General features: G+C 69.1%; 107 protein-coding genes (2 of these 107 running past the window's edge). 58 read left to right on the top strand and 49 right to left on the bottom strand.

Annotation, left to right across the window (positions count from 1 at the left end; translation table 11 throughout):
• From AC1RIF_RS05200 to AC1RIF_RS05165, 8 genes are all read right to left on the bottom strand, one after another.
• Positions 1-989: the 5' portion of a quinone-dependent dihydroorotate dehydrogenase gene (locus AC1RIF_RS05200; protein WP_492600319.1), read on the bottom strand. Its footprint begins 82 nt before the window's first position; the window shows 989 of its 1,071 coding nt (coding positions 1-989); it begins with the start codon at positions 987-989; its stop codon lies beyond the left edge, outside the window.
• A gap of 8 nt (positions 990-997) precedes the next feature.
• Complete coding sequence (locus AC1RIF_RS05195) at positions 998-1,246, bottom strand: DUF5703 family protein (RefSeq protein WP_492600318.1); 249 nt, start codon at positions 1,244-1,246, stop codon at positions 998-1,000.
• Positions 1,247-1,252: 6 nt separating this feature from the next.
• Positions 1,253-2,254 carry an NHL repeat-containing protein gene (locus AC1RIF_RS05190; RefSeq protein ID WP_492600317.1) on the bottom strand — a complete coding sequence of 334 codons (1,002 nt, stop codon included), beginning with the start codon at positions 2,252-2,254 and terminating at the stop codon, positions 1,253-1,255.
• Positions 2,255-2,377: 123 nt separating this feature from the next.
• Positions 2,378-3,244 carry a heme ABC transporter ATP-binding protein gene (locus AC1RIF_RS05185; protein ID WP_492600771.1) on the bottom strand — a complete coding sequence of 289 codons (867 nt, stop codon included), beginning with the start codon at positions 3,242-3,244 and terminating at the stop codon, positions 2,378-2,380.
• Entirely contained in the window at positions 3,244-4,302 is a 1,059-nt protein-coding gene (locus tag AC1RIF_RS05180) for a FecCD family ABC transporter permease (protein WP_492600316.1), read from the bottom strand. The genes AC1RIF_RS05185 and AC1RIF_RS05180 overlap by 1 nt, the downstream gene beginning before the upstream one ends.
• Positions 4,299-5,318, bottom strand: a complete 1,020-nt coding sequence (locus AC1RIF_RS05175) for a heme/hemin ABC transporter substrate-binding protein (protein WP_492600315.1) — start codon at positions 5,316-5,318, stop codon at positions 4,299-4,301. Before AC1RIF_RS05175 ends, AC1RIF_RS05180 begins: the two co-directional genes overlap by 4 nt.
• Positions 5,315-5,998: a biliverdin-producing heme oxygenase gene (locus AC1RIF_RS05170; RefSeq protein WP_492600314.1), complete on the bottom strand. Its 684-nt coding sequence runs from the start codon at positions 5,996-5,998 to the stop codon at positions 5,315-5,317. Before AC1RIF_RS05170 ends, AC1RIF_RS05175 begins: the two co-directional genes overlap by 4 nt.
• A 116-nt stretch (positions 5,999-6,114) precedes the next feature.
• Positions 6,115-7,050, bottom strand: coding sequence for an aldo/keto reductase (locus AC1RIF_RS05165; RefSeq protein ID WP_492600313.1), 936 nt, complete (start codon positions 7,048-7,050; stop codon positions 6,115-6,117).
• Between the two features lie 218 nt (positions 7,051-7,268).
• Between AC1RIF_RS05165 and AC1RIF_RS05160 the strand changes: the two genes are divergently transcribed.
• The 4 genes from AC1RIF_RS05160 to AC1RIF_RS05145 are packed head-to-tail and all read left to right on the top strand — an operon-like array spanning position 7,269 to position 10,315.
• Positions 7,269-8,114, top strand: a complete 846-nt coding sequence (locus AC1RIF_RS05160; protein WP_492600770.1) for an undecaprenyl-diphosphate phosphatase — start codon at positions 7,269-7,271, stop codon at positions 8,112-8,114.
• Positions 8,115-8,150: 36 nt separating this feature from the next.
• Positions 8,151-8,855, top strand: coding sequence for a histidine phosphatase family protein (locus AC1RIF_RS05155; RefSeq protein ID WP_492600312.1), 705 nt, complete (start codon positions 8,151-8,153; stop codon positions 8,853-8,855).
• Between the two features lie 39 nt (positions 8,856-8,894).
• On the top strand, positions 8,895-9,488 hold the full coding sequence (locus tag AC1RIF_RS05150; RefSeq protein ID WP_492600311.1) for an Rv2134c family protein: 594 nt from the start codon (positions 8,895-8,897) through the stop codon (positions 9,486-9,488).
• Positions 9,489-9,493: 5 nt separating this feature from the next.
• Positions 9,494-10,315 (top strand): Rv2133c family protein, encoded by an 822-nt coding sequence (locus AC1RIF_RS05145; protein WP_492600310.1) that lies wholly within the window; start codon positions 9,494-9,496, stop codon positions 10,313-10,315.
• Between the two features lie 6 nt (positions 10,316-10,321).
• On the opposite strand, the gene AC1RIF_RS05140 is transcribed toward AC1RIF_RS05145, so the two are convergent.
• On the bottom strand, positions 10,322-10,780 hold the full coding sequence (locus AC1RIF_RS05140; RefSeq protein ID WP_492600309.1) for a MarR family winged helix-turn-helix transcriptional regulator: 459 nt from the start codon (positions 10,778-10,780) through the stop codon (positions 10,322-10,324).
• A 90-nt stretch (positions 10,781-10,870) separates the two neighbouring features.
• Between AC1RIF_RS05140 and AC1RIF_RS05135 the strand changes: the two genes are divergently transcribed.
• Positions 10,871-13,030, top strand: coding sequence for an MMPL family transporter (locus AC1RIF_RS05135; RefSeq protein ID WP_492600308.1), 2,160 nt, complete (start codon positions 10,871-10,873; stop codon positions 13,028-13,030).
• A 10-nt stretch (positions 13,031-13,040) separates the two neighbouring features.
• The gene (gene mshC, locus AC1RIF_RS05130) at positions 13,041-14,282 is read left to right on the top strand and encodes a cysteine--1-D-myo-inosityl 2-amino-2-deoxy-alpha-D-glucopyranoside ligase (RefSeq protein ID WP_492600307.1); all 1,242 of its coding nucleotides are present in this window, start codon (positions 13,041-13,043) and stop codon (positions 14,280-14,282) included.
• Positions 14,283-14,288: 6 nt separating this feature from the next.
• Here mshC and AC1RIF_RS05125 read toward each other — a convergent pair whose 3' ends face one another.
• A complete protein-coding gene (locus AC1RIF_RS05125; protein WP_492600306.1) occupies positions 14,289-15,566 on the bottom strand; it encodes an ATP-binding protein in 1,278 nt (425 codons plus the stop codon).
• A 211-nt stretch (positions 15,567-15,777) separates the two neighbouring features.
• Between AC1RIF_RS05125 and AC1RIF_RS05120 the strand changes: the two genes are divergently transcribed.
• Positions 15,778-16,344 (top strand): nucleoside deaminase, encoded by a 567-nt coding sequence (locus AC1RIF_RS05120; RefSeq protein WP_492600305.1) that lies wholly within the window; start codon positions 15,778-15,780, stop codon positions 16,342-16,344.
• 12 nt (positions 16,345-16,356) lie between these two features.
• Entirely contained in the window at positions 16,357-17,325 is a 969-nt protein-coding gene (locus AC1RIF_RS05115; protein WP_492600304.1) for an antibiotic biosynthesis monooxygenase, read from the top strand.
• A gap of 18 nt (positions 17,326-17,343) precedes the next feature.
• Here the strand turns inward: AC1RIF_RS05115 and AC1RIF_RS05110 are convergent, their stop codons facing one another.
• From AC1RIF_RS05110 to AC1RIF_RS05075, 8 genes are all read right to left on the bottom strand, one after another.
• The gene (locus AC1RIF_RS05110; RefSeq protein WP_492600303.1) at positions 17,344-18,600 is read right to left on the bottom strand and encodes an Nramp family divalent metal transporter; all 1,257 of its coding nucleotides are present in this window, start codon (positions 18,598-18,600) and stop codon (positions 17,344-17,346) included.
• A gap of 176 nt (positions 18,601-18,776) precedes the next feature.
• Complete coding sequence (locus tag AC1RIF_RS05105) at positions 18,777-19,607, bottom strand: glycoside hydrolase family 19 protein (protein WP_492600302.1); 831 nt, start codon at positions 19,605-19,607, stop codon at positions 18,777-18,779.
• Between the two features lie 379 nt (positions 19,608-19,986).
• Entirely contained in the window at positions 19,987-24,159 is a 4,173-nt protein-coding gene (locus AC1RIF_RS05100; protein WP_492600301.1) for a TIGR02680 family protein, read from the bottom strand.
• Between the two features lie 13 nt (positions 24,160-24,172).
• Positions 24,173-25,591 (bottom strand): TIGR02678 family protein, encoded by a 1,419-nt coding sequence (locus tag AC1RIF_RS05095; protein WP_492600300.1) that lies wholly within the window; start codon positions 25,589-25,591, stop codon positions 24,173-24,175.
• Positions 25,588-27,051 (bottom strand): TIGR02677 family protein, encoded by a 1,464-nt coding sequence (locus AC1RIF_RS05090; protein ID WP_492600769.1) that lies wholly within the window; start codon positions 27,049-27,051, stop codon positions 25,588-25,590. The genes AC1RIF_RS05095 and AC1RIF_RS05090 overlap by 4 nt, the downstream gene beginning before the upstream one ends.
• 97 nt (positions 27,052-27,148) lie before the next feature.
• Positions 27,149-28,216 (bottom strand): hypothetical protein, encoded by a 1,068-nt coding sequence (locus AC1RIF_RS05085; RefSeq protein ID WP_492600299.1) that lies wholly within the window; start codon positions 28,214-28,216, stop codon positions 27,149-27,151.
• A 207-nt stretch (positions 28,217-28,423) separates the two neighbouring features.
• The gene (locus tag AC1RIF_RS05080) at positions 28,424-29,575 is read right to left on the bottom strand and encodes an MFS transporter (RefSeq protein ID WP_492600298.1); all 1,152 of its coding nucleotides are present in this window, start codon (positions 29,573-29,575) and stop codon (positions 28,424-28,426) included.
• Entirely contained in the window at positions 29,572-30,480 is a 909-nt protein-coding gene (locus AC1RIF_RS05075) for a PAC2 family protein (RefSeq protein WP_492600297.1), read from the bottom strand. The genes AC1RIF_RS05080 and AC1RIF_RS05075 overlap by 4 nt, the downstream gene beginning before the upstream one ends.
• Positions 30,481-30,531: 51 nt before the next feature.
• Between AC1RIF_RS05075 and metH the strand changes: the two genes are divergently transcribed.
• From metH to hisG, 6 genes are read left to right on the top strand one after another with little or no spacing between them, the layout of a single operon-like run.
• On the top strand, positions 30,532-34,137 hold the full coding sequence (gene metH, locus AC1RIF_RS05070) for a methionine synthase (protein ID WP_492600296.1): 3,606 nt from the start codon (positions 30,532-30,534) through the stop codon (positions 34,135-34,137).
• A gap of 13 nt (positions 34,138-34,150) precedes the next feature.
• Entirely contained in the window at positions 34,151-34,828 is a 678-nt protein-coding gene (locus AC1RIF_RS05065) for an HAD family hydrolase (RefSeq protein WP_492600295.1), read from the top strand.
• A 2-nt stretch (positions 34,829-34,830) separates the two neighbouring features.
• Positions 34,831-35,682 carry an oxygen-dependent tRNA uridine(34) hydroxylase TrhO gene (trhO, locus tag AC1RIF_RS05060; RefSeq protein ID WP_492600294.1) on the top strand — a complete coding sequence of 284 codons (852 nt, stop codon included), beginning with the start codon at positions 34,831-34,833 and terminating at the stop codon, positions 35,680-35,682.
• 13 nt (positions 35,683-35,695) lie between these two features.
• Positions 35,696-36,583: a pseudouridine synthase gene (locus tag AC1RIF_RS05055; protein ID WP_492600293.1), complete on the top strand. Its 888-nt coding sequence runs from the start codon at positions 35,696-35,698 to the stop codon at positions 36,581-36,583.
• Between the two features lie 32 nt (positions 36,584-36,615).
• On the top strand, positions 36,616-36,897 hold the full coding sequence (locus AC1RIF_RS05050; RefSeq protein WP_305095065.1) for a phosphoribosyl-ATP diphosphatase: 282 nt from the start codon (positions 36,616-36,618) through the stop codon (positions 36,895-36,897).
• Between the two features lie 48 nt (positions 36,898-36,945).
• The gene (gene hisG / locus AC1RIF_RS05045) at positions 36,946-37,797 is read left to right on the top strand and encodes an ATP phosphoribosyltransferase (protein WP_492600292.1); all 852 of its coding nucleotides are present in this window, start codon (positions 36,946-36,948) and stop codon (positions 37,795-37,797) included.
• Positions 37,798-37,964: 167 nt separating this feature from the next.
• On the opposite strand, the gene AC1RIF_RS05040 is transcribed toward hisG, so the two are convergent.
• On the bottom strand, positions 37,965-38,774 hold the full coding sequence (locus AC1RIF_RS05040) for a thioesterase family protein (protein ID WP_492600291.1): 810 nt from the start codon (positions 38,772-38,774) through the stop codon (positions 37,965-37,967).
• Positions 38,771-39,667, bottom strand: coding sequence for a RecB family exonuclease (locus tag AC1RIF_RS05035; protein ID WP_492600768.1), 897 nt, complete (start codon positions 39,665-39,667; stop codon positions 38,771-38,773). Before AC1RIF_RS05035 ends, AC1RIF_RS05040 begins: the two co-directional genes overlap by 4 nt.
• Before the next feature lie 72 nt (positions 39,668-39,739).
• On the opposite strand from AC1RIF_RS05035, the gene AC1RIF_RS05030 reads away from it, so the two are divergent.
• A complete protein-coding gene (locus tag AC1RIF_RS05030) occupies positions 39,740-40,591 on the top strand; it encodes a tRNA (adenine-N1)-methyltransferase (protein ID WP_492600290.1) in 852 nt (283 codons plus the stop codon).
• A gap of 80 nt (positions 40,592-40,671) precedes the next feature.
• On the opposite strand, the gene AC1RIF_RS05025 is transcribed toward AC1RIF_RS05030, so the two are convergent.
• Positions 40,672-41,157, bottom strand: a complete 486-nt coding sequence (locus AC1RIF_RS05025) for a WKL family lipoprotein (RefSeq protein ID WP_492600289.1) — start codon at positions 41,155-41,157, stop codon at positions 40,672-40,674.
• Between the two features lie 188 nt (positions 41,158-41,345).
• On the opposite strand from AC1RIF_RS05025, the gene arc reads away from it, so the two are divergent.
• On the top strand, positions 41,346-43,109 hold the full coding sequence (gene arc / locus AC1RIF_RS05020; RefSeq protein WP_492600288.1) for a proteasome ATPase: 1,764 nt from the start codon (positions 41,346-41,348) through the stop codon (positions 43,107-43,109).
• Positions 43,110-43,114: 5 nt separating this feature from the next.
• Here arc and AC1RIF_RS05015 read toward each other — a convergent pair whose 3' ends face one another.
• The 6 genes from AC1RIF_RS05015 to AC1RIF_RS04990 all read right to left on the bottom strand — a co-directional run bounded on the left by AC1RIF_RS05015 (position 43,115) and on the right by AC1RIF_RS04990 (position 50,018).
• A complete protein-coding gene (locus tag AC1RIF_RS05015) occupies positions 43,115-43,633 on the bottom strand; it encodes an NUDIX hydrolase (protein WP_492600287.1) in 519 nt (172 codons plus the stop codon).
• Between the two features lie 43 nt (positions 43,634-43,676).
• Entirely contained in the window at positions 43,677-45,149 is a 1,473-nt protein-coding gene (locus AC1RIF_RS05010; RefSeq protein ID WP_492600286.1) for a cellulase family glycosylhydrolase, read from the bottom strand.
• 74 nt (positions 45,150-45,223) lie between these two features.
• Complete coding sequence (locus AC1RIF_RS05005) at positions 45,224-47,368, bottom strand: phosphocholine-specific phospholipase C (RefSeq protein ID WP_492600285.1); 2,145 nt, start codon at positions 47,366-47,368, stop codon at positions 45,224-45,226.
• A gap of 92 nt (positions 47,369-47,460) precedes the next feature.
• Positions 47,461-48,480: a HEAT repeat domain-containing protein gene (locus AC1RIF_RS05000; RefSeq protein ID WP_492600284.1), complete on the bottom strand. Its 1,020-nt coding sequence runs from the start codon at positions 48,478-48,480 to the stop codon at positions 47,461-47,463.
• 12 nt (positions 48,481-48,492) lie between these two features.
• On the bottom strand, positions 48,493-49,158 hold the full coding sequence (locus tag AC1RIF_RS04995; RefSeq protein WP_492600283.1) for a HEAT repeat domain-containing protein: 666 nt from the start codon (positions 49,156-49,158) through the stop codon (positions 48,493-48,495).
• A gap of 218 nt (positions 49,159-49,376) precedes the next feature.
• The gene (locus tag AC1RIF_RS04990; RefSeq protein ID WP_492600282.1) at positions 49,377-50,018 is read right to left on the bottom strand and encodes a dihydrofolate reductase family protein; all 642 of its coding nucleotides are present in this window, start codon (positions 50,016-50,018) and stop codon (positions 49,377-49,379) included.
• Positions 50,019-50,141: 123 nt separating this feature from the next.
• On the opposite strand from AC1RIF_RS04990, the gene AC1RIF_RS04985 reads away from it, so the two are divergent.
• The 5 genes from AC1RIF_RS04985 to prcA all read left to right on the top strand — a co-directional run bounded on the left by AC1RIF_RS04985 (position 50,142) and on the right by prcA (position 54,090).
• Positions 50,142-50,525 carry a nitroreductase family deazaflavin-dependent oxidoreductase gene (locus tag AC1RIF_RS04985; RefSeq protein ID WP_492600281.1) on the top strand — a complete coding sequence of 128 codons (384 nt, stop codon included), beginning with the start codon at positions 50,142-50,144 and terminating at the stop codon, positions 50,523-50,525.
• 50 nt (positions 50,526-50,575) lie between these two features.
• Complete coding sequence (gene dop / locus AC1RIF_RS04980; protein ID WP_492600280.1) at positions 50,576-52,075, top strand: depupylase/deamidase Dop; 1,500 nt, start codon at positions 50,576-50,578, stop codon at positions 52,073-52,075.
• Positions 52,076-52,205: 130 nt separating this feature from the next.
• Complete coding sequence (locus AC1RIF_RS04975; protein ID WP_005513229.1) at positions 52,206-52,400, top strand: ubiquitin-like protein Pup; 195 nt, start codon at positions 52,206-52,208, stop codon at positions 52,398-52,400.
• Positions 52,397-53,281: a proteasome subunit beta gene (prcB, locus tag AC1RIF_RS04970; RefSeq protein WP_492600279.1), complete on the top strand. Its 885-nt coding sequence runs from the start codon at positions 52,397-52,399 to the stop codon at positions 53,279-53,281. The genes AC1RIF_RS04975 and prcB overlap by 4 nt, the downstream gene beginning before the upstream one ends.
• On the top strand, positions 53,278-54,090 hold the full coding sequence (gene prcA, locus AC1RIF_RS04965) for a proteasome subunit alpha (RefSeq protein WP_492600278.1): 813 nt from the start codon (positions 53,278-53,280) through the stop codon (positions 54,088-54,090). The genes prcB and prcA overlap by 4 nt, the downstream gene beginning before the upstream one ends.
• Positions 54,091-54,094: 4 nt before the next feature.
• On the opposite strand, the gene AC1RIF_RS04960 is transcribed toward prcA, so the two are convergent.
• The gene (locus AC1RIF_RS04960; RefSeq protein WP_492600277.1) at positions 54,095-55,513 is read right to left on the bottom strand and encodes a bifunctional phosphatase PAP2/diacylglycerol kinase family protein; all 1,419 of its coding nucleotides are present in this window, start codon (positions 55,511-55,513) and stop codon (positions 54,095-54,097) included.
• Between the two features lie 117 nt (positions 55,514-55,630).
• Here AC1RIF_RS04960 and pafA point away from each other — a divergent pair, with 117 nt between their 5' ends.
• The 8 genes from pafA to AC1RIF_RS04920 all read left to right on the top strand — a co-directional run bounded on the left by pafA (position 55,631) and on the right by AC1RIF_RS04920 (position 64,685).
• Positions 55,631-56,989 carry a Pup--protein ligase gene (gene pafA, locus AC1RIF_RS04955; protein ID WP_181818863.1) on the top strand — a complete coding sequence of 453 codons (1,359 nt, stop codon included), beginning with the start codon at positions 55,631-55,633 and terminating at the stop codon, positions 56,987-56,989.
• Between the two features lie 60 nt (positions 56,990-57,049).
• Complete coding sequence (locus AC1RIF_RS04950) at positions 57,050-58,057, top strand: helix-turn-helix transcriptional regulator (RefSeq protein WP_492600276.1); 1,008 nt, start codon at positions 57,050-57,052, stop codon at positions 58,055-58,057.
• Positions 58,054-59,025, top strand: coding sequence for a helix-turn-helix transcriptional regulator (locus AC1RIF_RS04945; protein WP_492600275.1), 972 nt, complete (start codon positions 58,054-58,056; stop codon positions 59,023-59,025). Before AC1RIF_RS04950 ends, AC1RIF_RS04945 begins: the two co-directional genes overlap by 4 nt.
• A gap of 214 nt (positions 59,026-59,239) precedes the next feature.
• Positions 59,240-59,509 (top strand): Sec-independent protein translocase subunit TatA, encoded by a 270-nt coding sequence (tatA, locus tag AC1RIF_RS04940; protein WP_492600274.1) that lies wholly within the window; start codon positions 59,240-59,242, stop codon positions 59,507-59,509.
• Between the two features lie 70 nt (positions 59,510-59,579).
• Positions 59,580-60,533 (top strand): twin-arginine translocase subunit TatC, encoded by a 954-nt coding sequence (gene tatC, locus AC1RIF_RS04935; RefSeq protein ID WP_492600273.1) that lies wholly within the window; start codon positions 59,580-59,582, stop codon positions 60,531-60,533.
• On the top strand, positions 60,530-63,226 hold the full coding sequence (locus tag AC1RIF_RS04930) for a DEAD/DEAH box helicase (protein WP_492600272.1): 2,697 nt from the start codon (positions 60,530-60,532) through the stop codon (positions 63,224-63,226). Before tatC ends, AC1RIF_RS04930 begins: the two co-directional genes overlap by 4 nt.
• A gap of 114 nt (positions 63,227-63,340) precedes the next feature.
• A complete protein-coding gene (locus AC1RIF_RS04925; RefSeq protein WP_492600271.1) occupies positions 63,341-63,604 on the top strand; it encodes a DUF1876 domain-containing protein in 264 nt (87 codons plus the stop codon).
• Positions 63,605-63,881: 277 nt separating this feature from the next.
• Positions 63,882-64,685 carry a DUF4333 domain-containing protein gene (locus AC1RIF_RS04920; RefSeq protein WP_492600270.1) on the top strand — a complete coding sequence of 268 codons (804 nt, stop codon included), beginning with the start codon at positions 63,882-63,884 and terminating at the stop codon, positions 64,683-64,685.
• 19 nt (positions 64,686-64,704) lie between these two features.
• Here AC1RIF_RS04920 and AC1RIF_RS04915 read toward each other — a convergent pair whose 3' ends face one another.
• Positions 64,705-65,658, bottom strand: a complete 954-nt coding sequence (locus AC1RIF_RS04915) for a 5'-3' exonuclease (protein ID WP_492600269.1) — start codon at positions 65,656-65,658, stop codon at positions 64,705-64,707.
• Positions 65,659-65,695: 37 nt separating this feature from the next.
• Between AC1RIF_RS04915 and AC1RIF_RS04910 the strand changes: the two genes are divergently transcribed.
• A complete protein-coding gene (locus AC1RIF_RS04910) occupies positions 65,696-66,877 on the top strand; it encodes a M24 family metallopeptidase (RefSeq protein WP_492600268.1) in 1,182 nt (393 codons plus the stop codon).
• A 16-nt stretch (positions 66,878-66,893) separates the two neighbouring features.
• Here AC1RIF_RS04910 and AC1RIF_RS04905 read toward each other — a convergent pair whose 3' ends face one another.
• Positions 66,894-67,385 carry a hypothetical protein gene (locus AC1RIF_RS04905; protein WP_492600267.1) on the bottom strand — a complete coding sequence of 164 codons (492 nt, stop codon included), beginning with the start codon at positions 67,383-67,385 and terminating at the stop codon, positions 66,894-66,896.
• A 105-nt stretch (positions 67,386-67,490) separates the two neighbouring features.
• Positions 67,491-67,904, bottom strand: coding sequence for a PPOX class F420-dependent oxidoreductase (locus tag AC1RIF_RS04900; protein WP_492600266.1), 414 nt, complete (start codon positions 67,902-67,904; stop codon positions 67,491-67,493).
• Positions 67,905-67,948: 44 nt separating this feature from the next.
• Between AC1RIF_RS04900 and dprE2 the strand changes: the two genes are divergently transcribed.
• From dprE2 to AC1RIF_RS04860, 8 genes are all read left to right on the top strand, one after another.
• A complete protein-coding gene (gene dprE2 / locus AC1RIF_RS04895; protein ID WP_492600265.1) occupies positions 67,949-68,704 on the top strand; it encodes a decaprenylphospho-beta-D-erythro-pentofuranosid-2-ulose 2-reductase in 756 nt (251 codons plus the stop codon).
• Positions 68,701-69,954, top strand: a complete 1,254-nt coding sequence (gene cbiE / locus AC1RIF_RS04890; protein ID WP_492600264.1) for a precorrin-6y C5,15-methyltransferase (decarboxylating) subunit CbiE — start codon at positions 68,701-68,703, stop codon at positions 69,952-69,954. The genes dprE2 and cbiE overlap by 4 nt, the downstream gene beginning before the upstream one ends.
• The gene (gene cobM, locus AC1RIF_RS04885; protein WP_492600263.1) at positions 69,951-70,700 is read left to right on the top strand and encodes a precorrin-4 C(11)-methyltransferase; all 750 of its coding nucleotides are present in this window, start codon (positions 69,951-69,953) and stop codon (positions 70,698-70,700) included. The genes cbiE and cobM overlap by 4 nt, the downstream gene beginning before the upstream one ends.
• 8 nt (positions 70,701-70,708) lie before the next feature.
• Entirely contained in the window at positions 70,709-71,452 is a 744-nt protein-coding gene (locus tag AC1RIF_RS04880) for a cobalt-precorrin-6A reductase (RefSeq protein ID WP_492600767.1), read from the top strand.
• A 268-nt stretch (positions 71,453-71,720) separates the two neighbouring features.
• Complete coding sequence (locus AC1RIF_RS04875) at positions 71,721-73,046, top strand: flavin-containing monooxygenase (RefSeq protein ID WP_492600262.1); 1,326 nt, start codon at positions 71,721-71,723, stop codon at positions 73,044-73,046.
• Positions 73,043-73,849 carry an SDR family NAD(P)-dependent oxidoreductase gene (locus AC1RIF_RS04870; RefSeq protein WP_492600261.1) on the top strand — a complete coding sequence of 269 codons (807 nt, stop codon included), beginning with the start codon at positions 73,043-73,045 and terminating at the stop codon, positions 73,847-73,849. Before AC1RIF_RS04875 ends, AC1RIF_RS04870 begins: the two co-directional genes overlap by 4 nt.
• A 4-nt stretch (positions 73,850-73,853) precedes the next feature.
• Positions 73,854-74,576: a rhomboid-like protein gene (locus AC1RIF_RS04865; RefSeq protein ID WP_492600260.1), complete on the top strand. Its 723-nt coding sequence runs from the start codon at positions 73,854-73,856 to the stop codon at positions 74,574-74,576.
• Between the two features lie 10 nt (positions 74,577-74,586).
• Positions 74,587-74,799 (top strand): DUF4287 domain-containing protein, encoded by a 213-nt coding sequence (locus tag AC1RIF_RS04860; RefSeq protein ID WP_492600259.1) that lies wholly within the window; start codon positions 74,587-74,589, stop codon positions 74,797-74,799.
• A 3-nt stretch (positions 74,800-74,802) separates the two neighbouring features.
• On the opposite strand, the gene AC1RIF_RS04855 is transcribed toward AC1RIF_RS04860, so the two are convergent.
• Positions 74,803-75,489 (bottom strand): sterol desaturase family protein, encoded by a 687-nt coding sequence (locus AC1RIF_RS04855; protein WP_492600258.1) that lies wholly within the window; start codon positions 75,487-75,489, stop codon positions 74,803-74,805.
• A complete protein-coding gene (locus AC1RIF_RS04850) occupies positions 75,486-76,220 on the bottom strand; it encodes a FadR/GntR family transcriptional regulator (RefSeq protein ID WP_492600257.1) in 735 nt (244 codons plus the stop codon). Before AC1RIF_RS04850 ends, AC1RIF_RS04855 begins: the two co-directional genes overlap by 4 nt.
• A gap of 101 nt (positions 76,221-76,321) precedes the next feature.
• Here AC1RIF_RS04850 and AC1RIF_RS04845 point away from each other — a divergent pair, with 101 nt between their 5' ends.
• Entirely contained in the window at positions 76,322-77,305 is a 984-nt protein-coding gene (locus tag AC1RIF_RS04845) for an NADPH:quinone reductase (protein WP_492600256.1), read from the top strand.
• A gap of 20 nt (positions 77,306-77,325) precedes the next feature.
• Here AC1RIF_RS04845 and cobJ read toward each other — a convergent pair whose 3' ends face one another.
• Genes cobJ through cobG form a run of 3 tightly spaced genes read right to left on the bottom strand, consistent with a single transcriptional unit; the run spans position 77,326 to position 80,607 of the window.
• Complete coding sequence (cobJ, locus tag AC1RIF_RS04840) at positions 77,326-78,813, bottom strand: precorrin-3B C(17)-methyltransferase (RefSeq protein WP_492600255.1); 1,488 nt, start codon at positions 78,811-78,813, stop codon at positions 77,326-77,328.
• 8 nt (positions 78,814-78,821) lie between these two features.
• Positions 78,822-79,448 (bottom strand): precorrin-8X methylmutase, encoded by a 627-nt coding sequence (locus AC1RIF_RS04835; RefSeq protein WP_492600254.1) that lies wholly within the window; start codon positions 79,446-79,448, stop codon positions 78,822-78,824.
• 19 nt (positions 79,449-79,467) lie between these two features.
• On the bottom strand, positions 79,468-80,607 hold the full coding sequence (cobG, locus tag AC1RIF_RS04830) for a precorrin-3B synthase (protein ID WP_492600253.1): 1,140 nt from the start codon (positions 80,605-80,607) through the stop codon (positions 79,468-79,470).
• A 209-nt stretch (positions 80,608-80,816) separates the two neighbouring features.
• Here cobG and cobN point away from each other — a divergent pair, with 209 nt between their 5' ends.
• Positions 80,817-84,413: a cobaltochelatase subunit CobN gene (gene cobN / locus AC1RIF_RS04825; RefSeq protein WP_492600252.1), complete on the top strand. Its 3,597-nt coding sequence runs from the start codon at positions 80,817-80,819 to the stop codon at positions 84,411-84,413.
• A gap of 56 nt (positions 84,414-84,469) precedes the next feature.
• Here cobN and AC1RIF_RS04820 read toward each other — a convergent pair whose 3' ends face one another.
• Entirely contained in the window at positions 84,470-85,228 is a 759-nt protein-coding gene (locus tag AC1RIF_RS04820) for a class I SAM-dependent methyltransferase (RefSeq protein ID WP_492600251.1), read from the bottom strand.
• Between the two features lie 34 nt (positions 85,229-85,262).
• Positions 85,263-85,787, bottom strand: coding sequence for a GNAT family N-acetyltransferase (locus AC1RIF_RS04815; RefSeq protein WP_492600766.1), 525 nt, complete (start codon positions 85,785-85,787; stop codon positions 85,263-85,265).
• 352 nt (positions 85,788-86,139) lie between these two features.
• Between AC1RIF_RS04815 and AC1RIF_RS04810 the strand changes: the two genes are divergently transcribed.
• On the top strand, positions 86,140-86,604 hold the full coding sequence (locus AC1RIF_RS04810) for a hypothetical protein (RefSeq protein ID WP_492600250.1): 465 nt from the start codon (positions 86,140-86,142) through the stop codon (positions 86,602-86,604).
• A gap of 15 nt (positions 86,605-86,619) precedes the next feature.
• On the opposite strand, the gene AC1RIF_RS04805 is transcribed toward AC1RIF_RS04810, so the two are convergent.
• The gene (locus tag AC1RIF_RS04805) at positions 86,620-87,261 is read right to left on the bottom strand and encodes a dihydrofolate reductase family protein (RefSeq protein ID WP_492600249.1); all 642 of its coding nucleotides are present in this window, start codon (positions 87,259-87,261) and stop codon (positions 86,620-86,622) included.
• Between the two features lie 185 nt (positions 87,262-87,446).
• Here AC1RIF_RS04805 and AC1RIF_RS04800 point away from each other — a divergent pair, with 185 nt between their 5' ends.
• Positions 87,447-89,759, top strand: coding sequence for an FHA domain-containing protein (locus AC1RIF_RS04800; RefSeq protein ID WP_492600248.1), 2,313 nt, complete (start codon positions 87,447-87,449; stop codon positions 89,757-89,759).
• A gap of 4 nt (positions 89,760-89,763) precedes the next feature.
• Here AC1RIF_RS04800 and AC1RIF_RS04795 read toward each other — a convergent pair whose 3' ends face one another.
• The gene (locus tag AC1RIF_RS04795; RefSeq protein ID WP_492600247.1) at positions 89,764-90,837 is read right to left on the bottom strand and encodes a metallophosphoesterase; all 1,074 of its coding nucleotides are present in this window, start codon (positions 90,835-90,837) and stop codon (positions 89,764-89,766) included.
• Between the two features lie 110 nt (positions 90,838-90,947).
• Here AC1RIF_RS04795 and AC1RIF_RS04790 point away from each other — a divergent pair, with 110 nt between their 5' ends.
• Positions 90,948-91,325, top strand: coding sequence for a PPOX class F420-dependent oxidoreductase (locus AC1RIF_RS04790; protein ID WP_492600246.1), 378 nt, complete (start codon positions 90,948-90,950; stop codon positions 91,323-91,325).
• 60 nt (positions 91,326-91,385) lie between these two features.
• Complete coding sequence (locus AC1RIF_RS04785; protein WP_492600245.1) at positions 91,386-91,520, top strand: hypothetical protein; 135 nt, start codon at positions 91,386-91,388, stop codon at positions 91,518-91,520.
• A 72-nt stretch (positions 91,521-91,592) separates the two neighbouring features.
• Here AC1RIF_RS04785 and AC1RIF_RS04780 read toward each other — a convergent pair whose 3' ends face one another.
• From AC1RIF_RS04780 to AC1RIF_RS04750, 7 genes are all read right to left on the bottom strand, one after another.
• Positions 91,593-92,795: a site-specific integrase gene (locus AC1RIF_RS04780; protein WP_492600244.1), complete on the bottom strand. Its 1,203-nt coding sequence runs from the start codon at positions 92,793-92,795 to the stop codon at positions 91,593-91,595.
• Between the two features lie 277 nt (positions 92,796-93,072).
• Positions 93,073-94,506, bottom strand: coding sequence for a lipase maturation factor family protein (locus tag AC1RIF_RS04775; RefSeq protein ID WP_492600243.1), 1,434 nt, complete (start codon positions 94,504-94,506; stop codon positions 93,073-93,075).
• A 31-nt stretch (positions 94,507-94,537) separates the two neighbouring features.
• A complete protein-coding gene (locus AC1RIF_RS04770) occupies positions 94,538-95,509 on the bottom strand; it encodes an LLM class F420-dependent oxidoreductase (RefSeq protein ID WP_492600242.1) in 972 nt (323 codons plus the stop codon).
• A 40-nt stretch (positions 95,510-95,549) separates the two neighbouring features.
• Entirely contained in the window at positions 95,550-95,942 is a 393-nt protein-coding gene (locus AC1RIF_RS04765) for a YchJ family protein (protein WP_492600241.1), read from the bottom strand.
• A gap of 7 nt (positions 95,943-95,949) precedes the next feature.
• Positions 95,950-97,314, bottom strand: a complete 1,365-nt coding sequence (locus AC1RIF_RS04760; protein ID WP_492600765.1) for a metallopeptidase TldD-related protein — start codon at positions 97,312-97,314, stop codon at positions 95,950-95,952.
• 20 nt (positions 97,315-97,334) lie between these two features.
• On the bottom strand, positions 97,335-98,888 hold the full coding sequence (locus AC1RIF_RS04755) for a TldD/PmbA family protein (RefSeq protein WP_492600240.1): 1,554 nt from the start codon (positions 98,886-98,888) through the stop codon (positions 97,335-97,337).
• On the bottom strand, positions 98,885-99,487 hold the full coding sequence (locus AC1RIF_RS04750; RefSeq protein WP_492600239.1) for an NAD(P)H-dependent oxidoreductase: 603 nt from the start codon (positions 99,485-99,487) through the stop codon (positions 98,885-98,887). Before AC1RIF_RS04750 ends, AC1RIF_RS04755 begins: the two co-directional genes overlap by 4 nt.
• Before the next feature lie 94 nt (positions 99,488-99,581).
• On the opposite strand from AC1RIF_RS04750, the gene AC1RIF_RS04745 reads away from it, so the two are divergent.
• The 10 genes from AC1RIF_RS04745 to AC1RIF_RS04700 all read left to right on the top strand — a co-directional run bounded on the left by AC1RIF_RS04745 (position 99,582) and on the right by AC1RIF_RS04700 (position 110,946).
• On the top strand, positions 99,582-100,766 hold the full coding sequence (locus tag AC1RIF_RS04745) for a sensor histidine kinase (RefSeq protein ID WP_492600238.1): 1,185 nt from the start codon (positions 99,582-99,584) through the stop codon (positions 100,764-100,766).
• Positions 100,767-100,804: 38 nt separating this feature from the next.
• Positions 100,805-101,464, top strand: coding sequence for a response regulator (locus AC1RIF_RS04740; protein ID WP_492600237.1), 660 nt, complete (start codon positions 100,805-100,807; stop codon positions 101,462-101,464).
• Positions 101,465-101,786: 322 nt separating this feature from the next.
• Entirely contained in the window at positions 101,787-103,160 is a 1,374-nt protein-coding gene (locus tag AC1RIF_RS04735; RefSeq protein WP_492600236.1) for a hypothetical protein, read from the top strand.
• Between the two features lie 82 nt (positions 103,161-103,242).
• Complete coding sequence (locus AC1RIF_RS04730; protein WP_492600235.1) at positions 103,243-104,493, top strand: AAA family ATPase; 1,251 nt, start codon at positions 103,243-103,245, stop codon at positions 104,491-104,493.
• A complete protein-coding gene (locus AC1RIF_RS04725; RefSeq protein ID WP_492600234.1) occupies positions 104,490-105,725 on the top strand; it encodes a vWA domain-containing protein in 1,236 nt (411 codons plus the stop codon). The genes AC1RIF_RS04730 and AC1RIF_RS04725 overlap by 4 nt, the downstream gene beginning before the upstream one ends.
• A gap of 199 nt (positions 105,726-105,924) precedes the next feature.
• Positions 105,925-107,475 carry an alpha/beta fold hydrolase gene (locus AC1RIF_RS04720; protein ID WP_492600233.1) on the top strand — a complete coding sequence of 517 codons (1,551 nt, stop codon included), beginning with the start codon at positions 105,925-105,927 and terminating at the stop codon, positions 107,473-107,475.
• A gap of 201 nt (positions 107,476-107,676) precedes the next feature.
• The gene (ftsW, locus tag AC1RIF_RS04715) at positions 107,677-109,029 is read left to right on the top strand and encodes a putative lipid II flippase FtsW (protein ID WP_492600232.1); all 1,353 of its coding nucleotides are present in this window, start codon (positions 107,677-107,679) and stop codon (positions 109,027-109,029) included.
• A gap of 18 nt (positions 109,030-109,047) precedes the next feature.
• Entirely contained in the window at positions 109,048-109,722 is a 675-nt protein-coding gene (locus AC1RIF_RS04710) for a hypothetical protein (protein ID WP_492600231.1), read from the top strand.
• Positions 109,719-110,483, top strand: coding sequence for a 2-phosphosulfolactate phosphatase (locus tag AC1RIF_RS04705; protein WP_492600230.1), 765 nt, complete (start codon positions 109,719-109,721; stop codon positions 110,481-110,483). The genes AC1RIF_RS04710 and AC1RIF_RS04705 overlap by 4 nt, the downstream gene beginning before the upstream one ends.
• A gap of 127 nt (positions 110,484-110,610) precedes the next feature.
• Positions 110,611-110,946, top strand: a complete 336-nt coding sequence (locus AC1RIF_RS04700) for a hypothetical protein (RefSeq protein WP_492600229.1) — start codon at positions 110,611-110,613, stop codon at positions 110,944-110,946.
• Between the two features lie 71 nt (positions 110,947-111,017).
• Here the strand turns inward: AC1RIF_RS04700 and AC1RIF_RS04695 are convergent, their stop codons facing one another.
• Together AC1RIF_RS04695 and AC1RIF_RS04690 are read right to left on the bottom strand one after the other, a co-directional pair.
• Positions 111,018-111,767: an SDR family oxidoreductase gene (locus AC1RIF_RS04695; RefSeq protein ID WP_492600228.1), complete on the bottom strand. Its 750-nt coding sequence runs from the start codon at positions 111,765-111,767 to the stop codon at positions 111,018-111,020.
• Positions 111,768-111,919: 152 nt separating this feature from the next.
• Positions 111,920-112,825 (bottom strand): AraC family transcriptional regulator, encoded by a 906-nt coding sequence (locus AC1RIF_RS04690; RefSeq protein ID WP_492600227.1) that lies wholly within the window; start codon positions 112,823-112,825, stop codon positions 111,920-111,922.
• A gap of 103 nt (positions 112,826-112,928) precedes the next feature.
• Between AC1RIF_RS04690 and AC1RIF_RS04685 the strand changes: the two genes are divergently transcribed.
• From AC1RIF_RS04685 to AC1RIF_RS04670, 4 genes are all read left to right on the top strand, one after another.
• On the top strand, positions 112,929-113,285 hold the full coding sequence (locus AC1RIF_RS04685; RefSeq protein ID WP_492600226.1) for a putative quinol monooxygenase: 357 nt from the start codon (positions 112,929-112,931) through the stop codon (positions 113,283-113,285).
• A 44-nt stretch (positions 113,286-113,329) separates the two neighbouring features.
• Complete coding sequence (locus tag AC1RIF_RS04680; RefSeq protein ID WP_492600225.1) at positions 113,330-113,617, top strand: hypothetical protein; 288 nt, start codon at positions 113,330-113,332, stop codon at positions 113,615-113,617.
• Between the two features lie 54 nt (positions 113,618-113,671).
• Positions 113,672-114,286: an alpha/beta hydrolase gene (locus AC1RIF_RS04675; RefSeq protein WP_492600224.1), complete on the top strand. Its 615-nt coding sequence runs from the start codon at positions 113,672-113,674 to the stop codon at positions 114,284-114,286.
• 102 nt (positions 114,287-114,388) lie between these two features.
• Positions 114,389-115,343 carry the 5' portion of a hypothetical protein gene (locus AC1RIF_RS04670; protein ID WP_492600223.1) on the top strand. 158 nt of this gene lie beyond the right edge of the window, so the window shows 955 of its 1,113 coding nt (coding positions 1-955); the start codon lies at positions 114,389-114,391; the stop codon falls past the right edge of the window.

Below are 115,343 nucleotides of genomic sequence, written 5' to 3'. Positions count from 1 at the left end.
AGCTTGCGCGGGTAGAACGGCCCACCGTAGATGAAGCCGGTGTAGCCCTGCACCAGTGTCGCTCCGGCGAGGATCCGCTCCCAGGCCTGGTCGACGGTCTCGATGCCGCCCACCGAGATCAGCACCAGCTTGTCGCCGACCCGGGCGTGCAGGCGGCCCAGCACCTCGAGCGAACGACGCGCGACGGGGGCGCCGGACAGGCCGCCCGCCCCGATCTCCTCGATCCGCGACTGCGGGGTGCGCAGTCCGGCGCGCGAGATCGTGGTGTTGGTGGCGACGATGCCGGCCAGACCCAGTTCCACGGCGAGATCGGCGACGGCGTCGACGTCCTCGTCGGACAGGTCGGGTGCGATCTTCACCAGGACCGGGATGTGCACGGTGTCGAGCACCGCCTGCAGCAGTGGGCGCAGCGACTCGACGGCCTGAAGGTCCCGCAGTCCCGGGGTGTTGGGAGAGCTGACGTTGACGACGAGGAAGTCGGCGAGCGGTCCCAGCAGCCGAGCGCTGGCGGTGTAGTCGCCGGCCGCCTCGTCCGCGGGGACGATCTTGGTCTTGCCGATGTTCGCGCCGATCGGCACATCCCCGCGGCGGTGTCGCAGGTAGTTGGCGGCGTTACCGGCGCCGTGGTTGTTGAAGCCCATCCGGTTGATCAGTGCGCGATCATCCGGCAGACGGAAGAGTCGCGGCGCGGGATTGCCGGGCTGCGCCTGCGCGGTGACGGTGCCGATCTCAGCGAAGCCGAAGCCCAGCGGCCCCCACGTGTCGACGCCGGTCGCGTCCTTGTCGAACCCGGCGGCCAATCCGACCGGTGCCGGGAAGTCCACACCGAATGCCTTGGTGCGCAACACCGGATCGTCGACGACGAGCACCTTGGCGACGAGCGCGCGGATCGGTGCGAAACGCGTCACGAGCCGCATCGCGGCGAACGCGAGGTGGTGGATGCGTTCCGGGGGAACCCGGAACATCAGACGCAGAAGCAGGTAGTACACGAATCTCCCTAGATTCCAGGTGCCGGAATGTGATGGGTGGTCTTGCGGCGGCGGAGCAGGATCCGACGGCTGCCGTCGGTGTACAGACGCACGCGTGAGAGTTCCCAGCCGCCGAACTCGGCCTGCAGTGCCAGGCGCATCGATGCGCTCACACGGGTGACGTCACGGGGCAGGCTCAGCGGGATGTACTCGAACTCATCGGAGTCCGTCTCCCATTCGGGGGGAATCCCACGGCGACGCTGCGACCTGGACGTCACGGTGGATCACCCCGCTGCCAGCGGGATGGTCTGCAGTCCGTCGCCGGCCGCGGATCCGACGACGAGGTTGCCGGTCACCGTATCCACCGCGACGGAGTTGGGCTGGCGGACGGTGTCGTAGCGGATCTTCTCGACGGGGATGCCGGTCGAGATGTCGTAGCCGACCACCTTGTTGCTCGCGGTCTGCGTCACCCACACGAGATCGGTCCGCTCGTCGTAGGCGATCCCGTACGGCGCGTTCGCGACGGGGTACCGCTGACGCATGATCAGTGGGTCGGTCGTGAACACCAGCAGCTCGTTACCGCTGGTGTCGGTGACGAGGATGCGCCCGTACTCGTCGGTGATCAGCTGGGTGGCGCCCTCACCGGCGCGCAGCGCCAAGCCCAGTTCCGCGTCGTCGAGGTCGATCTGCGTCAGCGACGTCTGGCGGCGGTCCAGCGCGCTCAGGTCCTCGCCGGTCACGGCCAGCGCGTCCACCGACGCCAGACCGGAAATCGTTTCGGTGGCTTCGCCGGTTCCGGCGATCACCTGGATGCGGCCGTTCGCGAGCCCCACCGCGAGCCGGCCGTCGGGCAGGAACGCCGCAGACCGGGCATCCCCGTCGACCGCGGTCGAGCTCGCCTTCCCGGAGGCGATGTCGACGATCTGGACCTGGCCGTTCATCGGTGCCAGCACGCGCCCGTCGGACGCGAGCGTGATCTGCGCGGCAGTCCCGTCGAGGGTGATCTCCCGCGGCTCCGTGCCCGCGGTCTGCAGCAGCAGATGCGTGCCGCCGTCGGTGAGGATCGCGGTGGTCTTCGTGGTCGGGTCGAACACGAGCGCGTCGACGGAGCGACCGATGTCCTGCACCGAGCCGGCGGGTGTGGCGGCGGCGGGGGACACCGCCGCGGTGGCCGGTTCGATCGTCTTGAGGTCGTCGCCGTTCTGCTCGGCCGAACACCCGGTGAGCAACAGCAACGCGGCGGCCCCAATCGTGCAAGCGGTGATGCGCGGTGCGGGTACTCGCATGGGTGTGCTCCTCGGATGCTGCAGCAGTGCTGCCGTGTGGTGCGTGTGTGCTCGCCTTCTAGCATCCATGATCGACTGGACCGGCCGGAATTCGAGTCACCCCGTACGTGAGTCGGGCGACACTCAGTCCCCGGCGGCCGGTGCCCCGTCCCGGCGCGGGAGCACCAGCGTGGCACCGGATCGGGGATGCCGGAACACCTCGACGGGATGACCGTAGACGCGGGACAGCAACTCCTCGGTGAGCACCTCGGCGGGCGGTCCGTCGGCGGCCGCACGGCCGTCCTCGAGAACACAGATCCGGTCCGCGTACGCCGCGGCCAGTCCCAGGTCGTGCAGCACGACGACGACAGCGGCACCGTCGGCCGCCCGGTCGCGGGCGATGCGCATCACGGCTTCCTGGTGCCCCAGGTCGAGGGCGGCCGTGGGCTCGTCGAGGAGGGCGGTCTCGGTGTCCTGCGCGAGGACACGGGCCAGTGCGACGCGTGCACGTTCGCCGCCCGAGAGGACACTGAACGGCCGGTCGGCGAGGTGTCGGACGTCACAGATGCCCATGCACTCGTCGATGACCTTGTCGTCGTCGGTGTCCCGGTCGGTGCGCTGCCACGGGGCGCGCCCCATGGTGACCACCTGGCGGGCGGTGAACGAGAACCCGACAGTGTGCTGCTGCGGCAGTACCGCGCGCCGACGCGACATCTCCGACGGTGTCCAGTCACCGAGGGGCTTGCCGTCGAGTTCGACGGTGCCCGCCGCGACGGGCTGGTCGCCGGACAGCGCGGCGAGCAGCGTGGACTTGCCGGCACCGTTGGGGCCGACGAGCGCGAGTACCTCACCGGCACGGACCGTGAGATCGACGCCGTCGAGGACGGTACGTCCGCCACGTTCGACACTGATTCCGGTGGCCCGCATCGTCACGGCGCCACGTTCGATGCGCGCGGGGACGTCGGCGGCGCGGCCGAACAGGCCTCGCGCGCGGTCGATCATCGAGCCCATCATGCCCACCCGCCCTGACGGGAACGGGTTCGGCGCAGCAGCCAGAAGAAGAACGGTCCGCCCACGAGCGAGGTCAGCATGCCGAGCGGAAGGTCGGCATTGTCCACGAGGGTTCGGGAACCCAGGTCGGCGGCCAGGAGGACCACCGCGCCACCGAGCACGCTCGCAGGTAGCAGCAGTCGGTGTCCGGGGCCGACGAGCATGCGCATCACGTGCGGCACGACGAGGCCGACGAACAGGATGATGCCGGTGAACGCGACGCCCGAGGACACCAGCACCGCGACGATCACGATCGCGATCAGCCGCAGCTTCTCGACGTCGACACCGAGGTGCCGTGCAGCGCTCTCGCCGAGGGCGAGCAGGTCGAGCTTCGGAGCGATCAGCATCGAGGCGGCGATACCGGCGATCGCCATCGGTGCGACGATCGCGACGGCGTTCCAGCTGGCACCGTTCAGGCTGCCGAGCTGCCAGAACACGATCTGGTCGCGGGCCGCGGGGCTGGCGACGAACGTGAAGAACGCGATGAGTCCGCCGGCGAACGCGTTGATCGCGACGCCGGTGAGCACGAGGGTGACGACCTCGGTACGCCCCTCGGAACGGGCGAGCAGGTAGACGAGTGTCGTGGTGATCAGGCCCGCCACGAAGGCGGACGCCGCGACGGCCGGGCCTGCGGTGAATGCTCCGCCCAGCACGATCGCGGCACTGGCGCCCACCGCCGCGCCGGCCGAGACGCCGATGACGCCCGGCTCGGCGAGCGGGTTCGAGAACACGCCCTGCAGCAGCGCTCCCGAACATCCGAGCGCCGCTCCGACGAGGATCGCGAGGATGACGCGCGGGAACCGCACCTGCCACAGCGTCACCTCACCACTGGGGTGCGACGGCATCGGTCCGATGTCGAGTCCGATGCGATGCATGACGCTGCCGAGGACCTCGGCAGGACTGGTGGGTACCTGGCCGATGCAGGCCGACGCGAGGGCGAGTGCGGCGAGCAGGATCACCAGCCCGACGACGACCGTGCCCGGCTTCACCCGGGGCCGGCTGGTGACGGTGGTACTCATTCCGCGTCGGGGTGGTAGATCGCCTCGGCCAGCGCGGCCAGCACCTGGCCGGTGTTGGAGCCGAAGCTGAGCAGCATGGTGTCGGACATGTCCACGACCCGCTTGTTCCGGCCGGCGGGAGTCTGTGCGATGCCCGGAACCTTCTCCAGGCCGTCGACTCCACCGATGGATTGCAGGCCGCCGCTCATCATCAGCATGACGTCGGGTGCCGCGGCGATCATGGCCTCACTGGTGATCGGGACGAACTCGCTGGTCAGGCCCGATGCGGTGCCCGCGTCGGTGGCGCCGAGCGCCTCGATCAGCGAATCGGCACCGGACCCGGGGCCTGCGAGCATCGTGATCGAGGGACCACGCATGTAGAGGAACGCGATCTTCAGTGCCTCGGAACCGGCAGGAACCAACGCCTTCGCGTCGGCGATCTCCTGCTCGGTCCGGGCGACGAGCTGCTCTCCCTGGGCGGGCACGCCCAACGCCGCGGCCACCGCGGTGATCTGCCCCGGCACACCCTCGAGCGTGCGGGTGGGATCGAAGTAGACGACCGGAACCCCGGCGGCGCGGAGCTGATCCTGCACCGACTTGGGGCCGATGCTGGTGTCGGTCAGCACCACGGTCGGGGACAGGTTCAGGATCGCCTCGGCGTTCATGGCCTGCCCGCCTGGGGTGATGTTGGGGATGTCCTGTGCGGCCGGGAATCCGGATGCGGTGTCGCGGCCGACGACGTTGTCGCCGAGCCCCAGTGCGAACACCGTTTCGGTCAGGGTGCCGTACCGATCGGCGGTGACGATGCGGCTGGCGTCGTCGATCGTGACGTCGACGCCGTCGAAACTGCGCACCGTGACGGGGAGCTGTGGGACCGGGTTGTTCGCGACGGGCCGCGGATCGGCGTCGGCGACCACCGCGGTGGTCTGGCCGTGCTGCGCGGTCTCGTCACTCGTGACCGAGGTGCAGGCCGCGAGGGAGACCGCGGTCGCGGCCGAGACGGCCACGACGAGGAGCCGGGAGAGCGCAGATCTCATTTCACAAGGTAGCGATCGATATCGGCCTCGAGGTCGGCGAACAGGCCGCCGTTGAGACCGTAGGCGAGGGTGACCTCGCTGATGAAGCGCGCCTGCTCGTCTGCGGACAGCGGTGCCTGGTCGAGCTTGGCCCGGTACTCGTCCTTGAAGACCTTGGGCTTTGCGATCTGGTCGAAGATGTAGAACCGCAGGCCGTCGACCTCGTAGCCGTACGCGCGCTCGAGCATGCGTCGGATGATCTGGCCGCCGGACAGGTCGCCCATGTAGCGGAGGTAGTGATGCGCGACGAAGTCCGCGGGGGAGGTGAAGGCCACCTCTTCGAGGCGAGCGACGTACGCCGCGGTCGCGGGAGTCGCCACCAGCTGGTCACGCCACGTCGGGCCGAGCAGGAACTCGAGGTCGGCCGCGAGCGCCGGCAGGCGGACGAGCTCGGGAGCGATGAACGGTGCCGCGATCGGGTCGGCGACGTGAGCGTCGGCGGCCCGCTCGAGTGCTTCGTAGACCAGGTACGTCTGCACCAGCAGGGCCGCGTAGCCCTCCTTGGTCAGCTTGCCGGCAAGGAGATCACCCACGAATCGCGACTGCTCGGTAGCGCGGTGAGCCGCATCGGTCTCGGTCTTGATGCGCTCGGCGAAACCGGCAGGCGCGCCGGTCTCGGTACCCTGGTCGAGCACGTCCATGTGATCTCCTTCACGGTGACATTCGTCAGACACAACGGCTACGAGGTTAGCCTATCCTCCCGATCGTTGTCGTCACTGATCACCGCAAATCAATCGAAAGTTGGACGCCCGACCGATCAGGCGCTGACGTCGTCCAGAGCGGCCGCGATCGCCGCCGGCAGTTCGAGTTCCTCGGCCGACAGCACGCCTGTGAGCTGCGCGAGGTCGCGTGCACCGACGACCGCGCTGGCCACCCCCGGCCGGTCTCGTGCCCACGCCAGTGCCACCGCGAGGGGCGACGTGCCCAGCCCGTCGGCCGCCGTGAGGACCGCGTCGACCACCCGGACCGACGACTCGGTGAGATAGCTGCGGACCTCCGCCGCGTGCTGCTCGTCCGCGCCGCGCGAATCGGCGGGGATCCCGTCCCGGTACTTGCCGGTCAGGACGCCGCCCGCGAGCGGGACCGCGGCGAACACGCCGATGCCGTGATGCGCGGCGGCAGGAAGGAGTTCCTCCTCGACACCGCGCGCGAGGAGCGAGTACTCGGCCTGGGTTGCGACCAGACGTCCCGGTCCGCAGTGACCCGCCGCCGTGGCGAGTTGCCAGCCCAGGTAGCCGCGGGCCCCCGTGTAACGGACACGGCCGCTGCTGACCGCGTGGTCGAGAGCCGACGCGACCTCGTCCACCGGGGTCAGTGGATCCCACGTCGCCACCTGCCACATGTCGAGATGGTCTGTGCCGAGTTCGCGCAGCGTCGAATCCAGCTGCGCCAGCAGGCCGCGGCGGGAACAGTCCACGCGCTGCCCGTTGTGTGCGTACGGATTGATGCCGGCGCTGCCACCGAGGATCAGGTACTCGCGGGGCACCACATCGTCGAGCAGCTCGGCCAGCAGGCGTTGGGCCTTGCCGTCGCCGTAGGCGGGGGAGGTGTCGACGAGGGTGCCCCCGGCGTCGACGAACGCGGACAGCTGAGCCGCGGCTTCGTCGCCGTCGGTGTCCCGACCCCAGTGCAGGGTCCCCAGCCCGAGCCTCGACACCCGCAGACCGCTCGTTCCCACCGCTCTGTATTCCATAACCGCCCACGTCTCGACACTGGATGTTTCCGCTGACTTCACCGGCAGGACGAACGCCTACCGGTGAAGAACACTAGTAGCGCGCACGGCGCGCCGAGTACAGCCACGCCGGGTACCGTCTGTCCGGTGAAACTTGGACCACACGCGTGTAATACGGATGCCCGCAACCTGATCCGACGTCCCGCACCCGGCGCGAGTGGCACGGGGTCTCTCGCGTGATCGGGGAGGCCATGACCTGGCTCCAGGCGATCGTGCTCGGCGCGGTGCAGGGACTCACGGAGTTCCTGCCGATCTCGTCGTCGGGCCACCTGCGGATCGTCTCGGAGATCTTCTTCGGCACCGATGCCGGGGCGTCGTTCACCGCCGTGACGCAGCTCGGTACCGAGGCGGCAGTGCTGCTGTACTTCGCGCGGGACATCGGGCGCATCGTGGTGGCCTGGTTCCGAGGACTGTTCCACGCCGAGCACCGCGGCGACCTCGACTACCGCATGGGCTGGTACGTCATCATCGGCACCATTCCCGTCGGTGTGCTCGGATTCCTGTTCAAGGACCAGATCCGCACCGGTGCAAGGAATCTGTGGCTCATCGCCACGATGCTGATCGTCTTCGCGCTGGTGATCGCCGCGGCCGAGTACTACGGCCGCAAGACTCGGCCCATCGAGGATCTGCGTGCCCGGGACGGCATCATCATGGGCTCCGCGCAGGCCCTCGCGTTGATTCCCGGCGTCTCGCGCTCCGGCGGCACCATCAGCGCCGGCCTGTTCCTCGGGCTCACCCGCGAGGCCGCGGCCCGCTACTCGTTCCTGCTCGCGATCCCCGCGGTGGTCGCCTCCGGATTGTTCAGTCTCCCCGACGCATTCGAACCGGCCGGTGAGGGATTGATCGCGTCCGGACCGCAACTGCTGGTGGCCACCCTGATCGCGTTCGCCATCGGCTACGCCTCGATCGCCTGGCTGCTCCGCTTCGTCGTGAACCACTCGATGTACTGGTTCGTCGGGTACCGCATCGTGCTCGGTGTCGTCGTGCTCGCACTGCTCGCGACCGGCGTGGTGTCGGCGACGTGACCGGTGTCGGCGCACGACCCCACTAGGCTGTAGCGCATGACGGTGATCCTGCTCCGACACGGACGTTCGACGGCGAACACCTCACGCACCCTCGCCGGTCGCTCGCCCGGGATCGGACTCGACGACCTCGGTGTCGAACAGGCCAAGGGGCTGATCGACAGGCTGGCGGGTGTCGCGATCGCCGAGATCGTGCACTCGCCGCTGCTGCGGTGCGAGCAGACCGTCGCCCCGCTCGCGATCGACCGGGGACTGACACCGCGGACCGACGAACGGCTCGTCGAGGTCGACTACGGACAGTGGACCGGCCGGAGTCTGAAGGAGCTGGTCGAGGAGCCCCTGTGGCGGGTGGTCCAGCACCATGCGTCGGCCGCCGTCTTTCCCGGTGGTGAGGGGTTGGCGCAGGTCCAGGCCCGGGCCGTGGCCGCGGTGCGGGAACACGACCGGCGCCTGGCCGACGAGCACGGCCGGGACGTCGTGTGGGTCGCCTGCAGCCACGGCGACGTGATCAAGTCGGTCCTCGCCGACGCGGTGGGCAGCCACCTCGACGGGTTCCAGCGCATCGTGGCCGAGCCGGCGTCGCTCAGCGTCGTGCGGTACACGGAGACCCGGCCCTTCGTTCTGCGGATGAACGACACCGGCGGCGACCTCTCCGCCCTGAACGGCGCCGGCGGCGGGAGGAACGACGCGCAGGAGTCGGTGCCCGGCGGTGAGGTCGGCAATGATCGGCCACCGGGACGGTAGGCGGATAATGAAGCGGTACGCAGAATTCGAGGAGGTGCAATGCCACGCGCGATACATGTTTTTCGCACCCCTGATCGATTTGTTGCGGGGACGGTCGGCGAACCCGGCGACCGGTCGTTCTATCTCCAGGCCGTGCATGACGCGCGGGTGGTGAGCGTGCTGCTCGAGAAGCAGCAGGTCCAGGTGCTCGCCGACCGGATGGGTCTGCTGCTCGAGGAGGTGCATCGACGGTTCGGCACGGCGGTGCCCCCGGAGGCGGGCGAACTCGGTGATCTCAGTCCGCTCGTGACACCGCTGGACGTCGAGTTCCGGGTCGGCACGATGGGGCTGGGCTGGGACGCCGAGGCGGAGTCCGTCGTCGTCGAGTTGCTGGCGGTCAGCGAGACGGAGATCGACGAATCGGTCGTCCTCGACGATGCCGAGGAGGGGCCCGATGCCGTGCGGGTGTTCCTCACCCCGATCCAGGCGCGCGAGTTCGCGTTGCGGTCCGAGCGTGTCGTCGCGGCGGGCCGCGCCCCGTGTCCGCTGTGCGGCGAGCCGCTGGCCGCGGACGGCCATGTCTGCATTCGCACCAACGGATACCGACGGATCGCGGGATTCGATTCGTCTGTCGAGTTCGGAGAAGAGCTCTGACGGCGGTGACGGTCGGCCCGTCGGATCCCGCGGCCCGCGAACTGCTCGCGGACGGTGAGCTGACGCCGGTCGGCCGGATCGTCCACGCGAGCAACGCGACGCTGGTGTGTGACGCGTCCACCGACGGCCGGTCGGTGCGCTGCGTGTACAAGCCGATCCGGGGTGAACGTCCGCTGTGGGACTTCCCGGACGGCACCCTCGCGGGCCGTGAGGTCGCGTCGTACCTGATCTCGGAGGAACTGGGCTGGGGCGTGATTCCCCGGACGATCCTGCGTGACGGGCCGTTCGGTCCCGGCATGGTGCAGCAGTGGATCGAGACCCCGGACCGTCATCCCGAGTCGGGCGGCCAGCTCGATCTCGTGGACATCTGTCCTCCCGAGGAGGTGCCGCCCGGCTGGCTCGAAGTGCTGCGTGCGCTCGACGGGCAGGGGGCGGAGGTGGCGTTGATCCACGCCGACGATCCACGGCTGCAGCGCATGGCGGTCCTCGACATCCTGCTCAACAACGCCGACCGCAAGGGCGGGCACGCACTCGAGGGCGTCGACGGCTCGGTGTACGGCGTCGACCACGGCATCTGCCTGCACGAGGAGCACAAGCTCCGCACGGTGCTGTGGGGCTGGGCGGGGGCGCCGATCGGGGACGACCTGATGGCCGACGTGGTCGCGTTCGCCCAGCGGCTCGAGGGCGAGGAGTTCGAGACCGTCCTCGCCGAGCACATCACGGTCCGTGAGGTCGATGCCCTGCGCGAGCGCGCGCGGGCCCTGGTTGCGGCACCGGTGATGCCGCATCCGGTCGGGTCGCGCCCGATTCCCTGGCCCGCCTTCTGATTTCGTCTAGTCCCGGGATGTCCGCCGACTGCGGATGAGTTCCAGGAGCAGCCGACGCAACGCGTCCGGATCGGAGATGCCGGCGGTGAGGTCCGCATCGTCGCGTTCGAGGTCGAGCAGCCGACGGTAGATGTCGCGACCGGTGTCGGTGATCCGGACGCGCATGCGCCGCTCGTCGCTCGGGTCGGTTTCCCGGATGACGAAACCTTCGCGTTCGAGGCGTTCGACGGTGCGGCTCATGGTCTGATCGGTGACCTGGCACGCGCGGGCCATGTCCCGTTGCGAGTGCGCCCCGTCGGCAACCGTGTGGAGTGCGATGAGACCGGCGTGGGTCATGCCGTGGGCACGCAGCAGTTCCTCCCACGTGTGTTCGACCAGGCGCGCGGCGGTGGACAGCAGGCGGCCGGTGGGCCAGGAGTCGAACCCGTCGGGGGCCGGTCCGGAGGCGGGGGCGGTGTCGGTCAAAGTCGGTCTCCGTGCAATTGTTCAGCAGGCTGAATAAACTCCCTCTGGAGTTCGAGCCTATTCCCTCGTCGACCCCGGAGGATCCAGACCATGCCCGCACGGACCGATCCGGACAAGCGCACTACTTCCCGCCTGCGCTGGGTGCTGCCCGCACTGCTGGTCCTGGTCTGGCTCGGTGTCGGCGGATTCGGAGGCCCGTTCGCCGGCAAGCTCGGTGAGGTTCAGAAGAACGACAACACCGCCTTCCTGCCGGCCTCCGCGGAGGCGACCGAGGCCGGCGCCCTCTACGACGGGTTCACCGACACCCGGTTCGTGCCGGCGATCGTCGTCGCGGAGCGGGACGCGGGGATCGAACCGCGCGACGCCCAGTTCCTCGAGCAGTCAGGAGCAGCGGTCGCGGGCCGGGCGGGCTTCGGCGAACAGGTGTCGCCGCCCATTCCGTCGGGCGACGGGCGCGCGCTGCAGATGATCGTCCCGATCGACTCCACCGTGGACGTCGGGGACAGCGTCGGGGAGCTGAGGATCGGGCTCGAGGGAGCGCCCGACGGGCTCGAAGTACTGGTCACCGGACCGGCCGGGCAGGTGGCCGACTTGTCGACCGCGTTCAGGGGGATCGACGGACTGCTCCTGCTGGTCGCCGGCGCGGTGGTGCTGCTGATCCTGATCGTGGTCTATCGCAGTCCGCTGTTGCCGCTGCTGGTGCTCTCGTCGGCGGTGTTCGCGCTGGGGCTCGCGAGCCTGCTGGTGTACCTGCTCGCCGATTCCGGCGCGATCGCGCTCAACGGGCAGAGCCAGGGCATCCTCTTCATCCTGGTGTTCGGCGCCGCCACCGACTACGCGCTGCTCCTGGTCGCGCGCTACCGGGAGGAACTGCGCACCGAACCGGATCGGTTCGACGCGATGAAGCGGGCCTGGCGCGCAACCCTCGAGCCGGTCGCGGCGTCCGCCGGCACCGTCATCGCAGGTGTGCTGTGCCTGCTTTTGTCCGACCTCAACTCCAACCGTGGGCTGGGGCCGGTGGCGGCCGTGGGGATCGCGGCGTCGTTCGTCGCGTCGATGACGTACCTGCCGGCCGCGCTGGTGCTGTTCGGCCGGGTCGCGTTCTGGCCCACCCGTCCGGCGTTCGACCCCGATCACGCACAGCGGGACGAAACCTCCGACCACCGCTTCTGGGGCGGTCTCGCGAAGAGAGTGGGCGCCCGTCCGCGGCGGTTCTGGGTCGCGTCCACCCTGGTTCTCGCGGCCTTCGCGCTGCTGCTGCCGACGTTCAAGGCGAGTGGGGTGGCGCAGTCGGACATCTTCCTGCTCGACGTCGATTCGGTGGCCGGGCAGCAGGTTCTCGGCGAGCACTTCGACGCGGGCTCCGGCTCACCGGCCGTCGTGATCGCTCGGGCGGGGGCCGTCGACGAGGTCGTCGCGGCGTCGCGGGTCGAGGGGGTGGGCGAGGTGAGTGCGGTGGCGGCGCCCGGTGGTCCGTCGGGCGCCCCGATGGTCGTGGACGGCCGTGTGGCGATCCGGGCGACACTGACCGATCCCGCGGATTCGCTCGCGGCGGAGCGGACGATCGAGCGTCTGCGCGACGCGGTCCACGCGGTGCCCGGGGCGGACGCGCTGGTCGGCGGTCCGACCGCGACCGACCTGGACACGAAGACCACCTCGACCCGCGACCGCACGGTGATCATTCCGGTGGTGATCCTGGTGGTGTTCGCGATCCTGGCGCTGCTGTTGCGGGCGCTGCTCGCGCCGCTGATCCTGATGGCGACCGTGGTGCTGTCGTTCGTGGCGACGCTGGGTGTGTCGTCGCTGGTGTTCGACCACCTGCTCGGGTTCCCCGGCGCCGACCCGGTGGTGCCGCTGTTCGCGTTCGTCTTCCTGGTGGCGCTCGGCATCGACTACAACATCTTCCTGATGACCCGCGTGCGCGAGGAGTCGATCCGGTTCGGGACGCGGCGCGGGACCCTGCGGGCGCTCACCGTCACCGGCGGTGTGATCACCTCGGCGGGTGTCGTTCTCGCGGCCACGTTCTCGGCACTGGCGGTGATTCCGCTGCTGTTCCTCGCGCAGCTCGCGTTCATCGTCGCGTTCGGGGTCCTGCTGGACGCGCTGCTCGTGCGGTCGCTGCTGGTGCCCGCGCTCACGATCGACATCGGACGGAAGATCTGGTGGCCGAGCCGACTGGCGTCGGCGCCGGAGCCCGGACAGGCGCCGCCGTCGACTCCGCCCGCAGAGGTGGAATCGACTCTCCATTAGGCTCGTTCCCATGCAGTCTTGGTCCGATACCGCTGTCCCGTCCGTGCCCGGTCAGGGCCCGGCCCTCCGGCTCTACGACACCGCGGACCGACAGGTCCGCCCGGTGACGCCCGGCCAGGTGGCGAAGATGTACGTGTGCGGCATCACCCCGTACGACGCGACGCACCTCGGTCACGCCGCGACCTATCTGACGTTCGACCTGGTGAACCGGATCTGGCGCGACGCCGGTCACGACGTGCACTACGTCCAGAACGTCACCGACGTCGACGACCCGCTGTTCGAGCGGGCCGCGCGTGACGGCGAGGACTGGATCGTGCTCGGCATGCGGGAGACCGCGTTGTTCCGCGAGGACATGGAGGCGCTGCGAGTGCTGCCTCCGCGCGACTACATCGGCGCGGTGGAATCGATCAACGAGGTCGTGGAGCTGGTCGAGAAGTTCGTCGCGTCCGGTGCCGCGTACATCGTCGACGACCCCGAATACCCCGACGTGTATTTCCGGGCGGACGCCACCGCGCAGTTCGGGTACGAGTCCGGCTACGACCGCGCCACGATGGATCACTTCTTCGCAGAGCGCGGCGGGGATCCCGACCGCGCGGGCAAGCAGGATCCGCTGGACGCCCTCGTGTGGCGCGCGCAGCGACCCGGCGAGCCGTCGTGGCCGTCCCCGTTCGGTCCCGGACGTCCCGGCTGGCACATCGAGTGCGCCGCAATCGCGCTGAACCGCATCGGATCCGGTTTCGACATCCAGGGCGGGGGCAGCGACCTGATCTTCCCGCACCACGAGTTCTCGGCCGCGCACGCCGAATCGGCCACGGGCACGGAGCGTTTCGCACGCCACTACGTGCATACCGGCATGATCGGCCTGGACGGCGAGAAGATGTCGAAGAGCCGCGGCAACCTGGTGTTCGTCTCGAAGCTACGTGGTGAGGGCGTCGATCCGGCCGCGATCCGGCTCGGTCTGCTGTCCGGTCACTACCGGGCCGACCGCGCGTGGACCGACCAGGTTCTCGCCGATGCGCAGACCCGACTGGAGTTGTGGCGCAAGGCCGCTGTGGTCGCGTCCGCCCCGTCGGCCGAGGACACGATCGCCCGGCTGCGGCAGCATCTCGCGGACGACCTGGACACGCCCAAGGCGCTCGACGCGATCGACGGCTGGGCTCGTCGGGCACTCGATCACGGCGGACCGGACGAGTCCGCGCCGGCCGCACTCGCGACGGCGGTCGACGCGCTGTTGGGTATCGACCTGCGCTGACCGCGGTCACAGCCGCGTGAATCGTTCCCGGTCCTCCTCGAACTCGGTGAGGATCTCGGTGGTCAGCGTCGGCCGGGTGTCGGCGATCGCCACGAGGTAGTCCTCGGTGGTCGCCGGCCGGCCGGAGCGTTCGGACACCTCGCGTTCGAACGCGGCCTGCGAGCCCTTCCGGGAGGCGAACTCGATGTCGGCGGGGGTGAACAGTTCGCTGGCCTCGACCAGTCGGTCGAGGTCGACGTGGACCGCGGACGCGCCGAGGTAGCGCTGCCACACGGCGCGGCGTGCGGGTGCGTCGGGCGGTCCGACGGGGATGACGTAGTCGAATCGTCCGGGACGTAGGAACGCCGAGTCCAGTGAGTGGACCGAGTTGGTCGCGCACACCATGAGCCGACGATCGGACTCGCGGAATGCCGGTATCAGTTTGAGCAGCTCGTTGGTGACGCCGTGCGCCGGGCTGGTGGCGATTCCTGTTCGGGCACTGGCGATCTCCTCGACCTCGTCGATGAAGACGACGACTTCGTCGAGTTCGGCGAGGTCGGCGAACACCTCGCGCAGCGACGCCGCGAGGCCGCCGTCGGACGTCGCTGCCAGGCGGGAGGGGAACAGTTCCACGAACGGCCAGTCCAGCCGGGAGGCGATCGCCTTCGCGAAGCTGGTCTTTCCGGTCCCGGGCGGGCCGAACAGGATGACCGCCTTCGGCGGCTGGACCCCGTACTGGTCTGCCAGGTCCGGGTTTTCGAGCGGTGAGACGATCCGGCGGTCGATGACCGCCTTGACGTCCTCCATCCCGGACATCGTCGCCCACAACCCGCTCGGCATCACCCGGCCGCCCAGCTCGCTCAGCAGGGTCTTGTCCGGGCCGGGGGGTTCGAGCAGTTCGTAGTAGACCAGCCCGTCGCGGCGGAGGTATCCGGAGTGTTCGAACGCGGCGGACCCGGTTGCCGCCTCCGGGAGCACCGCGGAGATCCGATGGGCCCCCGCGCTCCGCAGGCGTCGTTCCAGGTTGGCGAGCAGCGCACTGCCGATGCCGCGGTTGCGCCAGCGCGACCCGAGCGCGACCAGCAGGATCCACGCTCGTTCGCCGTGGACCTGGGCGACAGCCATGCCGACGAGTTCGTCGCCGACGGCGGCGACCACGGCCGGCTGACCGGCACGCGCGGCCGCCATCACCTCGGCGAGCGTGAAGACGGGCTCGGGGGATCCGGGGGACCGGCTCTGGTCCCAGACCTGAATCGCCTGGTCCAGGTCGTCGTTCTGGAAGTCTCGCAATCGCCACACCGGCATCTGCGCTCACCTCGGCTCGATCGGCAGCGGGTGTACTCAGTAGACACCCCGAGCGCGTCGGTGTCAGGTCGTCGTCGATCGCGAGGCGGTGCCGGGAAGCGGCCGTTCGGGCAGGTCGTGCCCCCGATCGGGGCCGAAGTCGTGTGGTGAGGCTCACCCGCTCGGTAAATTGTGCGAAGGGGTACTGCGACGCTCCGGAGGCGAAACGGCCATGACACCAGACGAACTCATGAACGAGGCATGCAGGCTCGCGATCGAGTCGGTGACGAACAACTGGGGCGGCCCGTTCGGCGCCGTGATCGCTCGGGACGGCGAGATCGTGGCGCGCGGTCAGAATCGGGTGTTGCTGACCGGTGACATCACCGCGCACGGGGAGATCGAGGCGATCCGGAAGACGGTCCAGGTCCTCAACGCCGATGCGCCGAGCATCGCCGCCGACCATCTCGACCGGTCGACGCTGACGCTGGTTCCGCGGCCCGAGGGCTCGCCGGATCGTGTTCCCGAGCGTGCCCGGATGTTGATGGGGATGGAGATCTACACCAGTGGCGCGCCGTGTCCGATGTGCATGAGCGCGATCTACTGGTCTCGCCTCGATGCGGTGTACTTCGCGAGCGACTTTGCCGCGACCACCGCGATCGGGTTCGACGACGCGTTCCAGTACGAGGATTTCGCCCGTCCCCTCGCGGATCGATCCATCAGGATCGAGCAGGTGCGTCAGGATCTGGGTGCGGCCGCGTACGCGGTCTGGTCCGAGAAGACCGACAAGCACCCCTACTGAGCCGTCACCGCGATGGTCGCCTCGGATTCCGGATCGCCACGTCGCGCCCCGGCGACCGTGGTGGTCACGCACGCGGTCCGAGCCGGACGCGAACCGGACTTCCGGCACTGGCAGGACGAAGTCGACAGGGCGGCAGCAGCGTTCGACGGGTTCCTCGGGACCGAGATCACCCCGCCGGCCGGCGGTGGGCGCGAGTGGTCGGTCGTGTACCGGTTCGATTCGGTGACCCACCTCGAGCGCTGGCTGGGCAGTGAACGCCGGCGCGCCCTCGTCGACCGCGCCTCACCGCTGTTCGAGCGGTCACCGACGCAGCACGTGCTGGTCGAGGACGACGGGCCGGAGCCGGTGACGGTCGTCGTATCGCATCCCCCGGTGCCCGGTCGAGAACACGAGTTCCTCGCCTGGCAGCAGCGAATCACCGAGGCCGAGAGCCGATTCCCGGGTTTCCGTGGATCCGAACTGCACGCACCGATTCCGGGAATCCAGGACGAATGGACGATCCTGTTCACGTTCGGGTCGCAGGCGGACCTCGACCGTTGGCTCGAGTCGCCGGACCGGGCCGCGCTGCTCGCGGAGGGCCGGGAGTTCCGGGACTTCAGCCTGCGACCCATTCCGAACCCTTACGGGTCGTGGTTCCCGTCGGCCGCCGGAGCGGCCGCGCCGGTGCCGTCCTGGAAGACCGCGCTGTCGGTGCTCGTCGGTCTCTATCCGCTGGTTGTGGTGTTGACGATCACCATCGACGAGTTGTGGCCCGCCGCGCCGCTCTGGTCGAGCCTGCTGATCGGCAACATCGCGTCGGTGAGCCTGCTCACCTGGGTCGTGATGCCGATCGTCACCCGCGTGCTGCGGTTCTGGCTCGAACGCGGTGACGTCACCGACCGGCGGATCGATGCACTCGGCGTCGTCGTGTCGGTGGGCTTCCTCGCCTTCGCGGCCGCAGTGTTCTGGCTGCTGACGACGGTGGTGTGGACTCTGCCGTGAGCGGGTCGTGGTCGCCGTCTAGCCGGATCCGGTGACGGTGAGCCACAACAGGGCCACGTTGAGGGCGATGATCAGTCCGGCGCACCCCCACGCGAGGGCGGTCGTCGCCGACGCGTTGCGTTCGGGACCCATGAGGTCGGGGTCCGACGTCATCCGGACCAGGGGGATGAGTGCGAACGGGATGCACAGGCTCAGCACCACCTGGCTGATCACGAGTGCATAGGTGGGATCGACTCCGATCCCGAGCACGATGAGCGCCGGGATGAGCGTGACCACCCGACGGGTGAGGACGGGGATGCGCATGTGCAGCAGTCCGTGCATGATCTCGGATCCGGCGGCACATCCCACCGAGGTCGAGGCCAGGCCGGAGGCGAGCAGTCCGATCGCGAACACCACCGCCACGCCGGGACCGAGGGCCGCCTGGATCGCGGCGTGCGCGCCTTCGATGCTGTCGGTGTCGGGGACGCCGCGCAGGGCGGACGCGGCGAGCAGCAGCATGCCGATGTTGACGCCGCCGGCGATGACGAGGGCGCCGCAGACGTCCCAGCGCGTCACACGCAGTAGTCGGCGTAGGCGGGGCCCGTGTCCGGCGGCCCCGTGTCGGTCGCGGGCCAGGGCGGAATGCAGGTAGATGGCGTGCGGCATGACGGTCGCGCCGAGCATGCTCGCCGCGAGCAGGACGGTTTCGGTGCCCTCGAATCGGGGGACGAGTCCGGCGACGGCCTCGCCACCCGACACGTCGGTGAACGCGAGTCCGGTGAGGAATCCGATCGTGATGATCGCGAGCAGTCCCATGACCACGAACTCGAACGTGCGTTGTCCACGGCGGGACTGGATGGAAAGGATGACCATCGAGACGACGCCGGTGACGAGGCCGCCGATGAACAGGGGGAGGCCGAACAGGAGGTGGAGCGCGATGGCGCCGCCGATGACTTCGGCGACGTCGGTGGCCGCCGCCATGACCTCGGCCTGCAGCCAGAATGCCCGGCGGTTGCCCTTGCGGAGTCGCTGCCCCAGCATCTCGGGCAGCGAGCGCCCGGTCACCAGGCCCAGCTTGGCCGACAGGTACTGGATCAGGACGGCCATCGCGTTCGCGAGGACCAGCACCCAGATCAGCAGATAGCCGTACTTCGCACCCGCAGTGAGATTCGCCGCCACGTTGCCGGGGTCGACGTAGGCGATGGCGGCGACGAACGCCGGCCCGAGCAGGGCGGCCGAGCGGAGACCGCCGCCCTTGCGTCGTGTCGCGGCGGGTACGTCGGTCTCGGTGCTCACTGGACTCCGCTCACTGGACTCTTCGAGGTGTTCCGCGAGCACCGACCAGGGCGGTTCGCGTATACGCACTATAGAGTTCGGGATCCCGAACTTTCAAGCAAGGGGGGCCGTGGAGCGTGCGAAAGCCCCCTACCGTGATCGGAAGGGGGCTTTCGCGCGGTAACTGCCGAAGTGGGTCAGTGGAGGACGGCGAGTCCGCGCATGAAGCTGTCGATGCGCTGCGGCAGGCCGTGGGTTCCGCCGTTGACGATCCGCGAGACCTGCTCGATCCCGGCGGTGTCCGCGGTGGCGTTGAGGTTGCGGGACTGCCAGTACCACGCCGCGGTCTCGAACGCGTTCTCCGGCGTCGCCATGAGCTCGGGGTTCGCGACGAAGTCGATGCCCAGGTAGTCGCTGACACTCTGGTAGTTGTGGCGTCCGGTCACCTGGATCGCGCCGCGGCCCTTGTACCGCTCGCCGTCGCCGGGTGCGACGTTACCGAGGTCGGCGCGGCCCTCGTAGGCGCGGCCGGAGGCGTACTCCTCGAACGTGCGGAACGAGTCGGACTCGACGACGAGCTGGGAGATGAAGGCAGCCTTGCGCACGGGGGTGTCGATCGCGGCTTTGACGAGCGCCTCGTTGAGTGGAGCGACGTACTGGGCGAGCTGGTCGGGCGACACCTGCGGGACGATACGGACGAGCTCGTCGAGCGTGACCGATGCGGGGTTCGGTGCCGGCGGGGCGACAGGTGGGGCGACCGGCGCGGCCGCCGCGGCAGGCACTGCGGCCGGATCGGCGGAGCCGAGGGCCGGCATGACCCGGGCCTGGGCGACGGGGGCTGCCGCGGAGGTCGACTCGGGAAGATCGAGCGCCTTCCGCAGGTTGGTCGTGTCGAGGAACTGCACCGCTGCGGCCGGTGTCGGCAGGGTCTCTGCTGAGCTGGATGCGATGGGTCCGATCGCGAGGTTGCCGACGCACAGTCCGGCGACGCTCGCAGTGGCGAGGCCGGCGATGCGGACTCGTGACATGAGGCCACGCGGGGTGGGCGTCGTCTGGTCGATCGTGCATTCAGGGGAATTGTGCAAGGCTCTGCTCCGGCTGGGGGCTGCAACGTGGCAACCGCGTCGGGCGTGAGCACCGGTAGAATCGGCAATGGTCTACGAGATCGAGACCGAAGATCACTCGGTGGTCACGGCAATGTCACAACCAGATAACAGGCCGTTACACGGAATGTTCAAGTCATGGAGGCGAGGGTCACTCCGGGCCTGCGTTGTGACGCAGATCACAAAACGATCGGCGTGTCGGTGCGGGACATGCCGATAATTCGCTGGTAAATGGTCCATTCGGCGGTGCCGGCCACCGGCCGGAGTGGGTCGCCGCCCTGCCCGGTGAGCCGCGTTCGCCCGACTAGACCTCGGCGAATGTGAGACCGCCCTCCGCGGTGGCCGGGACGCGGCGACGCATCGGCGATCCCAGCGCCCGGGCCAGATCACTGCCGTCGTGCTCGGCCAGCAGCTCGCCGCCCGACCACACGAGCAGCGCGGCACTGACGCTCTGCTCGGCGGTGGAGTGCGCCAGGTCGTAGTGCGCACACCCCGGCACGCCGCCGTATGTGATCCACAGGTCGTAGCCGGTCATGAACAGGTCCAGATCGAACTGGACGCTCAACCCCAGCAGCTCGCTGCGGCCGTTGTCGTCGACGCCGGCGAACGCCTCGTCCAGGCCGAGCAGTCGCGGTGAGTGCGGGTCGGCCGACGAGAGCATCACGTGGGCCGCAGCGAACAGCGGCAGGTGCAGCGACACCGACTGCTCGCCGCCGGAGAGCGCGCTGTGCCGGGCGACGGTGAGCCGGTCCTCGCTGCCGTCGCCGCCGATCAGTGTGAAGGAGAACACCCGCCAGCGTCGGTAGTCGAGCGCGGCGGCGAGGATCTCCGGGTACGAGCGCTCGGGGTGGGAGGCGCGCGCGATCCGCACCTGGGCCGCGAAGTGCGCCCGGACGGTGGCCAGTTCGTCGGCGGTCAGTGCCGACGGGGCCCGGTCGAGCAACTTGGACACGGCGCGTGAGCTGTCGTCGAGGTTGTCGGCGAGAACCCAGTGCACGCCGATCGTGCTGCCCGACGACATCCGGCGCTCGCGCATCTCCGCGCCCATCTGGGCGATCAGGTCACGGGCGTCGGCGGTGCGCTCGTGGATCTGCTGCGCCAGCCCGGTCAGCAGTGCGTCCTCGAGGATGCGGCGCTCGGAGTCTGTGAGCAGCACCTCCTGATCCCGGCGGGCGCCGGCGATCCGGGTCGCGAACTCGCCGATCGACGAGTAACCCTGGTCGTCCTGCACGCGGACCACCGTCAGACCGTCCGGTGCGTCCCACTGCAGGCGGTAGTCCTGACCGGCGGCGGCGAGCTGGGCGTCGAAGTCCTGCAGCGCCGCGGTGAGCGCCGAGCGGGTCGCCTTCTTGGCGTTCTCGCTGGTCTTCACCGAGGCGGTGGCCGCGACCATCGCCCGGTACAGCGCGTCCACCTCGGGCGGCAGGATCGGGGAGTCCACGTCGCCCTCGGTCGCGATCCGGTACACCAGCTGGTCGGCCGTGAGCCACGCCGCACTGCTCTGCGGCCACGAATGCACACCCTCGACTCCGAGGAGATCGAGCAGGTCGCGTCGCGCGTAGGGCGCGAGCCGGTCGACATCGGTGCGCGTCTCGGTCAGCGCGCTGCGCAATGCCTCGATCGCGGTGTTGTGAGCGCCCTCGGCCTTGCCGATCTGCTCGACGGCCGCGTCGTAGGCCTTGCGCGCGGACCGCTGCTCGGTTTTGCAGACCTCGATTCGGGCGCGGACCTGCTCGAGGTCGGCATCGATCTGCTCGGCGCTCGCGCCCAGAGCCTCCCGGAGCGTCTCGAGCCTGGAGATCTGCTGCGCGTAGTTCTCCTCCGCGACCGCAGCCTCCTCGACGAACTCCTCGGTGTTGCCGCGGGCCTCCTCCAGGCGGTCCACCGCCTCCCGGTGGAGTTCGAGTTCCTTTTCCTGCTCACGACGGCAGCGAAGCAACTGCTCGCCCCGGCTCTCGAAGTGCCGGATCGAGGCCGCCACGGCGTCGATGTCGCGTGCCTGATGCGACAGGCGGTGCGCGACGGCGACCGCGCGGAGTTGCTTCTCCTTGGCGGTGTGATCGGCGATCGCATGATCGAGTTCCTCGCCCGCGCTCGCGGTGGACTCCGAGCGGCTGCGGAGCGCCCCGGCGGCCTCGGTGAGCTTCTTGATCGCAGCGAGGACACCGGACGTGCGGGGCAGAGACTTCCCGGCGACCGCGATCCGCTCGAGCAGCGCGGTGGTCTCGGTCTCCTCGGTGTGGGCGGTGTCCCGTCGAGCCTCCGCCTCGACGATCTCCTGCGCGATCTCCTCGATCCGCTGCGCCCGGCGCCGCTTCCGTGCGGTCGCACCGATGTACTCGGCGTCGGCCTTGACGTGGCGGCCGCGTTGCACGCCCTGCCAGAAGCGTCCGTCCACGCCGACACCGACGGTGCCGGCGCTCGCGGCCCCGGTGGTGTCGAGCGCGATGGACTCGATGATCGCCTGCACCAGCGATTCGGGGACCCCGGTGTCGGGTTCCACCTCGAGGACGTCGGACAGCGTCGGACCCTGCGGGCGCAGCGACTCGGGCAGTGCCGTCAGGAACTGCTCGGACTCGGTGTCCGGCTGCGCACCGTCACCGGCCGACACCCAGCCGTCGAGCAGATTCGCGGCGGCCAGCGCGGATTCGACGCCCGCGGCCACCGCGGGCTCGACGCCGTCCACGAACCGCACCAACCGCCACAGCGGGGCCCCGGACAACTCGCTTCGATCACCGGTGCGGAACGCGAATCCCGCAGGAGCATCGTCCTTCTCGGCCGCGACGCGATCGCGGTCGGCGCGCAGCGCGGCGATCCGCTCGGTGGCGGCGGTCTGCTCGGCGACGGCATGACGACGCCGAGCGCGCTGGTCGTCGAGGGCGGTGTGCGTCTGCTCGTGCAGCACCGTGGTGAGGCTGGGGGAGTCGTCCTCGCCGGCCAGCGACAGTGCGGTGTCCAGCGCGGAGAACAGGTCGGCGCTCACCCCGATCGAGGCGTATCCCGCCGAGTGCTCGGTCCACCAGGCCCTCAACGCGGCGGCACAGTCGGCGCGGGCCAACGCCACCGAGGCCTCGGCCTCGGCGACCGCAGCCTGTGCGGCGTCGAGCAGTTCGCGTCCCTTGTCGGCGGCGCGGTCGGCCCGCGCGCGCTCGGTGCCGGCCTTGTCGACGGTGGCGAGCGCGGCGCGGACCGCGCGGACGTCGCCGTCACGTTCCTCGGCGTGCCCGCGCACGGCGGTGGTGATCCGGTCCGAGCGAACCCCGTCGGGTAGCGGACTCCAGACGATGCCGGCCTGCTCCGCGGCCTCGGCCAACTGCTCCTCGGCGCGCACCAGTTCGGCGGTCGCCCGCTTCACCGAATCCGAGGCCCGCGTGGCCTCCTCGGTGCGTTGCTCGAGTGTCGCCTGGGCCCGGCGCGCCTTGTCGGCCTGCTGCTCGGTGGACAACTTGAGCTGTGCGACGGCGGCGGCCAGGTCGTCGAGCTGCTGCTTGCCCTCGTAGGCCCCGGACCGCTGCAGCGTCTCGAGGTCGGCGCGACTCTGCTCGAGGGCGCGCTCGGCGGCGGTGAACCGATCCTCGGCGAGCAATCGCTCCTCCTGCCGGGACGTCTGCCGCGCGACGGCCTCGTCCAGCACGGTCTTCGCGCGCTCCACCGATTCGATGCGCCGGGAGACCTGTTCGACGTCGGTGCGGGCCTGCTGACCGAGGTACTTCGAGTACACCGTCACGAAGCTCTGCGCGGCCTGGTCGGCGGCGGCGAGGCCCTCGAGCGCGCGGCTCACCTCCTCCATGTCACTGAAGGAACGGGCCGCCTCGAGCACCAGTTGCTCGTCGAGCGGACGCAGGCCGTCGGTGAGGGCCTGCGACAGCCCCTTCGGGTCGAGGTTCTTCGCCAGCTGCGGGCGGCGCAGGGTCAGGATGAGGTTGATGAGCTGGTCGTAGCGCTCGGTGCCCAGCCCGAACAGCCGGGCATCGATCGCGGCGCGGTAGTCGACGGGACGGTCCGTGATTGCGTCACTGCCCAGCTGCTCGGCGAGCTGCTTCTTGGTGAGCGGCCGGTCGTCGCTGCCCAGGAGCGAGAAGTCGACGCCGACGCGGCCTTCCGCGACGAAGTACCAGCGCGTGACCTTGTCGTTGTGGCGGCTGGCGCGCATCCCGATCCCGACCGTGACGGCCTCCGGATCGTCCTGCGGGCCGCGCGCGAATTCCATCCACACGTACGAATGCGCCGAATCCTGGCCTCGGTACAGCAGGTTCGACTTCATCGTGCGTTCCTCGCCGGCGAACGGGTTCAGGCGGCGCGGCTCGATTCGCCCGTCGAAGACGAAGGGGAACAGCACCTCGAGCGCCTTGGTCTTGCCCGAACCGTTGGGCCCGCGCAGGACCAGTCGCCCGTCCGCGAACGAGAACTCCTGGTCGCGGTAGTCCCACAGGTTGACGATCCCGGCGCGGGTCGGCTTGAAGCGCGCGTGTGCCATGCGAAAGGTGCCTCTACTTCTCTACGGTTGCGGTCACGTCGGGTCGAGCGGCGTCGGCTTCGTCGAACAGTTCGGACTGGGCGGTGCGGTCCCGGATGGTGACCACGACCCCGCGGAATCGTGCGATGGCCGGCGTCACCAGGACGCCGCCGTCGACCACGCGGATCAGCTGCAGGCGATCGAGCAGCCCGATCACGTTGCGCTTCAAGCCCTCCCGATCGGCCTGCCACTGCGCAGCGAAGGTTCGCCCGAAGCGCAGTACCAGTTCGTCGACGGCTGCCGCGATCCAGGCGTCATCGAGCATCGAGTACAAAGCGGGCTCGGGCCGATCGTCGTCGGCGTCGCCGTCGGTGGTGGCACCGTCGTCGGCATCGACGTGCTCGGCGAGTTCGGCGAAGATCCCGGCACTCGGAACGGCCGCGTCCAGCCGGGCGATCAACTCGCGCTGGTTCGACTCGGGCAGCGGGTGCCGGGGGAGACCGGGCGCGTCCAGATCGAGAACCCGATCGGCCATCTCGCCGGCGAGGAGCAGCGCGACCTGGGACACCGTTCCGGTGCTCGGGAACCGGATGTCGGACATGCGGCCCGACGGGTCGATCATCGCGATCCCCTCGGCCCGGCGTTCGGCGACCAGTCCGGTCACCTCCTCGACGTCGGCGGCCGTGCGGGGCAGCGCGAGCTGTAGTCGCTCGTCGTCGGTCAGTTCGTCCGCGTACACCACCGGCCGCTCGACCAGGGCCCGTCGCATCCGCCGGGCGACCTCGCGGGGATCTCCGGTGCGCAGGCCGATCAGGTCGTCGTCCTGCGGCGGCTTCTCGCCTGAGAGCAGTGTCCGCACCGAGGTGAGGTGCTGGAGCGCGCGGGGCGGACGGAACAACGCGACCACGACCGACCGGTCGATGTCGTAGAGCGCTTCGCCCGCATCGGGATTGGACGCCCATCCGCCCGCGTCACCGTCCGCGAGGACGATCGCGCCCCGGGCCGCGAGCCAGCCGACGGCGTCGACGAACGCGTCGCGGTCGGCGGCCCGGTCGGTGGACAGCGCCACGCCGGGCACCTGAGCGGCCTCGGCCCCGACGTGGTCGGCGAGTTCCGACAGGGTGATCTGGTTTCCGGCCCGGCCGAGCGCCGCGAGCGCCAACGCGAGGTAGGCGTAGCGGTGCCGGTCGAACGTGCGGTCGTTCGCGGTGCGCGCCGGGATTCCCGGTTCGAGGCGGTCGGCCACGGTGAACAGGCGAGCGGTGGTCTCGGTGACCTCGAGCCGGTACCCGAACAGGTCGAGCAGGTCGTCCCGAAGCTCGGTGGCCCAGCGTCGCAGCAGCGGAAGCGCGAGCCGGTCGGGATACGTCTGCGTCACGAGGTGATTCGACAGGATCACCCGGGCGGCCCGCTGGTACGAGTCGAGATCCAGCGGTGAGACACGGGACCTCACTGGACACTCACCTGCAGTCCGTCGAGATGCAGCCGGCCCCGGACGGTCTGCACCACCGTCGTCTCCCCGTGTGGGCGCAGCGTGAGCCGGACACCGTTCTCCGACCCCGTCGAACTGGGGACGGTGCCGCTGACCGGCACGCGCGCGGTGAGTGCGGCATTGAGCAGACTCAACAGGACGTCGGTCTCGTCGGCGTCGAGGACTCGGTCGTAGGCACCGGCGGCGGCCAGCGACGATGCCGCGACCGCGCGGGCACGTTGAGCTGCCAACTGTTCCTCGCGAAGTCGGCGGATGCTGCCCTCGTTGCGCTGGACACGCGACGGCATGCCCGGTTGCGCTGCGCGACCGGTCTCGGCGAGCGTCCGCGAGATCTCGACGGGCGTCGCGTCCCACCACGACCGCGAGTCGGGGATGATATCCGCGTCGGGATGCACCATCGACAGATGTCGCGGGCGTCCGAGGTCGAAGACGAGCTGGAACAGGGCGTGCGCCGAATCCTCGTCGGGGGTGGCGGCGAACCATCCGGCGAGGTGCCGCAGCTGGCTCTCGCGGCTCACCCCGCCCCGTCGGGTCTCGGTGACCCGGCGCAGCAGCGACAACACCGCGGCGATCGCGCTCATCGTCCCCTCCCGCAGACGATCCGACTCGCTGGGGCCCGACACCCCCACGAACCACTGGGCGAGGCCCGACCAGCGTGCGCGCCAATCGGATTCGCGTTCCTCAATGGAGAGGAAGACCCGATCGTCGCTGGCCGCAGCCCGCGTGATCAGGGACGGGACGCCGGTGGCCTCGACCGCCTCGATGGCGGCGCGGAGCTTCGGTGCGTAGCGGGCCAGGTCGGAACTGAACTCCCGCATGTGACTCAGCAGGGCGTCCTTGTGTGACAGGAACGCCTCGGGCGTGATCTCGGTGGTGCGCACCAGGTCGCCGAGCATGAGATAGAACTGCGCGGCCCGCGCCGCCATGTCGGTGAGGGTGGAGTCCAGGCGGGCGAGCTTGCGGTAGATGAGATCCCCGTCGCCCCGGCGGTTGGCCACGGCCAGTTCCTCGAGATCTGCGAGTAGATCCGGGAGCGCCAACCGGGACAGCGTCGCATCCTCGAGCCGTGCCCCGAGCAGATCCTCGACGGCGCGGAAGGCCAGGTAGCCGGCCTGACTGAACTGGTACACGAAGTGCCGGTTCCGGTACTCGGCGAGGGTCGCAGCGCGGCTCCCGTCGTAACTGCGTTCGAGCACCGCCCACGTGTGCAATTGCTCCAGTAGAGGGGTGATCTCGGCGGACGTCAGCGCTGCGGCCGGATCGTCCCCGGAGATCCGACCCAGGATCTCGGCGACCTCGCCGGCGTGCAGCAGGACGACGTAGTTGGCCCGCGCATGGTCGAACGCGCGTAGCACCCACAGGTATTCGGCACGCTTCTCGGCGGTCGTGAAGGAGAACAGCCGGAGCCGATCCTCGCGCACGGCGAAATCACCGCCCGGGGACGTGCGAGGGTCACCTGAATCGCTCACCGTGACAGCCTAGGGCGTCGCTCGGGTCGCGAGCGAACACACCACCCCGTCACCGGCCGCGACCCACCGGGCGGCGCCAGGATTCGTCTGCGGTGAGCGCCGTCAACTGGTACTCCGCTGCGTCGGGATGCCGGAACGGGCCGGCCACCAGGTCGGCGTACGCGTGGCTCGGCGCGACACAGCGCAGTCCGTCGCGGTACTGCATCCGCTCGAAAACCGCTGCCGACCACGGTGTCGCGACGACGACGTCGGCCCCACCGGTGACCGGACGCAGGTCCAGCGCGGCCGCGAAGCTGTCGACGTCGTCGGCGTAGACCTCGAGCACCGCGGCCGACGCGTAGTCGGTGGCGCCGATCCCGGTCACCGCGTAGACCGGGTCGCCGTTGCCCGCCGCGAGCCGCGCTCGCAGCTCGTCGAGTCCGTTCGGAGCCGCGAAACTGCGGGTGGCACACGGCTTGCGGTCGGCGGCCCACGCGCGGAGCATGTGCGTCCAGCGCACGTCGGTGATGGGGCCGCGGGGCAGGCGGGTCAGCAGTTCCCGTTCGAACAGGACCTCGACCACGCGGTAGGCCGCCCCCGTCGACGCTCCGGACAGCTTGATCAGTTCGGGGACCGACACCTCCCCGACGTGATCGGCGAGGGCACGCACGATGCGCTCGGACGGCTCGCCGGTGAGCACACCCGACGGCCGGCCGGGTCCGCGCCATGGATCGGCGTCGGCGCCGCGGTTCCGGACCCAGATCGCCGGCCGGTCCGCGACCAGGTTCAGGTTGCCGGTGGCGTCCGCGTACGACAGGCCGTGGCCGTCCAGCTGGCGGCGCACCGGTTCGGACAGGTAGTGCGCGCAGACGAATCCGCGGTCGCTGTCGGAGAGTTCGGCCGCGATGCGTGCCACGTCACCACTGAGGACGCCCTTGGACGCGGTGATCGCGTACGACACGGATTCGCCGTCCGGCGCCGTGATCAGCAGTCGATTCGGTGCGGCGGGGGAGCGGGGCCGGTCCGACGACACGGACCATCCGTGGGGGAGCTGAGTCTCCAGCCAGGACAGGGCGCGCCGATAGATGTCGATGCTGCGTTCGGGCCGCGGGTTCGGTGCAACGTCCGTGAGGGTCACATCCGCAACAGTAGTCACTCTGTGCACAACGGAACCGGAAGAAAAGCGGAATCGGGGACGCGTGTCGTGTCGGAGATCGGTGCGGGACGGAACTGGCAGGATTTCCGAAACTGCACGCCGGTACGCACTTTGCGCACGTAACGGTGATTTCCGAGTTGGAAATCACCGACAAGTGCGCAAAACGCGGGGGTGGGGCGGTAGAGGGGATCAGTCCTTCGCCGGGTTTCGCGGCATCAACAGCGGCGGGAGCACGGCCAGCAGGAGCGCCGGAAGCAGGAAGCTCGCGCTCGGATGGACCGCGTACAGGGGAGTGAGCGCGAGCGGCGAGAGCGCCGCACCCGAGAATCGCAGCGACTGCACCACCGACACCGCACCGCCGCGGTTCCCGCTCTGCGAACCCAGGACGGCGGCATTGACGCCGACCAGTAGGAACTGCGATGCGATGCCGGCGAAGAACCAGGCAACGGCGGCGACGGCCGCGAAGTCCACGGTGCCGGCGATCGCGACCAGGACGGCACCGGCGAGCGCGCCGACGACGACGGTCCGCCGGGCCCCGATCCGGTCGATCAGCAGTCCGACGGGACGGGCCGCGAGAATGCCGGCGACACCGAACCCGGTCAGCAGCAGGCCGCGGACCGCCGGGCTCATCCCGAACTCGTCCTCGGCGCGGAAGGCCAGCAGGAATCCCAGGCCGCCGAGCGCGCCCCACCCGAGCAGTGCGACGACGCCGACGCGCAGCACCTCCGGGCGCAACGCGTCACGCAGTCGGGCTCCGGTGTCGGCCGGGATGTTGCGGGCTGCGTCGGGCAGGCCGAGCGCGCCGAGCAGTGCGGCCACCACCGCGATCGCGAGGAATGCGAGGCGCCAGTTCGCTTCCGCGGCGAGACCACCGATCAGTGGTGCGGTGGTCTGGCCGGCGGCCTGCAGTGCCCCGAACGCGCCGAGGGCGCGGCCCAGTCTGTTCTGCGGTGTCATCGCCGCCAGCGTCGCCAGCAGTAGGGGTGTGGTGAAGGCGTTGGCGCAGCCCTGCAGGACCCGGGCGCCGAGCAGCAACTCCAACGTCGGTGCAGCGAAGCACGCGAGCGATGCCACGAGATAGACGCCGTATGCGATGCGGACGGTGCGCATCCGGCCCCAACGGGAACCGAGAGTCCCCGAGACCAGCATCACCAGAGCGAACGGCAGCAGATACGCCGTCAACGACGTCGCCGCGGCCGACGCGTCCACACCGAGGTCGTCGCCGATCTCGGGAAGCATCGACGTGACGACGCCGCCACCGAACGGGCCCAGGAATCCGCCGGCGTACAGCGCGGAGAGCTGGAGCCGTGTGCGGAAACCCCGGGCCGGGTCCCCGGTCACGCCCCGAAGCGGCCGGGGCCGCGACGGCGCAGGTACTTCTCGAACTCCGCGGCCAGCGCGTCGCCGTCGATCTTGGAGATCGCGTCGGAGATGTTGGTCTCCGCGTCGCCGCGCTCCTCGAGGGTGCGCACGTACTCGGCGATCTCCTCGTCGTCGCGGGTCATCTCGGACACCGACTCCTCCCAGTCCTCGGCCTGGTTGGGCAGATCGCCGAGCGGGACCTCGATGTCGAGGACGTCCTCGACGCGCTGCAACAGCGCGACGGTGGCCTTGGGGTTGGGCGGCTGGGATACGTAGTGGGGGACCGCGGCCCAGAACGACACGGCCGGGACACCGGCCTTGACGCACGCGTCCTGCAGGACCCCGGCGATGCCGGTCGGCCCCTCGTACCGGGTCTGCTCCAGGTTGAAGTGTTCGGCGGCCTCCACGCTGTGCGCGGTGCCCGTCACCGGGACGGGCCTGCTGTGCGGGGTGTCGGCGAGCAGTGCGCCCAGGATCACGACGGTGTGCACCCCGAGCTCGTCGACGAACTCGAGCAACTCGTCGCAGAAGCTGCGCCAGCGCATGTTCGGCTCGATGCCGCGCAGCAACAGCACGTCTCGATCGCTGCCCGGCGGGGAGCACAGTGACAACTGTGTGGTGGGCCACACGATCTCGCGGGTGACCCCGTCGACCTGCCGGATGATGGGCCGGTTGACCTGGTAGTCGTAGTAGTCCTCGGAGTCGAGTTCGGCGAGTGGCTTGGCATCCCACGTGAGCTCGAGATGCTCGACGGCGCCGCTCGCGGCATCGCCGGCGTCGTTCCAGCCTTCGAACGCGGCGATCAACACGGGATCGCGCAGCATCGGCACGTCCGCGTCGGTATCGTCCGATTCGGTGGTGTCGGGGAACTCGGGTGAACTCACCTACCCAGCCTACGACCAGCCGCCGTCGAGCCGCCCACTACTCTGGACGGCATGTCTGCACCATTCCACTCTGCCCTGCTTGATGCGCTGGAACAGCGCGTTGTCATCGGCGACGGCGCCATGGGCACGATGTTGCAGGCCGCGGATCTGACTCTCGACGATTTCCTCGGGCTCGAGGGCTGCAACGAGATTCTGAACGAGACTCGCCCCGACGTGCTGCGCGACATCCACCGCGCGTACTTCGAAGCCGGCGCCGACGCGGTCGAAACCAACACCTTCGGCTGCAATCTGCCGAACCTCGCCGACTACGACATCTCCCATCGCATCCGTGATCTCTCCGAGCGGGGCACCCGCATCGCCCGCGAGGTCGCCGACGAGATGGGACCCGGCCGCGACGGCATGGGCCGGTTCGTGCTCGGCTCGATGGGCCCGGGCACCAAGCTGCCCACCCTCGGTCACGCGCCGTTCGCGGTGCTGCGCGACGCGTACACCGAATCGGCGCTCGGCATGATCGAGGGCGGCGCCGACGCGATCCTGATCGAGACCTGCCAGGACCTGCTCCAGGTGAAGGCCGCGATCATCGGCAGCCAGCATGCGATGGAGAAGCTCGGTCGCCGCCTGCCGATCATCACCCACGTCACCGTCGAGACCACCGGCACGATGCTGCTGGGCAGCGAGATCGGTGCGGCCCTGACCGCGCTCGAACCGCTCGGGATCGACATGATCGGCCTGAACTGCGCGACGGGCCCCGCCGAGATGAGCGAGCATCTGCGGCACCTGTCGCGGCACTCGACGCTGCCGGTGTCGGTGATGCCGAACGCCGGTCTGCCGCAGCTCGGGCCCAAGGGCGCCGAGTACCCGCTCACGGCAGAGGAACTGGCCGTCGCGCTGTCCGGCTTCGTCAGCGAGTTCGGTCTGGCGTTCGTCGGCGGCTGCTGCGGCACGACGCCCGAACACATCCGTCAGGTCGCCGAGGCCGTCCGCGCGGTCGAGAAGGCACAGCGCACCCCGCAGCCGGAGGACGGCACGTCGTCGCTGTACGCGGCCGTCCCGTTCGACCAGGACGCGTCCATCCTGATGATCGGTGAGCGCACCAATTCCAACGGCTCCAAGGCTTTCCGTGAGGCGATGATCGCCGAGGACTACCAGAAGTGCCTCGACATCGCGAAGGATCAGACGCGCGACGGCGCGCACATGCTCGACCTCAACGTCGACTACGTCGGTCGTGACGGTGCCGCCGACATGTCCGCGCTCGCGAGCCGCCTGGCGACCGCTTCGACGCTGCCGATCATGCTGGACTCCACCGAACCCGACGTCCTGCAGGCGGGGCTCGAACACCTCGGTGGCCGGTGCGCGGTGAACTCGGTCAACTACGAGGACGGCGACGGTCCGAACTCGCGCTACCAGCGGATCATGCGACTGGTCAAGGAACACGGCGCCGCCGTCGTCGCGCTGACGATCGACGAGGAGGGACAGGCCCGCACCGCCGAGCACAAGGTCCGCATCGCCGAGCGTCTCATCGAGGACATCACCACGACGTGGGGGCTGTCGGAGTCGGACATCATCATCGACGCGTTGACGTTCCCGATCTCCACCGGTCAGGAGGAGGTGCGCCGCGACGGCATCGAGACCATCGAGGCGATCCGGGAGCTCAAGCGGCGGCACCCCGACGTCCACTTCACACTCGGCATCTCCAACATCTCGTTCGGCCTCAATCCGGCCGCGCGCCAGGTGCTCAACTCCGTGTTCCTGCACGAGTGCACCGACGCCGGCCTCGACACCGCGATCGTGCACGCGTCGAAGATCCTGCCGATGGCGCGCATCCCGGAGGAGCAGCGTGAGACGGCACTGGACCTGGTCTACGACCGTCGCCGTGAGGGATACGATCCGCTGCAGAAGCTGATGGAGTTGTTCGAGGGCGTCTCGGCGGCGTCGGCGCGCGCGTCGCGGGCCGAGGAACTCGCGGCCCTGCCGCTGTTCGAGCGTCTCGAGCGTCGGATCGTCGACGGCGAGCGCAACGGCCTCGAAGCCGACCTCGACGCCGCGATGACGGAGCGCCCGCCGCTCGAGATCATCAACGAGACACTGCTCTCGGGCATGAAGACCGTCGGTGAGCTGTTCGGCTCCGGCCAGATGCAGTTGCCGTTCGTGCTGCAGTCCGCCGAGGTGATGAAGGCGGCCGTGGCCTACCTCGAGCCGCACATGGAGTCCACCGGTGACGACGGCAAGGGCCGGATCGTGCTCGCGACCGTCAAGGGCGACGTGCACGACATCGGCAAGAACCTCGTCGACATCATCCTGTCCAACAACGGGTACGAGGTCGTCAACATCGGCATCAAGCAGCCGATCGCGACCATCCTCGACGTCGCCCTCGACAAGCGCGCGGACGTCATCGGCATGTCGGGCCTGCTGGTGAAGTCGACGGTCGTGATGAAGGAGAACCTCGAGGAGCTCAACGCCAAGGGCGTGGCCGAGCAGTTCCCGGTACTCCTCGGCGGCGCGGCGCTGACCCGCTCGTACGTCGAGAACGACCTGTCGGAGGTGTACGACGGTGAGGTGTCGTACGCGCGTGACGCGTTCGAGGGTCTGCACCTGATGGACACGATCATGGCCACCAAGCGCGGCGAGGGCCTGGCGCCGGACAGTCCGGAGGCGTTGGCGGCCAAGGCGAAGGCGGCCGAGCGCAAGGAGCGTCACGAGCGTTCCAAGCGGATCGCGGAGAAGCGTAAGGCGGCCGAGACGCCGGTGGAGGTGCCGGCGCGGTCCGACGTCGCCGCCGACATCGCGGTCCCGGTCCCGCCGTTCTGGGGGACCCGGATCGTCAAGGGCATCTCGCTGTCCGAGTACTCCGGCCTGCTCGACGAGCGCGCGCTGTTCCTCGGTCAGTGGGGTCTGCGCGGGCAGCGCGCCGGCGACGGACCGACCTACGAGGAGCTGGTCGAGACCGAGGGGCGTCCGCGCCTTCGCTACTGGCTGGACCGGCTCACCGCCGAGGGCGTGCTCGCGCATGCCGCGGTCGTGTACGGGTACTTCCCGGCGGTCTCCGAGGGCGACGACGTGATCGTGCTCGACGAGCCGACTGCGTCCTCGGGTCGCTCCGCAGGCTCCGCTCCCGATCCCGATGCGCCGGAACGCTTCCGGTTCACGTTCCCGCGCCAGCAGCGCGACCGGTTCCTGTGCATCGCCGACTTCGTGCGCTCCCGCGAGGACGCCCGTGAGGACGGCCAGGTCGACGTGCTGCCGATGAACCTGGTGACGATGGGCCAGCCCATCGCGGACTTTGCCAACGAGTTGTTCGCGGCCAACGCGTACCGCGACTACCTCGAGGTCCACGGCATCGGCGTCCAGCTCACCGAGGCGCTCGCCGAGTACTGGCACCGCCGGGTCCGTGAGGAACTGATCCTGCCGGGCGGCCACAACATCGCCGAGCAGGATCCGTCGAACGTCGAGGACTTCTTCAAGCTCGAATACCGCGGCGCGCGCTACTCGTTCGGCTACGGCGCCTGCCCCGACCTGGAGGACCGCCGCAAGCTCGTGGCGATGCTCGAGCCGGAGCGCATCGGCGTCGAGCTGTCGGAGGAGGTCCAGTTGCATCCCGAGCAGTCCACCGATGCGTTCGTGCTGCACCACCCGGAGGCCAAGTACTTCAATGTTTGATCGATCAGGATCGATGTCGGTCGGGACCCTGCGGGCGGTCCTGTGGGACATGGACGGCACGCTGCTCGAGTCCGAGAACCTGTGGGACATCGGGGTGAAGGAACTGTCGCTGCACCTCGGTGGCCCGATGTCGGAGGAGACCCGGCTCGCGACCATCGGAGCGTCCAGTGCGAACGCACTCGGCACGGTGTTCGCCTCGCTCGACCTGGATCCGCATCCCGCGGCTCTCGCCGACGCCAAGGCGTGGCTCTACAGCCGGATGGGCGAGTTGTTCGAGGCCGGCCTGCCGTGGCGTCCCGGTGCGCAGCAGGCACTGCGTACCGTGCGCGCGGCCGGCCTCGGCTCGGCACTCGTGACGAACACGGACCGTGAACTGTGCGAGTTCGCCCTCGACACCCTCGGCCGGGAGCACTTCGACCATTCGGTGTGCGGCGACGAGGTGCCGGCCGGCAAGCCGGACCCCGCGCCGTACCTGCGGGCCGCCGAGCTACTGGGCGTCGAGCCCGCCGACTGTCTCGCGGTGGAGGACTCACCCACCGGTGCCGCCGCCGCCGACGCAGCCGGATGCACGGTGTTGGTGATCCCGTCGCTCACGACCGTCCCCGAGTCGCCCCGGCGCATCTTCCGGACGACCCTCGAGGGGCTCGCCGCGTCGGACCTCCACGCGCTGCACCGGCGAGAGGTCGCGTAGCCGTGGCGACGCCGAAGATCGTTCTGTTCTACCGGTTCACTCCGCTCGCGGACCCGGAGGCGATCCGGTTGTGGCAGCACACGCTGGCCGCGTCGAACGATCTCACGGGCCGGATCCTGATCTCGGAGCACGGGATCAACGCCACCGTCGGCGGCGACATCGCCGACGTCAAGCGGTACGTACGTGGGACCCGGTCGTACGCGCCGTTCAAGGATGCCGACATCAAGTGGTCGGACGGCGCGGGTGACGACTTCCCGCGGCTGTCGGTCAAGGTGCGGCCCGAGATCGTCACGTTCGGGGCTCCGGAGGAGTTGAAGGTCGACGCCGACGGTGTCGTGGGCGGCGGCACGCACCTGTCGCCGAACGAACTGCACGAGCTGGTCGGCAGCCGCGGCGACGACGTCGTGTTCTTCGACGGCCGCAACGCGTTCGAGGCCGAGATCGGCCGGTTCCGGAACGCGGTCGTTCCCGACGTCGCCACCACCCGCGACTTCGTCACCGAACTCGACAGCGGACGCTACGACCACCTCAAGTCCAAGCCGGTCGTCACGTACTGCACGGGCGGCGTGCGCTGCGAGGTCCTGTCGGCGCTGATGCGCAACCGGGGCTTCGAGGAGGTCTACCAGCTCGACGGCGGCATCGTCCGTTACGGCGAGGCGTTCGGCGACGAGGGCCTGTGGGACGGCTCGCTGTACGTGTTCGACAAGCGCATGAACGTCGACTTCACCGATCGTGCTGTGACGCTGGGCAAGTGCACGATCTGCGGCGCCCCCACGTCGCGGTTCCGCAACCACCCGGACGTGGGCGGTCGAGAGCTGACGCTGGTGTGCGAGCCGTGCGTCCCCGACGCCTGAGGCGCCGCTGACGATGGCACGCGCGCCGCTCCCGATCCGTGACGGCCTCGGACCCGACCGGATCCGCATGCCGGCCGGGCGGCCGTCGATGACGGTCGTCGACTACCTGCGCGGGCGTCACCCCGACGAGGACTGGGACACCCGTCTCGGGGCGGGCGAGGTGGTCGACGAGCACGGGCGCGTGGTCGACCACACGACCCCGTACCAGCCGACGCGGTTCGTGTACTTCTATCGTGAGCCGGCGCCGGAGGTGCCGGTGCCGTTCGCGGTGGACGTCCTGCACCGCGACGCCGGGCTGGTCGTCGTCGACAAACCGCACTTCCTCGCGACCATCCCGCGCGGCGCGCACATCCGGGAGACCGTCGTGGTGCGGCTGCGCCGGGACCTGGAGCTGCCCGACCTGGTGCCCGTGCACCGGCTGGACCGGATGACGGCGGGTGTCCTGCTGTGCACCACCGATCCGGCGCTGCGCCGGCCCTACCAGGAGATGTTCGAGAAGCAGCGGGTGCGCAAGACGTACGAGGCCATCGCCCCCGGCCTGTCCCACGTCGAGTTCCCCCGCGTCGTACGCAGCCGCATCCGCAAGGTGCACGGGGAGCTCACCGCGTCCGAGGAACCGGGGGAGCCCAACTCGGAGACGCTGATCGATCTCGTCGAACATCGCGGCGAGCTCGCGCGCTACCGGCTGCAGCCGCGCACCGGCCGCACCCACCAACTGCGTCTGCATCTGAATTCGCTGGGTGTGCCGATCGTCGGCGATAATTTCTATCCCGAGTTCCGGCGCCGCGACCCGAACGATTTCGCCGACCCTCTGCGGTTGCTGGCGCGCAGTCTCGAGTTCGACGATCCGCTGACGGGGGAGCCCAGGCAATTCGAGAGCCGACGGACCCTGGAGTACTGACGTCGGTCCAGATTCGGCACCGTTCGGACCACGTGCGAGAATCGATACCCGTGAAGACCTTCGAATCCCTGTTCGCCGAGCTGACCGAGCGCGCCGCCTCCCGTCCCGAGGGATCCGGCACCGTTGCTGCGCTGGACGCTGGTGTCCATGCGCAGGGCAAGAAGGTGCTCGAGGAGGCCGGCGAGGTCTGGATCGCCGCCGAACACGAGAGCGACGAGGCTCTCGCCGAAGAAATCTCCCAGCTTCTCTACTGGGTTCAGGTCCTGATGGTGGGCAAGGGCCTGAAGCTCGAAGACGTGTACCGACATCTCTGAGTTCGGCCTCGTCTCCTTGCACCCATCCTCTCGGAAGGACCACCCCACATGCTGCGCGTAGCAGTGCCCAACAAGGGATCGCTCTCGGAATCGGCCAGCCAGATTCTCGGCGAGGCCGGATACCGTCGCCGTACCGATTCGCGTGATCTCACCGTCCTCGATCCCACCAACAACGTCGAGTTCTTCTTCCTGCGCCCCAAGGACATCGCGATCTACGTCGGATCCGGTGAACTCGATCTCGGCATCACCGGCCGCGACCTCGCACTCGATTCGGGCGCACCCGTCCACGAGCGGCTCGCACTGGGCTTCGGACGCTCCAGCTTCCGCTATGCCGCCCCCGCCGGAAGGGACTGGGCTGTCGAGGATCTCGCCGGACTGCGGATCGCGACGTCGTATCCGAACCTGGTGCGCTCCGACCTCGCCGCCCGCGGGCTCGAGGCCACCGTCATCCGCCTCGACGGCGCCGTGGAGATCTCGATTCAGCTCGGTGTCGCCGATGCGATCGCCGACGTCGTCGGCTCCGGCCGCACCCTGCGTCAGCACAACCTCATCGCCTTCGGTGAGTCGCTGTGCGACTCGGAGGGTGTGCTGATCGAGCGCGAGGGCTCCGACGGCGACGACAAGGCCCGCAACCAGCTGATCGCGCGCGTGCAGGGCGTCGTGTTCGCCCAGCAGTACCTGATGCTCGACTACGACTGCCCCAAGGCCGTGCTCGAGCAGGCGGTCAAGGTCACTCCGGGCCTCGAATCGCCGACCCTCTCGCCGCTTGCCGACGAGAACTGGGTCGCGGTGCGTGCGATGGTCTCCCGCAAGGTTCACAACGCGGTGATGGACGAGCTGGCCGACCTCGGTGCCAAGGCGATCCTGGCATCCGACATCCGGTCCTGCCGCGCCTTCTGACGCAGCGTTCGACTACCGACGGCGGGGGGGGGGGGGGGGGGGGGGGGGGGGTGGGGGGGGGGGGGGGGGGGGGGGGGGGGGGGGGGGGGGGGGGGTAGGNNNNTCCCCCCCCCCCCCCCCCCCCCCCCCCCCCCCCCCCCCGCCGTCGGCGTTCCGGGAGGGGGCGCTCAGCGCGCGCGGATCTGGAGGGTCTGGTTGATGCGTCCGACGGCTCCGGTCTCGTCGTAGAGGACGCCGGCGCACATGCCGACACCGTCGGGCCCGTACGACGTCTCCGACGACAGCCCGATCCACTCGCCCTCGGGGATACGGAACAGGTGCACTGTCAGGTCTGTGTTGAGGAATGTCCACTCCGCGGGGTGGATCTTGGCTCCGGCGCCGTTGGAGACGTCGGCCACCGTGAACAGCCGTTGGATCGGGGTCAGCGACTCGCCCTCCACCAGAACAGGAATGGGGCGCGCCCACATCTGACCGGGACCCTCACAGCCGATCTCGGCGAGCCAGCGCCACTCGAGGCTCTTCACGAATCCGGTACCCCAGAACGGGCCGTCCAGCTCGACCTCGTGGGCCTCCGCCACCGGGCGCAGGGGAGTGTCCGCGGTGTGCACTACGGCGGCGGTGTCCGCCGTCTCCATGCGCCAGCCGGTGCCGCGCGCGACGGCGCGAGACGTACCGTCCGGTCCCGTCGCCCACAGTTCGGCGACGACCAACTCGACGCGCTTGCCGGGACGCTCGATCCACGAGCGGACCTCGATATCGGTGATCGGGATCGGCCCCAGGATCTCGACGACGACGCGGGTCAGGCGGGTGTCGGGACGGTTGCCGCAACGCTCGAGTGCGCGCACGAGCAGCGCCGACGGCGGCGCACCGTGCTGCATGGTGTCAGCCCAGGTGCTCGCGGTCAGAGGCGTCGACCCGAAGAGTTCGGCGCCGTCTCCGGTGCTTCCCAACGGGATGTAGTAGGCCTGGTCACTCACTCGACTGTCTCCTCGAACTCCGAACTTTCCTCCGAGGGAACCGGCCACCCCGGATACGGGGGCGGTGTTCCTCCGAAGGCCGGGCAACGAGTCTTATGGTTGCACCAATCACACAATCGCCCCGGATTGGGGCGGAAGTCACCTGTGGCCCCCGAATCGAGGATGGCCGTCCAGATTGCCGACAGGGTCCGCTCGAAGCGCCGAAGCTCTTCCTCCTCCGGCTGGTATGTCAGCGCCTGCCCGTCGCCGAGATACAGCAGCTGCAGCTGTGCCGGCACGATGCCGCGCGTCCTCATCAGCACCAAGGCGTAGAACTTCATCTGGAACAGTGCCTTGGACTCGCCCATCTCCCACGGCGCCCGGCCCGTCTTGTAATCGACCACCCTCAGCAGACCGGTCGGTGACACGTCGATGCGATCGACGAACCCGCGCAACAGGACACCGTCGTCGAGCTCGGTCTCCACCCGGAGCTCACACGACTCGGGATCGAACCGAGTGGGATCCTCGAGCTTGTAGTACCCGGACACGAGCCGCCTGGCCTCCGTGAGGAACTGCCCGCGCTCGGCGGGGCCGAGCAGATCGGCGAGATCGGGCGACGACTCCAGGAGACGCTGCCACGCGGGTTCCACCAGCTCGCGCGCCCGCTCCGGCACCCGCTCGGCGCGCGGCAGCGCAAACAACGATTCGAGAGCCGCGTGCACCACGGTGCCCCTCACCTGTGCCTTCGACGGCGCCTCGGGGATGCGGTCGACCGCCCGGAAGCGGTACAACAGCGGGCACTGCTTGAAATCGCTCGCCCGCGACGGTGACAGCGCCGGACGCCGAACCGCCCCACGGCCGGGCGCCGACGCGACCGCGTGGCCGTCGGGGGCAGGGGGCGTCGGAACGGTGATGCTCACACCTGGCAGGCTATGCGCTGGGTCCGACACGGTGTCGGCCGGACGAACGAATGGAGTGGGCGCGAGATGGCATCAGGCGGACTGGGACGTAGCGGACCTTTTCAGGTCGGTGACCGCGTCCAACTCACCGATGCCAAGGGCCGGAAGTACACCGTGGTCCTGGAACCGGGCAAGGAGTTCCACACGCACCGCGGCGGCATCCTGCACGACAGCCTCATCGGCTCCGACGAGGGCACCGTCGTCACGTCCACCAACGGCACGCCCTACCTGGCGTTGCGGCCCCTGCTCACCGACTACGTGCTGTCGATGCCGCGCGGCGCGCAGGTGATCTACCCCAAGGACGCCGCGCAGATCGTGCACGAGGGCGACGTGTTCCCCGGCGCGCGGGTGCTCGAGGCCGGCGCGGGTTCGGGCGCGTTGACGTGCTCGCTGCTGCGGGCCGTCGGGCCCACCGGCAAGGTCGTCTCGTACGAGGTCCGTGAGGACCACGCCGAGCACGCGGTCCGGAACGTGGAGACCTTCTTCGGCGGGCGTCCCGACAACTGGGACCTGACGATCGCCGACCTCGCGGAGTACGACGCCGACGTCGACGGCAAGGTCGATCGCGTCGTGCTGGACATGCTGGCTCCGTGGGACGTGCTGCCCGCCGTGTCGAAGGCGCTGGTCCCCGGTGGCGTGCTCGTCGTCTACGTCGCGACCACGACCCAGCTGTCGAAGGTCGTCGAGGCGATGCGTGAGCAGGAGTGCTGGACCGAGCCGCGGTCGTGGGAATCGATGGTGCGCGGCTGGCACGTCGTCGGCCTCGCGGTGCGCCCGGAGCACCGGATGCAGGGTCACACCGCGTTCCTCGTCACCGCGCGCCGGCTCGCGGAGGGCACCGTGACCCCCAAGCCGCAGCGCCGCCCCAGCAAGGGCTGAAACACAGCTGAAGGGACCCTTCGTGCGCTGCCAGCGCACGAAGGGTCCCTTCAGCTGGTGAGGTAACCGCTACCGGCGGTTCAGCTGCAGGTGAGCCGGCCCATGCCGAGGATCTCGCAGGTGCTGGCGTCGGAGATCACCCATTCGCCGTCCTTCTGCGTGAACGTGACGGGCACCGGGGCGCCGCCGTGCGGGCCGGCGATCTGGGTGATCGCGGTGGCGGTGTCGCCCTCGACGGTCACCTCGTGGACCTCGGCCGTGAGCGGGTAGCCGGCGAGAACGCCGTTGAGCTGCTCGATCAGAGCCGCCCGCTGCTCACCGTTCTCGATCACCGTGGTCTTCTCGGTGGCCGCGACGGCCGGATCGAAGAACACGGTCAGCTGCTTCTGCAGCACCTCGGCGGACGGAGCGTCGGCGGACGCCGCCGTCGTCGTCGATGCGGCCGCCGACGTGGAAGCCGAGCTGGTGGTAGCTGCGCTGTCCGAGGAGTCTTCGGAGCTGCACGCCGTCATCCCGAGGGCGGCGACCAGGACGCCGGCGGCGACGAGCGATTTGCGGATGATCACGGTGGTGAGGCCTTTCGTTTCTTGGCTCGGTCGGTCGTTACCGGCCGGAACGAAGGCAAGGCTAACATGGTCGGTTCGGGTGGATCTCCGGATTCCGGCGCTGCCGGACCGAAGCTCGGGCACGTGTCGCGTCACGCTTTGTCCCCGGTGCCGGTAGCGTTGATAGATCGGACTGGGAGGAGCGGCACATGAACCCGACAGAGAATCCGGACCCGGTTGCGGCGGTGCGTGAACTCGACGCGTTGCGGGCAGAGGCGGCGACGCTCCGTAGGCAACTGGCGGAATCGCCCGAGCAGTTGCGGGAGTTGGAGTCACGCGTCGACTCGCTCACCATTCGCAACGGCAAACTGATGGACACCCTGAAGGAAGCCCGGCAGCAGCTCATCGCGCTGCGCGAAGAGGTGGATCGGCTGGGGCAGCCTCCCAGCGGATACGGTGTGCTCCTCGGCATCCACGACGATCAGACCGTCGACGTGTTCACGTCCGGGCGCAAGATGCGGCTGACGTGTTCGCCCAACGTCGACACCGACACGCTGAACATGGGCCAGACGGTTCGTCTCAACGAGGCGCTCACAATCGTCGAGGCCACCCGGTTCGAACGTGTCGGTGAGATCTGCGCTCTGCGTGAGGTTCTCGACGACGGCGAACGCGCGCTGGTGGTGGGGCACGCGGACGAGGAGCGCGTCGTGTGGCTCGCGGCGCCCCTCGCCGAGATCGCGGCCGAGGACGGTGTGAAGGATCCGGATTCCCCGTCGCGCCGATTGCGGCCCGGCGACTCCCTGCTGGTCGACACCAAGGCCGGGTACGCGTTCGAGCGCATTCCCAAGGCCGAGGTCGAGGATCTCGTACTCGAGGAGGTCCCGGACGTCGGTTACAACGACATCGGTGGCCTCGGCCGGCAGATCGAGCAGATCCGGGACGCTGTCGAACTGCCGTTCCTGCACAAGGATCTGTTCCACGAGTACGCGCTGCGACCGCCAAAGGGCGTGTTGCTGTACGGCCCGCCGGGCTGCGGCAAGACCCTCATCGCGAAGGCCGTGGCGAACTCGCTCGCGAAGAAGATCGCCGAGTCGCGGGGGCAGGACAGCAAGGAAGCCAAGTCGTACTTCCTCAACATCAAGGGCCCGGAGCTGCTGAACAAGTTCGTCGGTGAGACCGAACGGCACATCCGGATGATCTTCCAGCGGGCACGTGAGAAGGCGTCCGAGGGCACCCCGGTGATCGTGTTCTTCGACGAGATGGACTCGATCTTCCGTACCCGAGGGTCGGGTGTGTCGTCCGACGTCGAGACCACCGTCGTCCCGCAGCTCCTCAGCGAGATCGACGGTGTCGAGGGCCTCGAGAACGTCATCGTGATCGGTGCGTCCAACCGCGAGGACATGATCGACCCCGCGATCCTGCGGCCCGGCCGACTCGACGTCAAGATCAAGATCGAACGCCCGGACGCCGAGTCCGCGCAGGACATCTTCTCGAAGTACCTGGTCGAGACCCTGCCGTTGCACGCCGACGACCTCGCCGAGTTCAACGGGGATCGGGCGGCGTGCGTCAAGGTGATGATCGAACGGGTTGTGGACCGGATGTACGCCGAGAGCGACGACAACCGCTTCCTGGAGGTCACGTATGCCAACGGGGACAAGGAGGTCCTGTACTTCAAGGACTTCAATTCCGGCGCCATGATTCAGAACATCGTGGACCGCTCCAAGAAGTACGCGATCAAGTCGGTGCTCGAGACGGGCTCGCCGGGTCTGCGGGTGCAGCACGTGTTCGATTCGATCGTCGACGAGTTCTCCGAGAACGAGGACCTGCCGAACACCACCAACCCCGACGACTGGGCGAGGATCTCCGGCAAGAAGGGCGAGCGGATCGTCTACATCCGCACACTAGTCACCGGCAAGAACGCCAGTGCCAGCCGTGCCATCGACACCGAGTCCAACACCGGCCAGTACCTCTAGGTCGTCTAGGACACGGTTCGATCGAAGTAGTCGCCCAGCAGGGCCCGGGTGTCCGGAACGAACGGCCACTCCGGGTCCTGCAGGTGTCTCCGCAGTTCGGCGTCGGTCCACCACCAGCCGTCGCTGATTTCACTGGGCTGGTGGCGGATAGTTCCGTCGTAGCGGGCTTCGAACGCGAACAGGTGACAGCGCAGGGGTGCGCCGTGCCACGTTCCGTCCCAGGAGATCCGGGAGATGGGGGACAGGTCCACACCCGTGACGCCGAGCTCCTCGGCGAGCTCGCGCCGAGCGGTGACCTCGGGCGTCTCACCAGGGTCCACGACGCCGCCGGCGAGGCAGTCGTGCATGCCCGCGAACACCGCCTTGTCCGGCGCGCGGCGATGGACGTACAGCCGGCTCCCGTCCGTCGACCGCAGTAGGACGCCTGCGCTGGCGTGCCACAGCCCTTCGGCATACACCCGTGTGCGGGGTGCAGTGCCGATCACGGTGCCGTGCGTGTCGTAGACCGAGACCACTTCGTCCATGGAGTCATCGTTGCACCGACGACCGTTCGTCGCTCTCGCCGGATCAGGCAGCCGGAGTCACCGTGACGGTCACGGTGCCCGAGTCGGCGGGAGTGCGCACCGTGAGCAGTCGATTCTGCCGATCCCAGCCCACGAGGTCGGCGCCGTCGACACGGACGTCGCCCGGGAACCCGCTCTCCGGGAGGTAGATCTCGGTGGGAGCGGTGATCGAGGCGTCCGGCTCGATCCTCAGTTGGAGTCGATCCGTGGTCGACGACCACTCGAGGGGTGTGCCGGCCACTGCGCGCGGGTACGGCTTGTTCAGGGTGTCGACGAGCAGCGTCTGCGTGCCGTCGGGCAGGTAGGGGCCCCACGGGCCGGGATCGCTGGACCAGTACGAGACACCCGCCCCCATCTCGCGCGCCGTGCCGTAGACGCGTTCGATGTAGTCCCGGGCGCCGGGCAACGTGGTGTCCAGCCCGAATTCGCCGAGGATGATGGGCACGTCGCCGAGCCCGCCCGCGGTGTGGGCGGTGTTGGCTCGCCAGGCGTCGATGGTCACGTCGGTGAGTGTGCGCGCCAGGCCCTCGTGTCCGCCGCCGATGTCGAGGGGCAGCGGGTAGAGATGCGGGCAGTAGGCGATGCGCTGCTCACCGGCGCGGGGGTCGTCGATCTTGGTGAGCCCGCTGGGGAGACCCTGGTTGACGCCGATCGCCTGCGGGGCCACACACACCCAGGTGTCCTGATCGACCTGCCGGATGGCGTCGGTCGTCCGCTGGTACAGCGAAGCGAGCGGTCCGGCTTCGAATTCCGGACCTATCAGGGTGCCTCCCCACGGCTCGTTCATCAGGTCGTACGCCACGACGGCGTCGTTGTCGGCGAAGCGTGCGGCAACCGCCCGCCACGCGTTCGCGTAGTGCTCGGTGAGCTCCGGGTGCTTGCCGGTGGTGTTCCAGAAGTTGTCGAACGCGCGCATCACACCGGGCTGGATGTAGTACAGCTCCCACCGAGACTGAGGCTCCACCGGGAGCCCGTCCATGTACGTCGCCCAGGCCGGCGCGCCGTTGCCGATGTTGCCGGCGCCGTTGCCGCCGTTGCCGTCGGGGGTGATCGCCCCGGAGTACAGGTCCTGGTGCATGTCGAGCATGACCTTGTAGCCGCGCTCGGCGTACCAGCCGACCCGATCCTCGACACGGTCCAGATACTGCTGGTCGTACACGCCCGGTGCGGGTTCGACCGACCGCCAGGAGATCAGGAACCGCACGAAGTTGGTTCCCATGTCTGCGTATTCGCGGTCGAGGTCTGCCGCGGTGAACTGCGGCATGCCGTCGGGCGCGCTCTTCGCGCTCGACGCCGTGTTGAACCCGCGCAGGATCAGTGAGCGACCTTCATCGTCCTTCAGGTAGGACGGCGTCAGAGCAGCGCCACTTCCACTTCCACTTCCGGACGTGGGCAAACTGCTCTGGGCAGCGGCAACGCCACCACCGAACACCAGCGAGCCTGTCGCTATCAGCGATACGAGCCGGATTCGACGCACGTGTCCTCCTGTTGGACTCTCTTGGTTCGATCACGTTCCTTGCCGGAGCGGCGGCGCAGCGCCTTCTCGCCGCGTCAAGTCGGTTGACTGACGCTGGCCTGTCCGTTCTCGATGTGTCCGACCAGCCGTCGCCGGAAGCCGGGGTCCTCGTCGACGGTCACCGTGGCCTCGTACCAGCCGTTCACCGACGGCACCGTCAGCGATTCCGATTCGTGGGCCGCGAGTCGACGCCGTTGACCGTCGACACCGACGGTCAGCTCGCGAGTTCCCCGGTTCTCCACGGTCAGGGCAAGCGATCGCGTCGCGACGTCGATCGTCGAGGACACTTCGAGTTCGGCCGCCACCCCGTCGGCCGACCCCGCGAATTCCCGCCTGAACCCGTTGGGGCCCAGCAGGGTCAGGTCGTAGCGCGCGGTCGGTAGCGGCACAGTGTCGGTGCTTGCGCCGAGGACGTCGTAGTGGCGGGGGACGTCGAACTCGCCCGCGTACGGATACAGGGCCAGGTGCGTCGACTCGGCACCGGTGTTGTCCAGACGCAGAGTCAGAGAGCGTGCTGCGGGATCCACGGTCGCGTGCGCGTCGGGCTGGTACGGCAGGGCGCGGGCAGGGCGGACACCACTTTCCTGGTCCGGAATGCGCTGCTCGGCAGGTGGAGTCGGCGTCCATCGTGGTTCCAGTGGCGGGCTGGGCTGCGGTCGGGTGAGGGCGGGCCGGCTCCGCGGATTGGCGAAGTCGAACGCCGACGTCAAGTCTCCGCTCACCGTCCGCCGCCACGGGTCGATCTCCGGTTGACTGATCCCGAACCGCTTCTCCAGGAACTGCGTCACCGCTGTGTGGTCGAACACCTGAGAGCACACGAACCCGCCGACGGTCCACGGCGAGATGATCGTCATCGGCACTCGCGGACCCAGCCCGAGCGGCTGACCCGCAACCCATTCCGTATCGACCGACAGCGGTGGCCGCGGTGGCGGCACGTGGTCGAAGTAGCCGTCGTTCTCGTCGAAGTTGACGATCACGGCCGTCTTCGACCATAGGTCCGGGTCGGAGGCGATCGCGTCGAGAACCTGGTAGAGCAACGTCGCGCTCGCCGCTGGCGAGGAGCCGGACGGATGCTCCGAATCGACCTCGGAGGGAACCAGATAACTGACCTGCGGCAGCCTGCCCGCCTCGACGTCCTTGCGGAACTCGGCGGCAAGGGTGCCCGGCCGTGACCGGTACAGCGCGCGGTCGTAGAGCTGCCGGTCTGCGGGGGAGAGTCCGTTCACCGCGCCCTCGAGCGTCGCCACCGCCGCGTCCTGGGCCGCGGGTGGTAGCTCGGGCAGCGCGAGGTAGAACCCGGCCAGGGTCTGCAGCTCGTACGGGATCAGGCCGGGGTTGCCGAGCAGGTGGGCCCCCACCTTCTTGAATGTGGTGAAGTACTCGAGGTTGTTGTCGCCGAAGTTGTCCCATTCCTGGTACGTCTTCCAGGTGATGCCGGCGGCCTGCAGCCGCTCCGGGACAGTGGGCCACGCGTAGCCGGCGTGCCAGGGGTTGTAGGCGGCGTTGGTGACCGCGCGACCCTCGGGACCGGCCGGTTCGGACGACCCGGACACACCCAACTCATCCATCGAGCCGAATGGATTGATACCGGTGGGTTCGAATCCGGTGTACCCGGAGACCCAGTAGTTGCGGTTGGGGCTGGTCGACGTCGGCACCGAGCAGTGGTAGGCGTCGCAGATGGTGAACGCGTCTGCGAGTTCGTAGTGGAACGGGATGTCCTGGCGGTCGTAGTAGGCCATCGTCGTGCCGGTCTTGGCCTCGATCCAACCGTCGTGCCAGCCGTCCGCGAGGGCCTTGTGGCCGCCCTCCCAGCTGTGGTCGAGTCCGGTGACGTTCTGCACGTCCATGCGCTGCGCGGCCGCCGAATCCCGGATCGGGAACGGGAGCACCGGACCGTTCGGCCCCGGCTGCTCGAAGACGGTGGCTCCGCCCCGCAGTCGGAGCGCATCGGGGTCGCTGAAGCCTCGGACCCCGCGCAGGGTTCCGTAGTAGTGGTCGAACGACCGGTTCTCCTGCATCAGGAGAACGACGTGTTCGATCGAGTCGAGTCCGCCCGCGGGGACAGGCGCGGCCAGCGCCCGTTGCAGCGACGGAGGAAGCAGTGAACCGGCCGCGACCGCAGCAGCTACACCGGCGCCGGCGGTGAGGAATCCGCGCCGGGAGAAGGTCTTTCGGGTCACATCGGCTCCACAGTTGCAGCGATCGATACCGGCCACTACGGGACTGTAGACCAACCGTCCAGTTGTTTTTCGGTGTTTTCCGACGAATTCGATCAGCGACTACGCCGTGGCGGGGTCCGTCCGCGATCCTGCACGTCGACAATCGCGGCCGCAGTGGCCGCGATCGTCCGGTCGCTGTCGTGGACCAGTCGCGTGAGGGCCCGACGTGCCGCAGCGCCGGGAATCTCCGCCAGCGCCTGCGTGATCCGCAGCCGAGTGGGTGCGTCGTCCATGTCGTCGAGCCTGTCCTGTAAGGCCTCGACAACATCTTCGGTGGCGGGCGAGACACCCGCCAGCAGGCCCAGTACCTCTGCGGCCTCGACGTCACCGCGGCCCTCGACGACCATGTCGACGAGGGCCGGAATCGAGTCGGCACTGCCCCGGGCGCCGAGCGCGAGGGCCGCGCGTCGACGCACCGTGGCGTCCGAATCGTCGAGAGCGCGCCGCAGGAGCGCGATCGACTCCGCGGCGCGCACTGCCGCGATCGCGGCAGTCGCACGGCGTCGGACGTCCACATCCGCCGAATCGAGACCGGCCGCCAGATCCGCCAGACCCTTGCCGGCGGCTCGCGCCAACGACCACTGCAGTGCTCCGGCGACGTTGGGGTCGTCCTCCGCCAGGGCCGCTTCGACCAGCGCCCGGGTGGGCAGCGCCGCGTGTGGGGACAGGATCGCCTGCTGCCGACGGGCCGCGGAGTCCGATTCGAGCGCGCGCAACAGACTGACGGTGCGCAGGACCGTGTCCCACTCCGCGGGGGCGGCTGAGTCGACGTGTTCGAGCGTGGCGAGCAGTTCCTCCTCGGCCGCTATCCGTCGTCGCGTGTGCCGGATGAGGTCTCCCACCAGATCGGCAGGCGCGAAGCCCGGCTGGTCCAGGGCGCGTCCGGCCTCGTCCAACGACAGACCCAGGGTCCGGAGACTCTCGACGTGGAAGAGACGACGGATGTCGTCGGCGGAGTACTCGCGGTAGCCGCCGGACGTGCGTCCGGTCGGCGTCACCAGTCCCAGCGCGTCGTAGTGGCGCAGCATGCGTGCGCTGACACCGGAACGCCGCGAGACCTCACCGATCAACATTCCGTCGCCTCCTCACGTGTCCGGACCGACCACGGTGACCCGCTTCGCCATCTCGACCGAGAGCGTGAACCCGCTGTCGGGGTCGACGCGGAGCCGCTCGGTGGCCTCGGCATGGGCGCGCACGTGCGGATCGAGACTCGCCGTGGCGGCGGCCAGCACCGGCCCGGCGCCCGCCCCGAGCCCCGCCAGCGCGCGGCTCAGGCTGAGCTGCATCTCCCGGTCACCCCGTCCGAGCTCGATCGCGAGATCGGCCGCGAGATCGCCCTCGCCGCCGGCCGGCACGAGTGCCAGCGCCGCCCGCCACGCACTGCGCGCGACCTCGTCGTGCTCGTCGTGCAGGAGCGCCGAGACTGCGGGCCAGGCGCGCCGATCCCCGATCTTCGACAGGGTGTGCAGCGCCTGGCTGCGGGCCTGCGGGGTGTCGGCCCCGAGCTGGTCGAGCAGTCTCGGCACCGTGCAATCGACCGGCAGCCGGCACAGTGCCCAGGTCAGCATGTCGCGGACGAAGAAGTCCGGTTCGGCGGCACAGCGGGCGACGAGGGCCTCCACGAGACGCGGATCGCGGCCCGTGCCCGCGGCGAGTGCGGCCCGCAGCCGATCCGACGGGTCCGCGGCAGCCAGGGCGTCGACGAGGTGGGCGCTCGGCCCACCGTGGTTGGTTGTGTTCACGACAACCACCTCCTTCGTCGACCATTCGAGTCCTTGTCACAGTGTCAGGGTCAAGTCGCCGAGTCCACGTTCCGGTGTGTGGCGTGACACGATGTGGTCCGATTGAGAGTCGGACCACAGTCGCCACGAAACGTGGTGCGGGTGGCTATCGTCGGCTGCGCGGTGCCCGAGCCCAACCCCGACTGGGCTCGGGCACCGTTGCATCGAAGGTCATCCCGACCCCCGGGTCACCTTCTCCAGAACAGGTGGTGGGTCACCCCGCTGGGGCTGGGCACGCGTTCCAGGTGGAATCGGTCCAGCAGTTCCTCGGGTGACTCCCACAGCTGCAGTCCGGATCCGAATTCCACCGGCGAGACCGCCACGTGCATGGTGTCGACGAGATCGGCGTCGAGGAACTGCCGGATGGTGGAGACACCGCCGCCGAGTCGGACATCCTTACCCTGAGCCGCCGCGCGCGCCTGCGCGAGGATCGTGGCGGGGTCGCCGTCGACGAAGTGGAACGTGGTGTCCGAAAGCGTGAACGAAGGCCGCGTGTGATGGGTCATGACGAACACCGGGGTGTGGAATGGGGGCTCGTCGCCCCACCAGCCGCGCCATTCGTGATCCTGCCAGGGGCCGCGGTGGGGCCCGAACTTGTTGCGTCCCATGATCTCGGCGCCGATGTTGTGTGTGAAGTCCCGGGTGAAGTAGTCGTCGAGGCCGCGGCTGCCGCCGGGATCGGTCCGGTTGGGCCAGCTGGCTGTGGCGCCGGCCCACGCGAGCATGTCGCCCGGGTCGAGGCCGAACGGGCTCTCGAAGCTCTGGTTCTCGCCGCAGGCGATCCCGTCGCTCGAGACGGTGAAGTTCTGGACTTTCAGTAGTTGTTCCACTCGGTTCTCCCACACACTGGATGAAGGTTGCGAAGGTAGAGACTCAGCGCACCGGGCAAACTCATCGCTCACGCTCCGGCTGCTACCGACGCTAGGCTGCAACGGACGAGAGGTGGTGGCGCCATGCCCCTTCCACGTTCACTCGCCCGGGCGAATCGGGTGGGACTCAATCGGGTCGTGGTCCGCGTCGCCGGTCATCTGCCCGGATTCGCGATCGTGCAGCACCGGGGGAGACGATCAGGGCGCACGTATCGGACGCCGGTCAACGCGTTTCGGATCGGAAACGGCTATCGGTTCGCGCTGACGTACGGCGCCGACAGCGACTGGGTACGTAACGTGCTTGCCGCGGGCGAATGCGACGTCGTGGTGCGCGGACGCGTCGTTCATCTCGTCGAACCGCGTCTCGAGAAGGACCGCGGGGCGCGGTGGGCCCCGGCTCCGGTGGCGCTGGTTCTGCGGCGGATCGGCGCCGACACGTACCTCCAGGGCCGGGTCGCGGAGCGGTGAGCGAAGTCGTCCCCGGGGTGCGGGGGCGCGGAACGCTCTAGGCTCGTGCCATGCAGCGGATCATCGGTATCGAGGTCGAGTACGGCATCTCTTCGCCCACCGAGCCTTCGGCGAACCCGATTCTCACCTCCACGCAGGCGGTGCTCGCGTATGCGGCGGCCGCCGGTGTGCCCCGCGCGAAGCGCACCCGGTGGGACTACGAGGTGGAGTCGCCGCTGCGCGACGCCCGCGGATTCGACCTGGGACGACTCAGCGGTCCGGCGCCGGTGATCGATGCGGACGAGGTGGGCGCCGCGAACATGATCCTCACCAACGGGGCACGCCTGTACGTCGACCACGCCCACCCCGAATACTCGGCGCCCGAGGTGACCGACCCGATCGATGCGGTGATCTGGGACAAGGCCGGGGAGCGGGTGATGGAGGCGGCCGCACGGCACGCGTCGAGCGTCCCGGGCACCCCCCGCCTGCAGCTGTACAAGAACAACGTCGACGGCAAGGGCGCGTCGTACGGCACCCACGAGAACTACCTGATGTCACGCGAGACTCCCTTCTCCGCCGTGATCACCGGCCTGTCCCCGTTCTTCGCCTCCCGCCAGGTCATCTGCGGCTCCGGACGCGTCGGCATCGGGCAGTCCGGTGACGAGGCCGGCTTCCAACTGTCGCAACGGGCCGACTACATCGAGGTCGAGGTGGGGCTCGAGACCACGCTCAAGCGGGGCATCATCAATACACGCGACGAGCCGCACGCCGACGCCGACAAGTACCGCCGCCTGCACGTGATCATCGGCGATGCCAACCTCGCGGAGATGTCGACGTACCTGAAGGTCGGTACCACCGCGCTCGTGCTCGACCTCATCGAGGCCGGCGTCGATCTGTCCGACCTGCAGCTGGCGCGCCCGGTCACCGCGGTCCATCGCATCAGCCACGACCCGACCCTGCGGGCCACCGTGGCCCTCGCGGACGGTCGCGAACTCACCGGTCTTGCGCTGCAGCGGATCTACCTGGATCGGGTCGCAAAGTTCGTGGACGGCGAGGGCAACGACGATCCGCGGGTCGCGGACATCATCGAGAAGTGGGCGATGGTGCTCGACCTGCTCGAACGTGACCCCATGGAGTGCGCACACCTGCTCGACTGGCCCGCGAAACTCCGCCTCCTCGAGGGATTCCGGAACCGTGAGGGGCTCGCGTGGTCGGCGCCGCGCCTGCACATGATCGACCTGCAGTACTCGGACGTCCGGCTGGAGAAGGGACTGTACAACCGGCTGGTCGCGCGCGGGTCGATGGAACGACTCGTCAACGAGCAGCAGGTCCTCGACGCGGTCCACAACCCGCCGACCGACACCCGGGCCTTCTTCCGCGGCGAGTGTCTGCGCAGGTTCGGCGCGGATATCGCGGCGGCGAGCTGGGATTCGGTGATCTTCGACCTGGGCGGCGAGTCGTTGGTCCGGATTCCGACCCTGGAGCCGCTGCGGGGCAGCCGCGCTCATGTCGGCGAACTTCTCGACTCGGTGGATTCGGCCGCTGAGCTGGTCGATCAGCTTACGAACTGATCACACCGGCGAGTCGTGCTGCGTGCTTGCAGCCCCACAACCACCGGTGATCGGTAGGGTTAGGGTCCGAGTAGGACGTCCGTCGGAGGTGTGCTCCGACGAGTCCGCGGTAACGAGGAGGTCGGTGGCCATGGCCCAGGAGCAGACCAAGCGCGCTGGTGGCGGAGACGACGACGATGCCCCGATCGGTGAGGGCGCGGCCGGGCAGGAACGTCGCGAGAAGCTGGCGGAGGACACCGACGATCTGCTCGACGAGATCGACGACGTGCTCGAGGAGAATGCGGAGGACTTCGTGCGCGCCTACGTCCAGAAGGGCGGCCAGTGAGGGCGGATCGTGCAGGGGTGCCGTCGACTGCCGGCGGCCTCGGGATGAACACCGGGTTCGCCTACGGATCGAACCTGTCGTCGTTCACCGAGCACCTGCGCCTCCACGCACCGGAGCTTCTGCCCGGAAATCGAATGGACATGAGCCACACCGGTTCCGACGGTGGTAGTGCGGACATCGCTCCGCACGGGACCACGATCGTCGCGTTGACGTTCGCCGGCGGCGTGGTGCTCGCCGGCGACCGTCGGGCCACGATGGGCAACCTCATCGCGAGCCGCGACGTCGAGAAGGTGTTCGTCACCGACGACTACTCCGCGGCCGGGATCGCCGGTACCGCGGGCGTCGCCATCGAACTGGTCCGGCTGTTCGCCGTCGAGCTCGAGCACTACGAGAAGATCGAGGGCGTCCAGCTGACGTTCGACGGCAAGGCCAACCGCCTGTCGTCGATGGTCCGCGGCAACCTGGGTGCCGCGATGCAGGGCCTCGCCGTCGTTCCGTTGCTGGTGGGCTTCGATCTGGATGCCTCCGACGCCGACCGCGCCGGGCGCATCGTCTCGTACGACGTCGTGGGCGGCCGGTACGAGGAACGCGCCGGATACCACGCGGTCGGATCAGGATCCCTGTTCGCGAAGTCCTCGCTCAAGAAGCTCTACCGGGAAGGCGCAGACGAGGAGTCGGCGCTCCGGATGGCCATCGAGGCGCTGTACGACGCGGCCGACGACGACTCGGCCACCGGCGGACCCGACCTGATCCGGGCGATCTACCCGACGGCTGTGTCGATCACCGCCGACGGCGCCGTGAACGTGCCGGCCGGTCGGACCGCCGAACTGGCGCGTGCCGTCGTGGCAGACCGCACCGAGGAAGGACGCACCCCGCGATGACCCTGCCGTATTACGCCTCCGCCGAGCAGATCATGCGCGATCGCTCGGAGCTGGCGCGCAAGGGAATTGCGCGCGGCCGCAGCGTCATCGTGCTCACGTTCGCGGGCGGTGTCCTGTTCGTGGCGGAGAATCCGTCCACCGCGCTGCACAAGGTGAGCGAGCTGTACGACCGGCTCGGTTTCGCGGCGGTGGGCAAGTACAACGAGTTCGAGAATCTGCGGCGTGCCGGCATCGTGCACGCCGACATGCGTGGGTACTCCTACGACCGACGTGACGTGACGGGTCGTTCGCTCGCCAACGGGTACGCGCAGACCCTCGGCACGATCTTCACCGAGCAGCCCAAACCGTACGAGGTGGAGATCTGCGTGGCCGAGGTCGGTCCGCAGGACGCTCCGCCGCAGGCGCAGCTGTACCGGATCACCTACGACGGATCGATCGTCGACGAGCAGCAGTTCGTCGTGATGGGCGGCACCACCGAACCGATCGTCACCGCGCTGCGCGAGTCGTACCGCACCGGAATGGACCTTGCCGAGGCCGTTGCCGTCGCCGTCAAGGCGCTGCAGGACGGAACGTCGTCGGGCAACGGGGATTCCGATCGCCGCACGCTCGGGGTGTCGAGTCTCGAGGTCGCGGTGCTCGACCAGTCCCGTCCGCGGCGCACGTTCCGGCGCATCTCCGGCAGTGTGCTCGAGTCGCTGCTGCCGGTCCCGCCCGCCCCACAGGGTGACAAGGGCGATGCCGCCACCGAGGCGAGTGAGAAGAAGCCGGACGTGGAAGGCGATGCCCCCGAGAACGGGGACACCGCCTAGCCCGCTACAGCTTGCGGTAGAGCACCACGCGGTGCGGTTCGCTCCGGAACTGGAATCGGCGCCCGTCGGCGACCACCTCGCCGTCGGTCGCCAGGGCGACCGGGTCACCGTCGATCTCGATGGTCACCGCGTCGGTGTTCTTCTGCACGTATGTCGGGGACGCCCCCAGGGTGCCCGTGAGCGCTGCCGCCACGAGCCGCAGCCGCGAGAACCGGCGGTCCGCCAGCAGATACCGCACGTCGAGCGTGCCGCGGTGGATCTCCGGGCGTGACATCGGGACCTGATCGGCGGGGGCGTACCGGCCGTTGCCGACGAACAGCATCCACACCGCGTGCTCGGTGCCGTCGATGGTGACGGTCAACGGCTCCGCCGATGCCAGGACCCGCACCATCGCGAACGCCGCGGCCGGCCACTTGCCGAGCCGCGGTTGCCAGCGCTCCCGGAGTCGTACCGAGTCCGGGTAGCCGCCGAGGCTCGCGGTGTTGACGAAGGTCGACTCCTGACGGCCGTCCACCCGGACGCGGCCCAGGTCCACGACCTCGGCACTGCCCTCCGCGATCGCGTCCGCGGTCGACGCGATGTCGCCGACACCGGCGTCCCGAGCGAAGTGGTTCAGGGTCCCCCCGGGGAACACCGCCAGTGGTAGGTCGTGCCGAACAGCCGCGGACGCGACCGTCACGACCGTCCCGTCACCGCCGCAGACTCCGAGGGCCTTGGGGGAGTGGGTCGAGATCACCTCGTCGAGTTGCTGATCGAAGTCACGGTCGGCATCGAACTCGACCACCACCGCCTTCGGTAACTGGGACTCGAGCTCGGCGCGGGTGCCGTCGTCGTCGGTTCCGGAACCGGGGTTGGCGAACACGATCATGCCCTCGCCGTCGGGCAGGGCCTGGGTGCTGCGGTCGGGGCCGAGGGTCGCCGGTTCCTCGTCGCGCACCGCCCACCAGCGGCGGGTCGCGAACGCGACGGCCCCGCCCACGCCCAGGCCCACCGCGACGTCGGACGGCCAGTGCACGCCGGTGTGGACCCGGGAGTAGGCGACCGCTGCCGTGACCGGTGCGAGCGCTGCGCCGGCGAGCGGAAACTCGAGCGCGACGCCGGTCGCGAACGCGGCCGCCGAGGCCGAGTGCCCCGAGGGAAACGACGACGAGCGCGGCGCCGGGAGCCCGCGGCGGGTCGCGAAGCCGAGCGTTCCCGCAGGCGGACGCCGACGGGGAAACACCGGTTTGAGCACCGCGTTGGACAGTGCGCTCGCGCCGGCCACCGACAGCAGGCCGCGCACCGCGGCCCGGCGAGCGCGTCCACCGGCCAGTGCCATGCCGGTGGCGACACCGATCCAGAGGACGCTGTGGTTGGCTGCCGTGCTGAGTGCGCGCAGACCCCCGTCCATTCGCGACGGGGGCAGATCGGTGCTCAGGCGCATGAGGACACGGTCGGTACGTTCGGGAAAACATCTCACTTCGGCCACGTTCCCACCCTAGGGTCGCGAGCCTCTTCGTGAACGCCGTGGCAAATCCGCTCCGCGCTGTACTGTCGAAGTGTGCAGCGACGAATCATGGGAATTGAGACCGAGTTCGGTGTCACCTGCACCTTTCACGGTCATCGAAGGCTGAGTCCGGACGAGGTTGCGCGTTACCTCTTCCGACGGGTGGTTTCGTGGGGCCGTAGTTCCAACGTGTTCCTGCGGAACGGCGCACGGCTGTACCTCGACGTCGGGTCGCATCCGGAGTACGCGACCGCCGAGTGCGACAGCCTGCTGCAGCTCGTCAACCACGACCGCGCCGGTGAACGCGTGCTCGAGGATCTGCTCGTCGATGCCGAGCAGAGGCTCGCCGAGGAGGGCATCGGCGGCGACATCTACCTGTTCAAGAACAACACCGACTCGGCGGGGAACTCGTACGGCTGCCACGAGAACTTCCTCGTGGTCCGCGCGGGGGAGTTCTCCCGGATCTCCGACGTCCTGCTCCCGTTCCTGGTGACCCGCCAGCTGATCTGCGGTGCGGGGAAGATCCTGCAGACGCCCAAGGCGGCGACGTTCTGCCTGTCGCAGCGGGCCGAGCACATCTGGGAGGGCGTCTCGTCGGCGACGACGCGGTCGCGGCCGATCATCAACACGCGCGACGAACCCCACGCCGATGCCGAGAAGTACCGGCGGCTGCACGTGATCGTCGGCGACTCCAACATGTCCGAGACCACGACGATGCTCAAGGTCGGGACCGCGGCGCTGGTGCTCGAGATGATCGAGGCGGGCGTCCCGTTCCGGGATTTCGCACTCGACAATCCGATCCGCGCGATTCGCGAGGTCAGCCACGATCTGACGGGACGCCGTCCGGTCCGGCTGGCGGGTGGCCGTCAGGCCAGTGCGCTCGACATCCAACGCGAGTACTACTCGCGGGCCGTCGAGCATCTGCAGACCCGCGAACGGGATCCGCAGGTGGATCAGGTGGTCGATCTGTGGGGCCGCGCGCTCGACGCCGTCGAGAATCAGGATTTCGCGAAGGTCGACACCGAGATCGACTGGGTGATCAAGCGCAAGCTGTTCCAGCGGTACCAGGACAAGTACGGGATGGAGCTGGCCGATCCCAAGATCGCCCAACTCGACCTCGCATATCACGACATCAAGCGCGGTCGTGGTGTGTTCGACCTGTTGCAGCGCAAGGGGCTGGCGAAGCGGGTCACCGAAGACGAGACCATCGAGGCCGCGGTGGAGACGCCGCCGCAGACCACCCGCGCGAAGCTACGGGGCGAGTTCATCGCCGCCGCGCAGGATGCGGGCCGCGACTTCACGGTCGACTGGGTGCACCTCAAGCTCAACGATCAGGCGCAGCGGACGGTGCTGTGCAAGGACCCGTTCCGGTCTGTCGACGAGCGTGTGGAGCGGCTGATCGCATCCATGTGACGTCCGGTCCGACCGTTTTGCTACCGGTCGGTCCGGTCCGGAGCCGTTAGGCTCGGCGACGTGGCGATAGCGAAAGTCGAGCGGTTGATGAACCTTGTCATCTGCCTGCTCTCCACCCGGCAGTTCCTCACTGCGGAGAAGATCCGGGAGAGCGTGGCGGGCTATGACGAGTCGGCGAGCAACGAGGCCTTCAGCCGGATGTTCGAGCGGGACAAGAACGAACTCCGCGATCTGGGGATCCCCCTCGAGACGGGGCAGGCGGGCCGGTTCTCGACCGTCGAGGGTTACCGGATCGACCGGACGGCCTACGAATTACCCGATGTCGATCTGGACACCGCCGAGGCCGCGGCGGTCGCGGTCGCAGTGCGGCTGTGGGGGTCACCGGAACTGATGTCCGCGTCGCAGAGCGCGCTGATGAAGCTGCGCGCGGCGGGCGTGCAGGTCGAGGCCGATCTCGACGCGGTTCCGGTGTCGGCGATCCCGGCACGCACCCGCGGATCCGAGACCGCGATGCGCCAACTGCTCGAGGCGGTCGATGCCGGCAGGGTGGTCGAATTCCAGCATCGTGGCGCCCCGACTGAGCCGTACGTCACGCGGACGGTGGAACCGTGGGGCGTGGTGACGCTGCGCGGGCGCTGGTACCTCGTCGGGCACGATGTCGATCGCGATGCGACCCGGACGTTCCGGTTGTCGCGGATCGGTGATCCGGTCAGGGCGGTGGGGCCGTCGAACGTGGTCCGGAAGCCGGCCGACGTGGACCTGCGGGCGATTGTCGACTCGGTCACCGGTGCGGGTTCGGTGACAGGAACCGCGACAGTGTGGGTGGCCGAGGGCCGAGCGCACGAGCTCCGGCGGCTCGGAGCGGCGCATGGGCCGCGGGAACTCGGCTCACGGCCCGGAACGGTCCTCGAGATTCCGGTCCGGTCGTGGGACTGGATGGCCCGTCTCGTCGCCGGTCACGGCGTCGATGCCGTGGTGCTGGGGCCGGAGTCGTTGCGGTCGAACGTGAAGGAGAAGTTGCGGTTCGCGGCCGGGGTCGGAGCCGAGACGATGGAGGCGGACCGATGAGCACGAGGCTGTCGCGGCTGACGCGCCTGCTCAACCTGGTTCCGTACTTCATGGCGCATCCGGGTATCAGCAAGGAACAGGCCGCCCGCGAGTTGGGCGTCACGGTACCCAATCTGATGAAGGATCTCGATCAGCTGTGGGTCTGCGGGCTGCCCGGTTACGGACCCGGCGATCTGATCGACCTGTCGTTCGACGAGGACACGGTCTCGGTCATCTTCTCGGCCGGCATCGATCGGCCGCTGCGGCTGACGTCCACGGAGGCGACGGTGCTGCTGGTGGCTCTGCGGTCTCTCGCGGAGATGCCCGGCATGGTCGATCCGTCGGCCGCGCAGGGGGCGATCGCGAAGATCGAGTCCGCCGCCGGGAGTGCTGCTCGGGGGCGGGCCGTCCCGCAGGACGGCCCGGAGCGCGAAGGTGCACCGGAGAACCCGGTCGCGGCGGTGGTGCGGACCGCGCTGCAGAACGATCACGCGCTGCACCTGACGTACTACTCGGCGTCGCGCGACGCGGTGTCCGAGCGTGTGGTGGACCCGATCCGTTCGTTGCTCGTCGACGACCACACCTATCTGCAGGCGTGGTGCCGGCAGGCCGAGGGGGTGCGGCTGTTCCGGTTCGATCGGATCGACGCGGCCGAGGAACTGGACGAGCCGTCGGCGGCGCCCGAGCAGGCGCTCGGTACCGACGAGCACCTCGAGTTGTTCAGCGACGACCCCGACCTGCCGCAGGCAGTCCTGCACGTCTCGGCCGACCAGGGCTGGATCCTGGACAACTATCCGATGCACCCGGTGCAGACTCTTCCGGACGGTTCGGTCGAGGTGACGATGCGCTACGGGTCCCAGGAATGGATGGCCCGACTCGTCCTCGGCTTCGGCTCCGGTGCGAAGGTGCTCGAACCGCCGGAGCTGGTCGCCGCGGTCCGCGATCGCGCGTGTTCGGCACTCGACGTGTACGACGCGATGGAGGCGTGAGACCCGGCACGCGACGGCACGCGAATCGGCTGGATCGAGCACACTTCAGGCGGCCGAAGGAGTAACTTCGGATGGCGGTTGCGTGAACTGGTTCGCGGCGACGTGCGCGGACCGCTCCGGTTGGTCGTTACGTCACGGTGAACAGGACATTTGCACCAAGACCGGCGCATGATCGTCCGGTAGCATCGTTGGCATCTGAAATTTGGAGGTAGTAATGACCGGAGGCTTCAGCCTGTGGCACTGGGCCATCGTGGCACTGGTGGTTGTGATTCTGTTCGGTTCCAAGAAGCTGCCGGAAGCGGCACGCGGTCTGGGACGGTCCTTGCGTATCTTCAAGAGCGAGGTCAAGGAGATGCAGAACGACGGCAACCCGTCCGCGAGCGCGGCATCCGAGCAGGCACCCTCGGCCCAGCTGCCGTCGGCTCCGCTGGACGCCACGATCGTCGACACCACGAAGTCGCACACCGAGCCGAAGTCGGCCTAGTCCACGTTCCACACGCATCCGGGGTGAGCTCATCGCCCCGGATCACGGCTGACCAAGGCTAGGGCCCACTGTGCGAATTCCGTTCGACCCGCGTCGCAGCAGGCGCAGGACAAATCCAGACGGCACGATGTCGCTCGTCGATCACCTGTACGAGCTGCGGACACGACTGCTGATCGCGGTCGCGGCCATCATCGTGACCACGATCGTCGGCTTCGTCTGGTACTCGACTCGACTCTTCGGGATCGAGAGCCTCGGTGAGCTGCTGCGCGGTCCGTACTGCTCGCTGCCGGAATCGAGCCGTGCGTCCCTGAGCCCCGACGGGGCATGTCGACTGCTCGCGACCGGGCCCTTCGAGCAGTTCATGTTGCGACTCAAGGTCGCGATGACCGCCGGAATCGTCCTGGCCTGCCCCATCTGGCTCTACCAGATCTGGGGCTTCGTCACCCCGGGCCTGTACGCCAAGGAACGCAAGTACGCGGTCAGCTTCGTCGTCGCGGCGTCGGTGTTGTTCGTCTCGGGTGCGGTGCTCGCATACGTCGTCGTCGCCCAGGCTCTCCATTTCCTGTTGACGATCGGCGACAACGTCCAGGTCACTGCGCTGAGCGGTTCGCAGTACTTCGGGTTCGTGATAAATCTGCTGATCATCTTCGGCGTCAGCTTCGAGATCCCGCTGCTGATCGTCTCGCTCAACGTGGTCGGCATCCTGTCCTACGAGAAGCTCAAGGCGTGGCGCCGCGGGCTCATCCTCGCGCTGTTCGTCTTCGCGGCCATCGCGACGCCGGGCCAGGACCCGTTCACCATGCTGGCGTTGGCCGCGGCACTGACCGTGCTGTTCGAGCTGTCCGTGCAGATCGCGCGGCTCAACGACAAGCGCAAGGCCCGGCGTGAGGCCGAGGACTTGCGCGCGTTGTCCGACGAGGAAGCGTCCTCGATCGGGGCTCCGACACCTCTCGACGACACGGCCCCGGTCCAGCCGTCGGCCGCGCCTCGAACGTCCACGCAGGACTATTCGGACACGCTGTGAGGGCACAGACCCAACTCGATTCGTTCACGGAACAGCTGAGCTTCCCGCTCGATCCGTTCCAGGTCCAGGCGTGCACGGCGCTCGAGGCCGGGCACGGCGTGCTGGTGTGCGCGCCCACCGGCGCGGGCAAGACGGTCGTCGGCGAGTTCGCCGTGCATCTCGCGCTCGAGGCCGGGCGTAAGTGCTTCTACACGACGCCGATCAAGGCGCTCAGCAACCAGAAGTTCGCCGAGCTGTCCGAACGCCACGGGAAGGACGCCGTCGGGCTCCTGACCGGGGACACCAGCATCAACTCGGACGCCCCCGTCGTCGTCATGACGACCGAGGTGCTGCGCAACATGCTGTACGCCGACTCGCCGGCGTTGCGTGGCCTCTCTCACGTCGTGATGGACGAGGTGCACTTCCTGGCCGACCGCTTCCGGGGGGCGGTATGGGAAGAGGTCATCCTGCACCTGCCCGACGACGTGCGCCTGGTCAGCCTGTCGGCGACGGTCAGCAACGCCGAGGAGTTCGGCGCGTGGATGGAGACGGTTCGTGGCGACACGACGATCGTCGTCGACGAGACCCGCCCGATTCCGCTGTGGCAGCACATCATGGTCGGACGTCGGCTGTTCGATCTGTTCGACACGAAGGCGACACCAGCCGGCGGGCACGACGTGGTCGTCGACCAGGACCTGGCGCGCCACGTCAGGCAGCGCCTGGCGCTCGACCGGATGAACGACTGGGAGCCGCGGGGGCGTGGCCGCGGGCGGTCGAGCGACCACCGGCCGCTGCCGCGTCCGGAGGTGATCGCGCGTCTCGACGAAGAGGGCCTGCTGCCGGCGATCACCTTCATCTTCAGCCGCGCCGGCTGCGAGGCCGCCCTCGCACAGTGCGTGCGTTCCCGGCTGCGTCTGACGACGCCGGAGCAGACCGCACAGATCGACGAGATCATCGACAAGCACACCCGAGATCTGCCGCGCGCCGATCTCGAGGTACTCGGCTACTGGGCGTGGCGTGAGGCGCTCGAGCGTGGCTTCGCCGCGCACCACGCCGGGATGCTCCCGGCCTTCCGCGAGACCGTCGAGGAGCTGTTCGTCAACGGGTTGGTCCGCGCGGTGTTCGCGACCGAGACCCTCGCGCTGGGAATCAACATGCCGGCGCGTTCGGTCGTGCTCGAGCGGCTCGTCAAGTACAACGGCGACACGCACGCCGAGCTCACCCCGGGCGAGTACACCCAGCTCACCGGTCGCGCCGGACGCCGCGGCATCGACGTCGAGGGTCACGCCGTGGTCCTGTGGCAGCCCGGCGTCGAGCCCACCGACGTCGCCGGACTGGCGTCGACCCGGACCTTTCCACTGCGCAGCTCGTTCCGTCCCGCCTACAACATGTCGATCAACCTGATCGACCGGATGGGTGCGGCGGAGTCGCGTGCGCTTCTCGAGCGGTCGTTCGCCCAGTTCCAGGCAGACCGGTCCGTCGTCGGGCTCACTCGCGGAATCGAACGCAACGAGGCCGCGCTGGTGGAACTGCGCGACAAGCTCGGCGGCGCGGACGGCGAGTACTTCGAGTACGTGCAGATCCGGGAACAACTGCGCAGCCGTGAGCGCGCCATCGAACGGCAGGGGCGGGCGGACCGTCGCGGTGCGTCGGTCGAGTCGCTGGTCGGTCTCAGGCGCGGTGATGTCGTCGCCATCCCGGTCGGCAAGCGCTCCGGGCTCGCGGTCGTGCTGGAGCCGGACCAGAATCGCAGCGATCCACGGCCCCTGGTGCTGACGGAGGAGAAGTGGGCGGGCCGGGTCAGCGCCGCGGACTTCCCGGTGCCGGCGCGTGCGCTCGGCCGGATGCGACTGCCGCGGCACGTCGATCACCGCACGGCCCGCGTGCGTCGAGACCTGGCCTCCGCGTTGCGCAGCACCGGGATCGTCGCGCCACGGAAACCCAAACGGGCGAAGAGCGGCCGTGAGGACGCCGAGATCGTGGCGCTCCGCAAGGCTCTGCGGGAGCATCCGTGCCACTCGCGACCGGACCGCGAACAGTTGAGCCGGATCGGTGAGCGCTACAACCGGCTCGCCCGCGAGACGGATTCGATGCGGCAGAAGGTGGCTGCGACCACGAACTCGCTGGCACGCACCTTCGACCGGATCGTGGCGTTGCTGACCGAGCGTGGTTACATCTCCGAGGGCAAGCACCCCAAGGCGACCGAGGACGGGCAGCGGTTGGGGCGGATCTACTGCGAGAGCGATCTGCTCGTCGCGGAGTGCCTGCGACGCGGGGTCTGGAGCGGGCTCACTCCCGCCGAGCTCGCCGCGGTGGTCTCCGCTGTCGTGTACGAGTCCCGGCAGGACGCCGATGCGCCCGACCGCGGGCCGACGGTGCCACTGCGGCAGGCGCTCGCGGAGACCGTGCGGGTGTGGGGCGAGTTGCGTGCCGACGAGGTCCGGCACAAGCTCCCGCTCACCAGGGAACCGGATCTCGGCTTCGTGACCGCCGTGTACCAGTGGGCCGGCAACGAGTCGCTGGTCGACGCGCTGATCGCCGCGGGCTCCGGTGGGAAGGAACTGTCCGCGGGTGACTTCGTGCGCTGGTGCCGGCAGGTGATCGATCTGCTGGACCAGGTGCACTCGACGGCGTCGGATCCGGCGGTGGCGAAGGCCGCCGCCCGGGCGGTGGGGGCGATCCGTCGCGGGGTCGTCGCGGTGGCTGCCACGTAGTCGGCGGCCGCGGCACGTCGCAGTGCACCCCCTACCGGATCGCGTCCGATCGACGTTGACTGGATCGTGTACCCCCGACCACCCGTCGGGGCTGTACCCGAGAGGAGTCCCACCATGGACGCGAAGCAGTGGTCGATGGAGATCGTGATCGACGAACACGACCGTCAGACTCGTTCGACCGCGAGACTGCACACCGGTGACACGACGCTGGTCGGCGTCGGGGCGGCGCGAAGGAACCCGACGGACCGGAACGTTCCCGCGATCGGTGACGAACTCGCGACGGCACGCGCACTCGCGGATCTGTCGCATCAGCTGATCGACGCGACCGTCAGTGACATCGAGGGCGTCACTCACACGCCTGCGCATCTGACCGAGTAGGGGTCGTCGACTCGGCGGTACAAGACGACAACCGGCATTCGGTCGGTGGACACGGAAAAGCGTGGGGCAATGTTCCGTGTCCGAGTGAATGCTGCGTAGGGTGTCGATGAATCGGCGCCGGGGGAGGAGAACCGCTTTGTCGAAGATCCGGGTCTCGGGTAGCCCGATGCCGATCCGACGACATATGTCGAAAGGCGTGAGTATCCACGAAGTTCGGGATCTGCTCGCGCGTTTCGTTGCATCGTAGGCTGCAGTACCGGAGACGAGGAGAGACGACATGAGCAGCCCGCAGGGACCGAACGAGCCCAACGAGCAGTGGGCCTCGCAGCCGGGACACGGCGAAGGACACGCGGCGCCGGCCGCACCCGAGCACTTCCAGCAACCGCTTCCGAACCCGTACCCCGCCGATGTGTACGGTGGCGGCGCGTACCCGGCTCCCGCCCCGGGATATCCGGGCCAGCAGCCCCAGAACCAGGCCTGGGGTCAGCCGTATCCCGGTTCACCCGAGGCGAACCAGCAGTGGGGTGGCGGCGATCCGGCGTGGGGTCAGCCGATGCCCCCGCAGCAACAGTGGAACCCTCAGCCGGGAGCTCCCGGCCAGTACGGCGGTCAACCCACTCCGGGGCAGCCGAACCCCGGGCAGCAGTACCCCGGGCAGCAATGGGGTGCACAGCAGGGGTACCCGCAGGCGCAGTACGGCACTCAGCCTCCGAACCAGTGGGCGGCGCAGCCCATGCGACCGGTGCAGCCGGCGACCACCGGCGGCGGCAAGGGGAAGCCGGCGGTCTGGGCGGTCCTCGGGCTGGTCGTCATCGCCGTGATCGCGGTCGTGGGCCTGGGGCTCTCGGGCGCCTTCGGTAGCAAGACCCTCGATCAGGCGGCCGCGGAGAAGGGCGTCGAGCAGATCGTGACCGAGTCTTACGGTGCGCGTTCGGTGTCCGGGGTGAGCTGCCCCTCCGGTCAGGAAGTCGCCGAGGGCAATTCGTTCCAGTGCTCGCTGACGGTGGACGGTACCCCGAAGAAGGTCACCGTCACCTTCACCGACAACGACGGCAAGTACTCGGTCAGCCGCCCTAGCTAGTCCCGCACGCGAACGGTCGTCACGAGCGCTCGGTTGCCATCGCCGCCACGAGGCGGGTGACCGAGCGCTCGATGCCGAGCTGTGCCGCCACCCGGTCGAGTCGTTCGGGGTGGACCGGTGCGCTCGGCAGCGCGTCGGGCCGGGACAGGCGCACGTCCGCATCGGTGACCACCCGCACCACGGGCAGCGCCGCGTCGATGTAGTCGACGGACGCGGCGAGCTTCGCGCGAACACCCTTCGCGACATCGGAGGCGGGGTCCAGTGCCGCCGCGCGCAACTGTTCGAGCGAACCGTGTCGGAGCAGAAGTGTGGACGCGGTCTTCTCGCCGACGCCCTTGACCCCGGGCAGACCGTCCGAGGAGTCGCCCCGCAGCAGAGCCAGTTCCGCGTAGGCCTCGCCGGCGCGTTCCGGCGGCACCCCGTACTTGGCGGCCACCTCGGCGGGCCCGAACAGTTCGGCCTTCGCCAGCCCACGGCCGACGTACAGCACGCGCACGGCGACCGGATCGTCGGTGACCACCTGAAGTAGATCCCGGTCGCCGCTCACGACGACGACGGAATCTTCCTTCTCCTGCGCTGCAAGGGTTCCCAGTACGTCGTCGGCTTCGAATCCCACGGCGCCTGCCGTCGCGATGCCGGCGGCGTCCAGCACCTCCATGATCATGTCGACCTGTGGCGTCAGGGTGTCGGGCACCTCCTCGGCGGAGCCGTCGGTGTCGGCGGTGTCCTGAGCGACCCGATGCGCCTTGTACGACGGCACGGCGTCGACCCGGAACTGGGGGCGCCAGTCGAGATCCAGGCACACCGCCAGTCGGGACGGCTGCGTGCGAGTGACGAGGGCGGCGACCATGTCGGTGAACCCGCGCACCGCATTGACCGGCCGGCCGTCGGGCGCCGTCATCGATTCGGGAAGGGCATAGAACGCCCGGAACCACAGACTTGCACCGTCCAGCAGCAGCAAAGGTCCACTCATGCGCCCCATCCTGCCAAACCGCACTAGCCTGAACCTCATGAGTACGGATAGTTCTCGGAGTTCGCGCAGTTCCGATACCACCGGATCCGACAATGCCGAGGCGACGCGGTTTCCGACCGCCGTCTACGCCGACCGCCTGACACGCGCAGCGCGGTTCGCGGAGCGTGCCGGTCTCGACGGACTCCTGGTCACACCGGGTCCCGACCTCCGCTATCTCGTCGGATCCCGCGCGGACTCGTTCGAGCGTCTGACGTGCCTGGTCCTCCCCGCGGACGGGAATCCGCCGTCGGTGGTCCTGCCCAGGCTCGAACTGGCGTCGCTGGGGGATTCGGCGGTGGGCGATCTCGGACTGCCTGTGCACGACTGGGTCGACGGCGTCGACCCGTACGAGCTGGTGTCGTCGCTGCTGCCGGAGGACCCGCGCACCGCGGTCACCGATGCGATGCCGGCGCTGCACCTGGTTCCGCTGGCCCGGCGGTTCGGCACCGTGCCGGTGCTGGCGACCGGGGTGTTGCGGGAACTACGAATGATCAAGGATGACGCCGAGGTCGATGCGCTCCGTCGTGCCGGCGCGGCGATCGACCGGGTCCACTCACGGATGAGTGAGTGGTTGCGGCCGGGCCGCACCGAGGCCGAGGTGGCCCGCGACATCACCGACGCGATCCTCGCCGAGGGGCACACCGAGGCGGCGTTCGTGATCGTCGGATCGGGCCCGCACGGCGCTGATCCCCACCACGAGGTTTCGGAACGGGTCATCGAGTCCGGCGATGTCGTGGTGATCGACATCGGCGGTCCGGTCGAGCCCGGGTACAACTCGGATTCGACCCGCACATACGTCCTCGGCGAGCCCGATGCCGAGATCGCACGGCAGTGCGCGGTCCTCGAGGCGGCGCAGCAGGCGGCCGTCGACGCGGTCCGGCCCGGTGTCACTGCAGAGGCCGTCGACGCCGCCGCCCGGGACGTGCTGGCGGAGGCCGGCCTGGCCGAGGTGTTCGTGCACCGCACCGGTCACGGGATCGGGCTCTCGGTGCACGAGGAGCCCTACATCGTCGCCGGAAACGAGATCGCGCTCGAGCCCGGCATGGCCTTCAGTATCGAGCCGGGGATCTACTTCCGCGGCCGGTGGGGAGCCCGGATCGAGGACATCGTCGTGGTCACCGCCGACGGGTGCGAGCCGATGAACCGGCGCCCGCACGGATTGACGGTGCTGCCCGGCTGACGCGGCATCGTCCCGGTCAGACGATGAAGTTGCCGAACGTGGGATTCGTCTGGCACAGGGGCAGGCTGAAGAGGTCGATCGTGCCGAACACGGTGGCACGGACGTTGCCGTGGCCGGTGTAGACCGTCTTCGAGTAGTACGGGTAGGTCCCCTCGAGCGCTGCGGTACCCGTCGCGCCGGTGTCGAGGTTGATCCAGGCGACGGTCACCTGCCCCGCGGCCGGGATCGGTGGCGCCGCCGGGAACGTCTCGAATCGGATCTCGCCGGCGCCGATCGGCGGCGATTGCTCGGGACCGGACTGGCCTGTCGCCCCGGTCAACGACATCGGGCTGCCCTGGTTGGCGCATCCGATCGTCAGTGCCGGCGGGCCGAACGGGTGCGGCGGCAGTGCCTGGGCCGCGGCCGGCGCGCACAGCCCGGCAACGGCGACACCCGCGAGGACCGAGCCACGGAGGGCCCAGCGGCGGTCGGGCCGCCCGTTCGTCGATGCCGTTCGTCGAGTTGTCATGGCCATCCCCACTCGGGTTCGCTGGTGACGTCCTCGTACGGTACCCCCGGTGACCCCGTCAGAACACCCCGGCCGGAACCGAATACCGTTGCAAATCAGACGATTTCACCTATCGACGAGGATTGCCGAGCCCATCACCCGTTCGACCGCGATCTCGATGACCACCCGGGTGGGGTTCTCCCGCGGCGTCCGGTAGCGGGCCGCGTAGCGCGCCACGCCCTCGGCGACGGACTCCGGATCCGACATCACCCGTGCGGGGCCCTCGAGGGTGAGCCACCGTCCGCCGTCGACCTGGCTGACCGCGGCGTACCCGCCGCGGTCGGCATTGCGTGCCTTCTGCGACGAGTCGTTCGTGATGATCCGGGCGATCTGCTTGTCCGGGTCCCACGTGAATCCCACGGCCACGACGTGCGGAGACCCGTCCTTGCGCAGGGTGGTCAGCGTTGCGAGATGCCGTTCGGCGAGGAACTCGCCGGCATCGGCGGTGAGCTGGGTGGGATTCGACGGGGTGCGGGCCATGCCCCGACCGTACTCGAGCGCCGCGAATCCAGGACACTGGAGTCATGAGTGAAACGGAGTTCGCCCCCGGATCGGTGGTGCTGCTGGGCGGTCGCAGCGAGATCGGACTGGAGATCGCGCAGCGACTGGCGCTCGGGCGGGACGTCGTCCTGGCTGCACGACGCAGCGACGATCTGGAACAGCAACGCCAGACCCTCCTCGGCGCCGGCGCCACCGCCGTACACACCGTCGAGTTCGACGCCGACCGCGTCGCGGATCATTCCGGCGTCCTGTCGGCGATCACCGAGCAGCACGGACCCATCGGGATCGCAGTGCTCGCGTTCGGCGTCCTGGGCGATCAGGCGCGCGCCGAGCGGGACGCCGGTCACGCGCTCGCCGTCGTCCACACGGACTACGTCGCCCAGATCAGTGTGCTGACGCATCTCGCGAATCTGATGCGCGCCCACGGTTCGGGACAGATCGTGGTGTTCTCGTCGATCGCCGGCACGCGAGTACGCCGCGCCAACTACGTCTACGGTTCGGCGAAGGCCGGCCTCGACGGTTTCGCCTCCGGGCTCGCGGACGCCCTGCACGGCAGCGGCGTCCACCTGCTGTTGGTGCGGCCGGGATTCGTGATCGGGCAGATGACCGCGGGGATGAAGCCGGCCCCGTTCTCGAGCACCCCGCAGCAAGTGGCCGACGCGGTTGTCCACGGCCTGCGTAAGCGCACCGAACGCGTCTGGGTGCCGGCGCTGCTGCGTCCGGTGATCTTCGGGATGCGTCTGGTGCCGCAGTTCGTCTGGCGTCGGATGCCCCGATGACCGTTGCCGTGACGCCCTTGCCGGTCCTGGTGGTCGGGATCGGGGCCGACGGATGGGAGGGGCTGTCGCCCCGCGCGCAGGCGGCGATCGGCGACGCCGACGTGCTGATGGGCTCGCCCCGGCAACTCGCCCTCGTGCCGACGTCCGATGCGACCCCGGTGGCGCGTGTTGCCTGGCCGTCGCCGATGCTGCCGGCCCTGCCGGGACTGTTCGACGAGTACCGCGACCGCCGGGTGTGCGTGCTCGGTAGCGGGGATCCGATGTTCCACGGCATCGGGGTCACCCTGTGCCGGGTGCTGGGTCCCGAGCGGATCCGTGTGATCGCACACCCGTCGTCGGTCTCGCTGGCGTGCGCCCGGTTGGGCTGGGCGCTCCACGAGACCCCCACTATCAGCGTGGTGAACCGTCCGGTGGAGACGATGTCGCCGGATCTGCAGGACGGTGCGCGCCTGCTGGTACTCAGCAACGATCAGCACACCCCGGCGGCTGTCGCGAAACTGCTGTGCGAGAGTGGTTTCGGTGAATCCCGTGTGACCGTGCTGGAACAGCTCGGCGGGCCCGCCGAAGCGCTGGCAGCCGGCACCGCGTCCGGATGGAACCGGCCTCCCGGCGACCCGCTCAATGTCATCGCGCTCGAGGTCCGCGGCGCGGGCCCGGTGCGCCTGACACGGAACGCCGGCCTGCCGGACGCCGCGTTCCGCGGCGACGGGCAGATGACCAAACACGAGGTGCGGGCGCTGACGCTCTCGGCACTGGCTCCCGCACCGGGTGAACTGTTGTGGGATGTCGGTGGCGGTTCGGGGACGATCGGCATCGAGTGGATGCGCAGCGATCCCCGGTGCCGCGCGGTCGCGTTCGAGCGCGAGGATTCGCGGGTCACGCAGATCGGCGACAACGCCGCGGCCCTGGGCGTCCCGGCACTCCGCATCCGCGGTGCGGCGCCGGCGTCGTTCGGGGAGGAGACGGCCACGCCCGACGCGGTTTTCGTCGGCGGCGGCGTCACCCGGAACGGGATGCTCGACGCGTGCTGGGCGCGGCTGCGTCCGGGCGGCCGGATGGTGGTCAACGCCGTCACCGCCGAGTCGGAATCGCTGATTCTGCAGTGGCATTCGCGGCACGGCGGAGATCTCCGCAAGTTCCAGGTCTACCGGGGTGAGGCGCTCGGCGGGTTCACCGCGTGGCGACCACAGTTGCCGGTGGCCCAATGGTCGGCTACGAAGCCGGAGCGCACCGAAAGGGAAACGACATGACAGTCCACTTCATCGGAGCAGGCCCGGGCGCCGCCGACCTCATCACGCTCCGCGCGTCGCGCATCATTTCGCAGAGCCCGGTGTGCCTATACGCGGGCAGCCTGGTGCCCGCTGAACTGCTCACACTGTGCCCGGACGACGCCGAGGTGATCGACACCGCACGCATGAGCCTGGACGAGATCGTCGAGCAACTCATCGCCGCCGACGCGGCCGGGCTCGACGTGGCCCGCCTGCATTCGGGAGACCCCTCGATCTATTCGGCCGTCGCCGAGCAGGTTCGACGCCTCGAGGCATCGGGCGTCGCGTACGACATCGTGCCCGGGGTGCCGGCATTCACGGCCGCGGCCGCCGCGCTCGGACGCGAGCTCACGGTGCCCGGTGTCTCCCAGTCGATCGTGCTGACCCGGGTGTCGACGCTGTCGACGGCGATGCCGCCCGGCGAGGACCTGCGCTCGCTCGGGCGCAGCGGCGCCACGATGGTCGTGCACCTGGGTGCGCACCGGATCGAACAGATCGTGGAGGAGCTGTCCGAGAACTACGGGTCGGACTGCCCGGCGGCGGTCGTCGCGTTCGCGAGCCGGCCGGACGAGATCGTGCTGCGTGGCACGCTCGCGACCCTCGCCGGTCAGGTACACGCCGCGGGAATCACGAAGACGGCAGTGGTGATCGTGGGCCGGGTGTTGGCGGCGGAGGGGTTCCCAGACAGCTACCTTTACTCGGCGACACGGTCCCGTACGACGCATTGACCACACCGTTGCGCAGGATGCTCGTCCTCGGCGGCACGCGCGAGGCTCGAACCCTCGCGTCCCGCCTCGACGCGGATCCGACGGTCGAGGTCACCTCGTCGCTCGCCGGCCGCGTCCGTGAACCGGTACTGCCGGTGGGGGAGGTGCGCATCGGCGGATTCGGTGGCATAGACGGGCTCGCGGAGTGGCTGCAGGTGAACGACATCGACGCCGTCGTCGACGCGACCCACCCGTTCGCGGCGCGGATCACCGCCAACGCTGCCGAAGCGACGGCGCGGGTCGGCGTGCCGCTGCTGGTGCTGCGCCGACCCGAATGGGAGCCGGGTCCGGGGGATCGCTGGCACCCGGTTCCCGACCTCGCGGCAGCAGCGGGGACGGTGCCCGCACTGGGGGAGCGGGTATTCCTGACGATCGGCCGGCAGGGCGTCGACGCGTTCGCCGACGGTTCCGGCTGGTTCCTCGTCCGCGCGATCGATCCGCCCGACGTCTCGATGCCCTCGCGGTCGGAGCTCCTGCTGGATCGGGGGCCCTTCTCCGTCGACGACGAGGTCTCGCTTATGCGCCGGCATCGGATCGACGTGGTGGTGACGAAGAACAGTGGGGGAGCGCTCACGTCGGCGAAGCTCACTGCAGCGCGTGAACTGGGGATTCCTGTGGTGATGGTGGCCCGCACGCCGATCCCGGTGGGGGTCGCTTCGACCTCGGATCTCGACGTCGCGGCCTCCTGGGCCACACGGCCGCAACACCGTTGACGCCGGAGGAGCTGTGCCGCTCCCGAAATGACCTTGCGCGGACGCGATTGCGCGGGCGGCAGGTCACTTCGGGAGCGGCACAGCCACCATTCCGCGTCGGCGTTGTTCGTCAGAAATTCGTGTCAGACGGAACACGTGTAAATACCGAAACTATCTCCGGCGGCCCCAGCCCCAAAACTCCACACCGGACTCGCCTCAGGTTCCACTCGATTCAGCGCCACGACGGAGGAGACGGGGTTGAATGTGCGGCGAGGGAAGGGGCATTCGAATGGATCGGGTGTGCATCGTCGGCGCGGGGCCGGCCGGACTGTCGGCGGCCAGGGCGTTTCGTCGGCTGGGTGTCGAGTACGACCAGTTCGAGCGGCACAGTGATGTCGGTGGGATCTGGGATCTCGACAACCCGGGGACCCCGATGTACGAGTCGGCGCACTTCATCTCGTCCCGCACGATGTCGGGTTTCCACGACTTCCCGATGCCGGATTCGTTCCCGGACTACCCGGGTAACCGCCTGATCCTCGACTACACGCGCAGTTTCGCCCGGGCGTTCGGCCTGTACGAGTCGATCGAGTTCGGCACTGCCGTCGACGAGGTCACGCCGGACGGAGACGGATGGTCGGTGCGGCTCTCGACGGGGGAGCGGCGTGCCTACCGCGCGGTGGTGTGCGCGACGGGCGTGACGTGGCAGCCGAAGGTCCCGTTGCACCCCGGCACGTTCGACGGCGAGGCACGGCATGCCGTGAGCTACCGGGGGATCGACGAGTTCCGTGGCAAACGAGTGTTGATTGTCGGCTTGGGCAACTCCGGCGCCGACATCGCGTGCGATGCAGCGGTGTCCGCCGCCGAGACGTTCGTCAGTGTCCGGCGCGGATACCACGTCATCCCGAAACACATCCTCGGTACACCCACCGACGTGTTCGCCGAGAAGGGGCCGCGGCTGCCGTTGGCGATCGAGCGACCGCTGCTGACGGGGGTGCTGCGACTGCTGCAGGGAGACCTGACGCGGTTGGGGTTGCCGCGTCCCGATCACAAACTGCTCGAGTCGCATCCGTTGCTGAACAGTCAGCTGGTGCACCACCTGCAGCACGGTGACGTCGCGATCGTCCCCGACGTCGCACGGTTCGCGGGGTCGCGGGTCGAGTTCACCGACGGGTCAAGCCGCGAGATCGACCTGGTGCTGTACGCCACCGGGTACGACTGGGCGATTCCGTACGTGCCGGACGACTGTTTCGACCTGGCGCACGGCCGGCCGCGGCTGTACCTGACCGCGTTCAATCCGAGGCAGCGGAACCTGTTCGGCGTCGGTTACCTGGAGACCAACTCGAGCGCGTACACGCTGTTCGACCAGGTGACGAACATCCTCGCCCAGTACCTGCACGATCAGCACCACGATCCGGTGCGTGCCGCGGCGTTCGATCGGAAGATCGCCGTGGATCGGCCTGACCTGAGCGGTGGGATCGCCTTCATCGGCACCGATCGGCACAGCGCCTACGTCGATTCGCACGCGTTCCGCGACTACCTGGCCGACGTTCGTGCCGAGTTCGGCTGGTCGGGCCTGGAGCCCGGGATGTTCGATCGAGTGCGGGTCACGGCATGACCCGGGCGGTGGTCACCGGTGCGGCCGGTGCGATCGGCTCGGCGATCTGCCGTGGGCTGGCTGCCCGCGGGTACGACGTCGTCGCTGTCGACGTCGACACTCGTGGGTTGGCGGTTGTGGCCGACGCCGGATCCGGGACGATCACCCTGCACGCCTGCGACCTGACCGTTCCGTCGGAGGTGGAGGCGCTGGTGGAGTCCACCGTGGGGGAGTGTGACCTGCTCGTCCACGTGGCGGGCGTCGTGGTCACCACGCCGTTCGAGCGCGTCACCGGGGACGAGATGGATCGCGAACTCGGCGTCAACCTGATCGCGCCGGTGCAGTTGACGCGCGCGCTGTACCCGACGCTGCAGGCGTCGCGCGGTCACGTCGTGGCGATCGTGTCGATCGGTGGGATGCTGCCGCTCGCGGAGAGCCCGGGCTACAGCGCCTCGAAGTTCGGTCTGCGCGGATTCCTGCTGGCACTGGCCGCGCGGACACCGGATACCGGCGTCCGGGTCAGCATCGTGAACCCCGGTTCGGTCGATACGCCGATGCTGCGCCATGAGGCGGCCACCGGCGGGTCGGCATTGAACTTTCTCGGGACACCACTGCCGCCGCAGCGCATCGCCGATGGGGTGCTCGCATTGGTGGACCGTCCACGCGTCGAGACCAATCTGCCGCGTTCCGACGGCTGGATGGTCAAGACCGGCATGCTGGCCCCGGGCCCGATGCTGCGTGTGCTGCCGTGGATCGCCCGACTCGCCCGCGGCAACCTGCGGCGTTACCGTGCGCGCTACGGGATCGAGACGGTTGCCGGCTGAGCGGATGTCCGGGCCGGATCGGGTTCATACTGGTCCCGTGGATGCCGTGCAGCGGTTCCGGTGGTCGCAGATCCCGGCTGCGGCGTGGGCGTATGTGCGCCACGCACCCGGGACCTTCGTGTGGCTCGCGATCCTGCTCGTGACGAGCATCGTGATGCATCGCCTCTCGCCCGCGGCCCTCGATGAGGTTCTGGGCAATCGCTCGACCAACCTGCACCACTTGCAGGAGGATCCCGTCCGCGTCCTGATCAGCAGCGCGCTCTGGCTGGCCGGCGGGAGTTGGTTCGGGTACTTCGTGCTGTTCAACCTCTTTCATGTTCCGGTCGAACGGTGGCTGGGGACGTGGCGGTGGCTGACGATCGCGGCCATCGCGCACGTTGGTGCGACGTATCTCAGCGAGGGCGTCCTGTATCTGGCGATTCGGCACGGCCAGGCGCCCGAGTCGGCGGTGAACACCCTCGACGTGGGCGTCAGCTACGCGCTGGCCGGTGTCACCGCGGTGCTCGCCTACCGGATCGCGCCGCCGTGGCGGTACTTCTACGTGGCCGGGGTGCTGCTGGTCTACGGGCTGCCGTTGATCGGCACCCTGACGTTCACCGACATCGGACACTTCAGCGCTGTCCTCATCGGATTCGCGTGCTACCCGCTCACGAGAGCCCGGCCGGGAACCTGGGACCCGGAGGAGTGGGCGAGTTCGATCCGCGCGCGTGTCGTAGCCCACAGGTAGCGTGCCGTCCATGACCGAACCGGTGAAGGGTCCCGCGTCCTACTTTCCGTCGATCGAGAAGAAGTACGGGAAGCCGATCAGCGAGTGGAAGGAGCTCATTCGCGGCTCCGACCTCACCAAGCACATGGAGATCGTGAACTGGCTCAAGTCCGAGCACGGGCTGGGCCACGGTCATGCCAATGCGCTTGTCGCCCATACGTTGCAGGAGGATGCGGCGAGCTGACGCTCACCGGTCGGTCGCGGCGTGCAGTCCGTGCAGGTGCTTGGCTGTCGGTGACTTCTCGACCGTGTCCGGATCGGGTGCGGTGCCGAGGAGGCGGTCTGCGGTGCCCGAGGTGGTGACCGTGAACCAGTAGTGCTCGTTGCGGTAGTGATGGTTGCGGTGGTGCCGCCAGGTCGCCTTGTACAGCGCGGACTTGGGCTTGTAGTCGGTGTGGATCAGGAAGTGCGTCCACTCGTAGACGAGTCCGAGCGCGGTGATCATGGCCAGGAACGTCAGACCGAGCTCGATACGGGGCGCGACGAACAGCGTGACCGCGAGCAGCAGTGGCACCAGCCACACGAATACCGGCGCCGGGATGAAATCCAGCGGAATGTCGCGCGGGTCGGAGTGGTGCGCGCGGTGTTTGCGTGCGAGCAGCGGATCGACCGTGAGGCCGGCGACTCGGCGCGGACGCCAGTGCAGGACGAGGACGTGGATGATCCATTCCAGCAATGGGAACAGCGCGAGAATCACCGCCGGCACGAGGGCGTCCGCCCAGCTCCAGGCCCCGACGGTCAGGCGGGCGGTGAACGCGCCCACGAACAGGACGCCGATGATCCATGGGCTCGGGTGACGTGTGAACTCACGCAGCGCGGCTGCGAGGGTGACGTTTCGCCCGAAGGCCGGCGAGTCCGTGCGGGTGGTGGTCACGTGTCCTCCTGAGAATCGGTGTGGGCGAAGTCGAGTGCCGCCTCGATGAGCTCGGTCGCGGGAGCGAGCAGTGAATGTGCTGCCGTGAAGGCGGCCGCGGTGTCGCGGTGCCGGATCGCGGTGACGATTGTCCGGTAGCGCTCGACCTCGTTCACCTCGGCCGCCATCACCAGCGCGAGCGCGTCCAGCATCGGTTCGTACGCCGCCCGCAGGGTGTTGAACATGAGCCGGAAGGTGATCGAGTCGGCGCCGTCGATTACCAGGTCCCAGAAGTCCAGCGCCAGCTGCTGACGCCGCACTGCATCGGGATCCGCGTCGAGGGCGTCGAGAACGGCGTCCATAGAGTCGGCGAGGTCGTCGGCGGCTCGCGCTGCAGCCAGTTCGGCGGCCTTGGGGCCGTTCCACAGCCGCGCCTCGAGGATGCTGCGCGCGACAGCGAGGTCGATTTCGCCACCGCGAACCAGGAGTCGGGGGAGCAGATCCAGCCCGGCCCGTCGGCGCAGGTCGGTCACGACGGTGGCCCCGCCCTGACGGACGTCGACCAGTCCCATCGCGGCGATCCGGCTCACCGCCTCGCGGACCGCGGGGCGGGAGACCCCCAGCGCCTCGGCCATCCGCCGCTCGCTGAGCAGTTCCTCACCGGCGGTGAGCCGACCACCGACGACGCCGTCCAGCAGCTGCTCGAAGACGTCGTCGGGGATCGATCGCCGACGCACAGGTGTGAGATCCATGTCACAAACGCTAGGCGGTCGCCTGGCTGTTGGTCAAGTGGTCGGACCAGTGTCCCCTGATGGACGCGTAGCCTCGAACCATCCGAGGGAAGGACTTCGTGATGCGCGCAGCCTGGTACGACCGCCGGGGTCCGGCGGCCGAGGTTCTGATCGTCGGTGAGCTCCCTGAGTCGCGGCCTGGTCCGGGCGAGGTCCGGATCCGGATCCAGGCGTCCGGGGTGAACCCGGGAGACGTGAAGAAGCGATCGGGCTGGCGGGACTCACCGATGCCGTATCCGCGGGTGGTGCCGCACAGCGACGGCGCCGGTGTGGTCGACGCCGTCGGGCCCGACGTGGACACGCGCTGGATCGGCCGGGCCGTCTGGTGCTACGGCGCCCAGTCCTACCGCGCCTTCGGGACGGCGGCCGAGTTCTGCGTCGTACCGGTGTCCTTCGCCGTACCGCTACCGGGCTCCACGGACATCGACCTGTTCGACCAGGCGGCATGCCTCGGCATCGCTGGAATTACCGGCTACCGCGCTGTGTTCGCCGACGGCAGCGTCCGCCGCCTCACGGTCCTGGTCCACGGCGCCGCAGGCGGTGTCGGGTCTGTCGCCGCCCAGATGGCCGTGCGTGACGGTGCACGCGTGCTCGGCGTCGTTCGTCGACCCGAACAGCAGGAGATCGTCCGTTCGTGGGGCGCAGTCGGGGTGTTCCTCGCCGACGACCCCGATCTGGCCGCGCGTATCCGGGAGGTGGCGCCGGGCGGCGTGGACCGGATCGCCGAGGTGGACCTGGCCCGCCACATCGACCTGGACGCCGCGATCGTCGGTGTCGGCGCCGTGATCAGCTCTTACTACTCGTCCGACGATCACCCGGCCATTCCGTACTGGCGGCTCGGGTTCGCCGACACGACGCTGCGCCTGCTCGGCAGCGACGACTTCCCTCCGGAGGTCAAGGAGCACGCCGCGGCAGAACTGACCGCGGCCCTCCTCGCCGGCAGTCTCCGGGTCCGGATCGCCGAACGTCTACCGCTCGACCGGATCGTCGACGCCCACGAGGCGGTCGAGCGGGGTGTCGGTGGGCGGGTGATCGTCCACCCCTGAGCGGGCCGGGTGTCGGGGTGTCAGCCCGGGTAGTGCCGCGGCGTGAAAACCGTGGTCCCGTACGGGTTCTCGACGACGGTCGTCTGTGACGAGCCGACGATCAACAGGCAGCGCATGTCGACGTCCGCGGGATCGAGATCCGCGAGGCGCACGACCTTGATCGACTCCTCCGGTCCGGCGATGTCCCGGCCGATGATCACCGGGGTGTCGGGGGAGCGGTGCTCGAGCACCAGGTCGCGCATCGCGGCGACCTGCCACGTGCGGGACTTCGACGCCGGGTTGTAGACGGCGAACGCCATGTCCGCGCTCGCCACCGCGGAGACGCGCTTGGCGACGATGTCCCACGGCTTGAGCCGATCCGACAGGGACAGCATCGCGTAGTCGTGGCCCAGTGGCGCACCGACGCGGCTGGCGACGGCGTTGGCTGCGGTCATGCCGGGCAGGATCCGGACCGGGACGCCGCGCCACTGGTCCTCGGCCGCCACCTCGAGCACGGCCGCGGCCATCGCGAACACACCCGGATCGCCGGAGGAGACGACGACGACTCGTCCGCCGCGCTTGGCCATGTCCAGGGCCATCGCGGCCCGTTCGGCCTCGACGCGGTTGTCGCTGGCGTGTCGGCGTTGCCCCGGGCGGACCGGGACCCGGTCGATGTAGGTGGTGTAGCCGACCAGGTCGGTGGCGCGGGCGAGTTCGCGGCGGACCTCCGGCGTGGTCCACTCCTGGTCGCCGGGGCCGAGCCCGACGACGACCACCTCACCGACGGGCCGCGGGCTCTCGACGCGGTTGTTCGACGGGCTGGGCACGATGGCGATCGAGAAGTACGGCACGTCCGCGTCGTCCACCTCGTCGGCGGCGGCGACGCGCTGACGGTCGGTGCTGGCGCGCTCGACGTAGCGGGCCTCGTCGATGCGTCCGGAGTCCTTCAACGCCTGGCGCACAGCGGGGTAGGTCCGGCCGAGCTTCATGATCGCGGCGGCGTCCGTCTCGCGCAGGCGCCGGGTCAACTCCTCCTGCGGCAGCGTGCCGGGCAGGACCGTGAGCACCTCCTCGCCCTCGACGAGCGGCTCCGCCAGGGCGGCCGATGCGGCGTTGACGGCGGTGACGCCGGGGATGACTTCGGCCTCGAAGCGGCCGGCCAGACGCTTGTGCATGTGCATGTACGAGCTGTAGAACAGCGGATCGCCGGCCGCGAGGAGCGCGACGCTGCGGCCGGCCTCGAGGTGCGCGGCCAGGCGTGCGGCGGCCTGCTCGTAGAACTCGTCCATCGCGCCCTGGTAGCCGCCGGGATGATCGATGGTCTCGGTGGTCACGGGGTAGACGAGGTGTTCCTCGATCTGGTCGTCGCGCATGTACGGGGCGGCGACGCCGCGCGAGATGCTGCGCCCGTGCCGGGCGCTGTGGAACGCGACGACGTCGGCCTCGCCGATCACGCGCGCGGCCTTGACCGTCATCAACTCCGGGTCGCCGGGCCCGATACCGACACCCCACAACTTGCCGGCGCTCATGCTGTCCGTCATTCGACTTCGCTCGCAATCGCGTTGAGGGCGGCCGCGGTGATCGCGCTGCCGCCGCGCCGGCCGCGCACCACCAGGTACTCGAGGCCGGCGGGATGCTCGATCAGCGCCTCCTTGGACTCGGCCGCGCCGATGAACCCGACGGGTCCGCCGACGATCGCCGCGGGCCGCGGCGCACCGGCCTCGATGAGGTTCAACAGGTGGAACAGCGCGGTGGGGGCGTTGCCGATCGCGACGACCGCACCGTCGAGCTTGTCGCCCCACAGCTCGAGCGCCGCCGCCGAGCGGGTGTTGTCGATGGCCTTGGCCAGCACGGGAACTCGCGGATCGTCGAGCATGCACAGCACGTCGTTGTCGCGGGGGAGACGCTTGCGGGTGACCCCGGCGGCGACCATCTTCGCGTCGCACAGGATCGGGGCCCCGCGGCGCAGCGCCTCGCGGGCGTCGGCGACCACGTTCGGGGTGAACGCGACGTCGTCAACCAGATCGACCTGACCGCTCGCGTGGATCATCCGGACGACCGCCTGCGAGACGTCGGCGGGGAACCGGGTGAGGTCGGACTCGGCCCGGATGGTCGCGAAGGACTGGCGATAAATCTCCGCACCGTCGCGGATGTAGTCGATCATGCGCCACACGATAGAGGCATCACGACGGGCCGTTATCCACCCGGTAACCGTCGGGGTCGGCGACCACGTCTGTTACCTCGCCGCGTGGGCGGCCGCACTTGCGATCGCACCCGGACCAGTGTTGACGGCCGTCGGCGGGCAGGTCGTCGTTCTCGATCGCTTCCCGCGCATCGGCCCGCACGTCGGTGTGCGACTTGGCGCAGCCCGGCTGCCCCGCGCACGCACTGACCTGCAGATACGGCGAGTTCTCGTCGAAGATCAGGCCCATCGGCGCGAGGACCCGCACCACCTGCTCGGCGGCCCACTCCTCGAGGTCGGGCAGCAGCAGCGACCGCCACGGGGTGACGACGATCGGATTCTCGACCGCCGCGAGGAACTCCGCGAGCCGGGCCGGGAGAGTGCCGAACGCGAGTCCGGCGGCGAGCGTGACGTGCCCGTCGGGCTGGTCCAGCCAGCCGATCGGGCCACGGTCGACCGCGGCGGGCAGTCCCACCGGGTCGCCGTACTCGAGTCCGAGCCGGGCCAACACGCGCTCGGTGCCGCCCGGTACCTCGTTGAGGCGCCACGCGTCGTCGCGGATCTCGGCGAACGTGCGCGCCGACGCCAGCAGCACGTCGACCGCGTCGGCCGCCGCCACACGCGCGCCGGTGTCCTCACCGGCCAGGATCAGCGCGAACCGGCCGTCGTCCAGCGCGTGCACACCGAAGTCGCCGCGCAGTCCCGTGATGTCGCCGGTGCCGTCGTCGAGGGTGAACAGCGTGCGTCCCGGTAGGTCGGCCAATGCCGGGTCGGCGCACAGGCCGCGGTCCAGGTCGGTGACCAGCCCGCGCACGTCGGCGACACCACCGATCCGTCCGGACAGCGGCGAGGCGAGGATGTTGCGCACCCGCTCGTGCGTCGTGGACGGCAGCAGGCCGACGTCGGCGATCCGGCGAGCGAACTCCTCGGGATCGGACACCGCCCGCAGCTGCACATTGCCGCGCGAGGTCAACTCGATCTCGCCGTTGCCGATCTCCTGCGCTGCCGTCGCCAGCGCCTGGAGCTGCGGCGATGTAATCACGCCGCCGGGCAGGCGGACGCGGGCGAGCGGGCCGTCGGCGGCCTGGTGGACCTGGAGGGCACCCGGGCACTTGTCCGGGCCGGAACGTGGAGATGGCACGTCTCCAGGCTAGAGAAGTGCGGGGGCGGGTGTGCAAACGAGTGACCGGTAGGATCACCGGCGACCGCGGCAGAAGAGGAAACCGGTGAGATTCCGGGCGGTCGCGCCACTGTGAAAGTCAGACCCTCTTCCGCCGCCCGAACCCGTTCCCGAGACGTGTCTCGCCGGAACCTTGCCGTGGGGCGCGAAACCCCAGAAAGGCTGCAACAGTGATCCTGCTGCTGTCGACGTCCGACACCGACCTGCTCAGCGCCCGCGCGAGCGGCGCCGACTACCGCTGGGCCAACCCGGCCCGCCTCCTGGTCGACGAGGACCTGCCCGGCCTGCTCGACGGTGTCGACCTGGTCGTCGTCCGCATCCTGGGTGGCCGCCGGGCGTGGGAGGACGGCATCGACGCGGTGCTCGCGTCCGGGTTGCCTGCGGTGATCCTCGGTGGCGAGCAGGCTCCCGACGCCGAGCTGATGGAGTGCTCGACGGTCCCCGCCGGCATCGCGGCCGAGGCGCACACCTACCTGGCCGAGGGCGGCGCCGACAACCTGCGCCAGTTGCACAACTTCCTGTCCGACACCGTGCTGCTCACCGGTCACGGCTTCGAGCCGGCCGTGCACCTGCCGAACTGGGGACTCCTCGAGCGTGAGGCGACCAGCGTGGAGGGACCCACTGTCGCGGTGCTCTATTACCGTGCCCAGCACCTGGCCGGGAACACCGCGTACATCGAGGCGCTGTGCCGCGCCGTCGAGGACGCGGGTGCGAACCCGCTGCCGATCTTCTGCGCGTCGCTGCGAACCGCGCCGGCCGAACTCCTCGAGACGTTGCGTCGCGCCGACGCGATGGTCGTCACCGTCCTCGCGGCGGGCGGCACCAAGCCCGCGAACGCGCAGGCCGGCGGCGACGACGAGTCGTGGGACGTCGCCGCGCTGGCGGCGCTCGACGTGCCGATCCTGCAGGGCCTGTGCCTGACCAGCAGCCGCGAGGCGTGGGAGGCCAACGACGACGGCCTGTCGCCGCTCGACGTCGCGACGCAGGTCGCGGTCCCGGAGTTCGACGGGCGCCTGATCACGGTGCCGTTCTCGTTCAAGGAGATCGACGCCGACGGTCTCACCGCGTACGTGCCCGACGCCGAGCGGGCCGCCCGGGTCGCCGGTATCGCGGTCCGGCACGCCCGGCTGCGCCGGATCCCCAACGCGGACAAGCGGATCGCGCTGATGCTCTCGGCGTACCCCACCAAGCACGCCCGGATCGGCAACGCCGTGGGCCTGGATACCCCGGCCAGCACCATCGACCTGCTCACCGAGATGCGGACCGCCGGATACGACGTGGGACCGGTGGACGGCGACGATGCGCTGCCCGGTCTCGCCGCGCAGGACGGCGACGCGCTCATCCACGCGCTCATCGCCGCCGGCGGTCAGGACCCGGACTGGCTCACCGCAGAGCAGCTCGAGGGCAACCCGATCCGCATCTCCGCCGCCCGCTACCGCGAATGGTTCGCGACGCTGCCGCAGGACTTCCGTAACGGCGTCGAGGAGCACTGGGGTGCCGCGCCCGGCGAGCTGTACGTGGACCGCTCTTCCGATCCGGCCGGCGAGATCGTCATCGCCGCGATCCGGGCCGGCAACGTCGTGCTGATGGTGCAGCCGCCCCGCGGCTTCGGCGAGAACCCGGTGGCGATCTACCACGACCCGGACCTGCCGCCGAGCCACCACTACCTGGCCGCGTACCGGTGGATCGCCGCGAACACGGAGCAGGGTGGTTTCGGGGCGGACGCCGTCGTGCACATCGGCAAGCACGGCAACCTCGAGTGGCTGCCCGGCAAGACCCTCGGCATGTCGGCGTCGTGCGGCACCGATGCCGCGCTCGGCGACCTGCCGCTGATCTATCCGTTTCTGGTCAACGATCCGGGTGAGGGCACGCAGGCCAAGCGCCGCGCGCACGCCACCCTGGTCGATCACCTCATCCCGCCGATGGCGCGTGCCGAGAGCTACGGCGACATCTCCCGGCTCGAGCAGTTGCTCGACGAGCACTCCAACATCTCGGCGCTCGACCCGGCGAAGCTGCCGGCGATCCGCCAGCAGATCTGGACGCTGATGCGGGCGGCGAAGATGGACCACGACCTGGGCCTGACCGAGCGTCCCGAGGAGGACGTGTTCGACGACATGCTCATGCACGTCGACGGCTGGCTGTGCGAGATCAAGGACGTCCAGATCCGCGACGGCCTGCACATCCTCGGTAAGGCGCCCGAGGGCGACGCCGAGGTGGAGCTGGTGCTCGCGATGCTCCGCGCCCGGCAGATGTGGGGCGGCGAGCAGACCGTCCCCGGTCTGCGGGAGGCGTTGGGGCTCAGCGAGGCCGGCGACGAGGACCGCGGACGCGTCGACCAGATCGAGGCGCAGGCGCACGCCCTGCTCGCCGCGCTGGCCGAGGCGAACTGGGATCCTGCCGCCGCCGACGCCCTGTCCGACGACGACACCGTCCGGCAGATCCTGCGGTTCGCCGCAACGGAGGTGGTGCCGCGGCTGCGGCAGACGTCCGGCGAGATCTCCCAGGTACTGCACGCGCTGGACGGCGGCTTCATCGCCGCCGGCCCGTCCGGGTCGCCGCTGCGCGGCCTGATCAACGTGCTGCCCACCGGCCGCAACTTCTACTCCGTCGACCCCAAGGCCGTTCCGTCGCGGCTCGCCTGGGAGACCGGTCAGGCGATGGCCGAGTCGCTCGCCGCGCGCTACCGCGCCGACCACGGCGAGTGGCCGAAGTCGGTGGGGCTGTCGGTGTGGGGCACGTCCGCGATGCGCACCTCGGGCGACGACATCGCCGAGGTGTTCGCACTGCTCGGTGTCCGCCCGGTGTGGGACGAGGCGTCCCGCCGCGTCACCAGTCTCGAGGTGATCGACCTCGCCGAGCTCGGCCGCCCGCGCATCGACGTCACCGTCCGTATCAGCGGCTTCTTCCGGGACGCGTTCCCGCACGTGCTGGCGCTGCTCGACGACGCGGTCCGCCTGGTCGCCGGTCTCGACGAGTCCGACGAGGACAACTACGTGCGCGCCCACGCGCAGGCGGATCTCGCCGAGCACGGCGACGACCGACGCGCCACCACCCGCATCTTCGGCTCCAAGCCCGGCACGTACGGCGCGGGCCTGCTGCAGCTGATCGACTCGAAGAACTGGCGTGACGACGCCGACCTCGCGCAGGTGTACACCACGTGGGGCGGCTACGCGTACGGTCGTGGCCTCGACGGTGTTCCGGCGTCGGACGACATGCGCAGCGCCTACAAGCGGATCGCGGTGGCGGCCAAGAACACCGACACCCGCGAGCACGACATCGCCGACTCGGACGACTACTTCCAGTACCACGGCGGCATGGTCGCCACGGTTCGCGCGCTCACCGGGAAGTCGCCGGAGGCGTACATCGGTGACAGCACCCGCCCCGACGCGGTGCGCACCCGCACGCTGTCGGAGGAGACCGCACGCGTCTTCCGGGCCCGCGTGGTGAATCCGCGCTGGCTCGAGGCGATGCGCCGGCACGGCTACAAGGGCGCCTTCGAGATGGCCGCGACCGTCGACTACCTGTTCGGGTACGACGCGACCACCAACGTCGTCGCGGACTGGATGTACGAGAAGCTCGCCGAGACGTACGTGCTGGACGAGCAGAACCGTAAGTTCATGTCGGAGTCGAATCCGTGGGCGCTGCACGGCATCTCCGAGCGCCTGCTCGAGGCCGTGGAGCGGAACATGTGGGAGGAGCCGTCACCCGAGGTGCTCGAGGGGTTGCGGCAGGTGTACCTCGAGACCGAGGGCGAACTGGAGGGGTAATCGACGCGGCGGTCGCCCGCCCCGACAGCGATTCGGCCACGAGGATCTTCGCCGGCTCAGCCGCGGGAGGCCTCGAAGGTCCACACGTGGTCGGTGGGGGTCGGTGCGCTACCGGCGCGGTATCCACCGTGGACGGACACGTCGATGAAGCCAGCCTGGTGCAGCATGGTGGTGAACTCGGACATTCCGAACCACAGCAGCGAGAACATCTGCAGTTCGGTTCGGGCCAGTGCGCCGGCCACCCAGTACTCGTAGCGGAGCCAGCTGGTCGAACGCTGAGCGATCGGGTCGACCGTCTTCTGCCAGGTGTCGAGGGTGATCAGATTCCCCTCGTGCCACCAATGGCGGACCGGGTCGTGCCCAGGCTCGACGTACACGGCCGGCGGCTCGATGTCGACGATGAGCCGGCCACGCGGGGCGAGGTTGGCGTGCATCGCTTCGAGCGCGGCGAGGGCGCTGTCGCGGTCCGGCAGCAGCGCGAAGGACCCGGTCGGGATCACGATCGCTTCGTATGCGCGTTCGTCGCTGTAGCGAGTCATATCGCCCTCGTCGACGTCCGGGACAATGCCGTGCCGTGCACAGTTGGTGCGGCATTGCTCGAGCATGGCGGCCGAGGTGTCGTATCCCCGCACGGAGAAGCCCTGTTCCAGAAGGGGAATCAGGATTCGGCCCGTACCTACCGCGGGTTCGAGCACGGGACCGGTCACACCGCGCAGTCGCGATGTGTAGAACTCGACGTCACCGAAAGAAGTCCCGATCGGCTTGTCGAGTTCGTACGCCAACGTGGCCAGCGACCCGTATTCCCACGCAATCATGTCCGGCTCTACCGACATCAATCCGCCTTCCGATCTACCGCACCGCAGCGCCGAGCACTACTTCACCGAGCACGCTACCGACCGAGCACGGTTCTGGTCGAACCTGTTTCGCCGGAGAACACTCAGGCTGCTTGCGTTTCTGCGTTGGTCCATCCCCATGGAGCGCGCCCGACTTCGGCGGCGAGATTTCAAGGATCGAGTGGGAGTCTGCGCGGGGCGATTCACGCCTACGTCTGTCGCCCTCGGCCGGCCGTTGCTCAGGTGGTGCTGGTCGGGATCCTGATCTGCAGAATCTCTTCGCCGCAGATGAACTGTCCGGTGGGCCGGAATCCGGAGGACTCGTAGAGTGACTTGGCAATGGCATTCTCGGGGCGACTCCCAGTCGTAGAACGTTTGCTCCGAGTTCGTCGCCGACGTCGCGGACGACCTCGGCAAGCGCCGCACGGCCAAGTCCTCGACGCTGAAAGCGGTGGTCGATCATCAGCCGATAGAGCCAGACATCGCCGTCATCGGGATCGGTACCGTACATGACAAAACCAACGGTATCGCCGTCGAACATCACTGCCTTGGTCGAGAAGCCGGGAATGAAACGGCTCTCCGCTATCGAGTACAGGTTCGACGCGATCAACTCGTGTTGATCGTCTGCGACAGCAAGGTCAGCCACTTCCTCCCAGTTCTGTCGACTCAAATTCTCGAGTTTCGACTGTCGCGATCACAGCCCTGTTCTACCGAGAGCTGTTGAGCGGCGCTACCCGATTTCCTCATGGCGCGCGAGGACGCCGTGGCTGCAGGGCGCTGTGACGAGTCAGTATCGGACGCGCAGAAGGAAGACCACCTGGACTCTGAGCCGGTTGACATCGCCGACCGATAGCCATTTGATCGGGTAGTTCCGAGGAGAGGAAACTGACCGAGTGAACATCGCCGACCTCCTTGACCTCTTGGGGCATACCTCCGGCAGCACCGCATTCCGTGCCTTCCTGCGTGAGCACGGCATGAACCGGCTGCCCCGGGTCGATCCCACGACCCGGGTGCGAAGCTCGGACAAGCTGGTTTCGCTGGAGTTCGACCTGACCGAGTCCTATCGGGAGGACCATGTTCCCGGACCGGTCGGGGACGGCTGGCTCACGTTTCGGTCCGTCGACGTCCACCAAGGTTTCGGCGGCATCCTCCCACTCGGTCTCTCCCATGCCATGAGGAAGGACGAGGTCGACGCCCTGTTGGGGAATTCTCGAGACGAGGATCAGGGCGACCCCGTCCAGATCTACTACGCGGAACCGCTTCTGGTGATCGTTTTCTACCGGGACGGACGAACGAAGATCGAAACCCTGAGATTCGCGCGCCCGAACCGATACGACGTCGAGAACTACGGGCTGTAACAGGTCATCCCTGGGCTACTTTCGCCAGAACAGGTGGTGTATCACCCCGCTCGAGCTGGGCACCGTTTCCAGATGGAATCGGTCGAGCAGCTCGTCCGGGGTCTCCCACAGCCGCAGTCCGATACCGAACGTGATCGGGGAGACGGCCACGTGCATGGTGTCGACCAGATCGGCGTCGAGGAACTCCCGGATGGTCGTGACCCCGCCGCCGAGCCGGACGTCCTTGCCCTGCGCCGCTTCTTTGGCCTGCTCGAGGATCGTGGCCGGTTCGCCGTCGACGAAGTGGAACGTCGTCTCGCCGCGTGTGATCGACGGCCGGGGGTGGTGGGTCGTGACGAACACCGGTGTGTGGAACGGCGGCTCCTCACCCCACCACCCCTCCCACTCCAGGTTCTCCCACGGGCCGCGCTGCGGCCCGAACTTGTTGCGACCCATGATCTCGGCGCCGATGTTGTGGGAGAAGTCGCGGGTGAAGTAGTCGTCGAGGCCGCGGCTGCCACCGGAATCGGTGCGCATGGGCCAGCTCGCAGTCGCACCAGCCCACGCGAACATCTCACCTGGGTCGAGACCGAACGGGCTCTCGAAGGTCTGGTTCTCGCCGCACGCGACGCCGTCGCTCGAGACGTTGAAGTTCTGGACCTTTAACAGCTGACTCACGTGGCGCTCCGCTCTCGAAGGTGGTGTTACGAGAAAGTCAGACTCCCTGCGTCGACGAAACTCATCATGACGTGGTCACGCCCCGGCCGCGAGGATACGAGAGTGACCGTTCTGTCGACGGATCCCGGGGCGTGGGACCATGGAGAGGTCGACGCTCTACGCCTGATGGTGACGGAGGCCTGGCGATGGACGACTGGACGAGAAGCGGGCGCCCGCGGGTCGTGGTCGAGACCGAAACCGGCCGTACAAGCCACAGTGCGGGCAAAGCGGTCCGCATCGGCCGGGACCCCCAATTGGAGATCACGATCGTCGATCCCGTGGTGTCGCGCGAGCATGCGCGGCTCAGGTGGGACGAGGGATGGCAGCTCGTCGACTCCGACAGCAAGAACGGGATCTACGTCGACGGCAAGCGCCGAGAAGAGGTCCCCGTCACGGACACCGTCCTCGTCCGCCTGGGTGACGCGGTCGAGGGACCCACCGTGCGGATCTCGATCGAAGATCCCGACGCGACCAGACGGGACGTGGGCAGTCGATGGGACGAGTCGACCATCGACACAGGGGCCTCGATCGCCCCGCCCCCGGCACCGCACGAGACCGTTCCCGCGGGCGCCCTCACGATCGGACGGTCCCCCGACAACGACATCGTCGTCCGGGATGTGCTGGCCTCACGCCGTCACGCGATAGTCCACAGCGCGCCGTCCGGCCTGGAACTCGATGATCTGGGGAGTGTCAACGGAACGTTCGTCGGCGGTGCCCGGGTGACGCGCGCACGGCTGACCGAAGGCGACGTCGTCACCATCGGCAACACCGACTTCAGCGTGCAGGACGGCCGTCTCGTTCCGCGGCAGACGACAGCTTCGACCGCCGGCGGTCTACGTGTGGACGGCGTCGGACTCACCATCGAAGGTGGGCGGCGACTGCTGGAGGACGTCACCTTCACGGCGGGACCCGGCAGTCTCACCGCGGTGATCGGGCCCTCCGGCGCGGGAAAGACCACGGTCGCCAAGATCATCTCCGGCTCGGCAGGCCCCACGGAAGGCGTCGTCGAATTCGAAGGACGCAGCGTGCACACCGACTATTCGGTCCTGCGTTCCCGTATCGGCATGGTCCCTCAGGACGACGTCGTCCATCGGCAGCTGACCGTCCGGATGGCCCTCGGTTACGCCGCCGAGCTGAGACTGCCGCCGGACACCACCCGGGCCGACCGTGAAGCGGTGATCGCTGGGGTACTCGACGAACTGCAACTGACCGAGCACGCCGACACCCGCGTCGATCGTCTCTCCGGCGGGCAACGCAAACGCGCATCGGTCGCGTTGGAGTTGCTCACGGGACCTTCCCTGCTCATCCTCGACGAACCGACGTCCGGTCTCGACCCCGCGCTCGATCGACAGATCATGGCGACGCTGCGCGGCCTGGCCGATTCGGGCCGCGTCGTCGTCATCGTCACGCATTCACTGTCCTACCTCGAGATGTGCGACCAGGTCCTCCTCCTCGCTCCCGGCGGCAAGACCGCGTATGTGGGACCGCCCGACCGAGTCGGGAGCGCGCTCGGCAGCACCGACTGGGCCGACATCTTCGCCCGCGTCGCCTCCGACCCCGACGGGGTGTTCGCCGAGTACCGCGCCACGCGCCCGGTGGTGGAGGCGCCACCACCGACCCCACCGGGGCCGCTCGGCTCTCCCGCACACACCTCGAGGCGCAAACAGCTGAGCACCGTCGCCCGCCGCCAGGTTCGGCTGATCCGCGCCGACCGGGGCTACCTGATCTTCCTGTCGCTGCTGCCGTTCGTGCTCGGCGGCCTGGCCCTGCTCGTGCCGGGAGACACCGGGTTCGGGCAGTCCGGTGCCGACGTATCCGGCGAACTCACCCAGATCCTCGTGGTACTGATTCTCGGCGCCGCGTTCATGGGCTGTTCACTGACCATCCGCGACCTTGTCGGCGAGCGGATGGTCTATCAGCGCGAACGTGCCGCCGGGCTGCTACCGTCCGCCTACCTGACGGCGAAGATCGTCGTGTTCTGCGCAGCCGGCATCGTGCAGTCGGTGATCATGGTGTTGATCGTCTACTTGGGCAAGGGTTTCCCGGCCCACGGCAGTGTGCTCCCGTCGGGCTCCGTCGAACTGATCGTGGACATCGCCGCCACCACCTGCACCTGCGTCGTGCTCGGACTGGCGCTGTCCTCGGTGGCGCGTTCGAGTGAGCAGGTGCTGCCGATGCTGGTGGTCACGATCATGGCGCAGCTGGTCATGTGCGGAGGATTGATCACGATCACCGGACGCGCCGTGCTCGAACAGGTCGCGTGGCTGTTTCCGTCACGCTGGGGGTTCGCGGCCGCCGCCTCGACGGTGGACCTGGTCACGAATGCCACCGGCACCGAGCCGGACACGCTGTGGCAGCACACCGGATCGTGGTGGCTGCTCAGCATCGCCATGCTGGTGCTCATCAGTTGTGTGCTCGCGGTCTTCACCTACAGCCGACTCCGACTGCGCCGTCGGTAGAGGCCTATAGCCGGCGGTCGAACGCGAGTGTCGGTTCGGCCGTGGGGATGTCGACGGTGTACGCCCGCAGCCGCACCGACTCCGGGGACAGGTCCATCACCATGAAGCCGACGTCGTCGAAGTTCTGGTACAGGTTCGCCCGGTCCGGGCTGGTGGACTTGCCGTGGCTGTTCTTCCCGGCCGCGCCGGAGACGATCTGACGGGTGCCCTTCGACTCGGCGGTGGGATCGAGGACCTGCAGCGAGTGGTCGTGTCCGGCGAGGATGAACTGGCACCGCCCCACCACGTGGTCCTCGTAGAAACGCTTCGCGTGCACGCCGTTCATCGGTTCGATCGGGATCCCGTCGTACGCACCGGCGTCGCCGTGCGATCCGTTGCTCAGATAGGGGTGGTGGGTGCAGGCGATCTTCCACTTGGCGGGGGACGATGCGATCGCCGCGTCGAGCCACGCGCGCTGCTCGTTCATGAACTGCCCGTCCGCCGCCCAGTACGGCACGAACAGCGGGGGCAGGTACGCGGCGACGGGATTGAGGTCGAGGACGAAGAACTCGACGATCGGGTTCTGCTCCGGCACCCGGACGGAGTAGTAGCGGCTGGGCATCCACCACTTGCGGGAGGTCCGGTGGTAGGCCACCTCGTCGTCGCCCCGCAGCAGCCAGCCACCGTCCCCGGGGAACACCGCGCTGTTGTCGTGGTTGCCCAGCGCCATCACCCACGGGAAGTCGAGGCCGTGATTGGGGTCCTCGAACTTGGTCGCGAACTGGACGTCGCGGTCGCCGTTGGGGCCGGACTCGTAGATGTTGTCGCCGAGCCCGAGCGCCATCCCGAACGGTTCCGCCGCGTGCACGGCGCGCATCGCGTCCGAGACCGCCCACTGTGCCGGGGTGCCGGTGCCGGCGTCACCGGTGACGAGCACGCGCACACTGTTTCCGGTGGGAAACGGGAACTTGGCGGTGTCCGCGACGGGGCCGGCAGCCGAGGCGGTGGGTGCCATGGCGACCACGGCGGCCGCACCGGCCCCGGTCGCGCCGGCAGCGGCGAGGAAGCGGCGGCGGTTCATCGGATCGAGTTCGGTCACGAGGCACAGCAAACCCGAGAATGGACGCCCGTTCAACAGGAACCGCCGATACCGGACACATGTTCACGCGACATTCATCCCGTGGCAGTCCTGCTGCGTACTCTGAGCCCATGACTACCACGTTCGACGAGATCGGCGCCGCGAAATACGTTCTGCTGACCACGTTCCGGAAGGATGGCACCCCGGTGCCGACGCCGTTGTGGGCGGCAATGGACGATGGGCGGCTGCTCATGTGGACGGTCACCGATTCGTGGAAGGTCAAACGGATCCGCCGATCCCCGCACGTCACGATCGGGGTGTGCGACGCCCGCGGCAACCCCAAAGGTCCGCAGATCGATGCCACCGCGACGATCCTCGACGACGTCGGCACCGACCGGGCCCGCGCCGCGATCGCCCGCAAGTACGGGATCCTCGGCTGGATCGGCGTCAAGGGCAGCCTGATTCGACGCGGACGTAGTGGGACGGTGGGGGTGGCGGTAACGCAGTAGCGCTGCCGGGAGATGAACCGGAAGACAGGTATTCAGCGAAGAGTCCGAGGAAGGCACACGATGGGTTCGAACGACATTGCAGCTCAGATCGGGAACTGGCTCCGCGACGGCATGCTCGCCGGGAATCCGCTGGCGATCGCGGCAGCGGCGATCCTCGTGCCGATCGGCATGATTTTCGGATCGACGACGCTGTAGTTCCTCCAGCCGGGTGCATCGGCGACGTCGACACCGGCGCCGGGTCGGGGAAGAGTCTGTGCTACCGGCACCTCAGAGCTCGAACCCGGCGACGGCGTTCCCGGTCAGCGGATTATGTTCGCGGGCATAGATTTCCAGGGTGGCTGGGTTCTTGTGCCCGGTCTGGCGCATGACTTCGTGAGCTTGTGCGCCGTTGCGGAACGCCTGGGTGACGAACCCGGCGCGCAGCGAGTGCCCGCCCAGTTTCGCGATCTTGGCGGGGGTCAGACCGGCGTCGGTGGCGGCGCGGCGGATCACCCCGTGAATACCCTGCCCGGTCAGTGCGGCTTCGCCGATGTTCCCGTTCACGCGCAGCGGCCGGAACACCGGTGAGACCGCGACGTCGGGATCGAGGTCCGGGTAGGGGACGTGGCAGATGTGCGTGCCGAACCTGCCGGGGGAGTCGAGCAGCTGGGCGATGGCGTCGCGGCCGCCCCGATGATGGGCGAGGAGGACGTCGAGCCAGCGCCGGTACACGCACGGTGGGCAGGCGCGGTGCCCGATCGCGAACGGCGTGGCCTTGACCATGCCGTCACCGACCTGATCGGTCTTCGATCTACGCACGAGGATGTGCAGGCCGTCCTGCGGGTGCAGGGTGATGTCTCGCAGCTGTAGACCGGACAGCTCGGAGCGGCGGAACGCCCCCAGGAATCCGAGCAGAATGACCGCGGAGTCGCGGCGTTCACGCAGCCGGTCCTGCCACGTGTCGGCGTTCTCACGCATGGTGGCGAGGATGTAGCTGATCTCGTCTGCGAGGAGAGGCGCGACACGTTTGGTGGGGCGCTCCCCGGCCGCGGCGTAGGTACGGCGGATTCCGGCCAACGTGTCCCTGACGATCTGTGTGCCGCCGGGGGCCGGTCGCGAACAGGCTCGGTGCCAGTAGTTGATCGACGCCACCCATCGGGTGAGCGTGTTCGTCGCGTAGACGCGGTCCCCGCTGCCGGTGCGCCGCTCGGCGTGCTCGGTGAGGTAGTCGGCGACGGTGTGCGGGTGCGCCGGCATCGGCACGTGCCCGCGCTCGCCACACCAGGCGCGGAACTTGTCCCAGTCGCCCCGGTAGTTCCGGACCGTCGACGGCGAGTGTCGCTGCTCGAGTGCCGCGACGATTCGCGCCTCCGCTGAAGCGGACAGTGTCGGGACGGCAGGTTCCAGCCCGGGCGCCGTCCGGGACGTCGGGCGTTCCGGAACAACGGGCAGTGCGGGTACGGACGTGGCGATGTCGCCGTGCTCGCTCACACCCGTGCTCCTCTCGTCTCCGACGGGATGAGCGTACCGAGCGGTACCGACAGTTCCGGGCGCCCGGCGCCGGCATCGACCCACCCCGTCACAGTGACGAAATGACGCCATGCCCTGGAGGGGCGTCGACGCGGGTCTACAGGCCTTTCCTGCGGGTCCGGCCCGGCCGACCGCCCGCGGTCGACCGGCGTCATCCACCCGGCAATGCTCGAACAGATGATGGCGCTAACTGTCCTTAGCGTGGGTTGGGATCTCCGCGCCCCCGTGGACCGTCCCGTCACCGCACGCGCCGCACCGACACCGGCGGCAGGAACTCGGCCTCGAACGACCGGGACCACCAGTCGCCGGTCTCGCGACGCTCCTCGCGGGTGGTGAACCGGTACCGGAACATCCGGGCCCGCACGAACGCCGGCGGGGCATCCGGGAATGGATTGTGGTGCAGCAGTTTCAGGGTCGCGGTGTCGCCGGCGAGCAGGCGGCCCACCAGCCCGCCCAGCCAGGGCGTCGCGTAACCGGGGGAGATCGCCGCGAACCACATCAGCCAGTCCAGCCGCAGGTGATAGGGCGCGAACTGGCGCGGCCGCCGGCCCAGGTCGCCCGGTTTGCCCTTGAACTCGTATGCGCGCCACTCGCTGTCGGCGCTCACGGTCTCGTCGGCGGTGCCCTCGAGGACGATCTCGTGCCGGGTCTTCGTGACGTGTCCGAACGCGCCGTAGGTGTTGACCAGGTGCCACGGATCGAACGACGCGTTCATCATCTGATGGCTCGAGAACATGTTCCGCACCGGGCGGTAGCTCAGGGCGGCGACCGCCACCGTCACGGCGGTCACCAGCACCGCGAACCACACCGGCGCCGACCCGAACCCCGACGGGGCGGTGACCGGCAGCAGGAACTCCCAGAATCCGTCCGGCAGCACCGACAGCCCCAGGACGATCGCGAGCCAGTTGAGCCACGAGAAGTTGCCGCTCGCCACCAGCCACAACTGGGTCGCCACCATGATCGCCGCCGCGCCACCGGCCACCGGCTGCGGCGCGAAGAGGAAGAACGGCACGATCAGCTGTGTGAAGTGGTTGCCGGCCACCTCGACCTTGTGCAGCGACCGCGGCAGGTGGTGGAAGTACCAGCTCAGTGGGCCGGGCATCGGCTGCGTCTCGTGGTGGTAGTACAGGCACGTCAGGTCCCGCCAGCAGCGGTCGCCGCGGATCTTGATCAGCCCGGCGCCGAACTCCAGCCGGAACAGCAGCCACCGCAAAAGCAGCAACGTCAGCACCGGCGGCGCGGTGTCCCAGTTCCCGAGGAACACCGCGAGCAGTCCCACCTCGAGCAGCAGCGACTCCCACCCGAAGCTGTACCAGAGCTGCCCGACGTTGACGATCGACAGGTACAGCCCCCACAGCAGCAGCCACCCCAGCATCGACAGCGGCAACGGGAGCCGGTCGATCAACCCGAGCAGCGCCAGCCCGGACAGCCCCGCGCCGATCCACGCGACGGCCGCGAACAAGCGATCCGAGTAGCGCACGTGGAAGATGCTCGGCGAGTGCTGCCAGCGCGTCGCGCCGACGAAACGCCGGACCGGCAGGATTCCGTGGTCGCCGATGAGCGGTTTGAACTGATTGGCCGCCACCAGGAACGCAGCCAGGTAGATCGCGGCCAGCCCCTCCTTGAAAAGCAGCCGCGACAGCCAGTAGCCGTCCGCGTCCAACCAGTCCACAGCAGACCCTTCTGCTGTGGACGCTACTCGCTCACACCAGGTGCGGCAGGACCTCCTGCTCGAGCAACTCGAGACCGGACGTGTCGTATGCCGCCTCGGGAACGTAGAAGATCGCGTACTCGAGGCCCTGCTTCTTCAGCGCAGTGAGGTTCTCGACGATCTGCTCCGGGGTGCCGCGGAACGCGTTCAGCGACGCGTCCGCCTTCTCCGCCCCGACGACGGGCTCGAGGCGGGCCCGCAGCGCCGCGAGTCGGTCCTGCACCTCGGCCTCGGTGCGGCCGATCGCGACGTTGTAGTTCGCGGACCGGGTGATGGAGTCGAAGTCGGTGCCGACGTCCGCGCAGTGCTGCCGCAGGATCTTCGACTTGTGCGCGAACACCTCGGGGGTGCCGTCGAAGTTGGTGTACTGCGCATATTTGGCCGCGATCTTCAGTGTCACCTTCTCGCCGCCGCCCGCGATCCACAGCGGGATGCCGCCGTCCTGCAGCGGCAGCGGCCGGACGATCGCGCCGTCGACCTGGTAGTGCTTGCCGTCCAGGGTCGCGGTGCCGGTGGTCCACGCCTGCCGGAAGATCTGCACGCCCTCGTCGAGGCGGCCCAACCGCTCTCCGGCGGACGGGAACCCGTAGCCGTAGGCGCGCCACTCGTGCTCGTACCAGCCGCCGCCGATGCCCATCTCGACGCGCCCACCGGAGATCAGATCGGTGGTGGCTGCGACCTTCGCGAGGTACGCGGGGTTGCGGTAGCTCATTGCAGTGCACATCTGTCCCAGCCGGACCCGCTCGGTGACCGCGGCGAACGCCGCCATCAGCGACCACGCCTCGTGCGTGGCCTCCTCGGTGGGTTCGGGGACGGTGTGGAAGTGGTCGTACACCCAGATCGACTCCCACGGCCCGGTGTCGGCGCGCAGTGCGAGGTCGCGCATCGCCCGCCACTGGGCGGCGGGATCGATCCCGACCAGGTCCAGTCGCCAACCCTGGGGCACAAACAGTCCGAAGCGCATCGGTGGATCCTTCTCTCGGGGGAGTGAGCGGGCCGCGGTGCTACTGCACGGCGTCCACGTACAGCCATCTTCCGTCCTCGCGGACGAACGTGCTCTGTTCGCGCATCGAGCCACGCTCACCGTGGTCGACGTAGTACGCGACGAACTCGACGGTTCCGGTGGTGTCGAGCAGGCCGCCCCCGCCGGTGCGCACGATGTCCAGTCGGCGCCACACCTGCTCGGGGTCGAGGTCCAGTCGCGTCGGTCGGGTGCGCGGATGCCAGGTCCGCAGCAGATATGCCTCGTCGCCGACGGCGAACGCCGCGTACCGCGATCGCATCAGCTGTTCGGCCGTGGGCGCCTCGGCGTCGCCGCGGTGGAAGCGGCCGCAGCACTGCCCGTACTGCTCGCCCGACAGGCACGGGCAGCGGTCCTCGTTCGAGATCGTGGTCATCGGGCCCTCACTGTGCCTGGCTGACGGAGGACATGTGGAAGTCCGGAATCCGCATGGGCGGCATGGCGGTTCGGGTGAACCAGTCCTTCCACTCGCGGGGCAGCGTCGCCTCGGTGGCGCCCACCTCGGTCGTCCGGCGCAGCAGGTCGAGGGGACTCTCGTTGAAACGGAAGTTGTTGACCGATGCGGTGACCGCGCCGTCCTCGACGAGGTACACCCCGTCCCGCGTCAGCCCGGTGACCAGTGCCGTCGCCGGATCGACCTCGCGGATGTACCACAGCGTCGTCAGCAGCAGCCCGCGTTCGGTGCGCGCGACCATGTCGTCGATCGACGCCTCGCCGCCGCCGGTGAGCAGCAGATTGTCGCCCGGCACCGCGACGGGCGCGCCGAACTCGGCGGCCGCCGCGCGCGGGTAGGCGAGAGCGTTGATCACGCCGTCGCGGATCCAATCCACCCGCGCGGCGTCCATGCCGTTGTCGAACACCGACAGGGTGTCGCTCGACGACGTGGTCGCGACGAACGGGGCGTAGCCGAGCCGGTCGGCGTGCGGATCCGAGAACAGCGTCAGCGGGATGTCGGTGAGACGCTCGCCGACGCGGGTGCCGCCGCGCCGGGACAGGGCGGTGTGGCCCTCCTGTGCGCCGCGGCCCTCCATCGCCCACATCAGCGGAATCATCAGGTCCGACACCGCCGACGGCGGCAGCACCGTCTCGTACCGCCCGGCCGGCAGGGCGACCGTGCGGGCCGACCAGTCCAGCCGGGTCCCGAGGTCGGCGAGCAGCCGGGGGATCGACACGTCGGTGAAGTCGAGGCTCGAGGTGCCCACCCAGGCGCTGGCGTCGCCACGCTTGCCGTTGATCTCGATGGACCCGGTGGGCTGGGTGAAGCGGCGCCGGATGCCGGTCGACGTCCCCAGCCACGTGGTGTGCACCTGGTGGTGCGCGAACCCGTACAGCCGGTCGGCGCCGTCGAAGCCGTAGGAGAGTCCGGGGACCAGGCCCTCGAACACCCCGACGTCGGTGGTCGCCGGACCCCCGGCCCAGCCAGCGCAGGGGCCGCCGTCGGCGGTCAGCAGATCCATCGCGTCCTCGGCGGGCTGTGCGGCGCGGGCGGCCGCCTCCGCGGCCCGGACCACGTCGGCGACCGAGTCGGCGTCGACGGTGGACGAGGTCACCGCCCCCACCTTCGCCGACATGCCGTCGCGGACGATCGCGATCGCCGTCCAGGACCGGGACGTCGAGACCCCGTTGGTGGTCATCGAATTGCCGGCCCAGCGCAGCGACGCCTCGCCCGCGTCGGTGACCAGCACCATCGCCTCGTCGACGGTCGAGAGCGCCAGTGCGCGCTCCACGAGGTCCTGCGCCGCGATCACCGTGGAGCCTCCGCCGGTCGTCACTGTCCGCCCTCCGTCCGGGTGTTGAGCACGTTGACGCCGCGGAACAGCGCGGACGGGCAGCCGTGGCTCACGGCCGCGACCTGTCCGGGCTGCGCCTTGCCGCAGTTGAAGGCCCCACCGAGCCGCCACGTCGACGGTCCGCCGACGGCCTCCATCGAGCCCCAGAAGTCGGTGGTGGTGGCCTGGTAGGCGACGTCGCGCAGTTGACCGTCGAGCCGGCCGTTCCGGATCCGGAAGAAGCGCTGGCCGGTGAACTGGAAGTTGTAGCGCTGCATGTCGATCGACCAGCTCTTGTCGCCGACGACGTAGATGCCGTCCTCCACCCGGGCGATGAGGTCGGCGGTGCCGGTGTCGACGTCCGGGTCCGGCTGCAGCGACACATTCGCCATCCGCTGGATCGGCACGTGATGGGCGGAATCGGCGTACGAGCAGCCGTTGGAGCGCTCCAGCCCGAGCCGGGGCGCGAACACCCGGTCCAGCTGGTAGCCGACGAGCGTCCCGTCGCGCACCAGATCCCAGCGCTGGGCGGCGACCGCGTCGTCGTCGTACCCGACACTCGCCAGCCCGTGGGTCTCGGTGCGGTCGGCGGTCACGTGCATGTTCGGGGTGCCGTAGCGCAGCGTGCCCAGCAGATCGGGGGTCGCGAACGAAGTCCCCGCGTACGCCGCCTCGTACCCGATGGCGCGATCGTATTCGGTTGCGTGACCGATGGATTCGTGGATCGTCAGCCACAGGTTGGTGGGGTCGATCACCAGGTCGGTGGCGCCGGCGCGCACCGAGGGTGCCGCGATCTTCTCGGCCAGCAGGCCCGGGATCTCGGTGAGCTCGGCATCCCACTCCCAACCGGCGTCACCACCGAGGTACTCCCAGCCGCGGGCGACCGGCGGCGCGAGAGTCCGCATCGTCTCGAAGGATCCGGCGTCGGCATCCACCGACGTGGCCTCGAGTTCGGGATGCAGCCGGATCCGCTGCTGCATGATCGTCGACCCGGCCAGATCGGCGTAGAACGTCTGCTCCTTGACCTGCAGGCAGCTCGCGGTCACGTGGTCGACGCCCGGCGCCGAGAGCAGACGGCGCGAGTAGTCGCCGAGCAGCGCGACCTTGTCGGCCGTGGCGACCGCGAACGGGTCGGTCCGGTAGTCCGAGACCCACGTCGCATCCGAGTACACCGGCTCCGGGGCGAGTACGACCCGTTCCCGGTTGAGGGACCGCAGCGTACGAGCCACCTCGACGGCCTGGATCGCGGTCGCCGTGGCGGTGGCCGGGGACAGTTCGGCGTGCGACGCGAACCCCCACGTCCCGTCGACCACGACGCGGACCGCGAAACCCGTCTCCACGCCGTCGTCGACGGACTGCACTCTGCCGTCGCGCAGCCGCAGAGACTGCGTGACCAGGCGGTGCACCCGCAGATCGGCGTGTTCGGCGCCCGCCGCCCTCGCCGCCGACAGTGCGGCATCGGCCAGTGCGCGGAGCGGGAGAGTGGTGAACTCGGTGTCGACCGGATGGTCGGACGTGACTGCGCGCGGGACGGCGCCGTGGGTGACGATCACCGGACCAGCTTAGTCAGTTCCCCGGCCAGGTCGCGGGCCTGCTGCAGCCAGCCCAGGCGTGTCCGCTCGTCGGAGTCCGTGACGGTGCGGAACACCACCCGCCGGACGTGTTCGATCCCGACGTACGGCAGCACGCACGCCGCCCAGATCCGTTCGAGCGGATCGCCGAACTCGGTGCGTTCTCGCTCGGCTGGGGTGTCGGAGGTGTTGAGCACCAACGCGTGACGGGCACGCAACAAACCGGCAGGCTCGCCCTCCGCGCTGTCGAGCTTGTAGGCGACAGCGGGGGCGAGCACCCTCTGCACCCAACCCGTCATGATCGCCGGTGGCATGCCCCACCAGTTCGGATGGACGAAGACGAGCGCGTCGAGCGTCCCGATCTCCGCCTGATGGGCACCGACGACGGCATCGGTCGGGGCGCCTGCCGGTGACACGGTGTCGGTTTCGACGGCCGTCAGGGTGGGATCGAAACCTTCCGCGTACAGGTCGTGAGCAATCACCTCGACTGCCTGCTCGCGCAGTTCGGCGACTACCGCGTCGAAAAGGGCCCGGTTGAAGCTGTCCGGGTGGGGGTGGGCCAAGTAGACGGCGACTCGCATGCCCAGCAGGGTGCCACATCGACGGGGCGCGCGGCGGCGCGGTTCTCGTCGGGCTCCCGGTTCGCGCGAACAGCGACCTCCTACGCTGCACGGCATGCGGAGATTCAGTCTGTGGCTGCGGGAACGGCCCTTGGTGGCGGACTCGATGCTCGCCGGGTTGCTGTTCGCGCTCGAGATCGCGTCCGCGTTCGGCCGGACGGCGCCGGTGCTGTACGTCGTCACGGGCGCGGGGCTGTGTCTGCCGCTCGTGTGCCGGCGCCGACACCCGCGGACGGCCGCGACCGTCGTGCTCGTCATGTCGATCGTGTGCACGATCACGCTCTACGCCACCGACGATCTCAACGCCTACGAGAACTCGCACCCGGGCGTGTTCGCCCTCGCGATCTCGCTGTACACGCTCGTCGCCTACGTAGGCCGCCGCGCCGCCGCCTGGTACGCCGTCGGTCTGGTGGTCGACACCACGGTGTCGATCCTGCTGCTGGACCAGCACGTGCTCCTCATCGGGATCTTCTCGGCGCTCGCGTACACGCTGTCCTGGATCCTCGCCGAGTTCCTCGGTGCCCGCCGGGCGTACGACGAGGAGGTCGCCGCACGCCTGACGATCGCCGAGTTCGACCGGGACCGGCGGGCGGAGGAGGCGGTCTACGCCGAACGCACCCGCATCGCCCGCGAACTGCACGACGTCGTCGCGCACGCGGTGAGCGTGATGATCGTGCAGGCGGACGGGGCGTCGTACGCGCTGCACCGGGATCCGGAGAAGGTGGAGCGGGCGCTGTCGAACATCGCCGGCACCGGCCGGCAGGCGCTGTCCGAACTGCGGCGCACCGTCGCGTTGCTGCGCTCACCCGAGACCCCCGACGAGATGCCGCAGCACGGCACCGCCGGTCTCGCCCGCGTCGTGGAGACGATGCGCGACGCCGGGCTCGCAGTCGAACTCGTGCAGTCCGGCGCGATCGACGACGTCAGCCCGTCGGTCAGCCTGGGCGTGCACCGGCTGGTGCAGGAGTCGCTGACGAACGTGCTCCGGCATTCGGGTTCGAATCCGAAGGCGTGGGTGCATGTCGCGCGGCGGGACTGCGACGTCCTCGTGGAGGTCGTCGACAACGGCAGTTCCCGATACGGCAGTGCCGCGACGCGTAAGCGGATCGTCGGATCCGGCAACGGACTGGTCGGCATGCGCGAGCGCGTGGCGGTGCTCGGCGGCACCCTCGAGGCGGGGCGCCGACCCGACGGCGGCTGGACCGTGCGCGCCGAGATACCGCTGGACCCCGACGAATGAGGATGCGGCCGGGCCCCGGCACCCACTAGATTCGTCGGGTGCCCATCTCCGTGCTGCTCGTCGACGACCAGGAACTCATGCGGATGGGCCTGAACATGGTCCTCGACGCCCACGACGACATCGTGGTGGTGGGGGAGGCGGCGGACGGTGCCGGCGCCATCCAAGCCGCCGCGGAGCTGCGGCCGGACGTGGTGTTGATGGACGTGCGGATGCCCGTGGTCGACGGGGTGACGGCCACCGAACGGATCCTCGGGGCCGGCGGCCCCACCCGGGTGCTGGTCATGACCACCTTCGACCTCGACGAGCACGCCCTCGGCGCACTGCGCGCCGGGGCCAGCGGATTTCTCCTCAAGGACACACCGCCCGAGGACCTTGTCTCGGCGATCCGCAGCGTCGCCGCCGGTGACGCCGTCGTCTCACCCCGGGTCACGAAGAGGCTGATCGCGCGTTTCATCAACGACGACGTCCCGCCGTCCCGTGACCCGGCGATGCTCGACGTGCTCACCGATCGCGAACGCGAGGTGCTGTGCCTGGTGGCCGGCGGACTGTCGAACTCCGAGATCGCCAACCGGCTCTACCTGTCCGAGGCCACGATCAAGTCCCACGTCGGCCGCGTGCTCGCCAAGCTCGGCGTGCGCGATCGCGTTCAGGCCGTGGTCCTGTCCTACGAGACCGGACTGGTGCGGCCCGGTATGTGACAACGGGCATGGGCATCCTGCGCTTCGCAGACGTGGCCGAAGCAGTCTCGGATCCGTCCGAGGGTGTCCGAGGTCGCCCGTGCAGAGACCACGTCGGGCGCGTCGTCGACCCCGGCGCGCAGCACTCGGCGCCGCAGGCCGGTCCGAAATCATCAGTGACAGTGCGGCATTCGGCAGTGGGAAGCTCCGGCCGATACTTGCGACGACATCGCGAGCACCGTCGCACGCCGCCGCACTGGCCGAGATCGCCGCGGCGCGCTACGATTACGCCGATGACAACTCACTCTGATCCAAGATTGGGGGCCCAGTCCGCACACGGTGAGTGCTGATGCACCCTCCGACCGCGAACGGGACCAATCCCCGACTTTCCTTCTGGCTGCGCGTGCGCGAGTTCGCCGTGCCGCCGTCCATGATCGAGACCGCAACCGACCGACGCCTCGCAGGTGACTGGTCCGGATCCTGTGCCGCAGCGGGTTTCGACGCCGATATCGACCTGCGGGCACTGACCCGCAGGTATGGCCGAGACATCGCGATACAGGTCCTGGCCGACCTGCGACACCTGGCACCTGACCTGCTGCGCTGGCACCTGCCGCGGATTGCGCCCGACGGACTCTTGCGCCCCGGACTGACTGTCGCGCTGGCCCGATATGGTCCGACGGAACGCCGAAAACGTTGCAGCGAGCCCGGTCCGGTGCAACTGGTGGCCCGCACCGCGCCTTCCTGGGCGGATGCCGGCCAGCGGATCGTGCTGGCACTGTGGGACGGCTCGGATTCCACCCACCATCCCCATCCCCGCCCCAGCCGACGGTACCGGCTCGACCTCCACCGGCACCTGTGGGACGCGCGACGGGTCGGTGATCTACGAATGCGCTGTGGGGCAGGGATATTGCCCGCCCTCGCCACGTCCGAGCCCGCCCTGGCCGAGTCGGTACCGGAGGGTTGCGCCGTCGACCGTTGGGCGGCCGAAGCCGGAATCCTGCTCCGCGCGGACGGGCAGGGCGACGGACCCGTGCGCGTGCGGTGCGGGGGCCGGTACGACGTGGTGGTGGAGTCCGTTCTCGCCGGCGCCGATCCCGCTGCGGTGCGGCTCGTGAACGACTACCCGCGCGGCCGGCTCGCCGCGCTCCCGGTGCTGCCCGATGCCGCGACCTGGGTGCTGCCGGATCTGGCGCTGATCCGGTCGGGAGCGATCACCGCCGACCGGTTGCACCCGCTGGTTGCCGCCGCACTGGTGCCGGGCTGGTCTCCGCCGGTCCCGTCCCGGACGCCGAACCGGGAGAACCGGATCAACTTGGTGGACTGCCGTGGCGAACGGCACCGGATCGGACTGGTCGACGGTGCACTGACCGCACTCGATCACGACCCCGCCGAGGTCCGACGCGAGGAACTGCTCGTCGCACTGGGCGGCACCCCGCTACCGTGCCTGCAGGCCATCGACCGGGCCCATCGCCGTCCGGACTGCCTGCCCGGCGTTCGCGAACGTCTGGACCACGGAGACGCCGCCGGGGCGCTGTCCGCGGTCGAAGGACTGCTCGGCCCCGACGCAGTCCTTCGTGACGGCCCCCTGTTGGACGAACTCCAGGCGTCCGTGGATCGCCGGAGCACGTACGAGAGGTTTCGCACCGAACCGGTGGAGACACCGCCCGCAGCGCGACCCCGGCGCTCCAGGCGGTCGCGCCGTCCCCGCTCACGCTGAGCTCCTCCCAGATCCCCGAAATCCGCTGTCCCGCAGTGCGGCCGGATAGCCGCATTCTGCGACTCCCTCGACAACACAGGTGATGCACATGTCTTCCACGCTCCTTCCGAACCGGTCCGGGACCGAACTCGACAGTGCCGCGGCGCTGTCGGCGATGCTCGGCGAGGTCACCACCGAACCCCGTCCTGACGATCAACTCGAGGCCCTCACCCTGGCGGTGGCCGCGGACCTACCGGTGCTGCTGTGGGGTGAACCGGGAATCGGCAAGACCGCCGCCCTGACCCAGCTCGCCGAGGCCGTGGACCTGCCGCTGACCACCGTCATCGCGAGCGTGCACGAGCCGTCGGACTTCTCGGGTCTGCCCGTCCTCGGGGAGGATCCGGCCACACACGGTGTCCCGATGGCCCCGCCCGACTGGGCCGTCCGGCTCGTGCAGGCCGGGCGGGGACTGCTGTTCCTGGACGAACTGTCGACGGCACCGCCCGCCGTCCAGGCGGCCCTGCTCCGCCTGGTCCTGGAAAGACGAATCGGGGCACTGCAACTCCCGCCCGGCGTCCGCATCGTGGCCGCCGCCAACCCACCGTCGTCGGCGGCGGACGGCTGGGAACTGAGCCCACCGTTGGCCAACCGTTTCGTGCACCTGCACTGGACCTACGACCACGAGGTGGTCGTCCGCGGCCTCGGCGGGACCTGGCCACGCGCGGCACTGCCCCGCCTCGACCCGGAGAAGTTCTCCGACGCGGTGACCTTCGCCCGCCGCGCGGTCTGCGAGCTCCTCACCGCTCGCCCCGCTCTCGTGCATCAACTCCCCGGCAGTCAGACCCGCCGGGGCGGCGCCTGGCCGTCGCCGCGGAGCTGGGACATGACCGTGCGGCTGATCGCCTTCGCCACGGCCGCCTCGTCGTCGACGGACGTGCTGTCCCTGCTGGTCCGGGGCAGCGTCGGCGACGGGCCCGGTTTCGAGCTGCTGGCCGCCGTCGACCGCATGGACCTCCCGGACCCCGAGACGCTGCTCGCCGATCCGACGGCCGCCGACCTCCCCGATCGCGGTGATCTGCGCCAGGCCGTGCTCGACGCGGTGGTCGCCGCCGTCCGCCGACGGCCGGAGAAATCCCGCTGGGACGCGGCGTGGGCGCTTCTGGTCGCCGCGGTACAGACCGGGCCACCGGACCTCGTGGTCGTCCCGGCGACCACCCTGGCCACCCTGCGACAGGACGACTGGGAGGTACCGGCGGAAATCGACCAGCTCGCCGGTGTCGTATCCGTGTCGCTGGCGGCCGACCGCGCTGGCGAACGTGCTGCCGAACGTGCTGCCGCGCAGGCCGGTCGATGACGGCGGCGTCGACGCTCGACCCGGAGAAGATCTACGCCGCCCGGCTGCATGCCGCCCGCGCCCGGCCCTACCTGGCAACCGCCCTGTATGCGCTGCATGTCGTCGCGTCGTCCCGCGTGCCGACCATGGGGGTGGACCGGCACTGGCGCTGCTACGTCTCGCCCGCGTTCGTCGCCCAGCGGCCGGTGGAGGAGCTGGCTGCGATGCTGGTCCACGAGGTGTCGCATCTGCTGCGCGACCACCACGGCCGCAGCGATCGCTATGCCCGCGCACACGCGCTGACCGGCCGCGGCGATCGGCTACGGATGAATCTCGCCGCCGATGCGGAGATCAACGACGACGCGTTCGGCGACGGGTTGCCGGCACCCGACTCTGCGGTTCTGCCGTCGACCCTGGGACTGCCTCCCGGCCAGCTCATGGAGGACTATCTGCGCCAGTTCCGGCTCGGTCCCCGCACCGACGGGCTGACGTGGCTCGACTGCGGCAGCGGCGCCGACGGGTTGCGTCGGGAGTGGGAGTTGGGTCCAGACGGGGCGAACGGGCTCAGTGCCCAGCAACGCGACGCGGTCCGGTTCCGGGTGGCGCACAGCATCGTCGGTCGGCCCGGACATGCGCCCCGCGGATGGAAGCGGTGGGCGGAGGAAGCCCTGCACCCGACGCAGCCGTGGCGGGCCCTGCTGGGCGCGGCGATCCGCTCCGCCACCTCGTCCTCCGGCACCGGGGACAACTACACCTACCGGCGCCCGGCGCGGCGCTCCGCGGCCGTGCCCGGCGCGGTGCTGCCGAGCCTGCGGCGCACCCCACCCCGGGTCAGCGTCATCGTCGACACGTCGGGATCGGTCAGCGACGCAGACCTGGGCAGCGCGCTGCTGGAGGTGGCCGCCATCACGCGGGCCGTGGGCGGGCGCCGCGACCTGGTGACGGTGCTGTCGTGCGACGCGGCGGCGCGGGTCGTGCACCCGCTGTGCCGCGCCGAGGACATTCCGCTGTTCGGGGGCGGTGGCACGGATCTGCGCACCGGATTCGCCAGGGCGCTGCACCGCGGGCCCCGCCCCGACGTGATCGTCGTCCTCACCGACGGGGAGACGCCCTGGCCCAGTAGCCGACCCGGGTGCCGAACGGTCGTCGGTCTGTTTCCTCGGGTGCGCCGCGGGTGGCAGGACCACGACTCCGTTCCCGGTCTGCCACCGGACTGGGCACATGTGGTGGAGATCGGTACATCGCGGGTCTGAGCGGCCGCGGCGGTGCCGAGGTCTGTCGCCGAATCCGTACAGTCCGAGGAATTGGCGACCGTTTCGTCGTCTCGCTTCGATTCGGCGGAAAGCTCTCCCGCGCACTACCGTCCTGGATGTGCTGAATTCGGGGAACAGTATTGGGAAGTTTCGATCCCACACCGGCCGGAGTGCTCGCTTCGGCGCCGTCGCGATCGGGGTGACGATCGGACTCACATCCGTCGCAGCACCTTCGGCGGCGGCAGACCCGACCGACGGTGCACTTGTGTGGGGCCCGTGCCCCGCCGAGTACGCGCTCGATCCGGACACCGACCGGTGTGGAACCGTGACGGTGCCGCGCGACTATGCGAATCCGACGGCCGGATCGATCGATGTCCTCGTCACCCGTCACCACGCCGAGGACCCGCTCGCGCGCCGGGGCGTGCTGTTCACCAACCCAGGGGGGCCCGGCGGCGACGCGATCGCGTCCAACAGCATGCTCGCGCAGGCGCTTCCCGAACAGATCCGCCGGCAGTGGGACTTCATCGGGGTGCAGCCCCGGGGTCTCCCACACGCCGGCGCGGTCGAATGCGCTGTCACCCCGGAGTTGCTGGCCGCGACGAACGTCGGATTCTCGGGTGGGGCGGCGCGTCTGGCGTGCGACGGTGCGGTACCGGGCACCACCGCGCACATCACGACGGAGAACACCGCCCGTGACTGGGAACAGGTGCGGATCGCGCTCGGTGTCGATGTGATCGACATCTACGGCCTGTCGTACGGCACAATCCTCGCCTCGACATATGCCACCCTGTTCCCGCAGCACACGGGACGAATGGTGCTCGACTCCGCGGTCGATCGCGACTGGATGTGGAACGACGTCCTGTGGCACCAGAACGACGGGTACAAGGCGCGCTTCTACGACCTCATGGACTGGATCGCGGCCAACGACGCAACCTACGGCCTCGGCGACACCCCACTGAAGGTGTACCAGCGCTGGTCCGACCGCATCGTCGAGGAAGCAGGTGGTAATCCCACCCTGGCGCCCCCGCCGGCCGGGATCGGAGACGTTCCACCCGGCCTGGAAGGCATGGCCGCCGCGTACCGGGCCGGTGTGGACCTGACGGGCCCTGCCCGGGTGCAGTTCGAGGCGTTCCTGCGACGACTCGGCGATCCGGCCCACACCCAGTCCGCGTCGAGCATCTACGCCCTCACACGCCAGGTGCTGCCCGCCCGGAACAACTGGCCGATGGTCGCCCGCGTCATCCGCGACGGCACAGGGGCGCTTCCCGAGGGTGTGTCCGGCGACGTCACTGAGGAGCAACTCGACTCGATCGTCCGGGCCCAGATGATGCAGGCGATCGTGCTCTGCAACGAGAACTCGGTCGCGCCGCGGCCGGATCGGCTCCCTGGCTGGCTCTTCTCGACGTTCGTCACCGGCGACCTGTTCGACGCCATCGGCTACGGCTACAGCGCAGGACCAGGGTGCGCAGGCGCACCGCCGGTGACCGCGCTACCGGAAATCGGCAACAACGGTTTGGCCACCGTGCCCCTGGTGCTGCAGGGATTGCGGGACCCGCAGACGCCGTACGACGGCGGGGTTCGGCTTGCCCGTGACATGGACGCGCACCTGGTCACCGTGGACGGCGGGGACCACGGCGCCGCCATCCAGGGCGGCAACACCCCGGTCGACGTGGCGATCACGGGCTACCTGTCGACCGGGGTCACCACCGTCACCCATGCACCGGAGGCGCCGATAACCGCGCCGCTGTAGCGCGGCGGGCTGAGCGGGTGCGAACTACCTGCACGTCTCTGTGATGCGTGTGGCTCATGGGACCATGGTGGCGTGAGAGCACAGTCGGAGAGGGATCTGGCGGGGGATAGGGCTCGAACCCGTTCGCGAGGCTCGAAACCCGAGACTTCCCGCAACGCGGAGCAGAGTCGTGGGACGTGGGACGGTGGCGGCGTATCCCCGATGACCCGGTTGGGGGTGTGGTCGGCGCGGCCGCTGTTCGATTTCCACGTGATCCTCAGCGTGACGGCGCTACTCGTCACCGTCGGCCTGACGATGGTGCTCTCGTCGTCGAGTGTCGAGTCCTTCGTCACCTCCGGCTCGCCCTATGCCCGGTTCGTCCCTCAGGCCGTCTACGCCGCGATCGGCGTCGTCGCCTTCGTCGTCATCGTTCGAGTCGGTACCCGGACGATCCGCGCCCTGGCCCCGTGGCTGCTCGGCATCGCCGGTGTCCTCCTGGTGCTGGTGCTGATCCCGGGTATCGGTGTCGAGCAGATGGGCGCCCGCAGTTGGTTCGTCTTCGCCGGAATCTCCTTCCAGCCATCGGAGTTCGCGAAGGTCGCACTGGCCATCTGGTGCGCGCATCTGCTCGCGACGTATCTGGCCGCGGGCATCGACGTCAACAAGGCGCTCAAACCGCTGGCCCTGGTGAGCGTGCTCGTCATGGCCCTGGTCGTGCTGCAGCGAGACCTCGGCACGATGATCACCATCGGCATCATCGTGATGGCCATGCTCTGGTTCGGCGGATTCCGCACCAGCACCGTCGCGGCCATCACGATCTCCGGCGGTGTGACCTCGCTCGTCCTCGGTCTGACCGCGGGATACCGATCCGATCGGATCAAGGCGTTCATGAATCCGACCATGGACCCGCAAGGACTGAACTACCAGACCATCCAGGCCAAGTACGCCCTCGCGAGTGGCGGGGTGTTCGGCAAGGGGCTCGGTCAGTCGGACGCGAAGTGGAGCTACCTGCCGCAGTCGCACAACGACTTCATCTTCGCCGTCATCGGTGAGGAGCTCGGCTTTCTCGGCGCGTTCCTGATCATCGTGCTGTTCGCGATCGTGCTGCTGGTCGGGATGCGCATCTCGCAGCGCTCGACGGACCCGTTCCTGCGCATCCTGACGGCAGCGTCGACGACGTGGATCGTGCTCCAGGCCTTCATCAACATCGCCTACGTCGTCGGCCTGGTGCCCGTCACCGGTCTCCAACTCCCGCTCATCTCCGCCGGCGGCACCTCGATGATCACCACGATGATGATGTTCGGTTTCATCGCCCACGCCGCGCTGCGCGAGCCGGAGGCACTCGTCTCTCTCCATTCCGGCGGCAGCCGGTGGATGCGGACGGTGTTCGGCCGCCCGGCCGAATCACCGAAGGCGCGGCCCGCTCGACGTGCGCGCGTCGAGCGGACCACCACCGATCCCGGGCCGGGTGCACGCCGGCCGGCACAGACGCGGACCCGCGAGCGGGAGGCGCCCACCGATCGGCGGCCGAGGGAACCGAGGGTCCGGTCGACTGCTCGCCGATCACACCGGTAGAACGAGGTGGCCGGCGCAGTGATCAAGGTGAACCAGGTGGTCTCGACCGTGGAGGTGGAGAAGCTGCGCGACGTCGACCTCGTGGGGATCTGTCTCGGAGATCCGACGGTGACCGACCGGCGGGTGGTGGACGCGGACACGCTCACGACCCTGCACGACGCGGTCGGTCCTCGTCTGTCGTTGTACGTAGACGCATCGGCGGGCTGCACGCCCGACGACATCGTGGACGCCGTCGACGCGCTACGCCCCGCATACTTCGAGGTCACGTCGGTGGATTCGGCCAAGGTCTCGCAAGTCGACGAGCAGCTGAATCTGTTGCGGCGGCTGACAGTGCCGAAGATCGCGAACGGATTCTTCATCCTGAGGGACGACGTGTCGCTGCTCGACAGTCTCGAGCACCTGGACCGGCTCGTCGATGCGGGCGTCGCCTACTTCCAGCTGGAGACCGAGTCCCTGATCGACCCCCGGTTCCGTATTTCTGCGTCGGACCGTGAGCGGATCGCCGCGATGTTCGCCCGATACCCGTGCATCGTCGCCGACACCTGTGCGACGGCCCCGGTGCCTCCGGAATTCGGGCACGCCGGTGTCTACTTCAACCTGGGGAACGGGCGCGTGCCCAGCTACGACTTCTCGGACAGGCAGACCTCCCTCCCGGCCGTCGTCCGGGCACTTCGGTCGGGCGTGGTCGGGTGAATTCGGCTCATCGGCAAGGTGACTGGGCTGTCCGCTTCGACTGGGGTCCGTCGGGGGCGTCGGCGATCGGCCGGGATGCCGGTGTCGCGGTGGTCGTCGACGTGTTGTCGTTCACGACGACGCTGTCGGTTGCGGTCGATCTAGGCGTCGAGGTGCTGCCCTACAGGTGGCGCGATGATGCGGCGACCGCTTACGCGGCGCAGCATCGAGCGGTGTTGGCTGTCGGCCGGAGTGACGCGGCCGCCGGTGCGGTGAGCTTGTCCCCGGGAACCGTTCGGCGCGCACGTGGTCTGACGCGCCTCGTGCTGCCCTCGCCCAACGGCTCCTCGATCGCCTACTCATTGGCCGCCGCGGCAGGGGTCTGCGTGGGCGCATCGCTGCGCAATGCGCGCGCGGTCGCGGAGTGGATCGCGGAGAACCAGGACCAGCGTTCCACGGTGGCGGTCATTGCTGCAGGTGAGCGGTGGCCGGACGGGACCCTGCGGCCCGCCGTCGAGGACGTGTGGGGCGCGGGCGCGGTGCTGGACGTGCTCGGAGGTCTCCGCCCGGACCTGTCGGTGTCGCCGGAAGCGGAGATGGCCGTGGCGGCGTGGCAGACCGTCCGGGAGCGTGTGGGGACCGCGCTGACACAATGCGCGTCCGGCCGAGAGTTGATTGCCGCCGGATATGCGTCCGATGTCGAGGTTGCCGCCGAGCTCGGCGAGAGTCGATGTGTGCCGGTCCTCTCCGGCGACGTGTTCGTCGATCGTGGGGCCCGCTGAGCGGTCCGTCAGTGGGCACGCGCACGCGGCAGAAGCTGCCGTAGCCACCCGAAACAAAAGTCGATCTGGAACTAACGGCCAACGTGAGGACACTTTGTCGCCCGTTTGATGATCAAGGAGTTCCGACATGGTCCTGCCGATTCCCTCCAGGCGGCGCATCGGTGTCGTGCTCGCCCTGGCCGCTGCAACGATTCTGCTCGGCTCGACCCCCGTCGGTGCCGAGCCCGCCAACCCGTCGATTCCTCGCGGCTATCCCCGAATCGTCGACGACGTGCTCGGTCCGCAGAACCCCGGCTTCTTCGAACCCCGAAGTTCCGGCCACCCGTTGCGAGAACGAGAACGCCTGGAAGTCAGCCGCGACGTCGCACGCTCGCTTCGACCACGGAACTTCACAGTCGCTGAGCCCTCAGCCGCACCGTCAGAAGCTGCCGGAGTGATTGTGCGACTCAGTCCGGCGCCGTAGCACCGTCCGCGCGAGGCTCGGAGTGAGAAATCGCGGAGTTTTCGTCCTCGATCTACCTTGCCGCTGTGCGCTCACTTCGCCTGGGCGAGCCGGACCGCGTCGGCGCCGGCCGGAAACCGCAGCTGCCCGGTCGTGTCGTGCACGGCTCGCCACACCGTCTCGGCGACATCGCTCTCCTCGGTGTACAGCTCTTGGCTCGTGAACCCGTCCATGACGCTCTTCGCCCACGGCGCGTACGGCGCCGGAACCAGGTCGTCGACCTCCCCGCCGTCCGTCGCCCGGGATGCGAAGTTGGTCGTCAGGCAGGCGCCCGGCTCGACCGTCTTCGCCTGAACACCGAAGGGTGCGAGCTCGAGCGCCAGGGATGCGGTGAACCCCTCGATGGCCATCTTGCTCGCCTTGTAGACGGCCGAGAGTGGCATGTGCCCGAGCACCACGCTGGAGGTCACGTTGACCACCACTCCGGAGCCACGCTCGCGGAACTGCGGCAGCACCGCCTGGGTCGTCGCCATCACGCCGAACGTGTTGGTCTCGAACACCTCCCGTACGCGGGACATGGGCGTGCCCTCGAACACGCCGATCGAGGGGATCCCGGCGTTGTTCACCAGGACGTCGACGGATCCGGCCGTCTCGACCGCGGCGGCGATCGTCTCGGGCTCGGTGACGTCGAGCTCGACGATGCGGAGCCGGTCCGACTGGGGCAGGACGCCCGCGCGTTCGGTGCGCATCGTGGCGATGACGTTCCACCCCTGTGAGTGGAAGTGACGAGCGGTCGCCCGCCCGTATCCGGATGAGGCACCGGTGATCAGAACTGTCTTCATGTTGCGGTCCTTGCGATGTGGTGGGATCCGCGGACGGAAGACATCTTCCTGCTCCAACGGAACTGCTGACATTCCCATTGAATCGCTTTGAACAGCGTAAACAGTAGAGGTATCGTCGCTTCTTCTTGCATGATCCTCCCGCCGTTCCCCGGTCAGGTCAGGACGCCTGCGGGGGTGAGGGTGGTATCGCGCAGCCGGGCTGCATCCCGGCTCGGAGGTGCACCGAACTGGCGGCGGTACTCGCGGCTGAACTGCGATGGGTTGTCGTAGCCGACGCGGCGGCCGACTCCGGTGACGTCGCCCGGGTGGGTGGCGAGCAGCAGCCGGGCCTCCTGGAGCCGGATCTGCTTCTGGAACTGGATGGGGCTCATCGCCGTCACCGCCTGGAAGTTTCGGTAGAAGGCGGAGACGCTCATGCCGGACAGACGGGCCACGTCCTCGACCCGGAAGGGTTGCGCGTAGTTCTCGCGGATCCAGTGGACGGCACGGGATACGTGGGTGAGGCCGCTGTCGGCGAGACCGAGCTGACGCACCGTTGCGCCCTGTTCGCCGGTGATCAGGCGCCACAGTATCTCTCGTTTGACGAGCGGGGCGAGCGCGGCTCGGTCGCGAGGTTCGTCGAGTAGACGCAGCAGCCGGACGACCGCGTCGAGCAGTGCGGGCGGGGCGTGACTGACGGCGATCCCCGACGGCGCACCTCCACCGTCGCGGGGGATGTCTCCAGGACCGGCCTGCAGCAGCAGTTCGGCGACTGCGGACGGTTCCAGCGTGATACCGAACCCCAGCGCCGGGTGCTCCGGGCCGGCTCGAGTGAACTGCCCGGTAACGGGCAGGTCGACGGAAGCGACCAGGTACTGCCCGGCGCCGTACTCGTAGACCCGGTCGCCCAGCGCGAGACGTTTGGCTCCCTGGGCGATGACTGCGAGCACCGTGCCGGACATCGAGGGTGCCGGCGGATCCGAACGATCGACCTTCGAGATCAGGACGCCGTCGATGGCCGTGGTCCAGTCGGGGCGGGCGTGGCGGGCCAGTAGGGTGCGGAGCTCCTCGAGGTACATGCCTCCATTGCAACACCGAGGGGCCTCTGACTCCCGTATCGGAGAGGATCGTGCAAGCCCCAGCGAGGATCGTTCTAACGTTCTCGCAGTTCAGGGGGCTTGAATGAAATCACTCCACTCCGTCACCGGGAAGAAGACATCCATGATCGCCAACTACGGTTTCAACGCCACCCTGACCGCCAGGCCCGGCTCGGGTGACCGACTGGTCGACCTGCTGCTGACCGGGCTGAACGAGGGCGGCCCCGGCGCGAGCGAACACTGTGTCGTCTACCTCGTCTCGCGTTCCGCGTCCGACCCCGACGTCGTGCACGTCACCGAGGGCTGGACCACCGAGGAGGACCACCACCGCAACTTCGCCGGCGACGCCGCCCAGGCCATCGTGGCGCAGGTCGGCGCACTGCTGGCCAAGGACTCCGAGTACACCGACCACGTCCCGGTCCGCGGCAAGGCTGCCTTCTGAGTCCACCGTCCGATCCGGCACCAACTCGAGAAAGGCCAGCGACCATGACCATGGCCCGACCCGCCCTGGACCCCGAACTGCGCGAGCTCCTGGCCGCCACCCCGCTGATGTCCCAGCTCAGCCACGAAGTTCTCGCCGAGTTGCGCCGGCTCCCTTCGACGCCTGTCGAGTCGCTTCTCGCCGACCGGCAGGTGGATCGGCGCGAGATCACGGTGCCCGCCGAGGACGGCGCGCCGATTCGGTTGTCCGTCTTCGGTCCCGTGAACACCGACGGCACCGCCCCCGCTCCCTGCATCTTCTGGATGCACGGCGGCGGAAATGGTGATGGGTGACCGCTTCTCGCAGATCGATATCCCCTGGACTGGCTCGCCGAGTTCGGCGCGGTTGTGGTCTCGGTGGACTACCGGCTGGCCCCCGAGGCCACTGGCAGCACCCTCGTCGACGACTGCTACCTGGGACTGTGCTGGATCACCGAACATGCCGCCGAACTGGGCATCGATCCCGCGCGGATCGTCGTCGCCGGCGTCAGTGCGGGTGGCGGCCTCGCGGCGGGTGTCACCCTGCTCGCCCGCGACCTCGGTGGCCCGGCCATCGCCGCGCAGATTCTGGTCTGCCCGATGCTCGATCACCGCAACACCAGCACATCCAGCCACCAGTACTCCGGCGTGCCCGGCGTCTGGACGCACGAGATGAACGAGTTCGGATGGCGCGCCGTCCTCGGCGACCTCGCCACCGACGAAGTGTCCCAATACATCTCGCCCGCTCTCGCCGACGACCTATCGGGCCTGCCGACCACCTACATCGACACCGGCTCCGCCGAGGTCTTCCGCGACGAGGACATCGATTACGCCACCCGCATCTGGGCGGCCGGCGGCCAGGCCGAACTCCAAGTCTGGGCGGGCGGGTTCCACGGCTTCGACACCCTGTACCCGCAGGCACAGATTTCGGCTACAGCCCGTCGAACCCGCACCGACTGGCTCGCCCGACACCTTCCCGCGTAGCGGCTCCGAGTGTTGATCCGATCCGATGCGGGTGGCACCGGCCCGAAGTCGCCGAACCTGTCCCGTTCGTGAGTCTGCTCGAGTGTCTGGGATGGTGGATGGATGAGTGCAGTCGAGGTGTTGTCGGCGGGGCCGTGGGGGCGTCGGTTGCTGCTCGCGTACGCGTTGGGGGCGGAGCAGAGTTCGGGCCTCGAGTCGCGGCAAGATTCGCTTCGTTCCGCGGTGTTTCTGGCGTCGTATCACGTCAATGTCGCTCTAGGCGTCGGATCGGTCATGTTCGGGCCTGGTGCGGAGGAGGCGCGGCGGACTGTCCTGACCGCGGACGATGTGGCGGACCGCCTGTCTCGGGTTCCGCTTCCGGAGGTGACGGCGATCGCGCTCCGTTCGGCCCTCGCCGCAGCGGTGGACTCGGCGCGCTACTGGCAGGCCCCGGACAGTGAGGACGTTCTTGTCGCCGCCGAGTCTGTGCGGAGTGAGCTTCAGCGGGTTGCCGAGCACGTCGCGCGGTCGCCCGATGCGCAGTGGTGGACGACAGCTCTCGCTCCGACCGATCAGTGGTTGGTGGGTTGGGTCGACGAACGCACGCAATCCCTCGACGCGACTGCCCCAGAACCGACGGCCGCGGAACTGTTGCGTGACTACCGTTTTCGAACTGCGGAGGAGGAAATGCGAGCGGAACGTGATCGACCTGCGGATCCGTCGGCGAACTGGTCCGGCTGGTGGTGGTCGACACCGCCTACACGGTGTTCGACTCGGCTGTTGTTCGACGGAACCCCGGCCGGGCTGTGGTTCGTCGAGGACAGCATGGGATGGGAGCGCGCGGTCACGCGACGAGTGAACATCCCTGCCGGCGTCCAGGTGTACGAGGTCGACGGTGCGCAGGCGTGGGCGGAACTATGCAGACAGTTCCCCGTCGAGGTCACCGCACAGAAGCGCCACGACTGGTACCACACCACTGGGCGTTCCGGGCGATGGGTCATTCCCGACTGGCCGCGGGTCGCCGAGACGTACGACGGTGTTCACCTCACCGTGGCGGGATACCTTGCCGCGGCGGGTA

The organism is Prescottella sp. GW823-FHT02E09 (genome assembly GCF_058797375.1).
This window is presented reverse-complemented; position numbering and strand designations above follow the sequence as displayed.

What these genes read in the sequence shown, in the direction of transcription:
- AC1RIF_RS05015 (WP_492600287.1), bottom strand. Translation starts at nt 43,633, where the DNA reads ATGGACGAAGTGGTCTCGGTCTACGACACGCACGGCACCGTGATCGGC.
- AC1RIF_RS05155 (WP_492600312.1), top strand. Translation starts at nt 8,151, where the DNA reads ATGACGGTGATCCTGCTCCGACACGGACGTTCGACGGCGAACACCTCA.
- cobM (WP_492600263.1), top strand. Translation starts at nt 69,951, where the DNA reads ATGACAGTCCACTTCATCGGAGCAGGCCCGGGCGCCGCCGACCTCATC.
- AC1RIF_RS05105 (WP_492600302.1), bottom strand. Translation starts at nt 19,607, where the DNA reads ATGTCACGAGTCCGCATCGCCGGCCTCGCCACTGCGAGCGTCGCCGGA.
- AC1RIF_RS05030 (WP_492600290.1), top strand. Translation starts at nt 39,740, where the DNA reads ATGGCATCAGGCGGACTGGGACGTAGCGGACCTTTTCAGGTCGGTGAC.
- AC1RIF_RS04820 (WP_492600251.1), bottom strand. Translation starts at nt 85,228, where the DNA reads ATGATTGCGTGGGAATACGGGTCGCTGGCCACGTTGGCGTACGAACTC.
- AC1RIF_RS04785 (WP_492600245.1), top strand. Translation starts at nt 91,386, where the DNA reads ATGGGTTCGAACGACATTGCAGCTCAGATCGGGAACTGGCTCCGCGAC.
- AC1RIF_RS05190 (WP_492600317.1), bottom strand. Translation starts at nt 2,254, where the DNA reads ATGCGAGTACCCGCACCGCGCATCACCGCTTGCACGATTGGGGCCGCC.
- AC1RIF_RS04745 (WP_492600238.1), top strand. Translation starts at nt 99,582, where the DNA reads ATGCGGAGATTCAGTCTGTGGCTGCGGGAACGGCCCTTGGTGGCGGAC.
- AC1RIF_RS04870 (WP_492600261.1), top strand. Translation starts at nt 73,043, where the DNA reads ATGACCCGGGCGGTGGTCACCGGTGCGGCCGGTGCGATCGGCTCGGCG.
- AC1RIF_RS05120 (WP_492600305.1), top strand. Translation starts at nt 15,778, where the DNA reads ATGACACCAGACGAACTCATGAACGAGGCATGCAGGCTCGCGATCGAG.
- AC1RIF_RS05180 (WP_492600316.1), bottom strand. Translation starts at nt 4,302, where the DNA reads ATGAGTACCACCGTCACCAGCCGGCCCCGGGTGAAGCCGGGCACGGTC.
- AC1RIF_RS04695 (WP_492600228.1), bottom strand. Translation starts at nt 111,767, where the DNA reads ATGAAGACAGTTCTGATCACCGGTGCCTCATCCGGATACGGGCGGGCG.
- AC1RIF_RS05055 (WP_492600293.1), top strand. Translation starts at nt 35,696, where the DNA reads ATGGCACGCGCGCCGCTCCCGATCCGTGACGGCCTCGGACCCGACCGG.
- AC1RIF_RS04815 (WP_492600766.1), bottom strand. Translation starts at nt 85,787, where the DNA reads ATGTTCGACGGCGATACCGTTGGTTTTGTCATGTACGGTACCGATCCC.
- metH (WP_492600296.1), top strand. Translation starts at nt 30,532, where the DNA reads ATGTCTGCACCATTCCACTCTGCCCTGCTTGATGCGCTGGAACAGCGC.
- arc (WP_492600288.1), top strand. Translation starts at nt 41,346, where the DNA reads ATGAACCCGACAGAGAATCCGGACCCGGTTGCGGCGGTGCGTGAACTC.
- mshC (WP_492600307.1), top strand. Translation starts at nt 13,041, where the DNA reads ATGCAGTCTTGGTCCGATACCGCTGTCCCGTCCGTGCCCGGTCAGGGC.
- dop (WP_492600280.1), top strand. Translation starts at nt 50,576, where the DNA reads ATGCAGCGGATCATCGGTATCGAGGTCGAGTACGGCATCTCTTCGCCC.
- AC1RIF_RS05185 (WP_492600771.1), bottom strand. Translation starts at nt 3,244, where the DNA reads ATGGGCTCGATGATCGACCGCGCGCGAGGCCTGTTCGGCCGCGCCGCC.
- AC1RIF_RS05000 (WP_492600284.1), bottom strand. Translation starts at nt 48,480, where the DNA reads ATGTTGATCGGTGAGGTCTCGCGGCGTTCCGGTGTCAGCGCACGCATG.
- hisG (WP_492600292.1), top strand. Translation starts at nt 36,946, where the DNA reads ATGCTGCGCGTAGCAGTGCCCAACAAGGGATCGCTCTCGGAATCGGCC.
- AC1RIF_RS04945 (WP_492600275.1), top strand. Translation starts at nt 58,054, where the DNA reads ATGAGCACGAGGCTGTCGCGGCTGACGCGCCTGCTCAACCTGGTTCCG.
- dprE2 (WP_492600265.1), top strand. Translation starts at nt 67,949, where the DNA reads ATGAGTGAAACGGAGTTCGCCCCCGGATCGGTGGTGCTGCTGGGCGGT.
- AC1RIF_RS04850 (WP_492600257.1), bottom strand. Translation starts at nt 76,220, where the DNA reads ATGGATCTCACACCTGTGCGTCGGCGATCGATCCCCGACGACGTCTTC.
- AC1RIF_RS04690 (WP_492600227.1), bottom strand. Translation starts at nt 112,825, where the DNA reads ATGTACCTCGAGGAGCTCCGCACCCTACTGGCCCGCCACGCCCGCCCC.
- AC1RIF_RS04925 (WP_492600271.1), top strand. Translation starts at nt 63,341, where the DNA reads ATGGACGCGAAGCAGTGGTCGATGGAGATCGTGATCGACGAACACGAC.
- AC1RIF_RS05125 (WP_492600306.1), bottom strand. Translation starts at nt 15,566, where the DNA reads ATGCCGGTGTGGCGATTGCGAGACTTCCAGAACGACGACCTGGACCAG.
- AC1RIF_RS05150 (WP_492600311.1), top strand. Translation starts at nt 8,895, where the DNA reads ATGCCACGCGCGATACATGTTTTTCGCACCCCTGATCGATTTGTTGCG.
- AC1RIF_RS04975 (WP_005513229.1), top strand. Translation starts at nt 52,206, where the DNA reads ATGGCCCAGGAGCAGACCAAGCGCGCTGGTGGCGGAGACGACGACGAT.
- AC1RIF_RS04875 (WP_492600262.1), top strand. Translation starts at nt 71,721, where the DNA reads ATGGATCGGGTGTGCATCGTCGGCGCGGGGCCGGCCGGACTGTCGGCG.
- ftsW (WP_492600232.1), top strand. Translation starts at nt 107,677, where the DNA reads ATGACCCGGTTGGGGGTGTGGTCGGCGCGGCCGCTGTTCGATTTCCAC.
- AC1RIF_RS04860 (WP_492600259.1), top strand. Translation starts at nt 74,587, where the DNA reads ATGACCGAACCGGTGAAGGGTCCCGCGTCCTACTTTCCGTCGATCGAG.
- AC1RIF_RS04835 (WP_492600254.1), bottom strand. Translation starts at nt 79,448, where the DNA reads ATGATCGACTACATCCGCGACGGTGCGGAGATTTATCGCCAGTCCTTC.
- AC1RIF_RS05100 (WP_492600301.1), bottom strand. Translation starts at nt 24,159, where the DNA reads ATGGCACACGCGCGCTTCAAGCCGACCCGCGCCGGGATCGTCAACCTG.
- AC1RIF_RS04790 (WP_492600246.1), top strand. Translation starts at nt 90,948, where the DNA reads ATGACTACCACGTTCGACGAGATCGGCGCCGCGAAATACGTTCTGCTG.
- AC1RIF_RS04800 (WP_492600248.1), top strand. Translation starts at nt 87,447, where the DNA reads ATGGACGACTGGACGAGAAGCGGGCGCCCGCGGGTCGTGGTCGAGACC.
- AC1RIF_RS04910 (WP_492600268.1), top strand. Translation starts at nt 65,696, where the DNA reads ATGAGTACGGATAGTTCTCGGAGTTCGCGCAGTTCCGATACCACCGGA.
- AC1RIF_RS04960 (WP_492600277.1), bottom strand. Translation starts at nt 55,513, where the DNA reads ATGCGCCTGAGCACCGATCTGCCCCCGTCGCGAATGGACGGGGGTCTG.
- prcA (WP_492600278.1), top strand. Translation starts at nt 53,278, where the DNA reads ATGACCCTGCCGTATTACGCCTCCGCCGAGCAGATCATGCGCGATCGC.
- AC1RIF_RS04905 (WP_492600267.1), bottom strand. Translation starts at nt 67,385, where the DNA reads ATGACAACTCGACGAACGGCATCGACGAACGGGCGGCCCGACCGCCGC.
- AC1RIF_RS05170 (WP_492600314.1), bottom strand. Translation starts at nt 5,998, where the DNA reads ATGGACGTGCTCGACCAGGGTACCGAGACCGGCGCGCCTGCCGGTTTC.
- AC1RIF_RS04730 (WP_492600235.1), top strand. Translation starts at nt 103,243, where the DNA reads ATGCACATGTCTTCCACGCTCCTTCCGAACCGGTCCGGGACCGAACTC.
- AC1RIF_RS04915 (WP_492600269.1), bottom strand. Translation starts at nt 65,658, where the DNA reads ATGAGTGGACCTTTGCTGCTGCTGGACGGTGCAAGTCTGTGGTTCCGG.
- AC1RIF_RS04770 (WP_492600242.1), bottom strand. Translation starts at nt 95,509, where the DNA reads ATGCGCTTCGGACTGTTTGTGCCCCAGGGTTGGCGACTGGACCTGGTC.
- cbiE (WP_492600264.1), top strand. Translation starts at nt 68,701, where the DNA reads ATGACCGTTGCCGTGACGCCCTTGCCGGTCCTGGTGGTCGGGATCGGG.
- AC1RIF_RS05065 (WP_492600295.1), top strand. Translation starts at nt 34,151, where the DNA reads ATGTCGGTCGGGACCCTGCGGGCGGTCCTGTGGGACATGGACGGCACG.
- AC1RIF_RS04765 (WP_492600241.1), bottom strand. Translation starts at nt 95,942, where the DNA reads ATGACCACGATCTCGAACGAGGACCGCTGCCCGTGCCTGTCGGGCGAG.
- AC1RIF_RS05175 (WP_492600315.1), bottom strand. Translation starts at nt 5,318, where the DNA reads ATGAGATCTGCGCTCTCCCGGCTCCTCGTCGTGGCCGTCTCGGCCGCG.
- AC1RIF_RS04865 (WP_492600260.1), top strand. Translation starts at nt 73,854, where the DNA reads ATGTCCGGGCCGGATCGGGTTCATACTGGTCCCGTGGATGCCGTGCAG.
- tatA (WP_492600274.1), top strand. Translation starts at nt 59,240, where the DNA reads ATGACCGGAGGCTTCAGCCTGTGGCACTGGGCCATCGTGGCACTGGTG.
- AC1RIF_RS04700 (WP_492600229.1), top strand. Translation starts at nt 110,611, where the DNA reads ATGGTCCTGCCGATTCCCTCCAGGCGGCGCATCGGTGTCGTGCTCGCC.
- AC1RIF_RS05115 (WP_492600304.1), top strand. Translation starts at nt 16,357, where the DNA reads ATGGTCGCCTCGGATTCCGGATCGCCACGTCGCGCCCCGGCGACCGTG.
- AC1RIF_RS04750 (WP_492600239.1), bottom strand. Translation starts at nt 99,487, where the DNA reads ATGCGAGTCGCCGTCTACTTGGCCCACCCCCACCCGGACAGCTTCAAC.
- AC1RIF_RS04900 (WP_492600266.1), bottom strand. Translation starts at nt 67,904, where the DNA reads ATGGCCCGCACCCCGTCGAATCCCACCCAGCTCACCGCCGATGCCGGC.
- AC1RIF_RS04725 (WP_492600234.1), top strand. Translation starts at nt 104,490, where the DNA reads ATGACGGCGGCGTCGACGCTCGACCCGGAGAAGATCTACGCCGCCCGG.
- AC1RIF_RS04985 (WP_492600281.1), top strand. Translation starts at nt 50,142, where the DNA reads ATGCCCCTTCCACGTTCACTCGCCCGGGCGAATCGGGTGGGACTCAAT.
- AC1RIF_RS05135 (WP_492600308.1), top strand. Translation starts at nt 10,871, where the DNA reads ATGCCCGCACGGACCGATCCGGACAAGCGCACTACTTCCCGCCTGCGC.
- AC1RIF_RS04920 (WP_492600270.1), top strand. Translation starts at nt 63,882, where the DNA reads ATGAGCAGCCCGCAGGGACCGAACGAGCCCAACGAGCAGTGGGCCTCG.
- AC1RIF_RS04845 (WP_492600256.1), top strand. Translation starts at nt 76,322, where the DNA reads ATGCGCGCAGCCTGGTACGACCGCCGGGGTCCGGCGGCCGAGGTTCTG.
- AC1RIF_RS04685 (WP_492600226.1), top strand. Translation starts at nt 112,929, where the DNA reads ATGAAATCACTCCACTCCGTCACCGGGAAGAAGACATCCATGATCGCC.
- cobJ (WP_492600255.1), bottom strand. Translation starts at nt 78,813, where the DNA reads ATGAGCGCCGGCAAGTTGTGGGGTGTCGGTATCGGGCCCGGCGACCCG.
- AC1RIF_RS04680 (WP_492600225.1), top strand. Translation starts at nt 113,330, where the DNA reads ATGACCATGGCCCGACCCGCCCTGGACCCCGAACTGCGCGAGCTCCTG.
- AC1RIF_RS05165 (WP_492600313.1), bottom strand. Translation starts at nt 7,050, where the DNA reads ATGGAATACAGAGCGGTGGGAACGAGCGGTCTGCGGGTGTCGAGGCTC.